Origin of the sequence: Methylobacterium hispanicum, assembly GCF_022179285.1 — a bacterium.
Lineage (GTDB): Bacteria > Pseudomonadota > Alphaproteobacteria > Rhizobiales > Beijerinckiaceae > Methylobacterium > Methylobacterium hispanicum.
Genome location: NZ_BPQO01000028.1, coordinates 1 through 91,599, shown reverse-complemented (window position 1 = coordinate 91,599; position 91,599 = coordinate 1). Strand labels below are relative to the sequence as shown.

81 protein-coding genes and 2 pseudogenes are annotated in these 91,599 nt (G+C 72.0%); 42 read left to right on the top strand and 41 right to left on the bottom strand.

What is annotated here, in order from left to right; genetic code table 11:
• Window positions 1–106: 106 nt before the first annotated feature.
• Both MFF56_RS25420 and MFF56_RS25415 read right to left on the bottom strand, forming a co-directional pair.
• Window positions 107–469 (bottom strand): hypothetical protein, encoded by a 363-nt coding sequence (locus MFF56_RS25420; RefSeq protein ID WP_050772664.1) that lies wholly within the window; start codon window positions 467–469, stop codon window positions 107–109.
• A gap of 480 nt (window positions 470–949) precedes the next feature.
• On the bottom strand, window positions 950–1,423 hold the full coding sequence (locus MFF56_RS25415) for a helix-turn-helix domain-containing protein (RefSeq protein ID WP_153874036.1): 474 nt from the start codon (window positions 1,421–1,423) through the stop codon (window positions 950–952).
• Between the two features lie 34 nt (window positions 1,424–1,457).
• Between MFF56_RS25415 and MFF56_RS25410 the strand changes: the two genes are divergently transcribed.
• From MFF56_RS25410 to MFF56_RS25400, 3 genes are all read left to right on the top strand, one after another.
• Complete coding sequence (locus MFF56_RS25410; RefSeq protein WP_153874037.1) at window positions 1,458–2,462, top strand: DUF6634 family protein; 1,005 nt, start codon at window positions 1,458–1,460, stop codon at window positions 2,460–2,462.
• A gap of 226 nt (window positions 2,463–2,688) precedes the next feature.
• Window positions 2,689–4,023, top strand: coding sequence for a metallophosphoesterase (locus MFF56_RS25405; protein ID WP_012752974.1), 1,335 nt, complete (start codon window positions 2,689–2,691; stop codon window positions 4,021–4,023).
• Between the two features lie 103 nt (window positions 4,024–4,126).
• A complete protein-coding gene (locus MFF56_RS25400) occupies window positions 4,127–5,506 on the top strand; it encodes a metallophosphoesterase family protein (protein ID WP_156453720.1) in 1,380 nt (459 codons plus the stop codon).
• A gap of 163 nt (window positions 5,507–5,669) precedes the next feature.
• On the opposite strand, the gene MFF56_RS25395 is transcribed toward MFF56_RS25400, so the two are convergent.
• The 9 genes from MFF56_RS25395 to MFF56_RS25355 form a co-directional block, all read right to left on the bottom strand.
• Window positions 5,670–6,071: an ArsR/SmtB family transcription factor gene (locus MFF56_RS25395; RefSeq protein ID WP_009865682.1), complete on the bottom strand. Its 402-nt coding sequence runs from the start codon at window positions 6,069–6,071 to the stop codon at window positions 5,670–5,672.
• Between the two features lie 119 nt (window positions 6,072–6,190).
• Window positions 6,191–6,931, bottom strand: a complete 741-nt coding sequence (locus tag MFF56_RS25390) for a cytochrome c biogenesis CcdA family protein (RefSeq protein WP_012752972.1) — start codon at window positions 6,929–6,931, stop codon at window positions 6,191–6,193.
• Entirely contained in the window at window positions 6,924–7,631 is a 708-nt protein-coding gene (locus tag MFF56_RS25385; RefSeq protein ID WP_012752971.1) for an ABC transporter ATP-binding protein, read from the bottom strand. Before MFF56_RS25385 ends, MFF56_RS25390 begins: the two co-directional genes overlap by 8 nt.
• Complete coding sequence (locus MFF56_RS25380) at window positions 7,624–8,787, bottom strand: ABC transporter permease (RefSeq protein ID WP_238231530.1); 1,164 nt, start codon at window positions 8,785–8,787, stop codon at window positions 7,624–7,626. Before MFF56_RS25380 ends, MFF56_RS25385 begins: the two co-directional genes overlap by 8 nt.
• Before the next feature lie 43 nt (window positions 8,788–8,830).
• Window positions 8,831–9,295, bottom strand: coding sequence for a hypothetical protein (locus MFF56_RS25375; protein ID WP_012752969.1), 465 nt, complete (start codon window positions 9,293–9,295; stop codon window positions 8,831–8,833).
• Window positions 9,292–9,849, bottom strand: a complete 558-nt coding sequence (locus tag MFF56_RS25370) for a TlpA disulfide reductase family protein (protein ID WP_009863353.1) — start codon at window positions 9,847–9,849, stop codon at window positions 9,292–9,294. Before MFF56_RS25370 ends, MFF56_RS25375 begins: the two co-directional genes overlap by 4 nt.
• The gene (locus MFF56_RS25365; protein ID WP_192285023.1) at window positions 9,846–11,909 is read right to left on the bottom strand and encodes a heavy metal translocating P-type ATPase; all 2,064 of its coding nucleotides are present in this window, start codon (window positions 11,907–11,909) and stop codon (window positions 9,846–9,848) included. Before MFF56_RS25365 ends, MFF56_RS25370 begins: the two co-directional genes overlap by 4 nt.
• Before the next feature lie 258 nt (window positions 11,910–12,167).
• A complete protein-coding gene (locus tag MFF56_RS25360) occupies window positions 12,168–12,794 on the bottom strand; it encodes a DsbA family protein (RefSeq protein WP_012752966.1) in 627 nt (208 codons plus the stop codon).
• An 85-nt stretch (window positions 12,795–12,879) separates the two neighbouring features.
• Window positions 12,880–13,641: a DsbA family protein gene (locus tag MFF56_RS25355; protein ID WP_012752965.1), complete on the bottom strand. Its 762-nt coding sequence runs from the start codon at window positions 13,639–13,641 to the stop codon at window positions 12,880–12,882.
• A 335-nt stretch (window positions 13,642–13,976) separates the two neighbouring features.
• Between MFF56_RS25355 and mog the strand changes: the two genes are divergently transcribed.
• Window positions 13,977–14,516 (top strand): molybdopterin adenylyltransferase, encoded by a 540-nt coding sequence (gene mog / locus MFF56_RS25350; protein WP_009864996.1) that lies wholly within the window; start codon window positions 13,977–13,979, stop codon window positions 14,514–14,516.
• A gap of 507 nt (window positions 14,517–15,023) precedes the next feature.
• Here the strand turns inward: mog and merA are convergent.
• The 5 genes and pseudogenes from merA to MFF56_RS25325 all read right to left on the bottom strand — a co-directional run bounded on the left by merA (window position 15,024) and on the right by MFF56_RS25325 (window position 19,210).
• A complete protein-coding gene (gene merA, locus MFF56_RS25345) occupies window positions 15,024–16,463 on the bottom strand; it encodes a mercury(II) reductase (RefSeq protein WP_066927588.1) in 1,440 nt (479 codons plus the stop codon).
• 269 nt (window positions 16,464–16,732) lie between these two features.
• Entirely contained in the window at window positions 16,733–17,071 is a 339-nt protein-coding gene (locus MFF56_RS25340; RefSeq protein WP_012752962.1) for a cation transporter, read from the bottom strand.
• Window positions 17,072–17,100: 29 nt separating this feature from the next.
• The gene (locus MFF56_RS25335) at window positions 17,101–17,505 is read right to left on the bottom strand and encodes a mercuric transporter MerT family protein (protein WP_009865694.1); all 405 of its coding nucleotides are present in this window, start codon (window positions 17,503–17,505) and stop codon (window positions 17,101–17,103) included.
• A gap of 141 nt (window positions 17,506–17,646) precedes the next feature.
• A pseudogene (hisI, locus tag MFF56_RS25330) lies at window positions 17,647–18,024 on the bottom strand (phosphoribosyl-AMP cyclohydrolase); the annotation flags it as partial.
• Window positions 18,025–18,109: 85 nt separating this feature from the next.
• Window positions 18,110–19,210: a Vgb family protein gene (locus MFF56_RS25325; protein WP_238231529.1), complete on the bottom strand. Its 1,101-nt coding sequence runs from the start codon at window positions 19,208–19,210 to the stop codon at window positions 18,110–18,112.
• A gap of 48 nt (window positions 19,211–19,258) precedes the next feature.
• Here MFF56_RS25325 and MFF56_RS25320 point away from each other — a divergent pair, with 48 nt between their 5' ends.
• Window positions 19,259–19,693, top strand: coding sequence for a MerR family transcriptional regulator (locus MFF56_RS25320; RefSeq protein WP_012752960.1), 435 nt, complete (start codon window positions 19,259–19,261; stop codon window positions 19,691–19,693).
• 732 nt (window positions 19,694–20,425) lie between these two features.
• Entirely contained in the window at window positions 20,426–21,784 is a 1,359-nt protein-coding gene (locus MFF56_RS25315; RefSeq protein WP_012752959.1) for a dihydrolipoyl dehydrogenase family protein, read from the top strand.
• A 766-nt stretch (window positions 21,785–22,550) separates the two neighbouring features.
• On the opposite strand, the gene MFF56_RS25310 is transcribed toward MFF56_RS25315, so the two are convergent.
• From MFF56_RS25310 to MFF56_RS25265, 10 genes are all read right to left on the bottom strand, one after another.
• Window positions 22,551–23,762 carry an MFS transporter gene (locus MFF56_RS25310; RefSeq protein WP_012752957.1) on the bottom strand — a complete coding sequence of 404 codons (1,212 nt, stop codon included), beginning with the start codon at window positions 23,760–23,762 and terminating at the stop codon, window positions 22,551–22,553.
• Complete coding sequence (locus MFF56_RS25305) at window positions 23,759–23,998, bottom strand: heavy-metal-associated domain-containing protein (RefSeq protein ID WP_012752956.1); 240 nt, start codon at window positions 23,996–23,998, stop codon at window positions 23,759–23,761. Before MFF56_RS25305 ends, MFF56_RS25310 begins: the two co-directional genes overlap by 4 nt.
• A 14-nt stretch (window positions 23,999–24,012) precedes the next feature.
• On the bottom strand, window positions 24,013–24,693 hold the full coding sequence (locus MFF56_RS25300) for a cytochrome c biogenesis CcdA family protein (RefSeq protein WP_009866213.1): 681 nt from the start codon (window positions 24,691–24,693) through the stop codon (window positions 24,013–24,015).
• Complete coding sequence (locus MFF56_RS25295) at window positions 24,690–25,034, bottom strand: heavy-metal-associated domain-containing protein (protein ID WP_012752955.1); 345 nt, start codon at window positions 25,032–25,034, stop codon at window positions 24,690–24,692. Before MFF56_RS25295 ends, MFF56_RS25300 begins: the two co-directional genes overlap by 4 nt.
• Entirely contained in the window at window positions 25,031–27,493 is a 2,463-nt protein-coding gene (locus MFF56_RS25290) for a heavy metal translocating P-type ATPase (RefSeq protein WP_012752954.1), read from the bottom strand. The genes MFF56_RS25295 and MFF56_RS25290 overlap by 4 nt, the downstream gene beginning before the upstream one ends.
• A 33-nt stretch (window positions 27,494–27,526) precedes the next feature.
• Window positions 27,527–27,748: a heavy-metal-associated domain-containing protein gene (locus MFF56_RS25285; protein ID WP_043766175.1), complete on the bottom strand. Its 222-nt coding sequence runs from the start codon at window positions 27,746–27,748 to the stop codon at window positions 27,527–27,529.
• On the bottom strand, window positions 27,745–28,197 hold the full coding sequence (locus MFF56_RS25280; protein WP_009866299.1) for a MerR family DNA-binding protein: 453 nt from the start codon (window positions 28,195–28,197) through the stop codon (window positions 27,745–27,747). The genes MFF56_RS25285 and MFF56_RS25280 overlap by 4 nt, the downstream gene beginning before the upstream one ends.
• 195 nt (window positions 28,198–28,392) lie before the next feature.
• Window positions 28,393–28,902: a type II restriction enzyme NmeDI-related protein gene (locus MFF56_RS32420; RefSeq protein WP_238231528.1), complete on the bottom strand. Its 510-nt coding sequence runs from the start codon at window positions 28,900–28,902 to the stop codon at window positions 28,393–28,395.
• A gap of 100 nt (window positions 28,903–29,002) precedes the next feature.
• Entirely contained in the window at window positions 29,003–29,245 is a 243-nt protein-coding gene (locus MFF56_RS32415) for a hypothetical protein (protein WP_009866593.1), read from the bottom strand.
• A 522-nt stretch (window positions 29,246–29,767) separates the two neighbouring features.
• On the bottom strand, window positions 29,768–29,998 hold the full coding sequence (locus MFF56_RS25265) for a DUF1289 domain-containing protein (RefSeq protein WP_012752952.1): 231 nt from the start codon (window positions 29,996–29,998) through the stop codon (window positions 29,768–29,770).
• Window positions 29,999–30,042: 44 nt separating this feature from the next.
• Here MFF56_RS25265 and MFF56_RS25260 point away from each other — a divergent pair, with 44 nt between their 5' ends.
• From MFF56_RS25260 to MFF56_RS25205, 11 genes and pseudogenes are all read left to right on the top strand, one after another.
• On the top strand, window positions 30,043–30,321 hold the full coding sequence (locus MFF56_RS25260; RefSeq protein ID WP_009866592.1) for a metal/formaldehyde-sensitive transcriptional repressor: 279 nt from the start codon (window positions 30,043–30,045) through the stop codon (window positions 30,319–30,321).
• 14 nt (window positions 30,322–30,335) lie between these two features.
• The gene (locus MFF56_RS25255; RefSeq protein ID WP_066927594.1) at window positions 30,336–31,454 is read left to right on the top strand and encodes a nickel/cobalt efflux transporter; all 1,119 of its coding nucleotides are present in this window, start codon (window positions 30,336–30,338) and stop codon (window positions 31,452–31,454) included.
• Between the two features lie 212 nt (window positions 31,455–31,666).
• A complete protein-coding gene (locus tag MFF56_RS25250) occupies window positions 31,667–31,870 on the top strand; it encodes a hypothetical protein (RefSeq protein WP_009865907.1) in 204 nt (67 codons plus the stop codon).
• A gap of 528 nt (window positions 31,871–32,398) precedes the next feature.
• The gene (locus MFF56_RS25240; RefSeq protein WP_012752950.1) at window positions 32,399–32,875 is read left to right on the top strand and encodes a hypothetical protein; all 477 of its coding nucleotides are present in this window, start codon (window positions 32,399–32,401) and stop codon (window positions 32,873–32,875) included.
• A gap of 88 nt (window positions 32,876–32,963) precedes the next feature.
• A pseudogene (locus MFF56_RS25235) lies at window positions 32,964–34,696 on the top strand (efflux RND transporter periplasmic adaptor subunit).
• Window positions 34,697–34,707: 11 nt separating this feature from the next.
• Window positions 34,708–37,857, top strand: coding sequence for an efflux RND transporter permease subunit (locus MFF56_RS25230; protein WP_012752947.1), 3,150 nt, complete (start codon window positions 34,708–34,710; stop codon window positions 37,855–37,857).
• Window positions 37,858–37,879: 22 nt separating this feature from the next.
• Window positions 37,880–38,245: a hypothetical protein gene (locus MFF56_RS25225; RefSeq protein WP_142583006.1), complete on the top strand. Its 366-nt coding sequence runs from the start codon at window positions 37,880–37,882 to the stop codon at window positions 38,243–38,245.
• A gap of 25 nt (window positions 38,246–38,270) precedes the next feature.
• Entirely contained in the window at window positions 38,271–38,669 is a 399-nt protein-coding gene (copM, locus tag MFF56_RS25220; protein WP_012752945.1) for a CopM family metallochaperone, read from the top strand.
• Between the two features lie 179 nt (window positions 38,670–38,848).
• Window positions 38,849–39,181: a four-helix bundle copper-binding protein gene (locus MFF56_RS25215; RefSeq protein ID WP_009865580.1), complete on the top strand. Its 333-nt coding sequence runs from the start codon at window positions 38,849–38,851 to the stop codon at window positions 39,179–39,181.
• 55 nt (window positions 39,182–39,236) lie between these two features.
• Window positions 39,237–39,716, top strand: coding sequence for a DUF305 domain-containing protein (locus MFF56_RS25210; RefSeq protein WP_009865581.1), 480 nt, complete (start codon window positions 39,237–39,239; stop codon window positions 39,714–39,716).
• Between the two features lie 67 nt (window positions 39,717–39,783).
• Entirely contained in the window at window positions 39,784–42,204 is a 2,421-nt protein-coding gene (locus MFF56_RS25205; protein WP_012752944.1) for a heavy metal translocating P-type ATPase, read from the top strand.
• Window positions 42,205–43,200: 996 nt separating this feature from the next.
• On the opposite strand, the gene MFF56_RS25200 is transcribed toward MFF56_RS25205, so the two are convergent.
• Window positions 43,201–43,602, bottom strand: a complete 402-nt coding sequence (locus MFF56_RS25200; protein WP_012752942.1) for a MerR family transcriptional regulator — start codon at window positions 43,600–43,602, stop codon at window positions 43,201–43,203.
• 99 nt (window positions 43,603–43,701) lie between these two features.
• Between MFF56_RS25200 and MFF56_RS25195 the strand changes: the two genes are divergently transcribed.
• The 4 genes from MFF56_RS25195 (at window position 43,702) to MFF56_RS25180 (ending at window position 48,330) form a co-directional block, all read left to right on the top strand.
• Window positions 43,702–45,900 (top strand): heavy metal translocating P-type ATPase, encoded by a 2,199-nt coding sequence (locus tag MFF56_RS25195; protein WP_238231527.1) that lies wholly within the window; start codon window positions 43,702–43,704, stop codon window positions 45,898–45,900.
• On the top strand, window positions 45,900–46,412 hold the full coding sequence (gene lspA, locus MFF56_RS25190; RefSeq protein ID WP_009864915.1) for a signal peptidase II: 513 nt from the start codon (window positions 45,900–45,902) through the stop codon (window positions 46,410–46,412). Before MFF56_RS25195 ends, lspA begins: the two co-directional genes overlap by 1 nt.
• A gap of 88 nt (window positions 46,413–46,500) precedes the next feature.
• Window positions 46,501–47,571, top strand: a complete 1,071-nt coding sequence (locus MFF56_RS25185; protein WP_238231526.1) for a L,D-transpeptidase family protein — start codon at window positions 46,501–46,503, stop codon at window positions 47,569–47,571.
• Between the two features lie 36 nt (window positions 47,572–47,607).
• Window positions 47,608–48,330 carry a cytochrome c biogenesis CcdA family protein gene (locus tag MFF56_RS25180; protein WP_012752938.1) on the top strand — a complete coding sequence of 241 codons (723 nt, stop codon included), beginning with the start codon at window positions 47,608–47,610 and terminating at the stop codon, window positions 48,328–48,330.
• Between the two features lie 145 nt (window positions 48,331–48,475).
• On the opposite strand, the gene MFF56_RS25175 is transcribed toward MFF56_RS25180, so the two are convergent.
• Window positions 48,476–48,667 carry a hypothetical protein gene (locus MFF56_RS25175; RefSeq protein ID WP_009861980.1) on the bottom strand — a complete coding sequence of 64 codons (192 nt, stop codon included), beginning with the start codon at window positions 48,665–48,667 and terminating at the stop codon, window positions 48,476–48,478.
• A 444-nt stretch (window positions 48,668–49,111) separates the two neighbouring features.
• Between MFF56_RS25175 and dgt the strand changes: the two genes are divergently transcribed.
• From dgt to MFF56_RS25115, 12 genes are all read left to right on the top strand, one after another.
• Entirely contained in the window at window positions 49,112–50,557 is a 1,446-nt protein-coding gene (gene dgt / locus MFF56_RS25170; RefSeq protein WP_012752937.1) for a dGTP triphosphohydrolase, read from the top strand.
• On the top strand, window positions 50,550–51,350 hold the full coding sequence (locus tag MFF56_RS25165; protein ID WP_012752936.1) for a hypothetical protein: 801 nt from the start codon (window positions 50,550–50,552) through the stop codon (window positions 51,348–51,350). The genes dgt and MFF56_RS25165 overlap by 8 nt, the downstream gene beginning before the upstream one ends.
• A 58-nt stretch (window positions 51,351–51,408) precedes the next feature.
• The gene (locus tag MFF56_RS25160) at window positions 51,409–53,937 is read left to right on the top strand and encodes a tellurite resistance TerB family protein (RefSeq protein ID WP_238231525.1); all 2,529 of its coding nucleotides are present in this window, start codon (window positions 51,409–51,411) and stop codon (window positions 53,935–53,937) included.
• Window positions 53,938–53,941: 4 nt separating this feature from the next.
• The gene (locus MFF56_RS25155; protein ID WP_066925038.1) at window positions 53,942–55,267 is read left to right on the top strand and encodes an ATP-binding protein; all 1,326 of its coding nucleotides are present in this window, start codon (window positions 53,942–53,944) and stop codon (window positions 55,265–55,267) included.
• The gene (locus tag MFF56_RS25150; protein WP_012752933.1) at window positions 55,242–57,509 is read left to right on the top strand and encodes a DEAD/DEAH box helicase; all 2,268 of its coding nucleotides are present in this window, start codon (window positions 55,242–55,244) and stop codon (window positions 57,507–57,509) included. Before MFF56_RS25155 ends, MFF56_RS25150 begins: the two co-directional genes overlap by 26 nt.
• 244 nt (window positions 57,510–57,753) lie before the next feature.
• The gene (locus MFF56_RS25145) at window positions 57,754–60,414 is read left to right on the top strand and encodes a PD-(D/E)XK nuclease family protein (RefSeq protein ID WP_153874040.1); all 2,661 of its coding nucleotides are present in this window, start codon (window positions 57,754–57,756) and stop codon (window positions 60,412–60,414) included.
• Complete coding sequence (locus MFF56_RS25140) at window positions 60,414–63,788, top strand: UvrD-helicase domain-containing protein (RefSeq protein WP_066918778.1); 3,375 nt, start codon at window positions 60,414–60,416, stop codon at window positions 63,786–63,788. Before MFF56_RS25145 ends, MFF56_RS25140 begins: the two co-directional genes overlap by 1 nt.
• A gap of 777 nt (window positions 63,789–64,565) precedes the next feature.
• On the top strand, window positions 64,566–64,889 hold the full coding sequence (locus MFF56_RS25135) for an ArsR/SmtB family transcription factor (protein ID WP_012752930.1): 324 nt from the start codon (window positions 64,566–64,568) through the stop codon (window positions 64,887–64,889).
• A gap of 678 nt (window positions 64,890–65,567) precedes the next feature.
• The gene (locus MFF56_RS25130; protein ID WP_066918776.1) at window positions 65,568–65,993 is read left to right on the top strand and encodes a YeeE/YedE family protein; all 426 of its coding nucleotides are present in this window, start codon (window positions 65,568–65,570) and stop codon (window positions 65,991–65,993) included.
• Window positions 65,994–65,995: 2 nt separating this feature from the next.
• A complete protein-coding gene (locus MFF56_RS25125; protein WP_012752928.1) occupies window positions 65,996–66,454 on the top strand; it encodes a YeeE/YedE family protein in 459 nt (152 codons plus the stop codon).
• Window positions 66,454–67,257 carry a sulfite exporter TauE/SafE family protein gene (locus MFF56_RS25120; RefSeq protein WP_066918775.1) on the top strand — a complete coding sequence of 268 codons (804 nt, stop codon included), beginning with the start codon at window positions 66,454–66,456 and terminating at the stop codon, window positions 67,255–67,257. The genes MFF56_RS25125 and MFF56_RS25120 overlap by 1 nt, the downstream gene beginning before the upstream one ends.
• A 43-nt stretch (window positions 67,258–67,300) precedes the next feature.
• Window positions 67,301–68,125, top strand: coding sequence for an MBL fold metallo-hydrolase (locus MFF56_RS25115; RefSeq protein WP_238231524.1), 825 nt, complete (start codon window positions 67,301–67,303; stop codon window positions 68,123–68,125).
• Between the two features lie 237 nt (window positions 68,126–68,362).
• On the opposite strand, the gene MFF56_RS25110 is transcribed toward MFF56_RS25115, so the two are convergent.
• Entirely contained in the window at window positions 68,363–68,602 is a 240-nt protein-coding gene (locus MFF56_RS25110) for a hypothetical protein (RefSeq protein ID WP_066918773.1), read from the bottom strand.
• A 553-nt stretch (window positions 68,603–69,155) separates the two neighbouring features.
• Here MFF56_RS25110 and MFF56_RS25105 point away from each other — a divergent pair.
• Window positions 69,156–70,274 (top strand): acyltransferase family protein, encoded by a 1,119-nt coding sequence (locus MFF56_RS25105; RefSeq protein WP_066918771.1) that lies wholly within the window; start codon window positions 69,156–69,158, stop codon window positions 70,272–70,274.
• 186 nt (window positions 70,275–70,460) lie between these two features.
• Complete coding sequence (locus tag MFF56_RS25100) at window positions 70,461–71,981, top strand: sensor domain-containing diguanylate cyclase (protein WP_012454476.1); 1,521 nt, start codon at window positions 70,461–70,463, stop codon at window positions 71,979–71,981.
• A 338-nt stretch (window positions 71,982–72,319) separates the two neighbouring features.
• Here MFF56_RS25100 and MFF56_RS25095 read toward each other — a convergent pair whose 3' ends face one another.
• Window positions 72,320–72,778 carry a helix-turn-helix domain-containing protein gene (locus MFF56_RS25095; RefSeq protein ID WP_081435397.1) on the bottom strand — a complete coding sequence of 153 codons (459 nt, stop codon included), beginning with the start codon at window positions 72,776–72,778 and terminating at the stop codon, window positions 72,320–72,322.
• Here MFF56_RS25095 and MFF56_RS25090 point away from each other — a divergent pair.
• The 7 genes from MFF56_RS25090 to MFF56_RS25060 all read left to right on the top strand — a co-directional run bounded on the left by MFF56_RS25090 (window position 72,777) and on the right by MFF56_RS25060 (window position 79,524).
• On the top strand, window positions 72,777–73,850 hold the full coding sequence (locus MFF56_RS25090; RefSeq protein WP_012454474.1) for a hypothetical protein: 1,074 nt from the start codon (window positions 72,777–72,779) through the stop codon (window positions 73,848–73,850). The two genes, MFF56_RS25095 and MFF56_RS25090, sit on opposite strands and share 2 nt — an antisense overlap.
• A gap of 45 nt (window positions 73,851–73,895) precedes the next feature.
• Window positions 73,896–74,366 (top strand): hypothetical protein, encoded by a 471-nt coding sequence (locus tag MFF56_RS25085; protein ID WP_012454473.1) that lies wholly within the window; start codon window positions 73,896–73,898, stop codon window positions 74,364–74,366.
• Window positions 74,367–74,441: 75 nt separating this feature from the next.
• On the top strand, window positions 74,442–75,215 hold the full coding sequence (locus tag MFF56_RS25080) for a metallophosphoesterase (RefSeq protein WP_012454472.1): 774 nt from the start codon (window positions 74,442–74,444) through the stop codon (window positions 75,213–75,215).
• Window positions 75,216–75,258: 43 nt separating this feature from the next.
• A complete protein-coding gene (locus MFF56_RS25075; RefSeq protein ID WP_009861606.1) occupies window positions 75,259–75,546 on the top strand; it encodes a hypothetical protein in 288 nt (95 codons plus the stop codon).
• Between the two features lie 35 nt (window positions 75,547–75,581).
• Window positions 75,582–77,369 (top strand): AAA family ATPase, encoded by a 1,788-nt coding sequence (locus tag MFF56_RS25070; RefSeq protein WP_238231523.1) that lies wholly within the window; start codon window positions 75,582–75,584, stop codon window positions 77,367–77,369.
• Between the two features lie 71 nt (window positions 77,370–77,440).
• Complete coding sequence (locus tag MFF56_RS25065; protein ID WP_012454470.1) at window positions 77,441–78,427, top strand: metallophosphoesterase family protein; 987 nt, start codon at window positions 77,441–77,443, stop codon at window positions 78,425–78,427.
• Window positions 78,428–78,546: 119 nt separating this feature from the next.
• Window positions 78,547–79,524, top strand: a complete 978-nt coding sequence (locus MFF56_RS25060) for a 3'-5' exonuclease (RefSeq protein ID WP_012454469.1) — start codon at window positions 78,547–78,549, stop codon at window positions 79,522–79,524.
• Window positions 79,525–79,803: 279 nt separating this feature from the next.
• Here the strand turns inward: MFF56_RS25060 and MFF56_RS25055 are convergent, their stop codons facing one another.
• The 11 genes from MFF56_RS25055 to MFF56_RS25005 all read right to left on the bottom strand — a co-directional run bounded on the left by MFF56_RS25055 (window position 79,804) and on the right by MFF56_RS25005 (window position 91,444).
• Window positions 79,804–81,867, bottom strand: a complete 2,064-nt coding sequence (locus MFF56_RS25055; protein ID WP_066923915.1) for an AAA family ATPase — start codon at window positions 81,865–81,867, stop codon at window positions 79,804–79,806.
• Entirely contained in the window at window positions 81,864–82,394 is a 531-nt protein-coding gene (locus tag MFF56_RS25050) for a hypothetical protein (RefSeq protein ID WP_012454467.1), read from the bottom strand. The genes MFF56_RS25055 and MFF56_RS25050 overlap by 4 nt, the downstream gene beginning before the upstream one ends.
• Complete coding sequence (locus MFF56_RS25045; RefSeq protein WP_238231521.1) at window positions 82,394–83,566, bottom strand: SIR2 family protein; 1,173 nt, start codon at window positions 83,564–83,566, stop codon at window positions 82,394–82,396. The genes MFF56_RS25050 and MFF56_RS25045 overlap by 1 nt, the downstream gene beginning before the upstream one ends.
• A 567-nt stretch (window positions 83,567–84,133) precedes the next feature.
• Entirely contained in the window at window positions 84,134–84,658 is a 525-nt protein-coding gene (locus MFF56_RS25040; RefSeq protein ID WP_012454465.1) for a uracil-DNA glycosylase family protein, read from the bottom strand.
• 125 nt (window positions 84,659–84,783) lie between these two features.
• Complete coding sequence (locus MFF56_RS25035; protein WP_066923919.1) at window positions 84,784–85,164, bottom strand: adenylosuccinate synthase; 381 nt, start codon at window positions 85,162–85,164, stop codon at window positions 84,784–84,786.
• A gap of 58 nt (window positions 85,165–85,222) precedes the next feature.
• Window positions 85,223–86,308, bottom strand: a complete 1,086-nt coding sequence (locus MFF56_RS25030; protein WP_012454464.1) for a glycosyltransferase — start codon at window positions 86,306–86,308, stop codon at window positions 85,223–85,225.
• Between the two features lie 95 nt (window positions 86,309–86,403).
• Entirely contained in the window at window positions 86,404–87,042 is a 639-nt protein-coding gene (locus MFF56_RS25025; RefSeq protein WP_009864849.1) for a c-type cytochrome, read from the bottom strand.
• A 103-nt stretch (window positions 87,043–87,145) separates the two neighbouring features.
• Window positions 87,146–87,856, bottom strand: coding sequence for a copper-binding protein (locus MFF56_RS25020; protein WP_012454463.1), 711 nt, complete (start codon window positions 87,854–87,856; stop codon window positions 87,146–87,148).
• Between the two features lie 71 nt (window positions 87,857–87,927).
• Window positions 87,928–88,212 carry a copper-binding protein gene (locus MFF56_RS25015; protein WP_012454462.1) on the bottom strand — a complete coding sequence of 95 codons (285 nt, stop codon included), beginning with the start codon at window positions 88,210–88,212 and terminating at the stop codon, window positions 87,928–87,930.
• Window positions 88,213–88,382: 170 nt separating this feature from the next.
• The gene (locus MFF56_RS25010) at window positions 88,383–89,804 is read right to left on the bottom strand and encodes a multicopper oxidase family protein (RefSeq protein WP_063112023.1); all 1,422 of its coding nucleotides are present in this window, start codon (window positions 89,802–89,804) and stop codon (window positions 88,383–88,385) included.
• A gap of 32 nt (window positions 89,805–89,836) precedes the next feature.
• Window positions 89,837–91,444, bottom strand: a complete 1,608-nt coding sequence (locus MFF56_RS25005; RefSeq protein WP_238231518.1) for a TolC family protein — start codon at window positions 91,442–91,444, stop codon at window positions 89,837–89,839.
• Between the last annotated feature and the right edge of the window lie 155 nt (window positions 91,445–91,599).

Genomic DNA, 91,599 nt, shown 5'->3' with positions numbered 1-91,599 from the left:
GCCGGCCGCCTTGATGTCGCGACCGGCCGTCTTGCCTGCGTCGCCTGCCTCATGGCCGCCAACGCCCTCAACAATCCAGCCTGAGGTTTCGTCCTCAAACAGGCTCTCAGGCGCGAGGAGGCCTCGACAGCCGGTCCGGCCAGGTCGACGCGAGCGCGCCGACGGACCGGGACCGGTTGGGCTGGGCAGCCGCCGCGGGCGCCGTCGCGGGAGCGGCGTCCGCGGTGATGGCCTGGTGGCAGCTGCAATGCACGTGACAGGTCACGCCCGGATCGGACGTGTCGGTCGCGGAGCCGTCGGCCGGCGCGACCACCGAGAGTTCCGTCCCGGCAGGTGCCTTGCCGTGGTACGCGAAATCGGCTGCCAGGCCCAGGTCGGGAGCGGCGATGAGCAGGACGAGCACGAGCGCGAGCAGGCGCAGGGCGGTCACCGACCAGCCACGCCCGGCGTCGAAGCTCTTCTGCCGCATCCCGAGGGTCATCCCCGTCCTTATGGCGATTCGAGGCCGCGGATACAATCGGGTTCGTCGCGGTGCGGCGTCGGATCCCAGGCGGTGTCTCCGTACGCCGCCCGCCAATCGTCGTCGCGACGATGAGAGACGTGGTGCCCGCGGCGGCCCTGGCCGCCGTCCGGCATCATGGCGGTCCCGCGGCCCGCAGGGCGGGCGTCATGGTTTCGGGAGGCCGGGTTCGCCGCGGCCTCGAACGGAGGCACCGCCGGCCGTGGCGGCATGCCCCGCTCCCGGCGGTACCCTCACCGGCGGGCACCCCGGCGCCGGGCCGCGGGCGCACCGGCCGGACGCCGCCCCGGCTCGGGCCCGCGATGCGCTCACCAGGGCCGCCGGCGGGACCCCGGGACGGATTGGCCGCGGGATGACCGAGGCGCGTCGACCGGACCCCGCCGGACGCCGCCCGTGGCCGAAGGGCGGAGGCGGCCCGGCCCCGGGGCCTCACGGGCGGTCGGAGGGCGCCTCGTTCTTGCGGGGCGAGCGCGACCTTCGGTCGAGCTCGGACCGCGCCATCCCCGTCACGACGCCCGTGGCCCCGTCCCCGTGCACGAAGCGGGCGCCCTGCCCTTCCAGGGCCTGCCGGAGCCGCAGGGCCAATCCCTCGCTGAGGTCGGAGAACGCGTTCTCGTAATCGTTGATGCTCTTCTTCGACACCATCGACAGCTCGCGCAGATCGGATTGCGAGAGCCCGAGGAGGGCGCGCGCCGCTTGGCACAGGTACCCCGGCACCGGTTTTTCCGGTGGATAAGCATTAACCTTCGGGAACAGCAGCAGGTCATGGTACGGCTCTCCGCATTGAAAAAGCTTTATACCAATGATATAATTCCATTCGATTTCAGACGAGACGGTTTCGTGGCTGTCGGTGGACTTGGTGTCCGCGGACGGCTTCGGGCGTGCATGCTGGGGGTCTGCCATGATCGCTGCGTTCTTCGGTGCCGACGGACGTTCCGTGAGTGCCCATGCTGTCCTCGTGGCGACGCTCGCCGCCGCCGCCGGGCGGCCGGCGACGCTGGCGCGGATCACCCGGCCGGCCGAGCCGCGGCTGCCTCGCGGCACGAGGTTGCCGGACGCCGTCCGCGTTGTCGAGCTTCAGGCCGCCTCGGCCGAGGCGGCGGTGCAGGCCGCCTGTGAGGCCGCGACGGCCCGGGACCGCGAAGGCTGGCTGATCCTCGACCTGCCCGCCGAGTGCCTCGCCGCGCCGTCCCTGCGCGCGCATCTCGACGCGGCCGTTCTGCCGGTCGGCCCCACGCCGCTCGACGAACACTTCGCGGCCGCCGTGCTGGGCGACCCGCGCCTCGTGCCCCCCGTTCAGGCCGGGCCCCCGGCCCCGGTCTGGCTGCTCGGCTGCGGCCGCTCCGGCGGCGAGCCCGCCGTGGCGCGCTTCGAGCGCTCGATGCGCGCGGCGGTCCGAACCGGCGCTCCCGACGCGGCCGATGCGATCCGGGCCTTGCCGGTCGCGCTGCCGCGCCTCGGCCCGTCCGACGCCGCCGGCCTCGTCGTGGGCACCCTCACGTCCCGGCTCCTCTGCCAGGGCCTCCACCTCATCGCCGCCATCGAGGCCGCCGCCCGGCACCCCTCCGCCGCCCCGTTGCGACGGCAGGACCTGGCCGAGAGCCTCGGCCCGGCGCCGTCCGCCGGCGGCGGCGCGGACCACCGCGACACGGGCGAGCGCCTCCGCGACCTCGCCGAGGCGCTGGAGGCCATCGAAGAGGGCGCGGGGCCGTCGCCGCAGGACCTGGCGGACGCGCCCCTGCTGGAGGATTGGGACGTCGGGCTCCGGGCCGTGAGGGCCTTGACCGGCGTCGTCTCGGGGCACCCCGACTTCCCCCGGCCGTGCCGGATCAGGACCTCCGAGGTCTACGCCTCGGACGGGCGGACCTGGGTCCGGACCTATTCCCGCTGGTACAGGCTCGGGAGAGCGGTCGGCGACACGGCGCCCACGACCCTGCAATAGGCCGGCCCCGGCCGACGGCGCGACGCCGCGGCAGACCGGGCTGCGGATCACCCCCGCCTGACGGCGGGAGGCACCGCCCTCCCCCGGACCGTGCGCCGTCGGCCTCGCTGTCGGCCGGGAGCCGGCCGGCGTGGCCACGCCCGGTCGCGGCCGGCGCGCCAGCGTCCGCCGCCCACCCCCGCCGTGCGCCGGAGGCGCACCCTCCCCTCGCCTGGAGCCGCCGCCCATGACGGAGTCCCCGACTTGCCCCGCCGGACAGGGGCACGCCGCCCCTGCCGGCGCCCGCCGCGCCACCGGCCCGGACGTCCGGGCGCGGCAAGGCCCGGCCATCCTCCGCCTCTGGCGCGTGGTGCCCGCGACCGGGCTCCGGCCGGCCACGGCCGAGGCGCTGCTGGCCACGCTCCGGACCTGCGCGCCGCCCACCCGCCATCGCTCCTGGGGCGAGGCCCTCGACGGCGACGCCGCCGCCCTGACCCGCGTCGCGGTCACGGTCCTGCGGGTCTGCGGCCCGGAGAGCCGCCTGACGGACCTCGTCGCGAGCGCGCTCCTCGCGCAGGCGCTGCGGGGCGAGCCGGCCGCCGCGGCGCTGCTCGCGCACGCCCTGCGCCGGCTCGGCGAGCGTCGCCCGGGCGAGCCCCACCTCGCCCGGCTCGCCGCGTCCTGGGACGCCTGGGCGCCCCCGCCCGGGGACCGAGCACCGGGGGCCGCCGCGGGCGCTCCCGCCCGCGCCGCGCCGGAAGGGCGCGGCGACCGGTCCCGTCCCCCCGCCGGAAAGGAACGCGGCTTGCGCCTCTGGATCCTGTCTGACCTGCACCGCGACGTCGGCCTGCCCTGGACGCCCGCCGAGATCCCGGACGCCGACGTGGCGGTCGTGGCCGGCGACGTTCGGGAGGGCCTGGTCGAGAGCGTCACCTGGCTCGCGCACGTCATCCGCCCGCACATGCCGGTGGTGTGCGTGGCCGGGAACCATGAATTCTATCGGCGGACCTTCGTCGAGGAGCTCGCGCGCGGGCGGGCGGTCGCCGCGAACCTCGGCGTGCACCTGCTGGAGGACGACACCGTCGTGATCGGCGGCGTCCCCTTCTCGGGATGCACGCTCTGGACCGACTACGACCTCGACGGCCCCGACCTGCGCGCCGCCTCCATGGAGGATGCCCGCCGGGGCATGAACGACCATCGGCTGATCAGCTTCCAGACCAAGCCCCGGTGGATGCGCTTCCGGCCGGAGGAGGCGCTCGCCGTCCACCGGGTCTCGCGGGCCTACCTGGAGGGCGCACTGGCCGCTCCCGCGGCCGCGCCGCGTCGGCCGCACGTCGTGGTGACCCACCACGCGCCGAGCGCCCGCTCCGTCGCGCCCGCCTTCCGAGGCAAGCCCCTCAACCCGGCTTTCGCCTCGCGGCTCGACGCCTTCGTCGAGCAAGCCGGCCCGACCCTCTGGGTGCACGGCCACACCCACGCGTCGATGGACTACCGGCTCGGCGAGACGCGGGTGCTCTGCAATCCGAAGGGCTACGGCGGCGAGAATCCCGCCTTCGACCCGGCCCTGGTCGTGGAGGTCTGACGCCGCCAAGCCCGCGGATCGACGGCGGTTCCGCATGCCCCGCGTCCGGCGGGCGCGCCGCCCTGCCCCCGCGCGTCCTTCACCCCCTTTCCCCGGGAGCCCGATGACGAAGATCCCGCCCAACCTCGCGCGCCCGGTCGTCCCGAGGCGGCTTCCGCGCGGCCTGTGCGCGGGACCTGTCCCGGAGGGGCGCGACGCTGCCTCGCCGCGCCGGCTCGCGGCCGATGCGGCGGCCGCGTCGGCGCTCGGCACGGTCGGCACGGCGCGGGCCTCGAACCCCGAGGCCCCGGAATTCCCGCGGCCGGCGCCGGTTCTGCCGCCCCCGGACGGCGTCGCGATCCAGGCGTTGCGCCGACGCGGCGGCTTGGTCCGCCGGTCGCGCCCGGCTGCCGAGGCCGTGCCGCGCGTGCGGGAGCGCGGCCGGGGGTCGCTCGGGACGAGCCCGCTGACGGCGCCGCCCCCTGCGCCCGCGCTGGAAACGCCCCCGCGGGGCCGGCCGGGCCCGCTCCCCGCGCGCCCGCCGTTGCCGGTGGGCCCCGGGCACGCCGGTCGGGCGCCGGAGACCGCGCGCGGGCCCGGCGGCGGCGGGACGCCCGCGGGGATGCGCCTGTGGATCCTCTCGGACCTGCGGGTCGATCGGGCGCCCTACGAGCTTCCGCACCCTCTGCCGGAGTTCGACGCGCTGCTCGTCGCCGGCGACGTCAGCACCGGCATCGAGGCCGCGTTGGCTTGGCTCGCCCGGGCGCTGGACGGGCGCCAGGGAAGCCGGCCCGTGGTGATGGTGCCGGGCAACGCGGAGTACTGGTCCGACGTCCCCATGGTCGAGGCGCTCGCCCGGGGCCGCGCCCTGGCGCGGGAGCTCGGTCTCCATCTCCTCTCGGACGCCTGCGTACGCCTCGACGACGGCCACGGCCGCGGCGTGCACGTGGTCGGCGCAACCTTGTGGACGGACTGGGCCCTGCATGGGCCGGCCCGCGCCCGCCTCGCGCGAGGGTATGCCCGGCATCACTGGCCGGATGCCCGCCGCATCCGCCTGCGCGCCGGCCGTGACTGGTCGCCACCGGACGCCGCCGGGGCCCACGCCCGCTCGCGCGCCTACCTGGAGGACGCGCTCGGCTCCATCGCCTACCAGGAGGTCGGCTTCCGGGCGACCGCGACGTCCGTCGTCACCGGCGTCGCGCGCGGGGACCGCGCCGTGGTGTTGACCCACCATGCCCCGTCGCGCCGCTCCCTGGCCGCGGATTGGCCCGGCTGGCTCGGCGACGAGTGGGTCGCCGCCGCCCTCGTCTCCGACCTCGAACCGCTGATGAGCGGCTGGGGCGCCCCGAGCCTCTGGGTCCACGGTCACGTCCCGAGCCGCGCCGACTACAGGCTGGGCCGGACCCGCGTCGTGGCGAACCCCACACCGGGGCGGTACCGGGGCCCATCAGCACGGCCTGACGGCCGCGGTTGCCATGCGGGCCCCACCCGAGCTCCCACGTGAGCCCGGCTCCCCTACACCGGTTCCGGCGCCATCGGCCGACAGGATCCGGCGTGGTCACCCGATGACGGGACGGGCGCCCGCCCGGGCCGGAACCGCGGCGCCCGGGTTCCGGGTTGCGGCCCGGGACCCGCCACGTGGGCCCATGCCCGGTCGGTGGCTACGGCTAGCAAGAGCCGCCGCCGCACCCGATCTCCGTGCAGGCCACCACGCCCCGGGCGGTGTCGGCCACGAGCTCCTCGGTGAGGCGTAGCAGGCTCTCGACGCGCGGGTCGCTGAGGCGGTAGCGCACGAAGCGCCCCTCCTGCTCGCGCAGGACCAGCCCGCAATCGTACAGGCAGCCCAGGTGGTTCGAGACGTTCGACTGCGTCAGCCCCGTGGCCTGCACGATCTCCGACACGCTCAGCGCCCCGGGGCGCAGCGCCTCCAGGATGACGAGGCGCGAGGGATCGGACAGGCCGCGGCAGAGCTTGGCCATGTGTTCGGCCTTCCGGCGCAGGGCCGCCGGCGCAGCGCTGCGCTGGGGTCGAGCACGCCGCCCGGGCAGGAGGGTCTGGTCTTCAGCCATGCTTGGACATCGTCATTCGCTGATATGTGGCGCGACGCCTCTCGATCCCCAGCCCGGCCAGCCCGTGCGGCGCGTCGATGCCGGGTCTCCACCATGTGGAGCCGCACAAGCGCGCCTCGTCAGCCGATCCGGCCGAGGGCTGGCCAGGTTTCCAGCAGCCAGGAGCCGATCTCGGTCAGGCGGCCCGTCATCATGGCGAGCCCCATGCCGATCATCACCCCTCCGGCCGCGAGATTGAGGAGCCGCCCGAACCGGCCGAGGCCCCGCCCGAGGCCGAGCAGCCGGTCGGTGAACAGCGTGGCCAGCAGGAACGGCAGCCCGAGCCCGAGCGAGTAGGCGGCGAGCAACACCAGGCCGCCCGCGCCGGCGGTGACGGTGGTCACGGCGAGGATCGACCCGAGCACGGGTCCGATGCAGGGTGTCCAGCCGAAGGCGAAGGCCAGGCCGAGGAGGTAGGCCCCGCCGGGCCCGCCGCCGGCAAGCGCCCCGTGGTAGCGCAGGTCGCGTTGCAGGGCCGGGAGCCGCAGGACGCCCGTCGTCACCAGGCCGAAGAGGAGGATGACGGCGCCGCCGATGATGCCGGCCTCAGACCGGTAGGACAGGACGAGCCGGCCCAGCGCCGTGGCGCCGGCGCCCAGAAGGACGAACACGGTCGAGAAGCCGAGCACGAAACACAGCCCGAGGGGGAGCGCGCGGACGGCCGGACCGGCTCGCGCGCCGCTCCTGGCTTGGCCGGCGAGTGACCGGCCAGCCACGAAGGAAACGTAACCCGGCACCAGCGGCAGCACGCACGGGGACAGGAACGAGACCGCGCCGCCGGCAAAAGCGGTCAGCAGACCCGCCGTCGAGACCTCAGGCACCGGCGCGCTCCACGGCCGCGTCCGACGCGATCCGGCCGTCGCGGACGTTGACGAGCCGCTGCGCCCTCGCGGCCACGGCCGGGCTGTGGGTCACCATGACGAGGGTCCGTCCGTGGCGGTGAAGCGCGGCCAGCCGGTCGAGGACGTCCGCCTCGGCGGTCGAGTCCAGGTTCCCGGTCGGTTCGTCGAGAAGCAGGAGATCCGGGTCGTTGGCGAGCGCCCGGGCCAGGGCGACGCGTTGTTGCTGGCCCCCGGAGAGCTGGCCCGGCAGATGGCCGGCCCGGTCGGCGAGCCCCACTTGGTCCAGGAGGTCGAGCCCCTTGCCGCGTGCCCGGGACGCGGGCCAGCCGCCGAACCAGAGGGCGGTCTGAACGTTTTCGAGCGCGGTCAGGTGCGGCAGCAGATTGAAGAACTGGAACACGAAGCCGATCTTGCGCGCTCTCACCGCGGCGAGGCGGCGTGCGCTCAGGCGGGACAACTCCTCCCCATCGAGATGGACCTTCCCGCTCGTCGAGCGGTCGAGGCCGCCCATCAGGTGCAGCAGCGTGCTCTTGCCATGGCCGGAGGGCCCGACGACCGCGACCCAACTGCGCCGCTTGATCGCGAGCGACGCCTCGTCCAGGGCCACCGCCGCCGCCTCGCCGCGGCCGTAGACCCGGGAGACCTTCTCCAAGCGGACCAGCGCATCTGCCTCAGACATGTCGGATCGCATCCATCGGTGTGAGCCGCGCCACGCGCCAAGCCGGATAGAACCCGGCGAGCAGCGCCAAGGCGACGGAGAACGCCAGCACGCCCGCCATCGTCCCGGGGTCGAGCGCCGGCGTGGGCGATTGGCGCAGGGCCGCCGTGAAGGGATTGTCGGCAAGGGACGGCCCGATCCGGTAGGCCGCCAGCACGCCGAGGCCGAGGCCGATCAGCCCTCCGAGCCCGCCGTAGAGACCGGATTCCAGGAGGAAGCCGATGAACAGCGTGCGCCGGGTTCCCCCGATGGCCTGCAGGATGCCGATCTCGCGCCGCCGCTCGTAGACGGCCGTCATGAGCGTGTTGGCGATGCCGAAGGCGGCGGCCACCACGCCGACGATGGCGACCGCCTGCATCGCCGCGCCGACGGTGCCGACGATGGAGAGGACCGAGCTCACGAGCTGCTTGTCCGACACCACGGCGACGTTGGCCGCCTCCTGGATGCGCAGGCTGATCTCGTCCGCCCGCTCCAGGTCGTCGACCTGCACGGCGACGAAGGAGACCTTGCCCTCGGTCTCGTAGATGCGCTGGACGACGGCGAGCGGCGCGAAGGCGGCGACGTCGTCCTTGGTTCCGGTCGTGTCCAGGACGCCGACGACCGGGAGCGGGCGGCCGCGGACGGTGAAGGTCTCCCCCGGCCGCAGCCCGAACTGCTGGGCGATGGCCGCGCCGATGACCACGCCTGCCTCGTCGGGTCCCTGGAAGTAGCGTCCCTGGCCCACGCGCCAGCCTTGGAGCGCCCGCATCGCCGTCGGCTGGATGCCGATCAGCGGCACCGGGCGGTTCCGGAAGGCCGTGCGCTGGTTCAGGTAGGGCACGGCCGTCCGCACCCCCGGCACCGCCGCGATCTTGGCGAGTTCCGTCATCGCGATGGCTTCCGGCAACTGCTCGCCGGTGAGAACCGAGATCTGCTCGTAGGCGCACCAGCCCTTCGGGGTGACGACGAGGTTCGCCCCCAGCCCCTGCGCCTGGCGCCGGATCTCCTGGGTCAGGCCCTGGCCGAGCGTGAGAAGGGCCACGAAAGCCGCGATGCCGACGGCCACGCCCGCCAGCGTGAACGCGAAGCGGCCGGGCCGGCGGACGAGATTGCGCCAGACAAGGGTTCCGAGATTCACGCTGCGTCTCCCGCCGAGCCTGCCGTCGTGCCGCCAGGGCGCGTCATTGGAACTGACCGTGGTTCTTCAGGCCGGTCACCCGGAAATACGGGTGCCGGTCGCCCTGGACGAGCTCGCCTTCCAGGTCGACCTCGTCCCAGCGCGCAACCGGCATCGCGGTCTCCGCGCTGACCGGCAGGTAGAACTTCGCGCAGTTCGTCGATTTGCAGATCTTGGCCTCGCGGGCATCCACAACCACGAACTTGCGGGGGCTGGTGCCCTCGGCTCTGGCGACGACCGCGCGCAGCGTGATGCCGCCCTTATAGTTGAAGGGATCCGCGGCGATGTCATCGACCTGGAGCGCGCCGGGCGGGAGCGGCCGGGGCGTGCCGCCCAGCCCAGCGAGGACGTTTCCGGTCGCGCCCCGGGTGTTGGCCCAGAGGGCTCCTCCCAGGACGGCGATGCCGACGGCCGTGAGCGTCGCGAGCGCGAGCCGGGACGTGCGCGAGGGGGGTGTTGCCGCGTTCATGAGGTCCTTCCTCTCTGTTGGGCGATGGCATTTCTCAGGATGGCCTCGATCCGCGGCCCGTCCCATTCCGCCGGCCCGACGAAGCGGCCGATCTCATGGCCGTCCCGGTCGAACAGGAGGGTGGTCGGCAGCCCCGCGGCCCCGACCTGCGGCAGGACGGCTCCCGCGCTGTCGAGGAACACCGACAGGTGCCGCACGCCGGCGGTTTCGTAGAACCGGCGCACGACCGCGGCGCCGCCCCGGTCCACGGACAGGGCGACGACCTGGAAGTCCGGCCCGCCGAGCTTGGCTTGCAGACGGTCCAGCGCCGGCATCTCGTGGCGGCAGGGCAGGCACCAAGTCGCCCAGAGATTGACGAGAACGACCTGGCCGCGGAAATCCGCCAGGCGAGCCGGATGTCCCTCGCCGTCCACGAACGCCAGCAAGGCGGGGGAACCGGGGCCGGCGACCTTCGACCAGAGCGCCCCGCCGGCGAGGAGCAGGACAGCGGGGACCAGCCACGCCAGGCGCCGGGTTGCCGGCCGCTTCAGGCTCTCCATGCGGGTCTGGCTCATGCCCGCGCCTCGGTCGCGCGCGGCACGGCTGGGTCTTGGTCAAGCCGAAGTGGCGGGCATCCGGGCTTGTCGGGACCGCCCCCGCCGGGCCGCGCGCCGGACCTCGGACGTAAGAGGCGGGCCGAGTTCGCGAGAATTCCGAAATCGGGTCCCGCCTGCGCGGCGGCTGCCAGCGTCGGCGGCAGGAGGCCGGACGCCGCGAGGCTGAGGCCGGTCAGGTTGTAGACGACCGTGAAGCCGAGGTTGAACCGCACGGCCCTCATGGTGCGCCGCGCGATGCGGACCACCTCGGGCACGAGGGTCCAATCCTCGCGCATGAGCGCGACATGCGAGGCCTCCAGGGCGACGCCGCTGCCCGCGGCGCCCATCGCGATGCCGACGTCGGCCTGGGCCAGCGCCGGTGCGTCGTTGACGCCGTCGCCGATCATCACGACGACGTGCCCGCGGCTCTGGTACTCCTTGACGACCGCGATCTTCTCCTCCGGCAACAGGTCGGCGCGGTAACCCAGGCCGAGCGGTCCGGCGAGCGCAGCGGCGGTGCGAGCGTTGTCGCCCGTCACCAGCTCGAAATGCCGGATGCCGAGCGCCCGCAGCGCGGCGAGGGCGGCCGGCACCGCGGGCCGCTCGGTGTCCGTCGCCGCCAGAACCCCGACAGGGCTGCCATCGCAGGCCACGACCACGAGCGTCTTGCCCGCCGCTTCCAGATCGGCCATCCGCGGCGGTATGTTAAATCCTTCCGGCAGCAGGCGTCTGCCGCCCACGGTGACCGTCGCGCCCGCGATACGCGCCCGCACGCCGTGGCCGGGCATGGCCTCGAAGTGCTCGGGCTCAGCCGGACAGAGCTGGCGTTCGGCCGCCGCCGCTCGCACCGCCTCGGCCAGGGGATGTTCGGAGTAGCGTTCCGCGCCCGCCGCCATCCTCAGCAACCGCTCCTCGCCCGGAGCGCCCGATCCATCGAACGGCACGACGTCCGTGATCCGAGGCCGGCCGAACGTCAGCGTGCCGGTCTTGTCGAGCAGCACCACGTCGGCCCTGGCGAGAGCCTCCAGGTAGCGCCCACCCTTGATCAGGAGACCGCGCCGGGCGGCGCTGCCGATCGACGCGATCATGGCGACGGGCGTGGCCAGCGCGAACGAACAGGAGCAGGCCACCATCAGCACCGCCGCGGTCGCGAGCGCGTTTCCACTCACGAAGAAGGTGGCGGTCGCGACGGCGATGACGACGGGCAAGTACCAGGTCGCGAACGTGTCCGCGATGCGCTGCACGTCGGCGCGGTGTCGGTCGGCCTCCTCGACCATCTTGATGACCCGGCCGAAGGTCGTGTCGACGCCGATGGCGGTCGCTCGGACACGCAGGGCGCCGAGTTGAGCGAAGCTCGCCGCGAAGACGCGCGCGCCGGGGCCCGCTTCGACCGGCATCGACTCGCCGGTGATCGAGGCCTGGTTCACGGTGGCCTGTCCGGCGATGACCTCGCCGTCGACGGGAACCTTCTCGCCCGGGCGCACGACCACGGTCTCGCCGATCCGCACCTCGGCGACCGGCACTTCGATCTCGGACCCGTGGCGCTCGACCCGGGCTTTTTCGGGAGCGAGGCTGGTCAACTCCCTGACGGCGCGGCGTGCGCGCTCGGCGGTGAAATGCTCGACGTAATCGGCGAGCCGCATGAAGAACACGACGATGATCGCGGCCGGCCAAGCGCCCGTGAGCACGGCGGCGCCGAGGCCGACCGTCATGAGGGTGTGCGAGGTCACCCGCCGCCTGAACGCGGCGCGCAGGACGGAACGGAAGATCGGGTAGCCGCCGAGGAGGACCGCCGCGAGCCAGAGCGGCCATGCGACAAACCCGGACAGCCGGTCCAGGAGACCGGACCATTCGGCGAAGACCACGAACCCGACGACAGCCCCCAGGGTCGCGCCGAAGGCGGCGAGCAGACCGGCCGAGAAGCTGGCCATCGTGTTCTGCAGCGCAGGGTCGCGCGCGGCCGAAACGGCGCCGCAGCCGTCGCCGCACCCGCATGCCGGGGCGTCGGCGGCGTCGTGGCCCGGTCGTTCGCTCAGCATGGCTCGGCCTCCGCGCGCGGGGCCGGTATCGGGGCGACACCCCGTGCGGTGCCGGCCGGCCCTGCTTCCGGCAAGCGCAGCGCGACCGCGCCGCCCGGGTCGCGCAGGTCCCGCGGCCGGGCGCTCGGATCCGGTGTCGCCGTGCGGTGCGTCACACCCGCGTGTTTCTGGGCGCCGATGCGGCGGGCAGGGGTATTCGGGGCCATTCACGAAACCGTGCGGAGGGGTGGGGACGAGCGCCCGGACGGGTTCGCCCCCTCAGGAACCGAGCATGGGGGCGATGATTTTTTCGATGTCCTCCATCGAAAGGTTCCCAGCGTACCTTTGTCCGTTGATGAAAAAAGTCGGCGTTGAACTCACCTTGAAGGTCTCGGTGGCGCGCCGCCTCACGGCGCTGACCGACGCGTATAACTTCTGATCTTTGAGGCAGGACTCGAATTTTTCTTGTTGAAACCCAGCTTGCCGCAGGATCGCCTGCAGATCGTCCAGGGGCTTGGCAGTGAAAGCCCAGTCCTTCTGATGATCGAAGAGTAGATCGGTGACCGGGTAATAGCTTGCATGGCCCTTGCAGCGGGCCAGCATGAATCCGGCGGTCGCCAGGGGGTCCAGCGGAAACTCGCGCAGGATGAAGCGCACCTTCCCCGTGTCGATGTAGCGCCGCTTCAGCTCCGGGTACGTCTCTCGGTGAAATGCCGCACAATGGCCGCATGTCAGGGACGCGTATTCGACAATCGTCACCCTGGCGTCCGGCGACCCGAGCACGACATCCCCGAGCGGCCCCGCCTCGGCGAGTTCCCGGGCCGATACGTTTTGTGCAAGGGCCGGCTTCACGGTTGCCGAGGCCGAGGCTATCAACAGCAGCCGAAGTGCTCCGCGTCGGTTCATCGCAATTCGCTTCCTCGGCAGATGCTTGGATGCGGCTCGCCCGGTCTGCGGAATGGGGCCTGGCGGGCGCTGGGATGCATGACGGTCAGCACGAAGCCCTGTCGCATTCGCGGATGTTCGCGATGGCCCGCTGCAGCGCTTCGACGCCCACCGCGCCCGCGATGATGCCGTCGTTGAGGACGAACGCCGGGGTCCCCGTTATGCCGAGCTGGTCGGCCAGGGCGGCATTCTCCCGGAGCACGGTCGCGACCGCCTCGTCCTGCATGTCCTTCCGCAGCTTCCCGGGATCGAGCCCGAAGTCCTTGGCGACCGCGAGGGCGCGTTCCCCATCGGCGCGGCCTCGCGTTTCCATCAGCTTGTCATGGAACTCTCGGAGCTTGCCTGCGGGCAGTCCCCGCTTCGCGGCGATTGCGACGCGGCTGGCGTCGGTCGAGGCCGCCCCGAGAACCGGGAACTCCTTGAGGACCACCCGCAGCTTCGGATCGCTCTTGACCAGGGCGTCCACATCGCTTCTCGCCTTTCGACAGTACGGGCAATTGTAATCGAAAAACTCCACGAGCGTGACGTCGCCGGCCGGATTGCCGATAACGTAATCGTTTGCGGAGTTGACCAGCTTACCGCGCGCTTCGCGCAGTGCGACAGCTTGTGTCGCCTTCTGCGCCTCCTGCTGGCGGCGCTCAAGCTCGGTCAAGGCCTCCTGAACCACGTCCGGGTTCTTCAGCAGATACTCCCTGATGACCGCTTCGATGGCCGGCCGCTGCTCCGCGCTCAGGATGCCGGACTGACCCTGAGCGACGGCCGGAGCGGAGGCGAGCAACCCGATGAGGGCGAGGCGAAACGGGATCATGAGTGCCGAATGGCTCCTTCCGACCGGCCCCGACCGAGGGGCTTGCGGTACCGATCATCTCATCATATTGCCATGTGCTGATATGTCTGGCAAGCGCCTGGCTCGGGCGGCGCGCCGGCACACCCCGGCCGCGCGATCCTGGGGTGTCAGGCCGTCCTATGCGGAGATCCCGAAACGCGATGTCACGTTCAACGACGGCGACGGTGATACCGCAGGGGCGGCGCCGTTCACGCGGACGGAAGCACCGGAGCCATGGAGCGGTACCCTCGCGCCCGACCAGCGGCTCGCCTGCGTGACGAGGCTCTGCCGCACCTGAAGTTTGGAGACGGCCTCTCATGACCCCATCGGCCCGCCCGGCGCGGATCGGCATTCTGACGGTCTCGGACCGTGCGAGCTCAGGCGGCTACGCGGACGCGAGCGGGCCGGCCATGCATGCCGTCCTGGCGGAAATCCTCGCCTCTCCCTGGGAGGCGGTCGCGCGCACCGTGCCGGACGGCGTCGAGAGCGTGCGTGACGCCCTGATCCGGCTCGTGGACGACGCGCACTGTGACCTGGTCCTGACCACCGGCGGGACGGGGCCGGCGCCCCGCGACCTCACCCCCGAGGGTACCGAGGCCGCCTGCGACAGGATGATGCCCGGCTTCGGCGAACTGATGCGGCGGCGCGGCCTGGATCAGGTGCCGACCGCCATCCTGTCGCGGCAGACGGCGGGCCTGCGCGGCAAGGCGCTGATCGTGAACTGTCCCGGGCGTCCCTCGTCCATCCGCGTCAGCCTGCTCGCCGTATTCCCGGCCATCCCGTATTGCCTGGACCTGATCGGGGCAGCGCGTATCGAGACGGATCCGGCCGTGGTGCAGGCGTTCCGGCCGACTTAACCCGCCGGAGACCGCCCGGTCTGCCACGGTTCTCCCCTCTCCTTGCGATGGCGGCATCGATGGCGCAGAGGGCATTGAGGGACTGCCCACCGAGCAAGGCCCGGTGGCCTGTCGCGACGCGTGAGAACGGGTACGCGTACCGGATGACCGCCGTCGCGGGCTCCAGGCCGATCAGGTCCCGCCGCCGCAAGCGTCCCAGGCGGGCTCGCGCATGATCCTCGGCGACGCCCACCGTGGCGGCGATGGCGCCAGGGTGGACGTCCCCGTGCCGCGTAGAGGCGGCGGACGGCGCGCCAGAGCCGATCCTCATCGGCCTCCAGCGGACGCGCTTACGCCTCGATCAAGCTGGACCGCGCAGCCGTCGCCGGGCGAGCGCGGCCCGCGCGCCAGGCGAGACAGCGGCCGACCATTCCGGGCGGAGCACGCCCGGCCTGATCTCGACGGCAGAACGCTGCGGTCTCGCCTGCAGGTCGGAAGACATCCCCCTGCGGATCCTGGGCATCCCGGTTAACCGGCGCAGCAGGACAATTTCCTGACGTCCCTGTCGAAGGTCTGGGCCGCGAGCTTGAGACCCTCGACGGTGGTCAGGTATGGGAAGATCGTCTCCGCGAGCGCGTCGATGGTCAGCCCGCCGCGGATGGCCATCGCCGCCGTCTGGATGCTGTCCGCGCCCTCGGGGGCCAGGATATGCGCTCCCAACAGCTGCCGGGTCGCGCGATCCGCCACGAGCTTGATCAGCCCGCGCGTGTCGCGCGCCGCGAGCGCGCGGGGCACGTTGTCGAGCGTGAGCACCGAGGTGCGCACGTCGTACCCGGCCGCCCGGGCCTGCACCTCGGTGAGGCCGACGCTTCCGACCTGAGGGTCGGTGAACACCACGGCCGGCATCGCCCTGTTGTCGTAGCGCAGGCTGTCGCCGTTGAGGGCGTTCTTGGCGGCCAGTTTCGCGCCGTAGGCCGCCATGTAGACGAACTGGTCCTTCCCGGTGACGTCGCCGGCAGCGTAGATGCCCGGCTTCGAGGTGCGCATGCGGTCGTCGACCACGATGGCGCCCGTCGGCGTCTGGGCGACACCCGCGTCGGCGAGACCGAGGTCCTCGGTATTCGCGGTGCGCCCGGTCGCCGCCAGGATCCGCTTGGCCGTGACGGTCTCCCGGCGGCCGTCCCGCCAGAACGTAAGGCTCACGCCACCCTCCGTCCTGTCCACGGCCTCGTAGGACAGGCCGCCCAGAACGGCGATGCCTTCGCCGGCCAGATAGCCGGCGAGGGCCTCCCCGATCTCCGGCTCCGCCGCGGGCAGGAGCCGGCTGCGGCAGACGAGCGTCACGGCGACCCCGACCCGCGCGAAGGTCTGCGCAAGCTCCGCGCCGATGTAGCCGCCGCCGAGGACGATCATCGAGCGCGGAAGTTCGGTGAGGGCAAGCGCCGCGGTGCTGTCGAGGGGCGAGGCGTCGGCAAGGCCGGGAATGTTCGGCATGGCCGGGCGCGTGCCCGTGGCGATGAGGATGCGATTCGCCGCGAAATGCCGGCCCCCTGCCTCGACCCCGCCGGCGACGAGGCGCGCGCGACCCTCGTGGTAGGACACGTTGTTGTAGGCCGGCAGGAGGTCCGCGTACTTCGCCTGGCGCAGGCCCTGCACCAGGGCGTCCTTCTGGGCGACCTGGGCGCGCCAGTCGGTCACCCGAGCCTGGGCCTGGATGCCCGCGAACCGGCCGCCCGCGGTGTTGGCATGGTGCACGGTCTCCGCGGCCCGGATCAGGGCCTTCGAGGGGACGCAGCCCACGTTCACGCAGCTGCCGCCCAACGTGCCGTGCCCGATGAGGGCGACCTGTGCGCCCTGCTCGGCGGCCGTGATCGCGGCCGAGAACCCGGCCGAACCGGCGCCGACGACGACGAGGTCGTAGGGGCCGCTGCCGTTGTTCCCGCGCGGGGTGCTGCAGCAATCGCTCATGATCTCAGCTTCCGTGTGTGTTCGTCCGCGCCGCGGCACTCGGATGCCGCCGGACGCGTGGAGGTGTTGAACCGATCGGGCTTGATCCCGGCTGAGCTGCCCAGGACGAGGATTGGCGGGACCGGGACACCGTCGGCCCCGGTGGCCCCGGCCGCGAGACCGCCCGATCCTGGGACGGCCACCGGGATGGGCGTCGCGCGCCAGGGCGCGGCCGGGCAGGCGCCGGCTCGAAGGAGATGGCGGTCGCCAGAATGATGTCCCGGGCCTCGTCAGCGCGCCTGAGCGGGGCTGCCGGTGATGTCGGCGGCCGCGTTCCTCACCTCCTTCACGGAGGACGGGTACCCGGCGTTGGTGGCCGCCCCGGACAGGGCCTCGGCCGTGACCTTGTCGTCGTCGAAGGTCACGGTGGCCGTGGCCGTGCCGCCACGTTCGACGACCGTGACCTGGGTCACCCCGTCGAGGCGCGACAACGTCTTCTTGACGATGGGCGCGCAGGTGACGCAGCTCACGTTCTGGACGTCGAGAATGGCCGTGCGCGGGGCGGCGAAGGCGCCACCGGCCGGCGCCAGGACCGATCCGGCGATGAGGGCGCGAAGCAAGATCTTCATAGTGATCTCCTGGGTAAGGACGGTGAGGGTCAGACGAACAGGGGGGCGGTGTAGGGGAAGGTCACGGCCGCCAGGACGAGTGCGGCGGCAATCCACAGCCCGATCCTGGCGAGACGGCCCGAGCCGGGCCGCGCGCACGCGCCGGCATCCGCGCAGGCCGCCGGCCGGCGGTAGGCCCGCCAGAACCCGAAGCCAAGGAACGCCACCGCCGCGGCGATGAAGACGGGCTGGTAGCGCGCGAGCGCGGTCAGGTTGCCGATCCAGGCCCCGCTGACGCCGAGGCTGAAGAGTGCGAGGGGCAGGATGCAGCAGGAGGAGGCTCCGAGCGCGGCGAGGATGCCGCCGACGGCAGCGATCCTCTGCCCGTCCCCTTCGGCCTCGCTGCGCGGTGCGACCGTGCTCTCGCATGGAGCCGTGCCAACCAACTTGTCCATGTGGGATCCTTTCGATGTCCGGATTGTGCAACCTGTAGCGACTACAGGTGCAAGCGCTGATTTGGGCCGTTCACGTGTTCCTCGCTCCGGCCTCGGGACGGCTCTGCGGGCTGCCCCGGTGGGATCGGGTCCAGGATGAGGGATCGGCCCGTCCGGCCCGGTCACCACGCGACGGTAGAAGCAGCTGGAGCGGCCGGTGTGACAGGACCCTGCTCGACCGGCCAGGCGAACCCTCAGCCAGATCGCGTCCTGGCCGCAGTCCACCCGGATCTCCTGGACGTGTTGGACCTGCCCGCTCGTCGCGCCCCTGTGCCAGAGGCGCTGCCGGGACCGGCTCCAGAACCACGCCTCACCGGTCTCGATGCTCCTGTGGAGCGCGGCGGCCTTCATCCAGGCCAGCATCAGGACGGCGCCGGAGCCCGCGTCGGTGGCAACGGCCGGAAGCAGCCCGGCGCCGCCGAAGCGTGGCAATAGCGCGGCGCATTCCTCGCGGGCGATGGTCTCGCCAGAGTGGAACATGCGTCGCCCTCGGTCTTGCCCGTGCCGGGTCGCCGCCGGCGGACCTGCGGCCCCGTCCACGACCCGGCGAAGACCCGAGAGTCGCTCACCGGTTGCCGCCCTCGGGCCGGTGACGCCCGATCCCGTTCGAGCGGGCGAGGGCGAACCAGACGGCGCCGTCCGGATCGACTGCGATCCCGTTCGGTGCCTTGAGGCCGCCCAGACCGATCTCGCTGAGCCGTCCGCCCGGGGACAGACGGCTGAGCCGTCCGCCACAATGCTGCGTCACCCACAGCGCGTCGCTGCTGGCCGCGATGCCGCAGGGAGACCTCGTGCCCGTACAACGGGCAGGGTGGCCGTCCTCGGAAACGGAACCAGGCGCGCACGATGCGAGCGTAAACTCGGTCACGCTGCCGTCTGTCGTGATCCGACCGATGGCATCCGCCGCAGCCTCGGTGAACCACAGGGCGCCGTCCGGACCGGAAACGATATTTTGCGGGGCGCTATCTGGGGTCGGCAGCGGGAACTCCGCAACCTGGCCGGCCGGTGTGATCCGGCCGACCGTGTTGCTGTTGAAGCCCGTGAACCAGAGATTGCCGTCGGGCCCGAGCGTGATGCCGTAAGGCGTCAGGGTCTTGGCGAGGCTGAACTCGCTCATCCTCCCCTCGGCCGTGATGCGGCCGATCCGGTTCGTGCCCGACAGCGTGAACCACAGGGCACCGTCGGGCCCCGTCGTGAGGCCGAACGGGTAGCTCTCGGGCGTCGGGACCGGATATTCCGTGATCACGCCCGCAGGCGTGATGCGCCCGATCTTGTTGCCGCGGTTCTGCGTGAACCACAGGGCGCCGTCCGGACCGGCCACGATCGCCTGTGGGCGGCTGTCTTGGGTCGGGATGGGGTATTCGGTCAGTTCGCCGTCGGGAGCGAGCCGCCCGATCCTGTTGCCCTGCTTCTCCGTGAACCAGATGGTGCCACCGGGTCCGACGGCCACGCTTTCCGGGTAGCTGTCGGGGATCGGGAGCGCGAAGAGCCCCACGTCGCCGGCGTGCGCCGGGCCGGTCAGGGCCAGGACGACCGGAAGGCTCCCGAGGCGCAGCGGCCGGAGGCGGAAGCGCGAGATTTCGTCGATCACACTCCGGGCATGCCTGCGCAAGGCCTGGGGGACGCGGGCAATCAAGGAGAATTTCAACACGGCTTTCCCTCCCACCTTGGAGGGGCTAGCATCTGTAGCGACTACAGGTTCAAGGAGATTTGCATGGGCATCGTTCCTGCGTCGCGCGGACGCGCTGCCCTGACCATCGGGGCGCTTTCTGAGGGAACCGGCGTCAACATCGAGACGATCCGGTATTACGAGAAGGTCAAGCTCCTGCCGGCACCGCCCCGGACGGCCGGGAACCAGCGGATCTACGATCGAGCTCACCGGCAGAGGTTGACCTTCATCCGCCGGGCCCGCGAGCTCGGGTTCAGCGTCGAGGACATCCGGGCGCTGCTGACGCTCGTCGACCGCCACGCGGTCACCTGCGGGGAAGTCCAGGGCGTCGCCGACCGCCAACTGATCGCGGTGCGGGCGAAGATCGCCGACCTCCGGCGGATGGAGCGCGTCCTGAAGGACATGACCGCGGCCTGTATCGGCGGCCTCGTACCCGACTGTCCGATCATGGAGACGCTGTTCCAGGACGAGGACTCGTGACGCCTGCATCCGCCGGCCGTATGCTTCGGGCACGCGGCCGGCGGCTTCCCGCCGCCTCAGGTGGCCGACGGCCTGCTCCACACGTGACCGCCAGCAGCGAGCGCGCTCAAACCGGCACCCTCCGAGGCCGGCCGATAGGTTCGCGGGCAGACGCCGCCGAGCCTGTTCGACAATCCAGACCGAACTTCGCATTCACCTCTGGCCGATACGGAACCGAAGAAACTTCCGGCCCGGCGGAAACCTGAAGCTGCTCCAGGTTTGTTGACCATCGTGCGTGCGGCCATCGGCCCATCTTCTGTCGCCGGTCGGGTCAGACGCGGGCTCGTCCGAGGCACCAAGCCGAGCCGGGGCCCGCTTGCGCCTGTCTGGCTGCCGACCTGTTCGGGGAGGTTCCATGCTGTCCGCTCGCGGCCCTTCGCGTGAGGTGGGCAATATCCCGGAACCGGCGCGAGCGCGGGAGTCGCCACCTTCCTCGCCTTCGCCGCGCTTGCCCTCGTCCGCTGTGGCTTGCCCATCCATCCATCTTCCGTCCGACGTGCCACTGGCCTCCGTGGCTCCGTACGAACCGGCGGCCGCAGGTGCCCTTGCAGCGCTCGGGCGGGTCGGCTTCGGCTGACACCTCCGACGGTGCTGCGCCACCTGCGCGCGCAATGCGGGCCGTCCCGGCAGGGCTCGCGACCGAAGAGGAGCTGCCGGTGAGCAGGACATCCCTCGCAAGTCTGGGTGAACGAGATGGCTGGAAGCTACGACTTGATCATCATCGGCAGTGGCACGGCGGCCATGGTCGCGAGCAATCGGGCCTCGGCCGCCGGCCGTAAGGTCGCAGTGACCGACTTCCGGCCCTTCGGCGGCACCTGCGCCCTGCGCGGATGCGACCCCAAGAAGATGCTGGTGACCGGCGCCCAGGTGATGGACGACATCCGCCGCATGCGCACCCGCGGGGTGGTCGCGCCCGAGGCTCGGATGTCCTGGCCGGAGCTCATGGCGTTCAAGCGCACCTTCACGGCCCCGATCCCGGAGAAGCAGGCGAGGAACTACGCCGGGAAGGGCATCGACGCCTTTCACGGCCAAGCCCGCTTCGTGGGTCGGAACGCGGTCGCGATCGCGGGCGAGGGCGTTTGCGAGGCGCGGCACATCCTGATCGCGGCCGGAGCCCGCCCAGCGCCGCTCCCCTTTCCCGGCGCCGAGCACCTCGTCACCAACGAGGAGTTCCTGGAGCTTGAGGAGCTCCCGCCTCGTATCATCCTGGTCGGGGGTGGCTACATCGCGGCCGAGTTCTCGCACATCGCGGCCCGGGCGGGCGCGAGCGTCGCGATCCTGCAGCGTGGCGAGCGCCTCCTGACCCAGTTCGACCCCGAGCTCGTCGGTTGGCTCATGGAGAGCTTCCACGAGGCGGGGATCGACGTGCGGACGCGGCGCGCCGTCGTGCGGGTCGAGAAGGCGGGGCACGGGTACACGGTCCTGACGCGGTCCGAGACCGGCGCCGAGGAGGCGATGGAGGCCGACCTCGTGGTCCACGCCGCGGGCCGAATCCCGGATCTGGAGCCGCTGCAGCTCGATGCCGCCGGCGTCGCGCGGGACGAGCGCGGGCATCTCAGGCTCAACGCGTTCCTGCAGAGCCCATCGAACCCTGCCGTCTACGCCGCAGGCGACGCCGCCCGGACGGGGCCGCCCCTCACGCCGGTATCGAGCCACGACGCCAAGGTTGCCGTGCGGAACATGATCGAGGGCAATCAGTACCGGCCTGACTATCGCGGCGTCCCGAGCGTCGCCTTCACTATCCCCCCGATCGCGAGCGTCGGGCTGAGCGAGGCAGAGGCGCGGCAGAGGAACTTGAGGTTCCGCCTGCGGAGCCAGAGGGTGTCCGGCTGGTACACGGCCCGGCGCGTCGCCGAGCCCACCTACGGCTTCAAGGTTCTGGTCGACGAGGACACCGACCGCGTGCTCGGTGCGCACTTGGTCGGCCCCCACGTCGATGAGGTCATCAACATCTTCGGCCTGGCGATCCGGCATGGTCTCACGGCCGAAGACCTGAAAACGACGATGTTCGCCTACCCAACCGGAGCATCCGACATCGGATACATGCTCTGAACGGCTGCGTTCTCGACGAGCAGGTGAAGGCAGGCGGCCTCGGAGAGCGGGGGCGTGGCTTGCACCCGGCTGCGCCGTCGCAGCCGGACGGAGTCCCGCGGCGCCGCCTTCGTGACAGGCACGTCCACGTCGCTGATCGTCGACGAGGCCGCGACACCCGCCCCTGGGGCTTCGCCTCGCCCGGCCGAGAGTCCCCGACGCTCGCGCAGGTCCGCGGCTTGGCAAACCAGCGCGTGTACGGCGCAGCGGCAGCGAGGATGGCGGAGCCGCTCCAGCGCTTCCAGGGGCTCTGCACCGGGGCCCTCCTGCACGGTACGCTCCTGCTCCGCTTGCGCAGCGGGACTCGGTGCACCCGAGCGGCCCGCCGGCGCCGGTTGGGCCGTCCGCGGTCACCTCAAACTGGGCTGGTGGGCCGTCCCGGCCTTAAGAGGTGTCGAATGCGGGGCACGGCTCCGCTCCGACGCGTTCCGCCTCAGAGACCCTGCCGCCCCGGGACGAGAACGGACCGTCGAGGCTCAATGCGGCTGCCTCGATCGACTTCCATACGTCGGGGAAGCGCGTCCCGTGCCCTGCTCGTCCGCGAAGCCAAGGCATGCCTCGGCCACGCAGGCCGATGCCGACGACGGGTCGGCCGCGCCGGCGAGGGCCTCCAGGGCGCGCATGAGGTGCTCGGCCGCGTCGCGATGTCCCTCGCGGCGCGCCTGCCGGAATGCGGAGAGGATGACGGTGTCGAGGGTATCCTCCTCGAATTCGGGTGTTGGCGTGCTCAGGGGCGTCCTCCTTCGACGGACGGCGTCTCGGGCCTGAAGAGACGCACGGCAGTTGCGGCCAGCGCCAGTTCCGCCGCCGCGAACAGCGCGAGCGTCGTCCCGAACCCGAAGCGGAGCAATCCGCCGAAGAGCAGGCTTCCCAGCCCGAACCCGGTGAACAGCAGGCAGACGTTGAGCCCCATGGCCTGCCCCGGACGTTGGCCCCCGAGCGCGGTGACGACGCCGGCGAGCAGCGGCTGGGTCATGTCGTAGCCGAGCGACAGGACCGTTACCGCCGCCGCAGCCAGGAGAAGCGGCGCGTCGAGGGTCAGAGCTGCCGCCGCGAAGGCCCCCAGGAGCAGCCCGACCGGGAGCAGGCGGCCGCGCCCTCGCCGGTCCGCGATGCGGCCGATGACAGGCCCCAGGAGGAAGCCCGGGATGCCGTAGCCGAGGAGCGCAAGGCCGACCCCGACGGGACCGAGCCCGTATCGCTGCTCGAAGTACAGGCCGAGCCAGGTGAACACGCCGGAGTGGAACATCGAGTTGAGCAGGACGAAGCTATAGGTGCGGCGTCCGCGTGGGATGAGCAGGAGGTCGCGATAGCCGCGGAACAGGTCGGGCAGCCGTGTCCCGATCGCCGTGGCGCCCGGGATGATCCCCCGTGACGGCGCAAGGACGAGCAGGAGCGCGCCCCCGGCGGCGCCGACGGTCAGGAAGAGGCCGCGCCATCCGGCGACCGGTTCGAGCAGGGCGCCGAAGGTCGACCCGAAAGCCATGCCGCCGGCCATGGCGCCGAACAGCCATCCCAAGGGGCGCCCGCGTCGTTCGTAGGGGAAGAGCCGGCCCACGAGAACGAGGCCGAGGGGGACGACCCCGCTCGCCCCCAGGCCGGTCAGGAAGCGCCACGTGGCGAGTTGCCCGACCGAGCTCGCCGTGGCTGTCAGGGCCGTCAGCGCAGCGAAGGCGGCCAGGGAACCCGCCATGACGCGCCAGACGCCGAGGCGGTCCGCCAGCAGCCCGTAGACCAGCGTCGCCGCGCCGTACGGAATCAAATAGGCCGGAACGATGAGCCCGACACGCTCGGGCAAGACGCCGAACCCCTGCGCCAACTGCGGCAGGACCGGCGCGACCATGAACGCCTGAAAGAAGATCACGAACGCCGCTGCCGCGAGCACGCGGAGGAGGCGCTCGCGGTCAGCCTCCGCGGGTTCCGCCGTTCCGGGGATCATGCCTGTACCTCGGCGCCGTCGAACCCGCCATTGGCGAGCGCCGACCGGATCTCCGCGGGTCCGACGCGGGACGGCTCGAAGCGAACGGCGACGTGCTTACGCCAGGCGCTGGCCCTCGCCTGCCGGACACCCGGAATGGCCATCAGCAGGTCACGGACCGTCTCGGCGCAGCCGTCGCATAACATGGTTGGCACGGAGAGGGTGACCTCCGTCAGAAAGGCGGTTTCGTCGCTCATGAGGTCTCCGGGGTTCAGAGCAGGTCCGCGTAGACCCGCGCGTAGTAGGCGCTGACCAGTAGGAGGGCGGCGCCGCTGAGGAGCTGCAGGGCTCGGCCCCAGACGCCGAGGCGGGCCAGGCGGGTGACCGCGCTCCCGGCCGCACCGGCGGCGAGGAAGGGCAGGCCCCGACCGAGGCCGAAGGCGAGGGCGAGGACGACGCCGCGCCCGTCCCGACCCTCCGCGGCCGCCACCGTGAGCAGCAGCAACAGCGGCGCGGCCGAGGTGCCGACGCTGAACACCACGCCGTAGGCGAAGGCGCCGAGCAGGCCGGGGTGGCGCCAGGCCGTCAGCGCTCGGGTGCGCAGGCGCGGCCACCAGAAGGCGAGCAGCGCCGCCGCGAGCGAGACGCCGGCCATGAGCAGGGCCCAGCTCCGGCCGAACGCCTCCGTCGCGAGCGCGCCGAGATGTCCCACCGCGGAGCCGAGGGCGGCGAGGCTCAGGACGATTCCGGCGAAGAAGGACCCGGCCACCTGCAGGCCGGCGCGGCGGGACCCCGCCTCCGAGGCCCCGGCGACGCTGGCCAAGCCGAGCCCGACCGGCAGGGTGCAGGGGCAGACCGCGCTGGCCAGGACCCCGGCAAGGAACGCGATCCAGAGGGCGGCCGGCCCGCCGGCGCCGGTCGCCAGGGGCCGGACGAGATGTTCGAGCGTCACGGCGCCACCACGGGAGGACCGGGGGTGTAGCCGAGGCCCGCGACGGCCGTCCGCACGCGACCGAGCAGGAGGGGTCGGCCGGCGGCGTAGGTGACGCGGAGCGTGCGGCCGACGAAATCGATCTCCGCGTCGGTCACCCCGTCCACCTTCCGGACCGCACGCTTGATCGAGGCGGCGCAGGAGAGGCAGACCATGCCTTCCACCGGGAGGGTCGCGACCTTCAGATCGGAGCCGCGGCGTGACGTGGCCGGCGTGTCCTCTTGGGCCCGAACAGGCCCCACCGGTCCCAGGAGGAGAGCTGCCAGTGCGGCCGCCCCGCTCGAAGAAATCAGGAACCTCATCGCCGACCTCCTTCGATGGCGAGCCCGTTCGTCCCGGGCAGGCTGCCGACGCTCGTGATCGCCCCCAGGAACAGTCCGGGCTGGCCCCAGAGGGAATTGAGGAAGATCGCGGTGACGCTCACCGCCATGGCGACCATGGCCCAGATCGGGTTGATGAGGCCGGTCGCGGCGATCGGGATGCCGAGGCCGTTGAAGGCGAAGGCGAGCCAGACGTTCTGGAGCATCTTGGCGTAGCTGCGCCGGCTGATGCGGCGGGCGAGCGGCAGCGCGGCCAGGCGGTTCGACAGGATGATGATGTCGGCGGCCTCGATGGCGATGTCGGTGCCCCCGCCCATGGCGATGCCGACATCGGCCTGCATCAGGGCGGGCGCGTCGTTGATGCCGTCGCCGACCATCGCGACCTTGGCCGTCGCCTGGAGGCGCCGCACGGTCTCCGCCTTGCCGTCGGGCATCACCCCCGCGTGGACCTCGTCGATGCCCGCCTCGGCGGCAATCCGGCGGGCGGCCCGCTCGTTGTCACCGGTGAGCAGGACCGTCCTCACGCCCTCAGCCCGCAAGGCCGCGACCGCCTGCGCCGCGTCGGACCGCAGGCTGTCGTCGAGCGCGAGCAGACCCAGCAGGCGATGGTCCCGGCTGACCACGATGACGGTGCGCCCGGCCCCCTCCAGGGTCAGGATGCGCGCTGAAGCGGGCGCGAGATCGATGCCGTGGCCGGCGAGGAAGGCCGGGCTGCCGACCAGGACGTTGCCCGCCTCGGTCTGGGCGACGATGCCCTTGCCCGGGACGGCCTCGAACGAGGTCACGTCCGGGGGCACGGCGCCGCGAGCGAACGCGGCCTTGACCACCGCCTGCGCGAGCGGGTGCTCGGACGAGGCCTCGGCCGCGGCGGCAACGGCGACGAGATCGGCCTCGCTCCCGGAGAACGCCTCGACCTCGCGGACCGCGGGCCGGCCCTCGGTGAGGGTCCCGGTCTTATCGAAGACGACGGTGTCAACGAGGCGATAGCCCTGGAAGGCCTCGCCGGTCCGCATCAGGATGCCGTGCTCGGCGGCTTCGCCGGACCCCCGCACGATGGAGAGCGGTGCCGAGATCCCGACGGCGCAGGGATAGCCCATGACCAGGACGCTCAAGCCCGCGAACACGGCCCGCTCGATGTCGGGTTCGCCGCCCGCCAACCACGAACCGGCGAGCCAGCCGACGAAGGCCAGCGCGGCCACCGCGAGCACGGTCGGGGTGTAGACCTGCAGGACGCGGTCGACGAGGTGGAGCAGGCCAGGCTTGAGGGCGCGGGCGTCCTCGACCTCGCGCACCACCTTCTGCAGGAAGCTGCCGGCCCCCACCGCGGTTACCCGCACCAGCAGGGTGCCGGTGCCGTTGATCGAGCCGCCGATGACGGCGTCGCCCTCCGCGCGCTCGACCGGGATCGGCTCGCCGGTGACGAGGGCCTGGTCGACGGCGGAGCGGCCGCCCGCGACCGTGCCGTCGACGGGCACGCGCTCCCCGGGGCGGATGCGGACGAGGTCGCCGACTGCGACCGCGTCCAGCGGCACATCCCGCTCCTGGCCGTCCCGGACCACGCGGGCGGTCTCCGGCTGGAGGTCGAGGAGCCGCTTCACGGCCTGGGAGCTGCGCGTCTTGACGATGAGGGACAGCCACTCGGAGAAGATGTGGTAGGTCGCGACCATGACCGAGACGGCGAAGAACGGGGCCGTCGGGTAGTCCGGCCGGTCGAGAACCAGCCCGATGACGCCGCCGAGCATGCCCGCGAAGGCGCCGATTTCCAGCAGCACGTGCTGGTTCAGGATGCCGCGGCGGAGGGCCTGGACGGCCATGTGCAGGATGTGGCGCCCAACCCCGAAGACGAGCACGACCGCGAGCGCGGCGACGAGCCAGGGAGCGGAGGCCGTTAGGTAGCCCTGGAGGTTCAGGTAGAGCAGGCCGAGTGCCAGGACTGCGAGACCGGTGGTGCTGGCGGCCGCGGCGAGGAGGCTGGTCTTCCGCAGGACGAGGAAGACCATCGCGCCGAGGCTGAGGCAGACCAGGGCGGGTAGGAAGCCGATCCAGCCGAGGGTGGGATCCGCGATGATGGGAATGGAGGCGACGCTCAGGGCGACCGCCACGACGAAGCGGCGGCTCTCGCGCACGAGATCGCGCTCCTCCTCCTCGTAGGGCCGGACCTTGCGCGGGTCGGAGATGGTGTAGCCGATGTCGCGCAGGATCCCCAGCAGCGCCGCCGGCCGCGCGACCGCCGGGTCGTACTCGACGAGGGCCTGCTCGTGGGTCAGGCTGACCGCCACCTTGTCGACGCCGGGCTGGCTGCCCAGAGCCTTCTCGATGGTTCCGGTGCAGAGCGAGCAGTGCAGGCCGCCGATCCGGGCACGGATGCGCGCCCGGTCGGGCCGGCTCGCCGGCTCCTCGCTCCACAGGGAAAAGTCGGTGTCGAGGGTTGCTGCGGCCATCGGTCCGTCTCCAGGAATGTCCAGCCGGCCGGATCAGGCCGAAGTACGGGCCACGACCTGGAAGCCGCGCTTCTCGATCAGCTCGACGAGGCGGTCCTCGCTGGTGGTCGCCGGGTCGTAGAGGGCGCGGACGCGTCCCTCGTCGAAGGAGACGTCGATGCCGCGGACGCCGGGATGAGCCTCCAACAGAGAGCCGACCGAGGCGGAGCAGGCGGCGCACCGCCAGCCTTCGACCTTCAGGGTGACCGTCCTCATGGCGTCTTCCTCTTTCTCGGCGCGCCGCATCGGCACGCCGCCGGTGCCGGCGGTGCCTCGTCGAGGGCTTCCAGGATGGTGCAGCCACCCAGCCCGCCGTGGCCCGGGCACGAGGCGACCACGGCCTCCAGGGCGGCGCGGACGCGCAGGAGTTCGGCGATCCTCGCGTCCACCTCGGCGATCTTGTGCCGGGCCCGGGCCCGCACGTCGCCGCAGTCGGCCTGCGGGTCGGCGCGCAGGGCGAGGAGCTCCTGCGCCTCCTTGAGGGAGAACCCGATCCTCTGGGCCTGCCGGATGAAGCGGATGCGGGCGATCACCTCGGGCGGGTAGGTCCGATAGCCGGCCCCCTTGGCCGGCTGCGCGATCAAGCCCTGGCGCTCGTAGAACCGGATGGTCTCGACGCCGACGCCGGCCTCCCGCGCCGCCTTCCCGATGGTCGGATCCCGCATGTGCTGCCCCGGCATCACCAACGCCCCGTGAGCCTAAGGTCCGTACCGTAGTACGGGGTCAAGGGCGTTTTACGAGGGAAGTCTTTGGGCTCTCGCTCCCGGTTATCCTCCGTGGTTTCCGGAAGGGGCGGCCCATGGGCTCGGTCTGCCGCCGGGCGGCGGCCCGAGATGCCTCAGGGATAGGCTCGCACCGCGTCATCGTGCGATGCGGACGGGGCGGGCAATGGCCTCGCGGGTCCCGCGCAATTCGCTGGAGGGCAGGTAACGCGGGTCGAGGTCGCCCACGCGCGAGAACGCCGGCCCGGCGAACTGGGCGCGCACGTCGTCCCCGCGGTTGTCCCGAGCCACCCGGAAGAAGTTGCGCGCGGTCCCGCCCTCGACGCCGAGGGCGAGGTCGAGCATGCGCACGATGCCGGAATAGATGCTCGTGGTGCGCGCGACCTCGAAGGCCGCCGCGACGTCGCCGCCCGCCTTGCCCAGCCAGAGCACGTCGATGAGTTGCACCGTCTCGGCCGAGCCGCTCGCGGTCAGGCGTTCGGGCAGGCGGTTGAGGCAGCCGCCCGACAGGCGGCCGGGGCCGTAGGGACGGCCGGCGTCGTTCGAGGCGATCCAGACGTCGAAGCCGAGGGCCAGGCCGAGGTCCCGCAGCCAGCCCTGGATCTCGGTGTGGGTGTGGTCCGCCTTGCTCGCGGCCTGCGCCCGCACCCGGTCGAGGTCCGCCCGCCGGCGGGCCAGGGCCGCGGCCCCCGTCGCGCTCGGGCAGCGGCCGGACCCGACGTCGAACAGGAAGCCGGCGACGCCCCCGTCATCGTTCGAGAGGAGCGTCCGGTGGCTGGCGTTGAGGGCGACGATCCCCCGGGCCCATGGCGAGGGACTCGTCCCACTTGCCGAGTGTCGCGTTGGCCCCGGTCAGCGCGTTGTAGCCCTTCACGATGGCCGTGTTGAACGGGCTCACCCAGGTCGGGTGCAGGAAGTAGAGCAGGTTCGCCGCCGCCGGGCCGAGGCTCGTGATCCCCGCCTGGTCGAGCGCTTGGATGGCCGCGAGCACCTGCGCCTCGGCGGTGCCGCGCAGGCAGGCGTCGAGGAAGCGCCCGAAGGCGACCTGGTTGGCGCCGTCCTCGTGGATGTCCGGGATGCGCAGCTTCGGCTTCCAGAGGAAGGCGTGGTCGGCGCCGTGGAAGACCTGGCGCTGCTCTGCGATCGCGTGGGCCCCCGTCTCCAGTCACGAGCCGCGGTAGGCGTTGCCGAAGGTGTCGGCCCGGATCTCCTCGACCACGGCCTGGAGGCGGCGTCGGATCGCGCGGAAGTTCTCGATGCGCTCCTCCCACAGGGACCAGGTCCGGTGGGAGCCGCCCGGGTCGTCGCGCCAGGCCCGGATGCGGTTCCCGATCCAGGCCGCGTCAGGCAGGGAGGGTTCGGTCGGTCCCGGTCTCGTCCATCACCTGCATCGGCGCGGCATACCCGTCCTTCGCATCCGGATGGGAGCGTACCATCCCGCCTTCGGGAACGCTGTCATCGGCAAGGCTCACGCGGGCAGTGTGGTCGGTCGCGTCGAAGGCGGCGCGCTCGGTCAGGGCGCGGCCCCCTCCCCGCTGGCCTGCCGGACTCGGCGCGGCAATTCGCGCGCGAGCGCCGTGCGCCGACAGGGCGTCATCTTACGCCATGCCCTGATCTCCGAACTGGTCCGGCCGCAGCCGACGCACCAGCCCGACCGGCCATCGAACCGGCAGACGCCGGTGCAGGGATCCTTCTCCGTCACGGCACGCCCTCCCTCGCCCGCAACGGGCTTCTCGCTCGACATACATAGGGTAGCCCCCTATATTACGAAGCGAAGGGAGCCGACCCATGTCCCACACCGTCAAGGACAAGACCAAGCTTCTGGCGCGCGTGCGCCGGATCAAGGGGCAGGCCGAGGCCGTCGAGCGCGCCCTGGAGGCGGAGATCGGCTGCACCGACGTGCTGATGCTGGTCGCCTCGATGCGGGGCGCCATCAACGGGCTGACCGCCGAGCTGATGGAGGACCACATCCGCCATCACGTCGTCGACCCCGCTCGCGAGCCCGACCCGGAGCGTGCCAAGGGCGCGGCCGAGCTCATCGAGGTCGTCCGGACCTATCTGAAGTAGGAGGGCGACCCGTCATGGTCCCGTTTCCCGAATTGCTGCAGCAGGGGACCGCGCACGCCTGGCTGTTCGTGCCGAGCGCGATCCTGCTCGGCGCCCTGCACGGCCTGGAGCCCGGCCACTCCAAGACGATGATGGCCGCCTTCATCATCGCGGTCCGCGGCACCGTCCTGCAGGCGGTCCTGCTGGGCTTGGCGGCGACGCTCTCGCACACGGCGGTCGTCTGGGTGATCGCGCTCGGCGGCCAGTACCTGGGGCAGGCGTGGGGCGGCGAGGCGTCCGAGCCGTACTTCCAGCTCGCCTCGGCCGTCCTCATCGTCGGCATCGCGCTCTGGATGGCGTGGCGCACCTGGCGCGAGCAGCACCACGACCACCACCACGACGCCGAGGGCCACGGCATCATGGCCCGCGATGGCGTCTTCCAGCTGGAGGTCATCGAGGACGGCGTGCCGCCGCGCTGGCGCCTGAGCCGGGTCAAGGGCGTGCTGCCCCCGGCCCAGCGCGTCACCCTTGAGACGGTCCGACCCGACGGTGCCCGCCAGGCATTCTCGTTCGCGAGTGGGGGCGACTTCCTGGAGAGCATGGAGGAGATCCCGGAGCCGCATGCCTTCAGGGCACGGCTGCACCTCGATGGGTCCGCCGGGGCGGAGATCCACGAGGTCGCGTTCGAGGAGCACGGCCACGCACACGACCACCTGAACCTGGGCGACGAGGACGACGCACACGCCCGGGCGCACGCCGAGGCCATCCGGCGACGGTTCGGGGGCCGCACCGTGACCACCGGTCAGATCGTGCTGTTCGGCCTGACGGGCGGCCTGATCCCGTGCCCGGCCGCCATCACGGTGCTGCTGCTCTGCATCCAGCTCAAGCAGTTCAGCCTCGGCTTAGCGCTCGTCGTGTGCTTCAGCATCGGGCTGGCGCTCACGATGGTGTCGGCCGGAATCCTGGCCGCGCTCAGCGTGAGGCACGTGGCGAACCGCTGGTCGGGCTTCGACGCCTTCGCCCGGCGGGCCCCCTACGCCTCCGCGGCTCTGATCGTCCTGGTCGGCCTCTACACGGGCTGGCTCGGCTGGGAGGGCATCCGGCACGGCCACCAGGAGCCTGCGACGACGATTGCCGTGTGGGCGCCGGCCTGACGGGCGCCGCGGCCCTTGACCTTCCCACCAGGGGAAGCCCCATCTGCGTAGGACGCCACCGACGGGAGGGCGTCATGGTCCGCTACAGGGTCGAGAAAATGGGCTGCGGCGGCTGCGCCCGGACCGTCATACACGTCGTGACCGATATCCGATTTTGACGAAACCGTTCGATTCGATTCACAATCGGTCGATTGCGATTCTGGCGAAACACCATGGCAAATCCCGACCGCACCTACTTGGTTTACGCAACGAACACGGACGGCCACGAGGTTTGCGCAGGCGAATACGCGGCCAAGTGCGCAGATCATGCGATCAACCTGGCCAAGGCAGCCGGGTACGGCGGCACCATGGTCGCGCAGCCCTCGCCGGGTCAGCTCGTTCGCGACCATTACCGGAAGGACAAGGGGCGCGGCTGAGACTATCGCTGGACCGGTTCGGCCCCGACCTGGCCAGGCGGCGCGACCGCGCTCATGCGACGCCTCAGCGAACTCGGTGGAAAGCCCGGCTTGCGCGGCTTTCTTCGGGTGGCGCGTCTTTTCGAGGGAAAGCCATCAATTGTGGTTTTCACCTCCTGTCCCGGAAAAGCCTGTTGACCTTCCCACTATGGGAAGCCCCATCTGAGCGGGACGCCACCGAGGGGAGAGCGTCATGGCCCGATACAGGGTCTCGGAACCGGGTTGCGGCTGCGACCAGGCCGTCACGCGCCGTCCTCGGCGTCGAGTCCGGGGCTCGGGTCAATGCCGACCTGCGGGCCAAACGCGTGACGGGTTCGGGCGCCGGCGGCCTCGCCGACCGCATCGCCCAGGCCATCACGGCCGCCGGCTACCCGGCCGAGCCGTTGCCCGCGGCACCTTGAAACGCCGCCGCGGCAACCAAACCTGCACGCCGGCATTCACGTCCCTGACGACATAGTCCCGCCACTGGAAACGGTGTAAGCAGCCCTCATGAGCCCCGACCGGCAAATCGTGCGCCTGATGGCGGCGATGATCCTCGCGATCATCGCCTACGTCGCGCCGTCCGCCGTCCAGGCCCACGAGGGCCACGCGCACCATGGCCGCCACCAAGCCGCGGCGGCATATGTCCAGGCGGCGCCCTCCATCGCTGAGACCACGGTTTCCGCTGCCCCTTCGCGCGTCGTAAAGACGTCGGCGAGGCCCCGGACCGCTGTCGATCTTCAGGCGCCGGCCGTCGAGCCGGTGGCCTCGCTGCGAGCGAATGACGCCGGCGGTAGGTGCTGTCCGGCCGGCTGCAGGGGCTCCTGCTGCGGGACCATGGTCTGTTGCGCGTCGGGCATCATGTCCGGCACGGGGGCCCTGTCACTTCCCGTGGTCCGCACTGCCAAGCTGATCCCGCACGACGTCGCTGGCCGCCCGGGCGTCGGCCCCGAGGCCCTGCCCAAGCCGCCACGAACCCTCGCGTGACGTGAGGCGCGCCTGAGGCGCGCAACGCCCGGACTGCGTCCGCCATCGCGGCGTGCATCCGGACTTCCCGACGCGAGGATACCCATTCATGTCGACCCGTCTTGCCGCCGCCCCCGGGGCGGTGGCGCTGCTTGCCGCCGTCCTGGCGGGGCCCGCGCTCGCCCACGAGGGCATGACCACGGCGCCGCGCCGCCGCCCGTCACCAAGACCATCGCGCCGCGCGGCGAGGCGCTGTCCGACGCCTTCGAGCTCGTCGCCATCCCGCGCGACGGCACCCTGACGCTGTTCCTCGACCGCTTCCGGACGAACGAGCCGGTGCCCGGCGCGACCATCGAGGTCGAGACGCCGGAGGGGGCCAAGATCGCCGCGGCCACGCCCGAGGGCGGCTACGCGCTGCCGGTGCCCTGGCTGGCGAAGCCCGGCCGGCACGAGCTCGTGGCGACCGTCACGGCCGGGGATGCGGTCGACGTGTTGACCGTGGCGGTCACCGTGCCCGATCCCGCCGCGCAGGCAGCCGCAGCGGCCGCCAAGCCGACGCCGACGCAAGCGGCCTTTGGACGCGCCTCCGAGTTCGCCCACGGCCTCCGGGAGCGCCTGACGGCCAAGGACCCGACGCTGGTGGCGGCGGTCGCCGTCGCGTTCCTGCTCGGCATGCTCGTCACCGCGGTCGTTCGCGGGCGCCGAGGCGCCCCCGCCCTGGCGCTGCTCGCCATCGGCATCACCCTCATCCTCGGCACCGCCGCCTTCGCGCACGGCGACGAGGACCACGGCGAGCCGATGCGGGGGGCCGCCCTGATCGAGGCGCGGGCCCCCGGCTCGGCTGACCTCGCCCAGCGCCTGCCCGACGGCTCCGTGTTCGTGCCCAAGCCCACGCAACGGCTCCTCGTCCTGCGAACGACCATGACCGAGCAGGGCAGCTTCCACCGCTCGGTCGAGCTGCCGGGCCGCATCATCCCGGACCCGAACGCCAGCGGCGTGGTGCAGTCCTCGGTCGGTGGCCGGCTCGCGCCACCGCCCTCCGGCCTCTTCCCACGCCTCGGCACCAAGGTGCGCAGGGGCGACGTGCTCGCGACCGTGACGCCGCCGGTCCAGGCCGTCGACGTCTCCGACATGCGCCAGCGGCAGGGCGAGCTCGACCAGCAGGTCGCCATCGTCGAGCGCCGGGTCGAGCGCTATAAAAAACTCGCCACCACCGGCGCCGTGGCCCAGACCCAGCTCGACGACGCGGTCGCGGAGCTGAACGGCCTGCACGACCGCCGCGCCGCCCTCGACAAGATCCGGCAGCAGCCCGAAACCTTGGTGGCGCCCGTCGACGGCGTGGTGGCGCAGGCCGCGGCCGTGGCCGGGCAGATGGCCGCGCCCGGCGCGATGGTGTTCCAGATCGTCGACCCGAACCGCCTCTGGGTCGAGGCCCTCAGCTTCGACGCGCTGACCGCGGCGCAGAACGCCACCGCCCGGCTCGCGGATGGCCGGACCCTCAAGCTCGCCTACCAGGGCACGGGGCTCGCCGACCGCAACCAGGCTATCCCGGTGCAGTTCGCGGTCCTCGGCGACGCCGCCGGCCTGCGCGTCGGGCAGTTCGTCACGGTGCTGGCCGGGACCGAGACCGAGCAGGCCGGCCTGGCGCTGCCGCGCTCGGCCGTGGTGCGCACCGGCAACGGGCAGGACGTCGTCTACGAGCACACCACCGCCGAGCGCTTCGAGGCGCGGCCCGTGCGGGTCGAGCCGCTCGACGGCGCCCGCCTGCTGGTGGCCGAGGGGATCGGACCCGGCAAGCGGGTGGTGACCCAGGGCGCCGAGCTCCTCGACCAGGTCCGCTGAGGAGGCCGGCCATGTTCACCGTCCTCGTCAGCCAGTCGGTCCGCAACCGCCTGCTCGTCCTCGCGCTCGCCGCGGTGCTGGTGCTGTACGGCGCCTTCACCGCCACCAAGCTGCCGGTCGACGTCTTCCCCGACCTCAACAAGCCCACCGTCACCGTCATGACCGAGGCGGAAGGGTACGCGCCTCAGGAGGTCGAGCAGCTCGTCACCTATCCCATCGAGACCCGGATGAACGGGTTGCCGGGTGTCACCCGCGTGCGCTCGGTCTCGGGGGTCGGGCTCTCGATCACCTACGTCGAGTTCGACTGGGGCACCGACATCTACCGCAATCGCCAGCAGGTTGCCGAGCGGCTGTCGCTGGTGCAGGACCAGCTGCCCCGCGGCGTGACCCCGGTCATGGGGCCGATCTCGTCCATCATGGGCCAGATCCTGCTGGTGGCGGTGACGGGCGAGACCGCGACCCCGATGCAGGTGCGCGAGGTCGCCGACTTCACCATCCGGCCCCGGCTGCTGACCATCCCGGGCGTGGCGCAGGTCATCCCCATCGGGGGCGAGGTGCGCCAGTTCCGGGTCAGCCCAAACCCGGCGGCGATGCGCGCGCTCGGGGTGACGAACGCCCAGCTGGAGACGGCGCTCGCGCAGTTCGGCACCAACGCCGGCGGCGGCTTCACCGACCAGAACGCCCGCGAGTACCTGATCCGGAACATCGGCCGGACCATGAGCCTCGACGACCTGCGCAACCTCGTGGTCGCCACGGTCGCCGACGCCCCGGTCTACCTGCGCCAACTCGCCGAGGTGTCCTTCGCCGCGAAGGTGAAGCGGGGCGATGCCGGCTACATGGCCAAGCCCGCGGTCATCGTCTCGGTCGAGAAGCAGCCCGACGTCGACACGGTGCGGCTGACCCGCAGCATCGAGACCGCCCTGAAGGAACTCAACCCGACCCTGCCCGGCGGCATCAAGGCCGACCAGGTCTTGTTCCGGCAGGCCGACTTCATCGAGACTTCGATCCGCAACGTCGAGCGCGTCCTCGTCGAGGCCGTGCTGGTGGTGGCCCTGGTGCTGTTCGCCTTCCTCTTGAACGTGCGCACCACCGCGATCTCGCTGCTGGCCATTCCGGTTTCGGTGCTGACGACCGCTCTGGTGTTCCACCTGTTCGGCCTGTCCATCAACACGATGACGCTCGGGGGGCTCGCCATCGCCATCGGCGAGCTCGTCGACGACGCGGTGGTCGACGTCGAGAACATCTACCGACGGCTCGGCGAGAATCGGAAGGCGGGCAACCCTAGGAGCACCTTCGAGGTGGTGGTCTCGGCCTCGAACGAGGTCCGCTCCGGCATCGTCTACGCGACGCTGATCATCATCCTGGTCTTCGTGCCGCTGTTCGCGCTCTCAGGCATCGAGGGCCGGCTCTTCGCGCCCCTGGGGCAGGCCTACATCATCTCCATCCTGGCGAGCCTGCTCACCTCCATCACCCTGACGCCCGTGCTGGCGTCCTGGCTGCTGCCGGGGCTCCGGAACCTGGAGGAGCACGACAGCCGCTTGCTGAAGCTGCTCAAGCGCGGCAACGCCGCCCTGCTGCGGGTGGCTTTCCGGCATAAGGGCCTGCTGGTCGGCACCGTCGCGGCCGCGGTGGCCGCCGCCGGCATCGCCGCCTGGAACTTGCCGCGCGCCTTCCTGCCGCCGTTCAACGAGGGCTCGTTCACGGTCAGCATGACCTTCAACCCGGGCATCTCGCTCGCCGAGAGCAACCGGGTCGGGCTGATCGCGGAAAAACTGCTCCTGGAGATTCCGGGCGTGAAGGCGGTCGGCCGCCGGACCGGCCGGGCCGAGCTCGACGAACACGCCGAGGGGGTGCATTCCTCCGAGATCGACGTCGCCCTGGACGATGGGCTGAAGCGTCCGAAGCAGGCGCTCGTCGCCGACATCCGCGGGCGCCTCGGTGCCCTGCCGGTGGCGGTCAACGTCGGCCAGCCGATCTCGCACCGGCTCGACCACATGCTCTCGGGCGTCCGCGCTGAGATCGCGCTCAAGGTGTTCGGCGACGACCTCGACGCCCTGCGCCGGGTGGCGAACGGCCTGAGGGACCGCCTCGCCAAGATCCCGGGGCTCGCCGACCTGCAGGTCGAGCGGCAGGTCCGCATCCCGCAGCTGGAGGTGCGCGTCGACTACACCCGGGCGGCCCTCTACGGGGTCCAGCCCGCCGCGGTCGTCGAGCAGATCAGCCGCCTCTCGAACGGGCGGGTGGTCTCGACGGTCGTCGACGGCGTGCGCCGCTTCGACGTGGTGCTGCGCCTGTCGGAGAACCGGCGGACGACGGCTGGCCTCGGTGACCTGCTGCTGGAGACGCCCTCGGGCTGGGTGCCGGCGCGCCAGGTCGCGGACATCCGCGAGACGGACGGGCCGAACCAGATCCTGCGCGAGAACGCCCGCCGCCGCATCGTGGTCCAGGCCAACACCACGGCCGAGAGCGACATGGCCACGATCGTGGCGGCGATCCGCGAGGCGGTGGCCCAGGAGCCGATGCCGCCCGGCTTCTTCACCAGCCTGGAGGGCACCTTCCAGGCGCAGGAGGAGGCGAGCCGGACCATCGCGGCGCTCTCCGGCCTGTCCTTGGCGCTGGTCTTCGCCATCCTCTACAGCCGCTACCGCTCGGCCGCGCTGGCGCTCATCATCATGGGCAACGTGCCGCTCGCCCTGATCGGCTCGGTGGCGGCCCTGTGGCTGGTCGGGCAGCCGCTCTCGGTCGCGTCGATGATCGGCTTCATCACGCTGACCGGCATCGCGGCCCGCAACGGCATCCTCAAGATCAGCCACTACCTGAACCTGTCGCTGCACGAGGGCGTGCCGTTCGGGCCCGAACTCGTCGTGCGCGGCAGTCTGGAACGGCTGACCCCGGTGCTGATGACGGCGCTCTCGGCCGGCGTGGCGCTGTTGCCGCTGCTCTACGACGCGGCGAGCCCGGGCAAGGAGATCCTGCACCCGGTCGCGGTGACGATCTTCGGCGGCCTGATCAGCGCGACGTTGCTCGACACCTTCCTGACCCCCGTCCTGTTCCTGCGCTTCGGCCGCAGGCCGCTTGAGCGGCTGCGTGCGCTGCACGCCGAGGCGCCGGCCTACCCATCCCCGGACGGCGCGCCCCCGCGGCCGGCCGAGGCCTACTGACCCCGCAACCGAGGAGTTCCCCATGATCCTTTCGAGAGTGACCCTGGCCGCCGGCCTGCTCGCCGCGACCGCCGCCTACGCCCACGAGACCACCGGCCAGCACGGCGGCCGGGTGGCGGACGCGGGCAAGTTCCACGTCGAGCTCGTCACCAAAGGCGAGACCGTCGACGTGTTCCTGTTGGACGAGGGCCAGAAGCCGGTCCCGACCTCCGGCTTCAAGGGCACGGCCATCCTCGTCGTCGGCGGCAAGCCGACCCGCGTCCCCCTGGAGCCCGCCGACGGCAACCGCCTGTCCGGCAGGGCCGCGGTCGCCCTCGGCGAAAGCCCCAAGGGGGCCGTGCAACTCACTGGTCCCGACGGCGCGACCGCCAGCGGCAAGTTCAACTGACCCCTCGCACCAGGAAGCCTCCTCGATGAAGACCCTGACCTCGACCCTCGCCGCCGGAGCCCTGGCCCTCGGCCTCTCGGGCATCGCCTTAGCGCACGAGGCCCACGACCATGCCAGCCATGGCGGTCACGACCACGCCGCCATGGCTGCCGCGGACAAAGCGGACACGCCGGCCACGAAGGCGTTCCGGGACGTCGATGCCGAGATGCACCGGAACATGGACATCCGCTACTCGAACGACGTCGACGTCGATTTCGTGCGCGGCATGATTCCCCACCACAAGGGCGCCGTCGGGATGGCCAAGGTCGCCCTCCAGCATTCCAAGGACCCCGAGATCCGGAAGCTGGCTGAGGAGATCATCAAGGCTCAGGACGTTGAGATCGCCCAGATGGAGGCCTTCCTCAGGAAGCGCGGCACCAACTGAGCGGTCGCGTCCGCGCGCAGGCGGCCCTCCCGAATACGTGATGCTTCAGAGTATTTATTTCAGAACGCATCTGTATCCCGTGAGTTCTATATTAGGGTAATGACGGTCTGACTTATCTGATACTGAGTCAGCATTCCAGTCGTGCCGCAAACCTTGCGATGGATAGACGGAGAACCTGAATGCACCAGATGTCGAGCGAGATGCAGTCCTGCATCGACGAGTGCCTACGCTGCTACCAGACCTGCCTCAGCATGGCCTCGAACCACTGCCTCCCGGCCGGCGGCAAGCACGTCGAGCCCGAACACTTCCGGCTGATGCTCGCCTGCGCCGAAATCTGCCGGACCTCGGCGCACTTCATGCTGTTGGGGACCGCACACCACAAGCATACCTGCGCCGAGTGCGCCGACGTCTGCGAGGACTGCGCCCGCAGCTGCGAGCAGGTCGGCGACATGCAGCAATGCGTCGAGCAGTGCCGCCGCTGCGCCGAGAGCTGCCGGAAGATGGCCGCCTGATGGATCCGGGGCGGCCGACCGGGCCGCTCCTCACCCCCAACGAGAGAAGGCAATCATGCTTGTTCGTACCCTGATTCTCGCCGCGGCCCTGGCGCTCCCGGGCGCCGGGATGGCTCTCGCGGCCGACCACGACCATGGCTCGATGCAGTCCGCCGTGAAGCTGCCGGAGGCCTGCAAGGCGGCCACCGCCGGCAAGGACGCCATGATGAAGGACATGCAGGGGCACATGTCCCAGGCCATGCAGGGCATGGGCGGCCAGATGACCGAGACCCAGAAGGGTCTCCAGCAGGCCATGATGTCGATGAACGGCCCGATGATGCAGGGGATGATGGCGGGCGACCCCGACGTCGCCTGGATCTGCGCGATGATCCCGCACCACCAAGGCGCCATCGACATGGCCCGCGCCGGGCTGAAGGGCGCCGACAACGCCGAGAGCAAGCGCCTCGCCGAAAAGACAATCGAGGAGCAGGAGAAGAGCATCAAGGAGCTCGTCGCCTGGCTCGACAAGAACGCCAAGACGGAAGGCAACCAGTAAGCCGCCGGCTGTCGTCGGGTCGCTTGCGGCCCGGCGGCGCCCGCTCGGCCATGCGGAAGGAGCGGTCATGAGCGACGCGCCACAGGGACACGATCCTGCCCCAGGAGGCCACGGCCATGCCGAGCACGGGCACGCACACGGCCACGACCACGGCCACCATGCCGGCGTCACGGAGAGCGAGGACGGCGCCTTCCGCGTGAAGGACCCGGTCTGCGGGATGATGGTCGACCCGCATGCGACGAAGCACCGGGCCGAGCACGACGGGCACCCCTACTACTTCTGCTCGAACGGCTGCCGGACCAAGTTCGAGGCCGACCCGGTCCGCTACGTCGACCCCGGCCGGGCCGCGAAGAAGGCCGACCCGGTGCCCGAGGGCACGATCTACACCTGCCCGATGCACCCCGAGATCCGGCAGCTCGGCCCAGGGGCGTGTCCGATCTGCGGCATGGCCTTGGAGCCGGTGCTGGTCGGCGCCGACAAGGGTCCGAGCGAGGAACTCGTCGACATGACCCGGCGGTTCTGGATCGGGCTCACGCTGACCCTGCCGGTGTTCGCGCTGGAGATGGGCGGCCACCTGACTGGCCTGCTCGACCTCCTCGGCCAGCAGAATTCGAACTGGGTCCAGTTCGTCCTCGCGACCCCGGTCGTGCTCTGGGGAGGCTGGCCGTTCTTCGTGCGCGCCTGGGCGTCGGTGCGCAGCCGCAACCTCAACATGTTCACCCTGATCGCGATGGGCACCGGGGTGGCCTGGGCCTACAGCGTCGTCGCCACCGTTGCGCCCGGACTCTTCCCGCAGGCGCTGCGCGGTCACGGCGGGGCGGTGCCGGCCTACTTCGAGGCGGCCGCGGTCATCACGGTGCTGGTGCTCCTCGGGCAGGTCCTGGAGCTCCGGGCCCGCGAGAGCACGGGCGGGGCGCTCCGCGCGCTGCTCGACCTCGCGCCGAAGACGGCCCGCCGCATCCGGCCCGACGGGACGGACGAGGAGGTGCAACTTGACGCCATCGGCGTTGGCGACCGCCTTCGCGTCCGCCCCGGCGAAAAGGTGCCGGTCGACGGTGCCGTCGTGGAGGGCCGCAGCTCCGTCGACGAGAGCCTCGTGACCGGGGAATCGATGCCCGTCACCAAGGAGGTCGGCACCTCCGTCATCGGCGGCAGCCTCAATCAGTCCGGCGCCCTCGTCATCGAGGCGACCAAGGTCGGGCGCGACACCATGCTGGCCCGCATCGTCCAGATGGTGGCCGAGGCCCAGCGCTCTCGCGCGCCTATCCAGCGTCTCGCCGACCAGGTCGCCGGCTGGTTCGTGCCGGCGGTCATCGGCGTGGCGGCGCTGGCCTTCATCGCCTGGATGGCGTTCGGGCCGGAGCCGCGCTTCACCTTCGCGCTGCTGGCGGCTGTCGCAGTGCTCATCATCGCCTGCCCCTGCGCGCTCGGCCTCGCCACGCCGATGTCGATCATGGTCGGCGTTGGCCGCGGCGCCGGGGCCGGGGTGCTCGTCAAGAACGCCGAGGCGCTGGAGCGCATGGAGAAGGTCACCACGCTGGTGGTCGACAAGACCGGCACGCTGACCGAGGGCAAGCCAGCGGTGACGCGGGTGGCGGCGGCGACCGGCTTCGACGAGGCCAGCGTGCTGCGCCTCTCGGCGAGCGTCGAGCGGGCGAGCGAGCACCCGCTCGCCCTCGCCATCGTGAAGGCGGCCGAGGAGCGCGGGATCGGCCTGGCTCCCGTGGCGGATTTCGACAGCCCGACCGGCAAGGGCGCGCTCGGCACCGTCGAGGGGCGCCGGGTGGCGCTCGGCAACGCCGCCTTCCTGCGCGAGCAGGGGGTGGAGGTGTCGACTTACGCGGCCGAGGCGGACGACCTGAGGCGAGATGGGGCGACCGCGATCTTCGCGGCCGTCGACGGGCGCGTGGCCGGCGTCATCGCGATCGCCGACCCTGTCAAGGTCACGACGCCCGAGGCGCTCGCCGCGCTCCGGGCCGAGGGCATCCGGGTCGTGATGCTGACCGGCGACAATCGGACGACCGCAGAGGCGGTGGCGCGCCGCCTCGGGATCGAGGAGGTCGAGGCGGAGGTGCTGCCCGACCAGAAGGCCGCCGTGGTCGAGCGGCACAAGGCGGCCGGCCAGGTCGTGGCGATGGCCGGCGACGGCGTCAACGACGCTCCCGCGCTCGCCGCCGCCGACGTCGGCATCGCCATGGGCACCGGCACCGACGTGGCCATCGAGAGCGCTGGGCTGACCCTGCTCAAGGGCGACCTCCTCGGCATCGTGCGGGCGCGGCGGCTGTCGAAGGCGGTGATGGGCAACATCCGCCAGAACCTGTTCTTCGCCTTCGTCTACAACGCGGCCGGCGTGCCGATGGCGGCGGGCGTCCTCTACCCGTTCCTCGGCATCCTGCTCTCGCCCGTCATCGCCGCCGCCGCCATGGCGCTGTCTTCGGTCAGCGTGATCGGCAACGCCCTGCGCCTGCGGGCGACCCGGCTCGGTTGAAGCGTCCCACCTCGGAGCCCCTTGTTCGCGCCCGTCGTCCACGACCTGATCCACCGGGTCACCGGCCTGGATCAGCCCCACGGCCCTGGGTGGATTGAGCTCGTCTCGGTCCTCGTTCTCGTCGTGGCGCCGGCCTGGACGGGAAGGCTGGCGCTCCGCCTCGGCTGGCGCTGGCTGCGCGGACGGCAGCGCCGTCGCGGCGCCGGAAGCCCGGAGCGGCGGAGCCTTGAGCGCGACGTCCCGCGGGCGACGCTGCGCTTCCAGCTGCGCCTCGTGCTGCTCTCGCTGCTGACGCTTCCGGCGGCGTGGCTTCGTCCAGGGCCGCCTCTCGCTCGACGCCCTGGTCGCGGCGCTGGCAGCCTTCAAGGAGATCGCGCCGGCCCTGCGCGAGCTGTTCGGCTTCGCGCAAGGCTGGTCCGACGCGAGAGCGCGGTTCGAGGAGATCACGAGGTCGCTGCAAGCACTTGAGTTGGCCGTGGGGCTGCGCGGCCTTGAGGTGAAGCTGGAAGCTCGCCACAGCGCGGCCGGACCCGCGTCGATCATCCACGCCATGTCGCGGCAGCTATCCGCTGTCGGGGTTCGCGGCGTCCTCCCGAAGTTCCGCAATTGAAGACCAGGCGCCGGTTCGTTCGTGCGCGCCTTCCATCGATGTTCGGCCGTTATATGGCATCCCGGACGCTCGCATTGCGTGCTCGCTCATACACTGCTCAGGCTTGAGTGAGTTGTCCGGACGATCGTTGTGTTCGGGATCTCGATGCGCGCCGCGGTGGAACATTGCATCATCGTCGGCGAGGTGAGGTGATGAGACAAGGCGCGGCTGTGCTGGCAGCGGAGGATGCGGGCCCTCACCGTCGCGCCAGGGCCGCCGTCCGGGCGATGGCCACGGTCGCCCCCCCCCCCCCCCGCCGTGGCGTGCTGCGGGTTCGCGGCCAAGGGCCGTTCGAGAGACGGGAGCTGATGCCCCTTGCGTCGCCTGCGGAGCCAGCCGCACGTCCCTCAGGCGGGGTCGACCATCGGCGAGAGGGCCTCGATGATGCGGCAGTCCGCGACCGACCCGCAGCCGCACTGGCCGATGACCTCGCGCAGTTCCGCGGCGAGCCGGGCCAGGTCGGCCAGCTTGCGCTCCACGTCGGCGAGGTGGGCGCGGGCGATGATGTCGACCTCGGTGCACGAGCGCTCCCGGTCGTCGGAGAGCGCCAACAAGTCCCGGATCTGCTCCACCGTGAACCCGAGGGTGCGGCTCCGCCGGATGAAGCTCAGCCGGCGCAGGTGCTCGGGCCCGTAGAGCCGGTAGTTCCCGCTCGACCGCGCCGGCGGGGGCAGCAACCCGACCTTCTCGTACCACCGCACCGTCTCGACGCGGGTCTGCGTTGCCTCCGCGAGCCTGCCGATGGTCATGGACGCGGTTTTGCTCACGGCTTGACCCTGCAGTGACTACAGGGTGCATGTAGGCACCCGTCCCGGTCCGGTCCAGGGCTCGGACGAACGGAGCGCAGCATGAACCAGGCCGCCCCCGCGGACACCCTGTCCCCGTCCGCCCCCGGCGCGCAGGCCCTGCGCTACAGGGTCAGGGGCATGGACTGCCCGACCTGCGCCGGGAAGATCGAGACCGCCGTCTCCCGGCTGCCGGGCGTCGCGGACGTGCGCGTGAACTACGGCAGCCAAATCCTCGACCTCGCGCTCGACGAGGCCGCGACGCCGAGGACCGACTTGGAGGGGCGCATCGAGCGCCTGGGCTACGGCGTCGCGCCGCTCCCCACGGCCGCGGACCTGGCCAGGGCGCAAGCCTCGGGCGGCGCCCCGCCCGCCGAGAGCGCGGAAGAGCCCGAGCCGCCGCTCTGGCGGAGCCGGAAGGCGCTGCTGGGCATCCTCATCGGCGCCCTGTTCGCCGCCGGCTTCCTCGTCGAGCGGATCGCGCCGGGCCTGGCGGGCGAGTACGCCTACTGGCCGGGCGCGCTCGTCGGGCTCGCCTATTACGGCCGCCGCGCGGCCGTGGCGGCGTTCGCCGGCACGCCCTTCTCCATCGAGATGCTGATGTCGGTCGCGACCGCGGGGGCGCTCGCCATCCACGCCGCCGAGGAGGCCGCCATCGTCGTGCTGCTCTTCACGGTCGGCGAGATGCTGGAGGTCGTGGCGGCGGGCCGGGCGCGCGCCGGGATCAAGGCGCTCGCCGCCCTGGTGCCGAAGACCGCCCGCCTCGTCGACGGGCCCGACGGCGCCATCCGCGAGGTGCCCGCGGCGTCGCTGGCCATCGGGCAGGTCGTCGTCGTGAGGCCGGGCGACCGCGTGCCCGCCGACGGCGTGATCACCGACGGCGCGTCGAGCCTCGACGAGTCCCCCATCACCGGCGAGTCGGTCCCGAAGCCCAAGGAGGTCGGCGACCCGGTCTTCGCGGGCAGCGTCAACGCCGACGGCGCGCTGCAGGTCCGGGTCACCAAGACGGCGGCCGACAACACGGTCGCCCGCATCCTGCACCTCGTCGAGGAGGCGCAGGCCTCGAAGTCGCCCACGGCGCGCTTCATCGACCGGTTCAGCGCGGTCTACACGCCCATCGCCTTCGCGTTCGCCGCCGCGGTCGCAATCGTGCCGCCGCTGCTGCTCGGCGCCGACTGGGGCACCTGGGTCTATCGGGGCCTGGCGCTCCTCCTGATCGCCTGCCCCTGCGCGCTGGTGCTCTCGACCCCGGCCGCCATCGCGTCCGGGCTGGCCGCCGGAGCGCGGCGCGGGCTGCTCGTGAAGGGGGGCGCCGCGCTGGAGGTCATCGGGCGGGTGCGCACGGTCGCGTTCGACAAGACCGGGACGCTGACGGCGGGGCGGCCGCGGGTCACCGACATCCTGGCCCTCGCCCCGGACGCGTCGGAGCGGTCGCTTCTCGGGTTGGCCGCCGCGGTCGAGAGCGGAAGCAGCCACCCCATCGCCCGGGCCATCCTCGACCGGGCGAACACGGACGGGGTGCCGCTGCGGCCGACGCGGGACGCCCGCGCCATCCCCGGCAGGGCGGTGCAGGCCACGGTGATGGGCCAGACGGTGCTCGTCGCCTCCCCGCGCCACGCCGCCGAGAGCGCGCGGCTCGGCCCCGAGGCGGACCGCGCCGTCGCGGAGCTGGAGGCCGGCGGCAAGACGGTGGTCATCGTCGTCCGCGGCGCCGAGGCCCTGGGCGCCATCGCGGTCCGGGACGAGCCCCGCGCCGACGCGGCCGCCGGCATCGCGGCCCTGCGGAAGCTCGGCGTGCACAGCGTGATGCTGACCGGCGACAACCGCCGCACGGGCGGGGCGGTCGCGTCCGAGCTCGGCCTCGACGTGAAGGCCGAGCTCCTGCCCCAGGACAAGCTCGCCGAGATCGCGGCCCTGAAGGAGAGGGGCCCGGTCGCCATGGTCGGCGACGGCATCAACGACGCCCCGGCCTTGGCCGCCGCCAGCGTCGGCATCGCGATGGGCGGCGGCACCGACGCGGCCCTGGAGACGGCGGACGCGGCGGTGCTGAACGACCGCGTCGGCGACGTGGCCGCGCTGGTCTCGCTGTCCCGGGCGACCCTGGGCAACATCCGCCAGAACGTCGCCATCGCGCTCGGCCTGAAGGCGGTGTTCCTGGTGACGACCATCGCCGGCATCACCGGCCTCTGGCCCGCCATCCTGGCCGACACCGGCGCGACCGTCCTGGTGACGGCCAACGCGCTGCGTCTTCTGAGGGCCTGATGAGCTCTTCGTCAGGCTGGGCCGGCCGCATGGCGACCGTGGCCGTGGTCATCCTCGCCTCCACGGCCATCGACCTCGGCGCGAAGGCGGTGGCCGAGGCGTGGCTGACCGAGGGCGTGCCCCGGGGCTTCGTGCCCTTCGTCGACCTGAGCCTGTCGTTCAACCGGGGCATCAGCTTCAGCCTGTTCGCGGCGCACGATCCGTCCTCCCTCGCGCTGCTCCTCGCCCTCCAGGGTACGCTCACCTGCCTCGTCATTGCCTGGGCGCTGGCTACGACGGGCACGCTCGAACGTCTCGGGCTCGCCGCGATCGCCGGCGGGGCGGCTGGAAACTTCCTCGACCGGCTCATCGACGGCGCCGTCACCGACTTCCTCGACCTGCACACCGGCGGCATTCGCTGGTTCACCTTCAACCTGGCCGACACCTGGATTTCCGCCGGCGTCGTCCTGCTGCTCCTCGAAGGCCTTTCCGCGCGACGGAGCCATCCCGGTGCCGGGGAACCAGTCCCATGAGGGGCCCGATTCCGCCGAACCACGGCCACGACAACCTGGCATCAACCCTTCGGGCCCAGGCTCGTGCGCCCACCCCAGCGAGGCCGACATGCTGAAGACGACGACGCTCGGTCTGGCCCTCCTCCTGGCGCTGTCCGCCTGCCAGGACGGCCAGTACGCGGCCTCGACGCGCCACCTCGCGCCGATCCCGCCCGCGACCCTGGCCCTGATGTCGACCAAGGGGGGCTCGGCGGCCGACCCGATCCTGATGCGGGCCTACAAGAAGGAATCCGAGATCGAGCTCTGGAAGCGCGGCGCGGACGGCAGGTACGCCCTCCTGAAGACCTATCCGATGTGCCGCTGGTCGGGCCAGCTCGGGCCCAAGACCCGGGAGGGGGACCGGCAGGCGCCGGAGGGCTTCTACGCGGTCACGCCCGCGTCCCTGAACCCGAATTCGAGCCTCTATCTCTCGTTCGACCTCGGGTACCCGAACGAGTACGACCGCTCCCTGGGACGCACGGGCGCGCACCTGATGGTGCACGGCTCCTGCTCGTCGCGGGGCTGCTTCGCGATGACGGACGAGGCGATCTCGGAGCTCTATGCCGTGGTGCGCGAGGCCTTCGCGGGCGGGCAGCGTGCCGTCCAGTTCCAATCCTATCCGTTCCGCATGACCCCGGAGAACCTGGCCCGGCATCGGCAGGATCCGAACGTCGCGTTCTGGAGGAACCTCAAGGAGGGGTCCGACCGCTTCGAGGTGACGTGGGCCGAGCCGGTCGTCGGCGCCGCGGGCGGTCGCTACGTGTTCGATGCCGGCGGCGACGAGGCCACGGCCGGCGCGGTCGCGCGGAAGCAGGCGGACGACGAGCGGCAGGTCGCCGCCCTCGTGGCGAGCGGGACGCCGGCCGTCCGGCTGGTGTACGAGGACGGTGGCCAGCACCGGGCTTTCCGCGAGACCATGATGGCGATGGGAAACGGGCTCGGCGAGGTGAGCCGCCCCGAGGCCCTGGCCGCAGGGCCGCGCGAGGTCGCGATGCCGGCCTCGGGCCCGGTTGCCCTTGCCGGACAGCGCGAGCCGGTCCGGGGTGCGGCGGCACGCAAGCCGCCGGGGCCCGGCGGGACCGAGGCGGAGCGCCAGCGCCCCCGCAAGACCTTCGCCGCGGCGGGGGACGGGCGGGAGTGACGAGCCTGCCTTCATCCCTGCGCCGGGCCTGAGACCATGGCCATCGACGCCTCAAGCGTGGGCTTCGTGGCGGCCTTCGCGGCCGGCGCCGTGTCGTTCCTGTCGCCCTGCGTGCTGCCCCTCGTCCCGGGCTACGTGTCCTACGTCGCGGGCCAGTCGGCTGCCGGCGGGCGCGACAGCCTGCGCACGCTCGGCCTGAGCCTCTGCTTCGTGCTCGGGTTCACGACCGTCTTCGTCGCGTTCGGCGCGGGGGCGAGCGCGCTCGGCTTCGCCCTGCTCGCCCATCGCGAGGCGCTGAACCTCGCCTCGGGCCTCCTCGTGATCCTGTTCGGCCTGTTCACGGCCGGTCTGCTGCGGCCCGCCTGGCTGCAGCGCGAGCTGCGCTGGCACGGCGATCCGCCGGGGCGAGGGCCGGTCGCCGCCTATCTCCTCGGAACGGCCTTCGCCTTCGGATGGACCCCCTGCATCGGTCCCGTCCTCGGCGCCATCCTGGCGGTCACGGCCTCCTCGGCCTCGGGCAAGGGCGTCGCCCTGCTCACCGTCTACTCGCTCGGCCTCGGCGTGCCGTTCGTGGCCGCGGCCCTGTTCCTGTCCGGCTTCGTCGCGCGCCTTCGGACCCTGCGCTGGTTCGGCCGTGCCCTTCAGGTGGTCGGCGGCGGCGTCATGGTGGCGATGGGTCTGCTGATGATCACCGACCGCATGACCGCCGTGGCCGCCCTCATCCTGGAGGCCTTCCCCGCGCTCGGGCGGATCGGTTGAGCCGGGCGAGCGCGCAGGCGCCCGCGCGGCGGCAGAGGCAGCCGCCGAGGCAGGGCGTCGTTCGCGCGGAGCGGGTCAGCTTCGTGGCCGCCGGCGCGGGATCCGGACCTCGCCGTCCCCAACCCGGGGACGGAACGACGGCGGGTCAGGAACGTAGGGAGGCGCGCCTCAAGCGAGCTTCGCGCGCGGCGCGGATCGGCGCGAGGCGGTCGCGCAGGGCCTCCATCCGAGCGATCTTCTCGCCGAAGGTCAGGGCGGCGAGCTCGCGGCGCCCTTCCGCTTTCCGAGCAAGGATGTCGGACCGGTCGGGATAGGCAGCGGTCGAAGCGTTCTTCATGACACCGTCGACCCTACGGCGCACCGATCCGCGACGCCAACCACCGGGCGGAAGGCCTGCCACTTCTCGACCGGCTTGATCCGTACCGACACGGGGGCCGGGCCGTTCAGCCAAGCTGACGCGTCGCCCTTCCCGCGATCCGGCGGGCATAGAGGAGGCCGCCGGCGCCCGCGTCAGGCGTACGGGACCGCTGCCGACGGCATCCGTGCGAGGCCGCATGCCTGCCCGGCCGCCCCTCAGCGCCGCCGCCATCGTTCCCGCAATGTTCCCTTTCCGGTCCGGGTGCCCTACCCTCTTGCGACGCGGGCCGGCACCATGCGGAAACGAATCCGTGGACAACGGCCGGAATCGGACGTGACGGGCGGGAGAGCCGGAACGTAGACCATGCGTCATGCGGTTGTGGGAGGCGGCGGAGCCGGCGTCGCCGCGGGGACAGGACCGAGGATGGGCGAGCAACTCGACTGGACGGCCCTTCTGAATTCCCGGCGTCGCAAGCCGAGGCCCGGCGGGAAGGCGCACGAACCGAGGCTGGGCGAGGATCGGACCCAGCACGAACGCGATCACGACCGCATCCTGTTCTCCACCCCGGTGCGGCGCCTCCAGGACAAGACGCAGGTCTTCCCGCTGGAGCGCAACGACAGCGTCCGCACGCGGCTGACCCACAGCCACGAGGTGGCGAACATGGCGCGGAGCATGGGGACCACCCTGGCCTTCGTCCACGGCGAGGCGCTCGGCTTCCCGGCGTCGGTCGAGCCCCTGCGCAACGTGCCGGCCCTGCTGGAGGCCATCGGGCTCGCCCACGACCTCGGCAACCCGCCTTTCGGGCACCAGGGCGAGACCGCGATCCAGACCTGGATGAAGCGTCACGCGACACCCCGTTCGGAGGAGCCGGGCTCCTTCGCGATCTTCGACGCGCCGGGCCTGACCGAGCCGATGCGCCGGGACTTCCTGGCGTTCGAGGGCAACGCGCAGGCGTTCCGCTTGCTGACCCGGCTGCAGATCCTGAACGACGATTTCGGGCTCAACATGACCTACGCCTTCCTGGCGGCCCTGATGAAGTACCCCGTGCCCTCGGACGCGGTCGACAAGTCGTCCCATGCCCGGAAGAAGTTCAACTTCTTCCAGTCCGAGGCCGGCATCGCCGCGGAGGTCTGGGCGGAGACCGGGCTGCGCCAGGGCGTGCGGCATCCGCTGACCTTCGTGATGGAGGCTTGCGACGACATCGCCTACTCGGTCGTGGACGTCGAGGACGCCGCCAAGAAGAACCTGATCAACTTCAACGTGCTGACGGCGTGGCTGCGCCACGATGCCTGCGACGACGAGGTCACCCTCGGGGTCTGCGAGCGGGCGGAGCGCTACCATGCCGACTTCCGCGACGAGGGACTCTCGCCCGGGGAACTCGACGACATCTCGATGCAGATGTTCCGCGTCGACGCCATCGGGACGATGGTCCGGGCGGCCGTCGGGGCCTTCGTCGCCAACCGGGACGCCATCATGGCCGGCGCGTTCGACAGGGAGTTGATGGCGGCCTCGGACGCCGTCGTGCTGTGGACCTCGCTCAAGCGCTTCGCGAAGTTCCACGTCTACCGCCACCGCAGCGTCCTTGAGGTCGAGCTCGCCGGCCACCGCACGCTCCACGAGCTCATGGACATGTTCTGGACGGCCGTGGTCGAGCGCAAGGACCCGGACGACCTGAGGTCGGATCGCGAGGCCCTGCCGGCCTACGTCTACTCCCGGATCTCGGAGAACTACCGGCGGGTCGCCGAGGCTCCGGGCAACCGGATGCCGATGCGCTACCGGGAGTTGCAACTCATCACCGACATGATCTCGGGCATGACCGATACCTTCGCGGTATCGCTGCGCGACGACCTGGGGCGGCACCATGGCTGACCCGGGCAGGCGCGCCCGGGACGGGGCCGAGCTGGGCCGGCGGATGCGGGCCTTCCTCGCGGACGAGGCCCGTGGCGGCGACGAGATCGCGGACCTGATCGGCCACCTGGGCCAGGCCGGCGAGGTCGCCATCTTCGGGGGCATGCCCCGCGACATCGCCTGGGGCGGGGCCGACGCGTTCGGGTCGGACGTGGACCTCGTCGTGGACACCGCGCCGGGGCGCCTGGCGGAGCTGCTGCGCGACGGCCGCGCCGTGCGCAACCGTTTCGGCGGGTACCGGATCGCCGGCCGCCGGCACTCCTACGACGTCTGGGCCCTCCCCTCCACCTGGGCGGTGCGCACCGGCCACGTCCGCGCGACGCGCCTGGCCGACCTCGTCCACACGACCTTCTTCGACCGGGACGCCGTGCTGTACCTGTGCGGCTGCCACCGGGTTCACCACGGCCCGCGGTTCGCGGCCTGGCTGGGTCACGGCACGGTCGACATCAACCTGGAGGAAGACCCGAACCCGCGCGGCACGGCGCTCCGGGCGCTGCGCATCCTCCTCGAACCCGGGCAGGCCGTCGGCCCGAGGCTGGCCGACTACCTGCGCCGGATGGCGACGGCGCCCGGCCACCATCTCGACGCGGATACCGTGTCGCGGCTCGCCGCGGCGGCGAACCTTGCCGGCGCGCCGTCCCGGCCTGTCGGACCCGTGGCGCAGCGCCGGTGCAGCCCTGCCGAGGGCCGGGCTCGGGCACGGGATTGGCGCGCCGACCCTGCTGGGCGCAGGGGTGGCCGTGGCGAGCGGTGAGGCGCGGTCCATGGCAGGGCGCGAACCGGGGGCCGGCCGAGCCCGGGAAGGCCTTCTGTTGCTCGGATCGGCCGTGGCGCTGGCGGCCGCCGCGATGCAGTTCGTCCAGGTGGGCTGGCCGGCCCTCGTCACGGGCGCGACGGTCCTCCTGGTCGGCTGGATGAGCCTCGGACGCCGTTCGGGCGACCGCGCGACGGGCGCGGGCGCGACCACGGAAGCCGCGAGCGCGCCGGTCGACCCCGCGCCGTCCACGATCCATGCTCCGCCTGACCCGCCTGACCTCGCCATCCCCGCGACCCCCCTGCCCGCCCCGCCCGAGGGACCGCGAGACACGTTCGGTCGACGGCCCCCCGAGGCGGTTGCCTCCGAGGCGCACGTCGAGCCTGCCTTCACGGTCACGCCCCTACCCGACGATCCCGCGCCCGTGCCGCAACCCTCGCCGGAGGGGCGCGGCAAGCGGGGCCGGTCGGCGCGCTGGGTCCCTCCCGGCGAACCGGTCGAGATCCAGGGCCTGACGGTGACGGGAGGGCTGATCTACGTCGGCGAGAAGCTCGGGTCGGATCCGTGGCGCAGGGAGAACTGCCTGATCGATCCCGCGCTTCCCGTGGCGAAGGCGGGGCGGGGCTCGGCGACCGGCCTGACCTACTGGTGCCGGTACGACGGGCTGAACCCGGCGGGCCGCCGCGCCTACCTGGACTGGCTGGCCGGGGGGCGCTCCGACCCCGCGGCCAGCATCGCGCTCGTCTTCCTGTACTTCTACGGTCTGGAATACCGGCTGTTCAAGGAAGGGGTCGCGGCCGACGCGCCCGTGCTGGTCGCGGAGGTCGAGCGCCTGCGCGCGATCTACGGGGCGAACAGCTCGTTCCAGGCCTATGCGCGGAGCTTCGTCGAGGCCGCCCGGCTGTTGGTGCCCGCGGCGGAGGAGCGGCGTCCCGAGCTGAACCTCGACCCGAATTTCTACAGCTACGAACTGCCGCTCGCCGTCAGGGTCCATCTCGGCCGGAAGCTGGCCGACGGCCAGCCCCTCGACGCGGACGACGCCCTCCTCTGGCTGGCGGGCCTGCCCGACCGCGGCTTCCGCACGCCGGTGACGCGATGCCCGGACGAGTTCGCGGCGCTCTGGCGCCTCCGGTTCCCGGCCAAATACCCGAAGGGACTCAAGGTCGGCGCGCCGAAGGCGCGGATCAAGGCGTCCTATCGAGCCGCCAGTTCGACGTTCCAGGTGGACCTCAAGGCGCCGGGGTCCCTGCCCGATATCGCTGCCGTCTCCGCCCCCGTGAGGAAGCTCCGCGAGCTCGTCGAGGCCTGCACCGACGAGCTCGATGCGTTCAGCCGCTTCGTCGGCAGGCGCCCGGACGCCCGCGGGAGCGTGCAGGCGGCCCTGCTCCTGCCGCCGGACCTGGCCTGCGCAGGCGACGCGTGGACGGCCGTCGGCGAGCGCTGCGAGGCCCTGTTCGCCGCCGGAGCGGCCATGCCGGCCACGTCCCTGCGCCGGCTGCTTGAGGTGATGGAGATCCCGCTGCCGGAGGAAGGCCGCGTGCCGCAGGCCGGCGTGACGCAGCTCTGCCAAGCGCTCGACCGGGTCGGCATCGGCATCGAACCGGACCGCCGCTACGGGCCGGAACCTCGCGCCGGCGCCTCGGCCTCGGACGCCGATGCGGCGGTCGTCCTGTTCAAGGGGGCCGCCGGGGCACCGGTCGACGCGACACGCCCCGAGTACCTGGCGCTGCGCGGCGTCATCGAGGCCGCATGCCTCGCCGCGGCGTCGGACGGCGCGGTGTCCCAGGGCGCCGCCGACGGGATGCTCGCCGCGATCCGGGGCACCGATACCCTCAGCCTTGCCGAGAAATCCCGCCTGACCGCCTACGCCCTGTCGATCCACCGCAACCCGCCGAAGCCGCAGGGGATCCTGAGGCGGTTGGCGGGCCGCCCCCTGTCCGAGCGCCAGGCCTGCGCGCGGGCGGCGCTCGCGGCCGTCATGGCCGGCGGTCAAGCCAAACCCGCGGAGGTGCGGTTCCTCGAACGGTTGCACGCGTTCCTCGCGCTGCCGGCCGACGGGATCTACGCCGCCCTGCATCGCGGGCCGCTCGGGTCGGCCGCGTCGGCGGAGCCGCGGGGCGCCGACGGGAGCCAACCGCGCGGGGACGTCGGCGACCGCGCTTCCGGGCGCGTCGTCATCGACGCATCGCGGCTGGAGCGCGTTCGCCGCGAGACGCAGGCGGTCGCAAGCCTGCTCTCGGACATCTTCGTCGAGGACTCGGCGCCCGGGTCAGGTGCGGGCACGGTTTCGCCGCCGGGTGGCGTCGCCCCGGAAGCGCCCGCGCCGGCACCGGCGGACACGGGCCCGGCCGGGCTCGATCCGGCCCATGCCGGCCTGCTCGCCGCGGTCGCCGCATCCCCGGACCCGATGCCGCGCGAGGCGTTCGACCGGGCGGCCCGCGCGAACGGCCTGTTTCCCGACGGGGCGCTTGAGACCATCAACGAATGGGGCTTCGAGCGCTTCGACGAGGCCTTGATCGAGCACGACGACCCGGTCACCATCGCGGCCCACCTTCGCCTCCACCTGCTCCCCAGCACCACCGCCTAGCCCCATGCAGCCAGCCCCGACCATCCGCCCGCGGGACCGTGACGCGATCCTGCAGGCCCTCTCGGCCGGCGTCGTGCCGCGCACGGGCCTGCGCCACGTCCAGGTCGGGCGCGCCGCCGAGATCGCCGCCCTGGTGCGCGACATCGACCGCGTCGCCGACGAGGGGTCCTCGATCCGGTTCGTGATCGGCGAGTACGGGGCCGGGAAGACCTTCTTCCTCAACCTGGTCCGGCTCGTCGCCCTCGAACGCAAGCTCGTCACCGTGCACGCGGACCTCGCGCCGGACCGCCGCTTGCACGCCAGCGCGGGGCAGGCGCGGGCCCTCTACGCCGAGGCCCTGCGCAACATGGCGACCCGCACCAAGCCGGACGGGGGCGCCCTGGGCAGCGTCGTCGAGCGCTTCGTCACGGACGCGGTCAAGGAGGCGCAACAGGCCGGCCTGCCCGTCGAGCGGGTCATCGACCGCAGGCTCGCGCCGCTCCAGGACGAGGTCGGGGGCTACGACTACGCGGTCGTCCTGAAGGCGTACTGGCGCGGGAGCGAGGACGGGAACGAGGCGCTGAAGGCGGCGGCCCTGCGCTGGCTCCGCGGCGAGTTCTCGACGCGGACCGAGGCCCGGCAGGCGCTGGGCGTGCGGACCATCGTCGACGACGACAACGTCTACGACGCGCTCAAGCTGCTCGCCGCCTTCGTCCGGCTCGCGGGCTACGGCGGCCTGTTCGTCGTCTTCGACGAGCTGGTCAACCTGTACAAGCTCCAGAGCGCGCAGGCGCGCAACCAGAACTTCGAGCAGGTCCTGCGCATCCTCAACGATGTGCTGCAGGGGAACGTGCGCGGGCTCGGCCTGGCCCTGGGCGGCACGCCGGAATTCCTGCTCGACACCCGCCGCGGGCTGTACAGCTACCAGGCGCTCCAGAGCCGGCTGGCGGAGAATGCCTTCGCGAAGGGCGGCCTGGTCGACCTGTCGGGCCCGGTGATCCGGCTGCAGAACCTGACCCCGGAGGACATGCTGATCCTGCTGTCGAACATCCGGGCGGTGTTCGCCGGCGGCGACCCCGCCAGGCACCTCGTGCCGGACGAGGCGCTCGGCGCCTTCATGGGTCACTGCAACGACCGGATCGGCGAGGCCTACTTCCGGACGCCGCGCAACACGATCCGCGCCTTCGTTCAATTGCTTGCCGTCATCGAGCAGAACCCCGGCACGGGCTGGAAGGAGCTGCTCGGGCACGTCGAGGTCCGCAGCGACGACCAGGCAGATGACGCCGGGGCGGACGCCGACGTCCCCTCCAGCCCGGCGCCCGGCGATGAGCTCGTCAGCTTCCGCCTCTGAGCGGCGCCTCCGCGACGGGGCCTTCGACCGCCTCGCCCCGGAGGTCCGCTCCTGGATCCGGGAGCAGGGTTGGACGGGGCTGCGGGACATCCAGGCGCGCGCGATCGACGCCGTCCTCGACGGCGGTGACGACGTGTTGGTCGCCGCGGCGACGGCGGCCGGCAAGACCGAGGCGGCCTTCCTGCCCATCCTGACCCGGATCGCCGGCCGGGCCGAACCCGGCCTGGCGGTGCTCTACGTGAGCCCCCTGAAGGCGCTCATCAACGACCAGTTCCAGCGGCTCGACCAGCTCTGCGAGCGGATGGAGATCCCGCTTGTCCGCTGGCACGGGGATGCGCCGCAATCGGCCAAGGCGCGGATGCTGGCCAAGCCGGCCGGCATCGCCCTGATCACCCCGGAATCCGTCGAGGCCCTGCTGATCCGGCGTCCCGCCGATGCCAGTCGATTGCTGGCGGCGTTGGATTTCGTGGTCGTCGACGAAGTGCATGCCCTCCTGTCGGGCCCACGGGGGCTCCACCTGGCGTCGCTGCTGAGACGTGTCGAGGCCCTCGGCGCGCCGGGCAGGACGCGACGGGTCGGCCTGTCGGCCACCATCGGCGACGCCGAGGCTGCGGCGGCCTGGCTTCGCCCGACCGCGCCGGAGCGCGTCCGCCTGCTCCAGGACGGCGGGGCCGGCCTGGACCTCCAGCTTCGGATCCTCGGCTACCTGGAGCCGCTCGACGCCGACGGCACCGACGGGGCCGAGGCGGAGGGCGCGGCCGGCGCAGGGCCGGTGCCGGCACTCGACGCGATCACGGACCACCTGTTCGCCTCGCTGAGGGGCAGCAACAACCTGGTCTTCGGCGGCTCCAGGCGGCTGGTGGAGGCCCTCTCCGACAGGCTGCGGCGCCGGGCCGAACGGGGCGAGGTCCCCAACGAGTTCTTCCCGCACCACGGCAACCTCTCCAAGGAGTTGCGCGAGGAGCTCGAAAGCCGCCTCAAGGACGCGTCCCTGCCGACCACCGCGGTCTGCACCTCCACCCTGGAACTGGGCATCGACATCGGCTCGGTGCGGTCCGTCGCCCAGGTCGGCGCGCCCCGCTCGCTGGCGTCGCTGCGGCAGCGCCTGGGCCGGACGGGGCGGCGGCCGGGCGTGCCCGCCATCCTCCGGATCTACGTCCGCGAGCAGGAGCTCGACACGCGCTCCTCGGTCCTCGACGAGCTTCGCCAGGACGCGGTGCGCGCGGTCGCGGCCATCCGCCTGCTCGCCGCCCGCTTCGTGGAGCCGCCGCTGGCCAGCGACGCCGCGCTCGCGACCGCCCTGCTGCACCAGGTCCTGTCCGTGATCGCGCAGCGCGGCGGCGCCCGGGCCGACGCGCTCCATCGGCTTCTCTGCGGTCCCGGGGTGTTCGCCTCGGTGACGCCGGGCGACTTCGCGGAGCTGCTGCGCGGCGCGGCCCGGACGGGGGTGGGCCTCATCGAGCAGGCGCCGGACGGCACGCTGCTCCTGGGCGAGCGCGGCGAGCGCCTCGTCCACGCGCGCGAGTTCTACGCCCTGTTCGACAGCGGGGCGGAGTGGCGCCTGGTCGCCGGGACCCGGGCGCTCGGCACGATCCCGCTCACCAACGCGGTCGCCCAGGGCACCCTGGTCGTCTTCGCCGGGCGCCGCTGGCTGGTCGAGGAGGTGGACGAGCGGGCCCACGTCCTGCAGGTCTCCGCGCACCGGGGCGGGGTGATCCCGAAGTTCGAGCGGCTGTTCGCCGAGCCCACGCACGACCGCCTCCTCGCGGAGATGCGCGGCGTCTTCGAGGCCGACGACGTGCCGGCCTACCTCGACGCGCGGGCCCGCACCTTCCTCGCGGAGGGGCGGTCGGCCTACCGCCGCCTCGGTCTGGGACGCTCCCGGATGGTGCACACCGGGCGCGACCTTCACCTCTTCGCGTGGCGCGGCAGCGCGACGTGCGACGTCCTGGCGGTCATCCTGTCGATGCTCGGGTTGCCGGCGGAGCCGCACGACCTTGGCGTCACGCTCCCCGGGGTGAGCCCGGACGACGCCCGAGCGGTCCTGCGCAGGGTTGCGAGCATGGTGCCGGGCGATTTCGCGGCCGTCGCGGAGTTCGTCGGGACCATCCAGACCGCGAAGTACGACGAGCATGTTCCGGAGACGCTGCTGCGGCGCTTCTGGGCCCGGCGAAACGAGGGCGTCCTGGCGCGGATGCCGGGCTTGGCCGCCGAGATGCTCGACGGCGTGCCCGAAGCCTGACGCCCGGTGACGGGCGCGGCCGAGCGGGCCCAGGGGAAGCTGGCGACCCCGAGCGGGCCGCGCTGGGCACGGGCGCGCCGGGAAGAGCGCGCAAGCTCGCGCCCGGGCGCGGAGCCAAAGCCTCGGCCATCGTCAGGTTCGAGCAGGTTGTGCACGGCTGGGCCGGGGCGACTCGTACGAGCTTGACCGTTTCTTCAGCCTCGCCGGAGATGGGTGACGGTCGACGGTCGGGGAAATGATTCGCATGATGGCGCGCCGGACGGTGGTGATCCAAGGCCGCCTCGCCATGTCGGACGGCCGGCTGGCCGCCGCGCGCCGGTCCGACCATGGCGTCCAGCTCATGCCCGTGGAGCGCATGGTGGCGCGCCTCGCCGGGGGCTTCGCGCGACCGGTCGACGACGAGACGCTCAAGAGCCTTCTGCCGGCCGCCCTCGCCGAAACGGACCTCGGCGAGCTCGATCCCATCAAGACGCTGCCGGGCATGGTCGACGCCGCCGCCGAGACCGTGCGGAAGGCGTGGCTGGCCGCCTTCGACCTGGCGCGGTCGGCCGACCCGGCCGACCGGACCGCCTCGGTCCGGCGCCTGGAGGAGGCCGTCCTCGCCCGCCTGCCGGCCGGGATGATGCGGCCCGTCGACCTCGCCGAGGCCGCGCGGGCGCGTCTCGCCCACGCGCCGCGGGTGCTCGGGCCCGTCGAGATCGTCGGGCTCCCGGACGTGCCGCCGTGCTGGCGCGGCCTCGTCGCATCCCTGGTCGCGCACGTTCCCGTGACCTGGGTGGCGGGGCCGCGCTCCGTCCCGGATTGGGTGGAGGCGGCCGGCATCCGCGTCGTCACGTGCGCGCCGGAACGGCCGGCGGTCGCGGTCTGCAGCGCGGCGACCCCGAGGCACGAGGTCCTGGAGGCGCTGCGCTGGGCCCGCGAGCTGATGGCGTCCGGGCAGGCCGCGCCCGCGGACATCGCGGTCGCGGCCTGCCGCACCGAGGAGTACGACGACGTCGTGCTCGCGCTCCGGGCGGAGGCGAACCTCGACGTGCGCTTCGTCCACGGGGTGCCCGCCGCCAGCGTCCGCGAGGGGCAGGCCGCGGCCGCCCTCGCCGACGTCCTGGTCAGGGGGATCTCGCAGGACGGCGTCCGCCGCTTGGCGGCCCTCCTGCGCGACGGCCCCGGTCCCTTCGCCGCGTTGCCCGAGCGATGGACCCGCGTCCTTCCGCGCGAGGCGCCGCTGACCGACCCGACGGCCTGGGAACGGCTGCTGAACAGCCTCCGGGCAGAGGATTTCCCGGACGGGCAGGACCACGTCCCGGCGCTGCGGGACGTCGTGGGCGTGCTCGTGCAGGGCGTGTCGGTCGCGGCGGAGGCGGGAGAGCGCTTCCTGCACGGCCTGGCGCTCCGGATCTGGCGCAAGGCCTTGATCGAGGGGGCGCCGGCCGTCGTCGACCTGACGCTGGGACGCCTGCGCATCGACGACGGGGCGGACGCCTGCGCCTCGGTCGTCTGGGCCCCCGCCTCGGCGCTGGCCGCCGCCCCGCGGCGCTTCGTGCGCCTGCTCGGGCTGAGCTCGCGCGGCTGGCCGCAGGTCAGCGCGGAAGATCGGCTGCTGTCGGACCATCTCGTGCCGTCCCGTCTTCTCGACCCCTTCCCCAGGCCGCTGGCCGACAGGAGCGACTTCCGCGCGATTCTGGCCACCAGCGCCGGGGCCGTCGTGCTGTCCCGGCCGCGGCGCGGCCCCGACGGGCGCCTGCTCGGGAGGAGCCCGCTGCTGCGCGAGTTCGGCGCGGCCGAGACCTACCTGGGGCGCAACCGCGTCCCGGCCCACGCCGTGGGCGAGGTCGACCGACTCATGGCCCGGCCGGCGGAGTTCCGCGCGACGGCCCCGGCCATCTGCGCGGCGGGCTGCTGGCGGGCCTGGGGCCGGGCGGAGCTGACCGCGCACGACGGGCGCGTCCGGCCGGACCACCCGGTCGTGCTCGCGATCCTGGATCGCACCCATTCCGCCCGGTCGCTGCGCAAGCTCCTGCGCGACCCGCTGGGCTTCGTCTGGACCTACGGGCTCGGCCTGGAGACGGCCGACGCGGCCGCGGAGCCGCTCACGCTCGGTCATCAGGCCTTCGGCAACCTCCTGCACGAGGTGCTCGAACGCGCGGTGGTCGCCCTGGAGGCGGATGGCGGCTTCGCCCCGTCGACGGACGCGGGCAAGCGCCGGGCGCTGGCCGCGGTCCTCGCCACCGTCGCCGAGGTCTGGGAGCGCGAGCGCCCGATCCCGCCGCGGCTGATCTGGCGGCGGACCCTGGACGAGACGGCCGCGCTCGCCCTGGCCGCGCTCACCCACCCCGACCAGCCTCTCCTCGGGCAGGGAAGCTGGGTCGAGGTCCCGTTCGGCGGGCAGCCGCCGAAGCGCGACCACCACCCCCTCCCCTGGGACAGCGACGCCACGGTCACGATACCCGGCACCGGTTTCCGGATCTCCGGCTACATCGACCGGCTCGACCTGTCGCACGACCGCGGCAGCGCGCGGGTGCGCGACTACAAGACCGGCAAGCCCCGCGAGGCGGGGACGGTCCTCGACGGCGGCCGCGAACTGCAGCGGTGCCTGTACGGCTACGCCACCCGCGTGCTCCTCGGCGCGGACGTGTCGATCGATGCCTCGCTGCACTTCCCGCGGGAATCCCTGTGCCTCCGGCTCGAACGGCCGGACGAGGCCCTCGACGAGCTGGCCACGTATCTCGTCGCGGCCGGCGCGAGCCTGCGGGCCGGCAACGCCTTCGCCGGCCCCGATGCCCGGGATGCCTGGAACGACCTGGCCTTCGCGCTGCCGGCGAACGCCGACAAGACCTACTGCCCGCGCAAGCACGACCTGGTGACGACGGCGCTCGGCGAGGCCGCCCGCGTCTGGGAGGCCGCCTGATGACCGCCCACGACCGGGGCCTCGCCGACGCGGCCCAGCGCGCGCTCGCCATGACCGCCCACGACAGGTCGCTGCTCGTGGAGGCCGGGGCCGGATCCGGGAAGACGGCGCTGATGGCCGGCCGCATCGCCATGATGCTGGCCGCGGGCGTCGCCCCCGGATCCATCGCGGCGGTCACCTTCACGGAACTCGCCGCCAGCGAGCTGCTGGAGCGCGTCGGCGAGGTCGTCGGCCGGCTGGTCGAGGGGCAGGTCCCGGAGGAGCTGCGGGTCGTCCTCCCGAACGGGTTGTCTCCGGATCAGCGAGCCCGGCTGGTCGAGGCCGGCGAGCATCTCGACGCGCTGGCCTGCACCACCATCCACGGGTTCTGCCAGCGCCTGGTCAAGCCCTACCCGGTCGAGGCCGACATCGACCCGGGCGCCCGGGTCGCCGACGAGGCGGAGGCGGACGGCATCTTCCAGGATCTGCGCGACGGCTGGCTCCGCGAGTGCCTCTCCGGCGGCGGCGGCCTTGTCGCGGAGATGGTGCTGGCCGACCCGGACGCGGCCCTGGCGGCCATCGACCGCGTGGCCGGCTGCCTGCGCGAGGGGCGCGCGGTGGGCACCGCGCCGGCGGAACCCCTTCCCGACCTGGTGCGGGCCTTCGGCGCCAGCGTGCAGGCCTTCGCGGACTTCCAGCGGAGCTGCGGGGTTTCCGAGGGTGAGACCGCCGCGAACGTGCGGGCGTTCCAGGCGATGGCCGCGCGGCTGCCGGACACCGGCGTCGCCGACGCCGACCTCGTCGCCATCCTGACGGCGGCGGCGGAGGCGAGCCTGTGCAAGGCGGACGGCGACTTCGCGAAGTACCGCGGGGGCAAAGGCAAGTGGGCCGGCGCCGCCAAGCTGGTCGGCCTTCCGAAGACGGAGGCCGACCGGCTCCAGGCGTCGGCCGAGCGCCTGCACGTCGCGTGCTGCGAGGCTTGGCGCCGGCTGAAGGCCAACGCCGCGAGCGAACTCCTGGCCAGGCTCGTCGGAACGGTGCGGACCGTTCTCGACCGGTACCAGGCCCGAAAGCGCGACGGCGCCCTGCTCGATTTCGACGACCTGATCGCCGCGGCCGCCACGCTGCTCCGCGCGCACGAGACCGTGCGGCAGGCGCTGGGGCGCCGCTACCGCCACGTCCTGGTCGACGAGTTCCAGGACACGGACCCGATTCAGACGGAGATCCTCTGGCGGCTGTGCGGCGAGCTGCCCGACGGCGCGGCCGACGCGTGGACGGAACGCGTGCTGCGGCCGGGCGCGCTGTTCCTGGTCGGCGATCCGAAGCAGGCGATCTACCGCTTCCGCGGGGCGGACGTGTCGACCTACGTCCGGGCGCGCGACCGCATCCTCGCGCGCTCGCCCGACGACGTCCTCGCGATCTCGACGAACTTCCGGTCCTGCCGCTCGATCCTCGCCTACGTGGACGAACGCTTCGGCGACATCCTGAACGGGGTCGGGCAACCCGGGTTCGCGGCGCTCGACGCCTTCCATCCCGACCACGACCGCGGACCCTGCATCGCGGCGCTCGACGTGCCGGCCGGTGCCGACGGGGCGAAGCGGACCGCGGAGGCGCTGCGCGACGCCGAGGCGGAAGCGGTCGCGGACCTTTGCGCGCGCCTGATCGGGCACCAGCTCGTGACCTGCAAGCGCGCGGGCACCCGCACGCTCCGGGCCGGCGACATCGCGCTGCTGGCACCGAGCGGGAGCGACCTCTGGCGGTACGAGGAGGCGCTTGAGGCCAGGGGCATCCCCGTCTCGACCCAGGCCGGCAAGGGCTTCTTCCGGCGGCAGGAGGTGCATGACCTGATCGCGCTGACGCGGGTGCTCGCCGACCCGCGCGACACGCTCGCGCTCGGGGCCCTGCTGCGGGGGCCGGCCGTCGGCCTGACCGACGAGGAGTTGCTCGACCTCGTCGACGGACTGCCGCGCGACCCGGAGCGCCCGGAGAGCGTCCCCAGGCTGCGCCTGCACGTCGATGTCGCGCACGTGAACCATCCGGTGGCCCGGCCGGTGCTGGAACGGTTGCAGGCCCTGGCGAAGCGGGCGCTCGGCACGACACCGCACGACATCCTCAGCCAAGCCGTCGACGCGCTCATGCTGCGCCCGGTGGTGCAGCAGCGTCACGACGGCCACGCCGAGAGGGCGCTGGCCAACATCGACCTGTTCCTGGAAATGTCGCGCCCGTTCGCCGTGCGCGGCCTGCGGGCCTTCGCGGGGGCGATGAGGGCGGCCTGGGAGGGCCGGACGCGCACGGTCGAGGGCCGGCCGGACGCGCAGGAGGCCGCGGTCTCCTTGCTCACCATGCACGCGTCCAAGGGGCTCGAATGGCCCGTCGTGATCCCGATCAACACCACCACCCGGACCAAGGCCGTCTCCGGAGCCCTGGTCGACCGCGCCTCGAACTGTCTCTACTGCCCGGTCTTCGGGGTGCGCCCGGCCGGTTACGACGAGGCGCTGGAGGCCGAGAAGCGCGAGGTCGGGAACGAGCGGGTCCGCCTCTGGTACGTGGCGGCGACGCGGGCCCGCGAGACGCTGGTGCTCACGCGGTTCGCCGAGCCGGGCGCCAGCACGTCCTGGTCGGCGGTGGTCGACCTCGGGCTGGCGGATTTGCCGTCCATCGACGTGGAGCGGCTGCCGGTCGGGACGCCGGCCGTCGCGCCGGAATTCGCGAACGGTCAGACACGGGAAATCTTCGCCGCCGAGGCCGCCGCCGTCGCCCGGCAGCGCCGCTTGCGCTGGATCGTCCCCAGCCGCGGCGATGCGGCGGGTCCCGAGACGTCCGGCGCCCCCGGCCTGGTCGAGGGCGGTACCGACGGCGGGCGCGGACCCGGGGGACGGCCGACAGGCAGCCGGGAGCGCGGCATCCTCATCCACAAGCTGCTGGAGGAGATCCTCACGGGCGAGGCGAGCGAAGGCGACGATCTCGGACGGCGCGCCGGGCTCCTCGCCCGGCAGCTCGGTCTCGGAACCGGCGACGCTGCCGGGGCCGAGGTCGACCTGGCCGAGGTCGCGGCCAGCGTGACCCGGGCGCTCGGCCTTCCCGAGATCGCCGGGATCCGCGAGCGCCTCCAGGCCGAGTTGCCCGTGTTCGGGTTCGAGAGCCTCGCCGACGAGGACCAGGCGACGGCGGGCGTGGTGGACGCGATTGCCTGCGACGCGGTCGGCAAGCCGGACATCGTGGTGGACTGGAAAAGCGACGTGGATCCTGCGGAGGCGGTCCTCGCCGACTACCGGCGTCAGGTGGCCCGATACCTTCTCGCGACGGGCGCGCGCCTCGGCCTGATCGTCTTCGTGACGAGCGGCCGGGTCGTCCCGGTGACCCGCGCCGCGATGGCCGACGTCGGGGCTGGATGAGCGACGAGGAAGAGCGGCCGGGCTTCCGCAGGCCGCTGCGCGGGCATCACCCGGCCTGTTCGGAAGGCCGCCATGTTCCCGGAACGGAGGGTCCGGTGCCGATGCCTGGGGAGAAGCCTTGCCTCGACGTGGGAGCCTGCGCCTTCGCGAACGGCGGAGGAAGGCACTCATCACTTGCCAGGTCAACGCGGCTCGGCCTGCTCCGGCTCGTGAATGAGCAAGGACGCAGAGTGTGAGCAAGTTCAAGCGGTTGACAGCGGATCCCCGGGTCTGCGTGAAGAGCGCATGAAACAGTCCGTTCCCGGGGATCGGCAGGCTCGGTCGCTGGCCGGCGCCGACGGGCGTGGGCGGGCGCGTGTGCTCTGCCCGTCCCGGTGTGGCCGACGCCGCCGTCCCGTGCTGGCCGCGGCGCGGACCATGAACCCGTTGCGCGAGAGCGACCTGCCGGGCGGTCTCCCCCGAGCGCGTGCCGAGCCCGCCGCTGCCGACTGAATTCCGGTGGCGCCGCCTTGAGACGTCCATCAGAGAGCTTCCCGGACGGCTTCGAGCGCGCGCTCCCGCCCGCAGGCGCGGTTGTCCTGCGTCCCACGGTGGACTCACCGGCTTCGACGGATGATGCTCCCGCGGGAAACATGCGATGCCGGGCGAAGATGTCGAGCGCGTTACGCGCCGGCCACGTCTGCCTGCCCGGCATCGCCAGGGTTGGGAATTCCTGTCAGAGCCACCATGTTAGTGCCAGCTAAAACAGGGTTGTCTAATACAGGGCGGCCGACGTCGATGGATGCGGTGACAACGACCGACCTGCTGCGCCTTCAGGACAAGGCGGCCGATGCCGCGCGCCTGCTGCGCCTTCTCGCGAACGAGAAGCGTCTCCTCATCCTATGCCTGCTGGTCGCCCGGGGCGAGATGGACGTGACGAGCCTGGCCGAGGCGGTGGACCTCAGCCAATCGGCCCTCTCGCAGCATCTTGCCAAGCTGCGCGAGGACGGGCTGGTCGCCTTCCGGCGCGAGAGCCAGACGCTCCACTATCGCCTGGAGGATCCCCGCGCCGCGCGCCTGCTCGCGACGCTCAAGGACATCTTCTGCCCGGAGGCGGGCTGATCGGGTAACCAGGGCTCCGCCAGGCGCGCGCTCCGCCGCGTCGGCGGCTTGGCCGTCCACCCAGCGCCGCCGTGACGGCGTGGTCGACCCGGCTGCCACGGTCGTCGGCTCCGGGGCCAACCGGATCGGAACCCCCGGCGTGCCCGCAGGGCGTCGCGCTCGACATCGATCGCCCGGGCGGCCCGAAGGTCGAGGCGCCTCAGGACAGGCAACGGCGGGCCCCAGTCCTGGACGGCGTGAGGCGGCAGAAAGGCGGCCACGGCCGCCGGGAGCCGTGACCGGCGCCGGTCCGTGACCGCTCCCGAGAGCCATCCCGGCCAGCGTCGCCGCGTTGGCCGCCGACGTGGGCCCGCGATCCCATTCCCGTCCAGTTCGCGCGACCGCCGGCCGCTCGCCTCGGGATGCCCCCGTGCCAGCGGAGGCTCTCGTGAAGCGCCGCCTCGATCCGGCGGTTCACGCCAGGGGCGGTGTGGAGCGCGGCCCGTTCCGCCGTCCCGGACCATCCGGCGTCTCCCCGCCATCCCTTGACATTTGATTAGATATTTCTAATTTAGACATCACTAATCTGGTGGCGCCGTCGCTGGACGCTGCCGCTCACGACGGCCACGCCCCCGGCGCCTGAGGGATCGCTCCAAGCCTGCGCGAGACGCCCGGCACCGCGGTCCAGGAGTGAGTGCCATGGATACCTTCACCCCGCTTTCCGCCGTTTTCGGCGGTCTCATGATCGGCGCCTCCGCAGCGCTCTTCCTGATACTCAACGGCCGCATCGCGGGCGTCAGCGGCATTCTGGGCGGCCTGCTGCCGCCGAGCACCGGCGGGATCGGCTGGCGCGCCGCCTTCCTCGCCGGCCTGCTTCTCGCGCCCCTCGTCCACGCCGGCCTCGGCGGCGGCAGGCCGCCCGTGGCGGTCGAGGCCTCGCTCCCGCTCCTCGGGCTTGCGGGATTGCTGGTCGGTTTCGGCGCGCGGCTCGGAGCCGGCTGCACCAGCGGCCACGGCGTCTGCGGCGTCGGCCGCGGCTCGCCCCGCTCCCTCGTGGCGACCGGCACATTCATGGCCGCCGCCGCCGTGACGGTCTTCGTCACGCGTCACCTGATCGGAGCCTGACCATGTCCAGGATCGTGTCCGCGTTCGCGGCCGGCCTGCTGTTCGGGCTTGGCCTCATCGTCTCCGGCATGGCCAACCCGGCCAAGGTCCTCGCCTTCCTCGACGTGACCGGCCGCTGGGACCCGAGCCTCGCCTTCGTCATGGCGGGTGCCGTCACGGTCTCGGCCGCCGGTTACCGCATCGCGACGCGCCGGGGCCGGCCAGTGCTCGCGCCCAAGCTGGAGATCCCGACGCGGCGCGACCTCGATCCGCGCTTGCTGACGGGCGCCGCGGTCTTCGGCATCGGCTGGGGCTTGGCCGGCCTCTGCCCCGGGCCGGCGCTGACCCTCCTCTCGGTCGTGCCGACCCGGGCCGCGGTCTTCGTCGCCGCCATGGTCGTCGGCATGCTGCTGTTCCAGGCCCTGCCATCCGCCGTCTCCCGGCAAGCGGCGTCCACCTCTGCCGCGCCGGCGGATGCGTGATGGCGAGCTTCGTCACCTTCGGCCTGGCGGCGGGCTCGGGTGGGCTCGTCGGCGTGGTCCTCGGCCTCGTCGGCGGAGGCGGCTCGATCCTGGCAGTGCCCCTCCTGACCTACGCGGTCGGCGTGAACTCGCCCCATGTCGCCATCGGCACCAGCGCCCTGGCGGTCTCGGTCAGCGCGGCCGGCAACCTCGTCCCGCAGTGGCGGGCCGGGAACGTGAAGTGGCGGTGCGCAGGGGCGTTCTCGCTCGCCGGCGTCCTCGGCGCCCTGGCCGGCTCGGCCGCGGCCAGGGCGGTCGACGGGCAGAGCCTGCTCGCCCTGTTCGGGTTCGTGATGCTGGCGGTCGGCGGCCTGATGCTGCGCCGGCGGCGCGGCGAGGGCGATCCGGACGTGCGCCTGACCAAACGGAGCGCCCCGGTGCTCCTGCCCTGGCTGCTCGGCATCGGGTTCGCGGTGGGCCTGTTCTCCGGCTTCTTCGGAATCGGCGGAGGCTTCCTGATCGTGCCGGGCCTGATGCTGGCGACGTCCATGCCGCTGCCCATGGCCATCGGCACCTCGCTGGTGGCGGTCAGCGCCTTCGGGGCGGCCACCGCCGCGAGCTACGCGGTCTCCGGCCTGATCGATTGGACGCTGGCCGGGCTGTTCATCCTGGGCGGCGCGCTCGGCGGCCTCGTCGGCGCCCGCCTCGGCCAGCGTCTCGCCGGGCACAAGCGCGCCCTGACCATCACCTTCGCCGGCCTGGTGATCTTGGTCGGCCTCTACGTCGTCGCGCGCGGCCTGCCAGCCTTGCTCGGTCGGGCGTGACGTCCAGAGCCCCGAAGCCGTTCATCCCGAACCGGAGGAATGCATGTCAGACCTGACCGCAACGTCCCTGCACGGACGCCCGCTCGTGACGGGCTTCTACGAGCAGCGCACGGGCAGCGTGCAGTACGTCGTCGCCGATGCGGAGACGAAACACTGCGCCATCGTCGACCCGGTGCACGACTTCGATCCGAAGTCGGGGGCGACCGCCACCCGCTCGGCCGATGCCCTGCTCGCCCATATCGCGCGCGCGGGCTACAGGCTGCAGTGGATCCTCGACACGCACCCGCACGCCGACCACTTCTCGGCGGCCGGCTACCTGCACGACAGGACGGGCGCGCCGACCGCCATCGGCGAGAAGGTCGTCGAGGTGCAGAAGCTCTGGAAGGGGCTCTACAACCTGCCCGAGACTTTCCCGGCGGACGGCTCGCAGTGGGATCGCCTCTTCGCCGACGGCGAGCGCTTCCGGATCGGCAACCTGGACGTCGAGGTGCTGTTCACGCCGGGCCACACCCTGGCCTCCGTCGCCTACCGGGTCGGCGACGCCGCCTTCATCCACGACACCTTGTTCATGCCCGACAGCGGCTCGGCGCGGGCGGACTTCCCGGGCGGCAGCGCGCGCACGCTCTGGCCTTATTATAGCAGCCGCGTCCACGGCGGCACATCCACCGAGCGCTTCTTCCTGTTGATGAGGCGCCAGAAGGGGCTGTTGCGCCGTGCTTATGTGTTAGGATCGGCGACCGCATGGTGGCGACAGCGCAGGTCGGTCTGCCCGGGGCCTTTGTCCGGCGCCCGGCGGGCAACACGGTCCTGCTGCCGTACAGACTGCTCAGGCAGTTCAGCCTGCGCTTCAGGCGGGTCGCCTGCTTGAGGATCGGCCTGCGCTGACGATGTCTCGGCCCGGGGGGCGCTCAGCGTGCGACACGTGGCGGGCCGCTGGTACGGGCTCGGCGCCCTCGTCCTTGGACGACCTCCTGCCCGCACCCATGTGCTTCCCGGATGTCGCCTGTCGGCCACCCAGAACCGCCGCCACGCGGTAGCCTCGGTCCGCCCGGTCCAAATGCCGGTCAGGTCTCCCCCTCCCTGCTGCGTGCGGGTTCGCCTGCCCTCAGCCTCGGGCGCGTGGCCCGTAGAAGCGGTGCGCGTTCCGAACCACTCCGGGTTCATGCTCCCTCGGGAGATCGCGCCCATCCGTCATGGCGTTGATCACCTCGAACGCGTCCTCGATCCTCTCGAAAGCGCGACCGCCTTCGAGGTCCGACACGAACGTCCCGTCCGCCGCCAGGAAATAGATGACGTCGTCGTGTCTCAGGTAGACGTGATACTCGTCCGGCCGGTCTTCGCCCAACGTCAGCCCCCACTCCGCGAGCGGCCTATATGGAACGCAGCGAGGCCGGCACACACCGTAGAAAGTACGGTTGCGCGGGATCTGGGATTGACGGCCGTCCGTGGCGGGCGACCGTATGGCGTGAGACGTTGAGCGTGCCGGAGCGAGGTACGATGTCCCGGTGGCCGAGCGCGCGTTTGCCCGACCGGCCTGGTGACGGTGGCGCGGGAGAGCGGTGCGATGACACCACGCCGGGCGCCGGCGGCAACCCCGGCTGCGCTTTCCCGGCCCTTATCGGTTGAAGTTGTGCCGCCTCCGGGCGGCCTCGGGCGCAAGCCGTGGACACCGCTGGAGCGCGCCGGAACGGGTTCGACGCGGCTTCGCAACGCGCCACGGGACGCAGGGCAGTTCGTCCGGGGGGGCTGGTCGGCGCATCGGCGAACGTGCGCTGGTACCGCGGCCGCGGCTTCGTTCAAGTTCCGTTGTCCATCATGGACGGTCGCGCGCCGGTGCTGCCGCTCGCTTAACCGGCTCCGGCGAAACTCGGCCCCGGGCTGGGATACGGGGACGGATCGTGGGCGGGCGGGCGAGAACTCAAGCGGAGGAGGAGCTCCGATACGCCTGGGTCGACGTGGCAAAGGGCATCTGCATCTTGCTCGTGGTGATGATGCACTCGACCCTCGGCACCGGCGAGGCGATGGGTGGGGAGGGCTTCCTGCACCCGGTCGTCGCCTTCGCCAAGCCGTTCCGGATCCCGGACTTCTTCCTGCTCTCGGGTCTGTTCGTCGGACGGGTGCTGGACCGTGACTGGCGCCGCTTCGCCGACCGGCGCATAATCCACTTCGCCTACTTCTACCTGCTCTGGCTGCTGCTTCAGTCGGCGTTGAAGTACGAGACCGTCGCCGGGGATGGGGGCATCCCGGCCTTCCTAGCTCACCTTGCCCTCGCCCTCGTCGAGCCCTACTCAACGCTGTGGTTCATCTATCTCCTCGCCGTGTTCTCGATCGTGACGAAGTTGCTGCGGCCTTTGCCTGGCCCGGCGCTTCTCGGGACCGCCGCGCTGTTGCAGATCATGCCGGTCCAAACCTCCTCCTTCCTCGTTGAGGAGTTCTGCGCCCGCTACGTCTACTTCGTCGGCGGCTACCTCCTGGCCGACCAGATCTTTGCCTTCTCCGATGCCGTGCGGCGCTACCGGCGGCTGGCGCTTGCAAGCCTTGGGGCCTGGGCGTTGGCCGAGGGCTGGCTCGCCTTCACGCCGTCGGGCATCCCGGACCACCCGACCCTCGCGAGCCTGCCGGGGGTGGGTCTCGCGGCCGGATTCGCGGGCGCGCTGGCGATTGTCGCACTTGCCAGCTTGCTGGCCGAAGCGGGAGGCGTCGTGACGGGGGCGCTGCGTACCTGCGGGAAGCGCTCCATCGTGATCTATCTTGCCTTCTTCCTGCCAATGGCCGCCTGGCGCAGCCTGATCGTGAAGACGGGCGTGATCGAGGATGTCGGATTGGCCTCGCTCGCCGTGATGAGCGTCGCCGTCGTACTGCCTCTTCTCTTCGAGCGGCTCATCCGCGGCACCTGGCTCGGCTTCCTATTTCGCCGTCCCCGCGTTCTTCATCTCACGGGTACAAGGAGCGGTGAGGCAGCGCTCACGACGCCGCTGACCGGCAGCCGGGTGATCGAACGTCAGGCTCGCGGTTAGCGCAGGACCCGGGGGGGGGCGTCTCGTCGGTGACGAGCAGGTCGAGGCTCGCGCGGCCGATTGCCTCGGCGAGCCCGTCCGTCAGGCGTGGGCGGGCCGGACAACCCTTCCGCACTCGCAAAGACCCGTTAGGTCTCGGCGTGTCAGGATCGAAGCGACGACAACGCAGCCGGGGAACGCCGCGCGATGATCCTGCCTCGGCGCCTCCCGCGCATCCTCCGGTCCGGCCGCAACTGGGTCGCGCTCAGCGTGCTGGCGCCCGTCGGCATGCTGGTCACGTCAGGGCTCCTGCTGCTGGAGGTGCGCCGTGACGCCTGGGACAAGGCCGAGCAAACCTCGAAGAACCTACTGCAGGTCATCGAGCGTGACATTGCCCGCAACGTCGAGCTCATCGACCTGTCCCTGCAGGCGGCGGTCGAGAACCTGCGTGCGCCCGAGGCGGCGGGGGCCGGCCCCAAGCTGCGCCAACTCATCCTGTTCGACCGGGCCGCCACCGCCAAGGACCTCGGGGTCATGCTGGTCATCGACGCCGACGGTGACGTCGCGGCCGATGCGGGCGCCGTCCCTCCGCGCAAGGGCAATTACGCCGACCGCGACTACTTCCAGGTCCACAAGGCGCGCTCGGACGTCGGCCTCCATATCGGCCGACCGCTGATCTCGCGCCTGACCGGGGAGCGCATGCTGCCGTTCAGCCGCCGCATCGCCAACCCCGATGGCTCGTTCGGCGGCGTTGCGCTTGGTACGCTCAAGCTATCGTACTTCACCCGGCTGTTCGACCGGATCAGCCTCGGTCATGAGGGTGCGATCAACCTCTACATGCAGGACGGCACGCGCGTCGTGCGCCATCCCTACGTCGAGGCCGACATCGGCGTGAACATCGCCGGCACCCGGAACTTCGACCGGTTCGTGCGCGAGGGCGGCGGCGCCTTCGTCGGCACCTCGGTCCGGGACGGCGTCGAGCGCCATTACGCCTTCACGCGGGTCGGCGACCTACCCCTCGTCCTCAACGTCGCCGTCGCCACCGCCGAGGTCGAGGCCGCATGGCGGACGAAGGCGCTCGGTATCGCCGCCGTCGTACTCGTGCTGTGCGGGCTGACGGTCACGCTGTCGCTGCTGTTCGGCCGCGAGCTCCGCCGCCGCGCGGAGATGCACGCCGAGATGGCCCGCCTCTCGCGCACCGACGCGCTGACCGGCCTTGCGAACCGCCGCCGGTTCGAGCAGGTCCTCGCCCGGGCTTGCGAGGACGCCCGACGCACGGGCAACCCGCTGTCGCTGCTCGTCGTCGATGCCGACCATTTCAAGCGCTACAACGACCGTTACGGCCACGCTGTGGGTGACGAGGTGCTCAAGGGCTTGGCCGGCTGCCTCAAGGCTGCCGTGCCCCGGCCCGGCGACCTCGCCTGTCGGGTCGGCGGCGAGGAGTTCGTGCTGCTCTTGCCGAACACCGACGCTGCGGGCGCGCGGCGCGTCGCCGAGAGGGTGCACGCCCAGGTGTCGGGACTGGCAATCGCCTCGGCCGGCATCGCGCCAGGCGCCGTCACGGTCAGCATCGGGCTGGCGACCGGGATAACCGACGCCGACCTCTACGGCTTGGCCGATGCCGCCCTCTACGAAGCCAAGGCATGCGGCCGGAACCAGACCCGCTGCGCATCGCGCCTAACGGGCAGGTCAGCCGGCGAGCCGCAGTTTCGTCTGGTCGGCGCCTGAGACGCTCGGCCGGGGCACGATGGCGTCGCGATGCCCGTGATCGCAACCCTCACGGCAGCGATCCTCGGGTGGGTCGTTCTCGACCTCAGGCGCCCGCAATAGCGGGGGGCTGGCTTGAGCGGGGCGAGGCCGCATCTTGGAAGCGATGGTCTTGCCAGGGCGCCGAGCCTGGTTCTCCAGGTCCGACGGTTGACACCCGCTTCCCTGGGGAACCGTGGGCAACGGCTGGATGCGAGCGATCCCGTGACGTCCAGCCCTGTTGCTCGACCACCGCAAGCCGATGCCGGTAGAAACGTACCCACATGTAGAGGCAAGATCTCTTCGCGGAACCAAGCTGTTTAGCCTCGCCCGGTGCCATCCTCCGCGTCATCGCGCTTCACGTGCGGCCTGCTGACCAGAACGCCAATCGCTTCGCCACTTCGGTAGAAGCGCGCCCCACGGTTCTCCAGGGCTTCGCGTAAGGCGCGGACCACGCGGCTTCGGGGCTCCACCTTCTGGTTCTCGAAATCATTTATCGTTTTCTTGCTCACGTCCGAGAGTTTCGAGAACTCAAGCTGCGTCAGGCCGAGCAACTCGCGAGCCGCTTGGCACACAACGCCCGGAAGGGGGGCGCCGGGCTCCAGCGCTTCGACGTTGGCTGAGGATAAGTCGAGCGGCGGCTTGCTTTGCTCGTGATAAAATATTACACCCGTGGTATAGTTCCATCTCGTTGCTTGAGCTCGCCCGTCCGCGCGTGGTCCCACTCCATCGCCGGCATCCGTGGCCCGCTCCGCTCTCTCGGGATGGGACTGCTCCATGCTCTACGCCTTCTACGGGGCCGATGGCCGTTCGGCCGCGACCCATGCCGCCCTCGCGGCGGCCCACGCCCTGACCACCGCCGCACGGCCCGCCACGTTGCTGAGGATCACCGAGCGGGGACAGGGCCTTGCCCGGATCCCGGAGACGATGCCAGAGGCCCTGTGCGTCGTCGAGGCCGAACCCGGCGACCTCGTCACCTTCGACGATCCGGAGGATCTGATCAGGCAGGCGCAGGCGACGGCGCGGGACGTCGTCCTGGACCTTCCGCTCTCCTGGCTCCCCTACCGCAGCTTGCGCGAGGCGGCGGCCTTGTCGGTGGTCGTTGTCGGTCCGGGCGCCATGGAGGAGCGCCTCGCAGCCTTCGCCCTCGGCCAGTGCGGGGAACAGGTGATCTCGGGACGGGCGGCGGCGGATCAGGCTTCCGGCGTGGGGCCGGAGCCCGGATCCGCCGCCCCGGTCTGGCTGCTCGGGGCCGGACGGGCCGGAGGAGGCCCGGACGCCACGCGCTTCGAACAGACGATGCGCCCCCTCCTCCGCCGCGCCGGCGCCGGTGACGGCTGCCGGTTCCTGCCCGTGGCCCTGCCCGCGCCGACGCGATCCGAGACGCACGCCGTCGCGGCGGGCCATCCGCTGGCCGGAACGGTGCGCCAGGGCATGCTCCTTCTCGCCGCCATCGAGGTGGCCGCCCAGGATCCCTTCGTCGCTTCCCTCGACAGCGGGCGGTTCGCCCGCGCGCTCGGCCTCGATCCCGAGATGCCCGTCACCCCCGACGAGCGGCGGCTCTGCGACCGGCTGCGCGACCTCGCCGACGCGCTGGAGGCGCTGGAGCAAGGCGGACCGGCTCCGGAGGAGATGGCGCGGGCGCCGCTCATGGAATCCTGGAGTTTTCTGAGCGGCCGGACGCGGGTGCTTGCCGGCGTCTCCTTCGGCCACCCGACCATCGCTTCCGGGCGCCCCACCCTCACCTCGGACGTCTTCGCCACGGACGGAAGAACTTGGGCGCGGACGCTGTCGCGCCTCTATCGCCTGGGGACACCGGCAGAGGCGACGCCGGCGGCGGGGCTCCAGTGAGCGCGCGCCCTCCCGCCCATCCCGACGCCATGGAGATAGCCTGACATGTCCCGACCCGCTTCCGGGCGCCGCGACGCCTGCCCGGCCGCTCCCGCGTGCCCGCCCGCCGCCAACGCCGCGCTGAGGCGCGCGCCCCCGATGCTCAGGCTGTGGCGGGTCGTGCCGCCGCAGTCCCTCGGTCCCGCGACGGCGCGCTCGCTCCTCATGGTGTTGCGCGCGGTCGAACCCCCTTGCGCCCGGCGACGCTGGGACGCCGCGCTCCGGGGCGATCCGGTCGCGACCACGCGCATCGCGCTCACGGTCCTGCGCCTGGAAGGGGTGAGCGGACCGGCGGCCGACACCGTCGCGAGCGCCCTGCTGCTGCGTGCCTTGTGCGGTGATCGAACCGCCCCGGTCGTCCTCGCAAGCGCGCTGAGGCGATTGGCGCGCCGACGTCCGGACGAGCGTCACCTGGTCGAACTCGCCGCGCGGTGGGCGGCCTGGGTGCCGCGCGTCCCGCCGGCGCCGCGGCCGTGACCGACCGGGACCGGTTCGCCCCGGCGCCGGCCGAGAACCCCTGCCCCGCATCCCAATCGCCCAAGGACGGCACCCATGCGCATCTGGATCCTGTCGGACCTCCACCAAGGAGTGGGAGGGCCACCGTGGAACCCGGCCCGTATCCCCGAAGCCGACGTGGTGGTCGTCGCGGGCGACGTCTGCGAGGGGCTGGGCGCCGCGGTGGACTGGGCGGCCGAAGCGCTCGGACGCCACATGCCGGTCGTGATGGTCGCCGGCAACCACGAGTTTTACCGCCGCATCCACGGCGAGGAACTCGCGCTGGGCCGTGCCGCCGCGCAAGCCGCCGGCATTCACCTGTTGGAGGACGAGGCGGTCGCGCTCGGCGGCGTCCGGTTCTGCGGGGCCACCCTCTGGACCGACTATGCGCTCGATGGCCTTGAACGGCGGCGGGCGGCGATGGACGCCGCCGGCCGTGGCCTCAACGACCACCGGCGCATCCGCTGGGGCCACGCGCGGCGGCCCTTCCGCCCGGAGGAGGCGCTCGGCCTGCACGAGGCCTCGCGCGCCTTCCTGGACGCCGTCCTCCGGGAGACCCCCGGCGGGTTGCCCCAGGTGGTGGTCACGCACCACGGCCCGGCACCGGCCTCCGTCGCGCCGGTCTTCGCCGGCGACCCGCTGAACCCGGCCTTCGTCTCCGATCTCGGGCCGATGATCGAGGACCGGCGCCCCGCCCTCTGGGTTCACGGTCACGTCCACGCCAGCCTCGACTACGTGCACGCCGCCACACGGGTGATCTGCAACCCCCGCGGGTACGGCTCCGAGAACCCGGCCTTCCGCGCGGATCTCGTGGTGGAGGTCGGCGCGTGAGGACGCCTCCCGCATCGGGCGTCGCGGCAAACGGGGGACTTGGATGACCGCCTACCTTCCGGCCGACCTGCACGAGCAGGTCGCCGCCCTGCGCACGCTGCTCGGCCGCCTGGAGCGGGTCGTCGCGGGGGCGTCGCCGATCCGCAGGGAGCTCGCGTGGGCCCCCCTCGTCGAGGGCTGGGTGCCCGCCTCGCAGCCGCTTCCCGCCATCGTCGGCGTGATCGACGGGAGCGCCGTGCTCACGGGCCGGATGTGGGCGCTCGACCCGAACCTCAGATGGGCGCTGACGGAGGAGGGCTGGCTGCGCCTCGGCCAGCGCGGCGAAGCCTGACGCGTCGGACCACGAAGATGGAGGACGAATTTCCTTTGACCGGTCCTGTCGTACCCCCGAGCCTCGCGCGCAGGATCGTCCTGCGCCACCTGCCGCGCATCCTGCGTGCGGGCCTAGATCCCGACGGCTTGTACGGTCGGGTGCCGGTGATGCTGGCGCGCGACGCGGGGGCCGTCGACGCCGGCCTCGGCGAGGCGGTCCTGGCCTGGATCGCGCAAGGACCGGCGCGGGACATCCACGACGACCTTCCGGAGATGGCCGCCGGGACGGCGCCGCGGGGCCCCAGGGCCCTGCTCAGGCGCGTCCTGAGGTTGCGCTCTGACGGCCGCGATGAGCGGCCGTCAGAGGTCCATCCCTCGGAGGCCCGCACGCTCGTCGGCCTCCTCGACGGGTTCGCGGCCGCCCACGACTCCGTCACGGTCCGGGAGATCGCGGACGCGGTCCTCGTGTTGACCGCCTCGCCCGCCGACCGGTCGGCCGCGGCGCGCTTGGCCGCCTCGATATGGCGGGAGCTGCCGCGCATCGACGAGAGCGCGGCGATCCTCCGGCTCCTCGACATGGCGGAAGAGTTCGACGACGACGACGACAACTTCGTCTCGGCCGAGGCGGGCCGGCACGGACTCCTGCCCTTGCCCATGCCCGAGGACGCCCGGGCCGAGGTTCTGCGCCGGGCGTGGGTCGAGGCCATCGACGCGGCCATCGCGGACCTGCGGGTGCAGGCCCGCGCCCTGGCGCTCGGCCTGTCCGCGCTCGCCGTCGGCGAGACCGAGCGCTACTACGGGACTGAGGGGATCGGGAGCGCGGCGCTCCGGTTCGGCGAGGCGGCGCTCGGACCCGTCGAGCGGCGCGCCCGCGCCGCCGAGCGCAGGCGCGCCGAGCTGGCCGCCGCGCGCAAGACCGCCGAGATGCCCGGGAGCGCCGCGCCCGCGCCGGCGGACGAGCCCGACGCGGGCGTGCCCGAGGGACACGTCCTGGTCTGTCCGGCCATCGGCGCCACCGGCTCCGGCAAGGGCCGCGACGTGACCAAGGGGTACGAGAAGTCCATCGCCAAGCCCCTCCCGTTGGTCCCGACGCCCGATCTCGTGCGCGTCCGGCGCCGGCTGCTCTACGAGTTCCCCCAGGCGGGCGGGGCCGTCGATTTCGTCCTATGCGATCTGGTGGGCAAGCCGTTCGTCCGCCTCGGCCACCTCCTCATCGTGGGCCCGCCCGGCAGCGGGAAGTCGCGCTTCGTCCGCCGGTTGGGCGAGGAGCTCGGGACCGGGGTCTTCCGGGTCGACGGCTCGAACGACGCCGGGGCGAGCTTCGGCGGCACGGAGCGGCGGTGGTACTCCGCCGAGCCGGCGCGACCGTTCATGGCGGTGAACCGGTTCCTGCAAGCCAACCCCCTCGTCCTGGTGGACGAGGTGGACAAGGCACCGACCCGCAGCGACTACGGACGGCTCTGGGATGGCATGATTTCCTTCCTAGAGCCCGAGACCGCCGCACGGTTCCCCGACCCCTGCGTGCAGGCGGAGCTCGACCTCTCCTGGGTCTCCGTGGTGGCGACGGCGAACGTGGACTGGAACTTGCCGGCGCCCCTGCTCGACAGGCTGAGGCGGATCGAGTTCCCGCATCCAGGTCCCGAGCATCTTGAGGCGCTGCTCCCCGCCCTGCTCGCCCAGGCCGCGGCCGAGCGCGGGACCGACCCGCGCTGGGTCCAGGGGCTGACGGGCGAGGAGGTGAGGGTCCTCCGCAGGGCGTGGCGGGGCGGTTCGGTGCGCCGCCTCCGCCGGATGCTGGACGTCTTGCTGCGCCACCGGGAGCAGGCGGCCGTCAGGCACTGACCGCCACTCGCCCCACCCCACAGCGCGGCCGGCGCCCCTGCCCGCCGCTTCGCGACGGAGAACCCCGGACATTGTCAGGCCGCATCCTGCCCGAACCGTATGTCCTGCCCCCGGTCTTCCGGCCCGGGCGCGCCCGCCGCAGCCTGGACGCGACCGCGGCCTCCAACGCGCGGACCCCCCTGCTTCCCGCCCGGTCGGAGGGGATGCGGCTCTGGATCATGTCCGACCTCGCCGTCCGCGACGGCGCGTTCGCCCTGCCGGATCCGCTTCCGGACCATGACGCCCTGCTGGTCGCCGGCGGGATCTCCGAGGGGCTGGTGGCCGCGGTCGAGTGGCTCGCCGGGGCGCTCGGCGACCGGAGGGCCGGCCGACCCGTGGTGCTGGTGCCGGGGATCAGCGAGTACCGCGGCGGCTTGCCTCCGCACGAGACCCTGCGGCTCGGGCGCGAGAGGGGGCGTGAACTCGGGATCACCGTGCTGATGGATGAGGCCGTCCGGCTCGACGACGGGCGGGGGGCTGCCGTCCACGTTGTGGGGGCGACGCTCTGGACCGACTGGGCGCTCGGCGGTGCGGCATACGCCGGCGGCGCGCGGGCGCGCGCGCGCAACATGTGGCGGGGCGGCGACAACATTTTGGCGGAGCGCGACCGGACCTGGGGCCCGTACGACGCGGCCGGTGCCCATGCCCGGTCACGCGCCTACATCGAGGACTTCCTCACGAGCGTCGTTATCCAGTCCAACGGCATCTCGGTCCCGCCATCATCGCTGGCCGCCGGGGTGCGTCCCGGCGACCGGGCCGTGGTCCTGACCCACCACGCGCCGTCGGCGCGTTCGCTGCATCCGGGCTGGCCGGAGTGGCAGTGCGAGGAGTGGGAGGCCACGACCTTCGCGTCCGACCTGGAGGACGTCCTCCGGGCATGGGGCGCGCCGGCGCTCTGGGTCCACGGCCGCGTGCCGGCGGCGGCGGACTATCACATCGGAAGGACCCGGGTGCTGGCCAATCCATGGCGGAGGCAGGGCAACCGGGCTTTCGACCCGGCGCTCGTCGTCTGCGTCTGAACCCTCTCCCCTCCGTTTTCCGCCCAGCGAGCCTGCGAGGGCTGCCGCGGACCACGGGAAGCCCCTTTGAGCCCCGCCTCCCGCAGCCCGCCGCGGCGCGAACCCGGAAAGGTCTCGACATGTCCCTCAACGCCATCGCGAACGTGACCGCGCGCCCCGGACTCCAGGCGCCGGGCGGCGCGGCCCGCCTCGCCGCGGGCGCGACGTTGCTCGACGGCCACGCCCCCGCGGCGCCTCAGAGACACCGTCCGGACCGGCCGGAGGCGCGGACCGGCGTCGCGGAGCCGGCCGGCCTCCACCAGGCGTTGCTCGTCCTCGATATCGAGACGGTGCCCGACGAGGAGCAGGTTCCGTCGGATTGGCCGTCCGAGAAATTTCCGAAGGCGGCCTGGCACAAGGTGGTCGCGGTCTCCTTCGTCGAGGCAGCCATCGCCCGCGACGCGGCGACCGGAACCGAGGCATACCAGATCCGGTCGTGCCGGAGCGGGGGCGAGCCTGGATGGGATGAGGAGCGCCTGCTGCGGGCCTTCTGGAAGTTCTTCGCGGCCGGCCGCTACAGGGTCGTCACCTGGAACGGCCGCAGCTTCGACCTCCCCACGCTCCTGCTGCGCTCGTTGATGCACGGTATCGCGGTGCCCTCCTGGTACAGGAGGGGGACCAAGTGGGACGGCTACGGCCACCGCTACGCCGTAGACTGGCACGCGGACCTGATGGAGGTCCTGGCCGAGTTCGGGGCCTGCGCGCGGCTGACCCTGGAGGAGGCCGCCGGGCTCCTGGCCCTGCCCGGGAAGCTGGGCGAGCACGGCTCGCAGGTCGCCGCCATGATCGCCCGCGGCGAGATCGGGCGCGTGCGGGCCTATTGCGAGACCGACTGCCTGAACCTCTTCGTGCTGTACCTGCGCTGGGCGCACCTCACCGGAAGGACCGGCCCGGAGGCCCACGACGCTGCCATCGACGGCCTGATCCGGTACCTGGAGTCCGAACGGGCGGCGCGCCCGCACCTCGGTGCCTTCGTGGACGCATGGCGGCGGGCGACCGAATCCCGGTCCGCCTTCGTCTCCCGGCCGCCGCAGGCTTGGCCCGCCGTGGCGGGCTGAGGTCGGCCGGCCTGGACGCTCCCGCGCACGACCGGGACGGGCTCGCCGGCGACGAGGGCTTGGTCGGCGGGGCCAACGACTGGGACCGGGCCGCCGCCGTGGGGAGCGCTGGCACCGCCGGCCTGTCCCGACGGACGTCCCCATCGCCGATGGGTCGCGGCGAGCACGGCCGTCGCACGCGCGCAGCCTTCCGTCGTCGAGGGTACGGGCGCGTCTATCGCGGGTGGGACACTTGCCCCGGCCGGATGGGCCGCGACGCCGGCGGATACCCGCGCCGTTTCAGCCGGCCGCACTCAGGTCCCTGGTCCTCCCGAGCACGCCGGCCATTGCCGGTGCGATATCCGTCGAGCGGGTGATCGAGGCCCCGCCCCCGGAAACCAGATCCAGGTCGTGACGCCGGCCGGGCGACGTGGGCTCGCTGATCAGGCGCCGGCACAGCAACTCAGCCAGCGACGGATCCTCGACGGCACAGACGATCTGCCGGCCCGATCGCTGCAGGGCTGAGAGCACCTCGACGAGGTGCAGGGCCCGGAAATCGTCGATGTGCTGGACCGGGTCGTCGAGCATGAGCGTCCGCCAGGTGCACCACGGTCGGGACAGGTGAACGGAGAGGAGGAAGGCCAGGCCGGCCGCACGCCTCTGCCCGCTGCTGAACACGAATTGCGGGTTCAGCCCGTTGCCGACCCTCAAGCTCAGGAAGCGCTTCACGTCGCCGCGTATGCCGTAATCGATGGTGCGCCACTCGGAGTGCGGGCGGAGCCGTTGATACAGCTCGTTCAGCAGCGGGCTGATGACCGCGAGGCGCTCGTCGATGATCTCGGCATTCGTCCTGCGGACGGTACGGTCCAGCGTCCGGGCGGCGGTCACGGCCGCGCGGGCCCGCGCGAGCCGGTCCGCCGCGGCGTCGGCTTCCACCCGGAGCGCTTCGAGATGCGCTTCTAGGTCCGTCACGCGTTCCACCGCCTGCGAGGCTTCCAAGGTGAGGATGCTCCGCTCCAGGTCGATCAACCGGCTCCGTTCGGCCTGCACGGCCGCGTCGAGGGCGCCGGCGTCGTGCGCGAGCTTCCCGTCCAGCGAGCGTCGCACGAGCTCGGCCGACAGCGCCTCTTCGCGGGCCGACAGCTCGGCCTCGGCGGACGCGAACCGGAGGACCGCCGCCTCGGTCTCCCGCAGGATCTCGGCCGCGGCCTCGTGCCGGGTCCGGGCCGCCGCGAGTTCGGCGCGCGCCTCCGGCACCCCCGAGCGCCGGGCGGCGAGCCGCTCGCGCGCAGCCGCGAGCCCCGTCTCGAATTCGGAGGCGTCTTGCGGCGCGCGACAGAGCGGGCAGCGGTCGTCATGAAGCCCGACCCGGCTGCCATGGTCGACCAGGATGGCCAGCGACGCGGCGAGCGCGTCGGTCTCCTGCTCCTTGTGAAGGCGCGCCTCGGCAGCCTCCAGCGCGTGGCGGGCCGCCCGGACCGCGGCCTCGGCCTCGGCCGCCGCCACCGCCGCCGCGTCCCGGCCCGCGCGGAAATCGGGGCCGGCGACCGTGTCGCGCAGCGCGGTCACCGCGCGAACCTCGTCCGCGACCCCACCCATCTCGCCGAGGCTCAGCCGGCGGCGGGCCAGCGCCTGCCGCGCCGCCGCGACCCGGCTGCCCAAGTCCTGGCCGCCGGCCGGCGTCAGTCCGTCCAGGCTGGACAGGGCGGCGGCGATGTCGCCGGCCTGCAGGGCGACGTCCCGGGTCTCCTCCAGATCGGTCAACGCCGCCGTCAGGCGCGCGCGCGCCTCCTCGTAGGCGTGCGCGGCCGTATTGTGCGCGCCCTCGGCGGAGGACATGACCTCGCGCGCCTTGGCGGCGTAATCCGGGCCTTCGATGGCGCCCAGCGCCGCCCGCACGAGCTCGAAGCGCTGCGTTTCCGTCAGGTCGAGGCTGAGCGCCGCGATCCATTCGTCGCGGATGATGGAGGTCCTGCAGACCTGCTGCAGCGCCCGCTCGGGCTTCGCGCCCGGGACGCAGAGCAGTGCCTCGATGCGGGCCGCGTCCCGGTCGGCGCCGGTCTCGCGCGAGCGCGTCACGGCAAAGCCGCTCCCGTCATCGGCACGGAACCCCACCGTGACGAAGTGCGCCTCCGGCTGCCCCTCGCCGCGCCACCAGACATAGTCGTCGAGGCTCTCCCTGGCCGCCTTGTCGACGAGGTACTTGTCGATCTGGCCCGTGAGCGCGAACTCGACCGCGTCGCACAGCGTGCTCTTCCCGACGCCGTTGCGTCCGCAGATGACGGTAAAGCCGGGGCCGAAATCCACGCGTTGGCGCTCCCGGAAGCCCCGGAAGCCGCACAGTTCGAGGTAGTCGAGCCTCATGGCGCATCCACCAGGATGCGCGCCACGTCGGAAGCGCTCGCGGCGCCCAGGAAGGCGGCCACCGCGGCGTCCGGAACGTCGCTCAACCGCGACCGCAGACGGGCGCGGTAGTCGGCGCCGCCGATCACGGGCGCGCTGAGAACCGGCAGGAGGGGCAACAACGTCCTTCGCAGGTCGGCCGCCGTGCGCAGGTCGCCGCGCGCGATCTTGCGGGTCATGGAGAAGTTCTCCTCGATCCGCTCGATCTGCCGCGCGAGGCCGGGTTCGGCACCGCCGGCCAGGAACAAGGCGTAGACGTTCCAGGCCTTGGCGCCCGCGGACCGCAGCGAGGCCGCATGTCGGCCGAGCGTGGCCTGCTGGACCTGCCGCCAGTCGGCGAGCAGGCTCTCGCCGCTCCCGAAGACGTGCAGGAAGCCGGCGACGGACGCATTCTCGAAGCAGACGACCGGCACGCTGCCGCCCGGCCAGGTCCAAGTCTCGTAGCCGGCCGAGCGGAGCAGCACCTCGGATTGGGTCGCGATGTCCATCACACACCGAGCTCCTGGCGTGCCGCGGGAAGGTCGAGCCACGCCGCCGAAGCGCCCGGCCGGATGATGTCGCCCGGGCGCCCCTCCCGCACGAGGTTCACCGGCAGGCCGACGTCGACGGCGCCGGCGCAGACCACGACGTCGGCGACCTCGAACGGTGTCTCCCTGAACCGGTCCTGCGTCGTCTGGAGCAGCGTACCCGAACCGTTCACGACCCTGACCCGGCGGCCGGCGAGATCATAGCCGACGGAGGTCTGGACGGCGCCGGCACGGCGCAGCAACAGGTGCGCGTAGCCCAAGACTTCGGAAGGGCCGGGGTTCCGCAAGGTCGCGGCGGCGGTGGCCGGCACGCCTTCGGCGTCCCGACGAAGGCCGTAGAGGTCCTCGCTGCCCAGATCGGGGGGATCGAGCCAGGCCGATTCGCACGCCGCCCCCGTCTCCCTCTCCACCGCGGCGCGTCCGGCGTGCAGCACCTTGCGGAGGTAAGCCCGGGAGAACGCCCGGCGGAGTTCGTCGAGGACCTCGGCCCCCGAGCGCCTGACATGCGCGAAGCGGACGTTCGCCGAATTGGCCAACGTCCAGAGCTCGGGGGCCTTGGCCTGCAGGACGTCCTCGCCCGCGAGGTCGACCAGGGTCACCGACAGCGGCGCGACGCCCGTCATCGCCTCGGCGAGAACGGCATTGAGGTAGGACCAGTCCGACCAGAAGCCGACGACGAGCAGGTCCTTCTCGCGCAGGTTCGCCGCCATCCAGGTCTTGGTCTTGGCGATGCGCGCGGCGATCACGCCGTCCTCGGTGAGCTGCGACGCCGTCCAGACGGTGGCGCGCCGCTCGCGCACCGAGCAGCCATGGAACTTGAGCAAGGGCGCGTGCATGCGGGCCCGCACGGTGGCCTCGTCGCCGTCGAGCGAGGCGGCGAGGTCGAACCCGTAATCCTGTGCGCGGCGCTCGATCAGGTTGTCGTAGTTCGCCGATACGGCGCCGGCAGCCATGCGCGTGATCAGGAAGTCCGCCACCGCCGCGTGGCCGGCGTTCGGCGGCCTGACGAAACTCTCCCAGGGAACGAGGGCCTCGATGAAGACCGAGCCGAGGGTGTCGTCCCTCGCGAAGATCTCCGCCAAGGCTTCCAGGTCGCCGCGCAACCCCGGCGGGCACGCGGGGTCGATGCTCATGACATACCGGTCGTAGCAACTGGTGGCCACGGACCATGCCGACGGTAGGGAGCTCGGCGGCGCCATCGACAATCCGGCACCGCAGAGTATGACGAGGCGCCCCGCTTCCATGGAGGCGAGCAATCGCGCACGAACCGCCGCGTCCAACCCGTTCCTCCCTTGCCTCGCGAACCTTTACGGTGGCGTAGACCGAGATCACACTCAAGGCAAAGTAAGGCGACCCAGCTTCTCTCGCCCACGCCGCACGCGCATCGAACCGTCGGCCCAGAAAGTCGCGCCGGCGTAGGTTGCGCGCTGTCGTCTCGGCGACAAGGTTTCAGGCCGCCTGTTCCGGGCCGGGGCGGCTGATGGGTCTGGCGAGACAGGTCCGAGGCGCGGGCCCGCATGGCTTCTCTGGGCAAGGCCCGGCGGCTGTCCCGCCCTCAAGGCAGCGTCGGCTGCACCTCGCGCTGGACCTTGGCGGGCAAGCCGTACAACTCTCCCATCAGGGCGATGAACTCGCCCTAGCCACCGTAGCTGGGGTGGCGGACCCGCTCGGCCGTCATGCCCAAATCCGCCAGGGCCGCCTCAGCGTCCCTCGTGATAGCGACCATGGTGCGAGGGCGCGGTTCCGAGACCAGCCATTCGAGGAGGTGGGGGGAAGCCTGCCGTTCGAGACCGGCTGTGGCAGCGATTGGGAAGCGGGCCGCCGGAGGCGTGCGGGTGGAGCGGGAAGACATTCCAGAGGAAGACCGGGCGCCGCAGGTGCCGGAGGACCTGCCAGGTCACCGTCGCGGTGCGCTCGGCCACCGCCGGCCCCCGGGCGGCCCGTGAGAGCGGCAACTGCCCATGGAGGCCGGCATGGGCGGGGAGGTGAGCCTCGTCCGTGAGCGCCAGGCCAGTGCGCCGCCCGCCGCGATACCCGAGGTCGCGCGCTATCCAGATCGGATCGACGCCTCCCGCGAGGGCCGCCTCCGGAACGAGCCGCAGGTTCTCCCTCCGGATCTGCGGGGCGTCGGCCCCGTCGTGATCCGGACAGACCACGGCGTAGGGGTTGAACGCGTCACGGAAGCGAAGCGCCGCCAGGGCATCGATGAAGGCGGCCGGTGTCATGTCGGCAGGCTCGCGACCGCAGGCCGGGCCGGGGCTTCCTGGGGCGACCGGCGAACGGCCTGCCTGACAGCTAGCCGCTTCGCCGACCGTTACCGCACCTGCGGCGGCTTCGTGATCCCGGCCGCTCAAGCCTTGTTGGTGAACCGCGCGGAGGCGGCCTTGCCGCCGACCTTGAGCGAAACCGTTGCCACGACCTGGCCACTCGCCGCGACGGGCAGCTTGCCCTGCACGCTGTTGGAGCCGGCCGGGCTGAGGTCGATCTTGTAGCTCTTGCCGCCGACGAGCACCGTTGCGGTGCCCGAGACCTGGGCCGCCGGAACGGGCTTGCGCATCTCGTCCAGGACGTAGACGGTGACGTCGGTGTCCTTCACCACGAGTTCCAGCCAGAGCTCCTGGGCCTCCTGCACGAGGCCGCCGTGCGCGGCCTTGGGTGCCTCGCCATGGGCGAGGGCAGAACCGGATGCGAGGCTGAGGGCAAGAACCAACGGAATCGCGAAGAGCTTCATCGTGCTTTCCTCGTAACAAGCCAGAAATCGGTGGTAAACGCGTCTTCGGCGCGGTTTTCTAGGTTCCATGTCGCCCGAACAGGGAGGGGCGAAGACTGCTATCCCGTTCCACAACTGCCTCGAACAAGGCGTCGTAGGCCGTGGCCGCGCGCCGCGGGGAGAAGTCAGCCGCGCGCCGCCGGCGTCTCTCAGCGTCGCCCGGATCTTCCAAGACGGCTTCGATAGCCTCGGCCATCTTCGTGGCGTCGCCGACCGGAACGATAACCCCAAGCGCCGGGTCGAGCAGGATCTCGCGCGGCCCGTCGCAATCCGTCGCGACGACCGGCATGCCGTGGGCTAGGGCCTCAACCACGGCAAGACCGAAGGCCTCGACGCGTGAGGACAGAACGAGACAACTCGCCTCCGCAAAGGCCGGCCAGGGTTCCATGACGTAGCCGCGAAGCTCGACCCGGCCGGACAGGCCGAGGCGGTCGATCTCGGCTTCGAGACGCGCATACTCGACCCCCTCGCCGAGGATCACCAAGCGCGCGCTCGGTTGTCGTACCTTGGCGAAGGCGCGCAGGAGGGTCTGATGATCCTTCGCATGGTCCAGGCGACCCACGGAAAGGATGACCGGCACGGTCCGGTTGGGTGCCTTCTCCGCCACGCGATCAGAGAGGACCGGATTGTAGATCCGGCTCAAGCGGCTCGGATTGGCCGCAAGCCTCTCCTGCAGGTATCGGGCAAGCCCGTCCGAGACGGCGATTGTACGAGCGGCCATCCGGGTGAGAAGCGGCGTGGCGAGGTAGCCGATGCGGCTGAGAAGCCCACGCTCGTTCGCCGTATAGCCATGGTACGTGATGACGCTCCGGCGCAAGCGGCCGGCCAGGACCGCTGCCACCGTGTGCTTGAGGTTTGAGGAGGCCAGCGCGGAGATCGTGACGTCCGGCCGCTCGCGACGTATCAGCCCGGCAAGGCGCGCCGTTGAGCGTAGATGTCCGCCTCCTAACACGACAAGCCGAGCATCGGGGCTCAAATGAGCCATGTTTTCCCGGGCCTCGTAATCAACGGCCACAACTACTTCATGTCCGAACTTGCAGAATTCAGTGGCGAGGATTGCCCACACGCGTTCTGCTCCGCCGCCTGCGAGGGCGTGCACGTACATCAGAATTCTACGCGGAACAGGTCTCGGCCTGTCGGAAGCAGGTGGAGCATTCACAGGAAGTACCCTGCCTCGGCGCCGGCGTCGTACGGCTCCCGCTAATGGTTGTGCTTGTGGCGCGCGCCGCCGTCCGGCTGCGCTGTGCTGGAGGGGTTCTCCGCTGCCTTCGTGCCGTCCGTCCCGGCGGCGCCGTGGTTCATTCCGGCATGAGCGTCGCCTGCCTGTGCCTGCATCCACAGGTCGTTGTACTCGTCGTCGGTCATCTCCGGCAGCTTCCGCAGCAGCGCGACCGTCGCCCAAAGCATCTCGTCCCCGTCGCTCGCCATCGACGGCATGCCGCTCATCTTGATCCCGTTCTTCAGGATCCAGAACAGCTCGCCCGCACTGTAGCGCTTCGCGGCCTCCTTGAGATTCGGCGGCTCAGGATACATGCCCTCCGCGACCTCGTTGCGCTTGGTGCCCGGTCCGCCATGGCACGTGGCGCAATGCTCGGCGAAGTGCCCGACGGCCGGCACCAGCTTGGCTTGTTCGTCGTAGCCCGCCGGCGGCAGCAGGCCGGCCGCGTGGGCTCGGATCGAGCGCACCCGTGCCGTCTCCAACACCCACGAGGTCAGGGCCCAGTGCGGCTCCGTCGCGGCGACGTTGAAGACGCCAGCGTAGATCACGGCCGCGGCGGCGACCGTCGCCAGGATGCCGGCCGAGAGCAACGTGAGGAAGGCGATCTTGGCGGTTTGCATGGATGTGTCCTGAGTGACCGGTTCAGAGACGGGCCGCCCACGCGTCAGGTGCGGGGGGGCCGTCGGACGAACTGGGATGAGCGCTCTCGTCGGATCCGTCTTCTCACCGCGCCTTCTGGATGCGCGTGATGGCAAGCTGCCCGTTCACCCGGTCGGCGGAGAACCGGACCCGGTCCCCGGCCTTCACCCCCTTGAGGATGGCAGGGTCGGCAACCCGGTAGGCCATCGTCATGGCGTCCATGTCGATGTTCGGGATGCGCTCGTGGTCCAGCGTGACCTTGCCGGCGGCCTCGTCGACCTTCTGGACGGTCCCGCTCACCAGGGGCGTGTTGGCAGGGGGCTGGGCCGCGGCAGGCTTGGCGGGGGACGCCGGCGCGGGCGACGGCGACGCGGGCTGGGTCGAGCCGCCCGCCTGCGCCTTGCGGTCCAGCGGACCCTCGCCGGACGGCGTCTGGTTCGGCTGCGGCCGGTAGTCCGACTGCCGGCTCCGGACCTGCCATTCCTTGAGGGCGTCGATCTTCTGCTGCTGCTCGTCCTGGATCTTCTGCGCGGTCTCGCGCAGCTGCCGGTCGCCGCCGTAATCGAGCTGCGCCTTGGCGAGGAAGAGGGACTGCTCGTAGCTCGCGATCAGGAGCTCGGCGAAGTCCCGATCCGGGTCCCCGGTCAGCTTGAGGTTCTTGAACCGGTCCGCCATGACCTCGCGCACGCGCTCCAGGGCGGCCGGGGCACCCTTGGCGGGTTGGGCCCAGGCCCCGCCCGAGAGCGGGTTCGCAAGCGCCACGCTCATGGCGGCCGACAGCAATAGACGTCGCATGTGATTTCCTCCGCGGCATGGGGCCGCCGCGCGTGATCGGGCGTGCCCGCGCGGCGGGCCCGTTCGAGGCGCTACTTGGCTTTTTGGATCTGGGTGACGGTGTACTGGCCGCCGGCCTCGTCGACGTCGAACTCGACCTTGTCCCCGGACTTCAGGTCCTTGAGCATCGCCGGGTCCTTGACCTTGTAGGCCATGGTCATGGCGTCCATGTCGAGCTTCGGAATGCGCTCGTGGTCCAGCGTGACCTTGCCGGCGGCCGGGTCGACCTTCGTGACCGTGGCCTTGACCGATTGAGCCCAGGCCGGGCTCGCCAGAGCCAGCAGCGCGGCGAGGGCGAAGGGAGGTACCTTCCTCATCGTATTCTCCTGATGGTCGTTGTGCCGCTGCACGGGCACTTGTTGAGGGGCGATGGCGCCCGCGCAGCGGCTTTCGGGCGGACTAGGTCCACCCGAACCCGTCCGCCGGTGCCCGCCCGCATCGGGGCGTCGTTCCGGCGGAAGCTTGGAAGACATCCGGCATCGCCGGCTCAGTGGTTTCCGTGACCGCCCGGGTTGGAGGCCGTCCGGCGCTTGCGCGGGTCGACCACGCGCAGGTCGGTCTCGCGGGCTTTCCGGCCCTTGGGCGTGTCCGGCGCCCGCGTCGGCTCGGGCAGGGGCTCGCCGGTCCACTCGTAGGCCAGCGTGCCCTCTGGGTGCTGGTACCAGCCCGGATCCCTGTAATCGCCGGGCGCCACGTCGGGGCGGACCTTCAGCACGGTGAACATGCCGCCCATCTCGACCGATCCGAACGGGCCGGCGCCGGTCATCATCGGCAGCGTGTTCTCGGGCAGCGGCATCTCCATCTCGGCCATGGAGCCCATGCCGGTCGAGCCCATCGGCATGTAGCCGGGCGCGATCTTCTGGATGCGCTTCGCCGTGCTCTTCAGGTTCACGCCGATGTAGGTGCGCACCGAGTGGCCCATGGCGTTCATGGTGTGGTGCGACTTGTGGCAGTGGACCGCCCAGTCCCCCAGGTTGTCGGCGTTGAACTCGATGGCCCGCATCTGGCCGACCGCGACGTCAGCGGACACCTCGAACCACTGGCGCTCGGGCGGGATCCAGCCGCCGTCGGTGCCCGTGACCTTGAAGTCGACCCCGTGCACGTGGATCGGGTGGTTGGTCATGGTCAGGTTGCCGAAGCGCATCCGCACCTTGTCGCCCTGGCGCGCGACCATGGGGTCGATGCCCGGCCAGACCCGGCTGTTGAAGCACCACATGTTCATGTCGAGCATCGTGTTGACCTTGGGCACGTACGACCCGGCCTCGATGTCGTAGGCGTTCAGGAGCCAGACGAAATCGCGGTCGACCCGCCGCTCGGCCGGGTCGCGCGGATGCACGACGAAGAAGCCCATCATGCCCATCGCCATCTGGACCATCTCGTCCGAGTGGGGGTGGTACATGAAGGTGCCCGAGCGCCTGAGGATGAACTCGTAGACGAAGGTCTTGCCCGGCGGGATGCCGGGCTGGTTCAGGCCCGCCACGCCGTCCATGCCGTTGGGCAGCGTCTGGCCGTGCCAGTGCACGGCGGTCGCCTCCGGCAGCTTGTTGGTGACGAAGATGCGGACCTTGTCGCCCTCGACCGCCTCGATGGTCGGACCCGGCGACTGGCCGTTGTAGCCCCAGAGATGGGCCTTCATCCCAGGGGCCATCTCGCGCACCACGGGTTCGGCCACGAGGTGGAACTCCTTCCAGTCCCCGCGCATGCGCCAGGGTAGGGTCCAGCCGTTCAGCGTCACCACCGGCTGGTAGTCCACCCCGGTGGTGGGCACGAGGGGCGGCTGTGTCGTTGCCTTGTCCATCGAGGGCGCCTCGGGCAGGCCGGCGGCCTGCGTCCGCCCGCTGATCATGGACGTCCCTGCGAGGACCAGTCCGCCGGCCCCGAGCAGGTTCCTGCGCGAAATGTCAGTCATCGGTTTCTCCATGGGTCTCGTGCGATGCGGCATCAGCCGCCGGGCGTGGCGGAAGCGAGGGTGTCGCCACCGCCGCCGGCCACCGCCTCGGACCCGGCCGATTCGCCGCCGAAGCCTTCGCCGGTGAAGCCCCCGCCGATGACGGCCGCCCTGAGGTCGGTCGCCGCGATCCAGAAGTCGCGCTGGGCCTCGATGGCCTGGATGTTGCTCAGGATCCGAGAGCGGGCGTCGATGATCAGGGTGGTGACGTCGATCAGCATGCCGCTGTACTGCAGCAACGCCTGGTCCTGGATCGTCTTGCGCAGGGGCAGAACGCTCCCCTGGTAGTGACGGGTGATGTCGTACTGGCCGCGGTAGCGCTGGTAGGCCTCGCGCACCTCAGAGCGGGCGTTGACCGCCTTCTCCGCGAGGCGATGGGCGGCGCCGAGATAAGCCTCCCGCGCGCCGCGCACGACCGTCGTCCCGAAGTCGTAGATCGGGATGACCAGGTCGATGGAGTAGCCGCGCCCGAAGCTCTTGTCGCGAGTGACGTTGAAGCCGCCCTGCTCGTTCGGCTCGAAGGCCTTCGCGCGCTCGTAGCGGTCGGAGTAGCCGACATCGAGCACGTTGATGAAGCCGCTGACCTGGTTGAGGCCGTACTGGCCCGCGAGCGACTGGAGTTCGAAGCGCGCCGTCTGGATGTCCGCGCGCTTCTTGATTGCCTCGGCCTCGATCTGGGTGCCGCTCACCAACCGGCCGGGCAGCGACGGCAGGCCGTTCGGAAGCTTGAAGTCGATCTCGCGCCCCCAGAGGCCGAGCAGGCGGATCAGCTTCTCGCGCTCGACCCGTTGCAGGACGCGCGCCTTGGCGAGCTGCGCCCCGAGCTCGCTGTAGAAGGCGTGCTCGCGCGCCTGCTCCAGCTTGTTCAGCGCGCCCGTCTCGCCGAGCTGCTTGGCCAGGGTGGAGGCGGAGCCGGCGCTCGCGAGCGCCTGCTCCAGGTAGGCGACGGACTGGTTCGCCGACACCGTGCGATAGAACTGGCGCCGCGCCTCGCCGGCGAGCCGCAGCACCTGCCCGACCGTGCGGTACTGCTCCGCCCTGAAACGGTTCTGGGCGATGGGGATGCGGACGGGCAGCGTCAGGAGCTCGATGAGGCTCGCGGTGAGGGAGCGCTCGACCTCCAGCGTGAAATCGCCCCCGGTCCGGCTGAGGGAGAGCCGGGGGACCGGCGGCAAGGTCGCCTGGACGAACTCGGCTTCCGACACGCCGAGGTCGTTGAAGGACGCCTGCAGGGCGCGGTTCTTCAGGAGGGCGACCTGAACCGCGCTGTCGGGCGTCAGGGGGCGCCGCAGCAGCTGGTCCGCGCGCGCCGCCGCGCCGGTCGCGGCGATCTCGTCGGACACCTTCACGATGTCCTTCCTCAACTCCAGGGCGGCGTAGCTGTGCGCCGGTCCGAGACCGCCGTCGGCCGAGAAGCCCACGCAGCCGCCAAGCGGCACCCCGACCGACGCCAGGAGGGCAGCGGTCCGGGCGCGACGGCCGAGCGACGCTGCGGCTCCCCGGCGGGCGCCGGACCCGCGAGTCTGAGGCAAGGTCATCCGTGAGTTCCCTTTGTGGGTTAGTCCGGGGGCGGGCGGGGTTTGGTTACAGGCGGGCCCCATCACCGCCCTCCCGTGTCGCGCTTGCCGCCCATGCCGGGCATGTTCATGCCGGGCATCCGGGAGTGGTCCATGCCCTCCATGCCGCCCGAGCCGGACTTCGGCGTCACGGCGCGGTTGAGCTCGCGCCAGTCCTTGGGATCGACCACGTCGTAGCG

Coding starts and splice junctions, on each gene's coding strand:
- lspA (WP_009864915.1), top strand. CDS start 45,900: ATGAGCTCTTCGTCAGGCTGGGCCGGCCGCATGGCGACCGTGGCCGTG.
- MFF56_RS25200 (WP_012752942.1), bottom strand. CDS start 43,602: ATGACCATCGGCAGGCTCGCGGAGGCAACGCAGACCCGCGTCGAGACG.
- MFF56_RS25210 (WP_009865581.1), top strand. CDS start 39,237: ATGCTTGTTCGTACCCTGATTCTCGCCGCGGCCCTGGCGCTCCCGGGC.
- MFF56_RS25305 (WP_012752956.1), bottom strand. CDS start 23,998: ATGAGCGACGAAACCGCCTTTCTGACGGAGGTCACCCTCTCCGTGCCA.
- MFF56_RS25020 (WP_012454463.1), bottom strand. CDS start 87,856: ATGCGACGTCTATTGCTGTCGGCCGCCATGAGCGTGGCGCTTGCGAAC.
- MFF56_RS25225 (WP_142583006.1), top strand. CDS start 37,880: ATGATCCTTTCGAGAGTGACCCTGGCCGCCGGCCTGCTCGCCGCGACC.
- MFF56_RS25310 (WP_012752957.1), bottom strand. CDS start 23,762: ATGATCCCCGGAACGGCGGAACCCGCGGAGGCTGACCGCGAGCGCCTC.
- MFF56_RS25080 (WP_012454472.1), top strand. CDS start 74,442: ATGCGCATCTGGATCCTGTCGGACCTCCACCAAGGAGTGGGAGGGCCA.
- MFF56_RS25240 (WP_012752950.1), top strand. CDS start 32,399: ATGAGCCCCGACCGGCAAATCGTGCGCCTGATGGCGGCGATGATCCTC.
- MFF56_RS25265 (WP_012752952.1), bottom strand. CDS start 29,998: ATGTCGAGCGAGAAGCCCGTTGCGGGCGAGGGAGGGCGTGCCGTGACG.
- MFF56_RS25365 (WP_192285023.1), bottom strand. CDS start 11,909: ATGCTGAGCGAACGACCGGGCCACGACGCCGCCGACGCCCCGGCATGC.
- MFF56_RS25125 (WP_012752928.1), top strand. CDS start 65,996: ATGTCCAGGATCGTGTCCGCGTTCGCGGCCGGCCTGCTGTTCGGGCTT.
- MFF56_RS25315 (WP_012752959.1), top strand. CDS start 20,426: ATGGCTGGAAGCTACGACTTGATCATCATCGGCAGTGGCACGGCGGCC.
- MFF56_RS25230 (WP_012752947.1), top strand. CDS start 34,708: ATGTTCACCGTCCTCGTCAGCCAGTCGGTCCGCAACCGCCTGCTCGTC.
- MFF56_RS25400 (WP_156453720.1), top strand. CDS start 4,127: ATGACGAAGATCCCGCCCAACCTCGCGCGCCCGGTCGTCCCGAGGCGG.
- MFF56_RS25155 (WP_066925038.1), top strand. CDS start 53,942: ATGCAGCCAGCCCCGACCATCCGCCCGCGGGACCGTGACGCGATCCTG.
- MFF56_RS25295 (WP_012752955.1), bottom strand. CDS start 25,034: ATGAGGTTCCTGATTTCTTCGAGCGGGGCGGCCGCACTGGCAGCTCTC.
- MFF56_RS25250 (WP_009865907.1), top strand. CDS start 31,667: ATGGCAAATCCCGACCGCACCTACTTGGTTTACGCAACGAACACGGAC.
- copM (WP_012752945.1), top strand. CDS start 38,271: ATGAAGACCCTGACCTCGACCCTCGCCGCCGGAGCCCTGGCCCTCGGC.
- MFF56_RS25255 (WP_066927594.1), top strand. CDS start 30,336: ATGGTCCCGTTTCCCGAATTGCTGCAGCAGGGGACCGCGCACGCCTGG.
- MFF56_RS25100 (WP_012454476.1), top strand. CDS start 70,461: ATGATCCTGCCTCGGCGCCTCCCGCGCATCCTCCGGTCCGGCCGCAAC.
- MFF56_RS25135 (WP_012752930.1), top strand. CDS start 64,566: ATGGATGCGGTGACAACGACCGACCTGCTGCGCCTTCAGGACAAGGCG.
- MFF56_RS25185 (WP_238231526.1), top strand. CDS start 46,501: ATGCTGAAGACGACGACGCTCGGTCTGGCCCTCCTCCTGGCGCTGTCC.
- dgt (WP_012752937.1), top strand. CDS start 49,112: ATGGGCGAGCAACTCGACTGGACGGCCCTTCTGAATTCCCGGCGTCGC.
- merA (WP_066927588.1), bottom strand. CDS start 16,463: ATGAGCGATTGCTGCAGCACCCCGCGCGGGAACAACGGCAGCGGCCCC.
- MFF56_RS25090 (WP_012454474.1), top strand. CDS start 72,777: ATGCTCTACGCCTTCTACGGGGCCGATGGCCGTTCGGCCGCGACCCAT.
- MFF56_RS25015 (WP_012454462.1), bottom strand. CDS start 88,212: ATGAGGAAGGTACCTCCCTTCGCCCTCGCCGCGCTGCTGGCTCTGGCG.
- MFF56_RS25405 (WP_012752974.1), top strand. CDS start 2,689: ATGACGGAGTCCCCGACTTGCCCCGCCGGACAGGGGCACGCCGCCCCT.
- MFF56_RS25045 (WP_238231521.1), bottom strand. CDS start 83,566: ATGAGCATCGACCCCGCGTGCCCGCCGGGGTTGCGCGGCGACCTGGAA.
- MFF56_RS25050 (WP_012454467.1), bottom strand. CDS start 82,394: ATGGACATCGCGACCCAATCCGAGGTGCTGCTCCGCTCGGCCGGCTAC.
- MFF56_RS25130 (WP_066918776.1), top strand. CDS start 65,568: ATGGATACCTTCACCCCGCTTTCCGCCGTTTTCGGCGGTCTCATGATC.
- MFF56_RS25335 (WP_009865694.1), bottom strand. CDS start 17,505: ATGGACAAGTTGGTTGGCACGGCTCCATGCGAGAGCACGGTCGCACCG.
- MFF56_RS25285 (WP_043766175.1), bottom strand. CDS start 27,748: ATGAGGACGGTCACCCTGAAGGTCGAAGGCTGGCGGTGCGCCGCCTGC.
- MFF56_RS25035 (WP_066923919.1), bottom strand. CDS start 85,164: ATGAAGCTCTTCGCGATTCCGTTGGTTCTTGCCCTCAGCCTCGCATCC.
- MFF56_RS25165 (WP_012752936.1), top strand. CDS start 50,550: ATGGCTGACCCGGGCAGGCGCGCCCGGGACGGGGCCGAGCTGGGCCGG.
- MFF56_RS25180 (WP_012752938.1), top strand. CDS start 47,608: ATGGCCATCGACGCCTCAAGCGTGGGCTTCGTGGCGGCCTTCGCGGCC.
- MFF56_RS25195 (WP_238231527.1), top strand. CDS start 43,702: ATGAACCAGGCCGCCCCCGCGGACACCCTGTCCCCGTCCGCCCCCGGC.
- MFF56_RS25260 (WP_009866592.1), top strand. CDS start 30,043: ATGTCCCACACCGTCAAGGACAAGACCAAGCTTCTGGCGCGCGTGCGC.
- MFF56_RS25340 (WP_012752962.1), bottom strand. CDS start 17,071: ATGAAGATCTTGCTTCGCGCCCTCATCGCCGGATCGGTCCTGGCGCCG.
- MFF56_RS25075 (WP_009861606.1), top strand. CDS start 75,259: ATGACCGCCTACCTTCCGGCCGACCTGCACGAGCAGGTCGCCGCCCTG.
- MFF56_RS25145 (WP_153874040.1), top strand. CDS start 57,754: ATGATGGCGCGCCGGACGGTGGTGATCCAAGGCCGCCTCGCCATGTCG.
- MFF56_RS25005 (WP_238231518.1), bottom strand. CDS start 91,444: ATGGGGCCCGCCTGTAACCAAACCCCGCCCGCCCCCGGACTAACCCAC.
- MFF56_RS25320 (WP_012752960.1), top strand. CDS start 19,259: ATGGGCATCGTTCCTGCGTCGCGCGGACGCGCTGCCCTGACCATCGGG.
- MFF56_RS25360 (WP_012752966.1), bottom strand. CDS start 12,794: ATGAACCGACGCGGAGCACTTCGGCTGCTGTTGATAGCCTCGGCCTCG.
- MFF56_RS25415 (WP_153874036.1), bottom strand. CDS start 1,423: ATGGCAGACCCCCAGCATGCACGCCCGAAGCCGTCCGCGGACACCAAG.
- MFF56_RS25085 (WP_012454473.1), top strand. CDS start 73,896: ATGTCCCGACCCGCTTCCGGGCGCCGCGACGCCTGCCCGGCCGCTCCC.
- MFF56_RS25040 (WP_012454465.1), bottom strand. CDS start 84,658: ATGACACCGGCCGCCTTCATCGATGCCCTGGCGGCGCTTCGCTTCCGT.
- MFF56_RS25385 (WP_012752971.1), bottom strand. CDS start 7,631: ATGTCTGAGGCAGATGCGCTGGTCCGCTTGGAGAAGGTCTCCCGGGTC.
- MFF56_RS25420 (WP_050772664.1), bottom strand. CDS start 469: ATGCGGCAGAAGAGCTTCGACGCCGGGCGTGGCTGGTCGGTGACCGCC.
- MFF56_RS25010 (WP_063112023.1), bottom strand. CDS start 89,804: ATGACTGACATTTCGCGCAGGAACCTGCTCGGGGCCGGCGGACTGGTC.
- MFF56_RS25215 (WP_009865580.1), top strand. CDS start 38,849: ATGCACCAGATGTCGAGCGAGATGCAGTCCTGCATCGACGAGTGCCTA.
- MFF56_RS25205 (WP_012752944.1), top strand. CDS start 39,784: ATGAGCGACGCGCCACAGGGACACGATCCTGCCCCAGGAGGCCACGGC.
- MFF56_RS25175 (WP_009861980.1), bottom strand. CDS start 48,667: ATGAAGAACGCTTCGACCGCTGCCTATCCCGACCGGTCCGACATCCTT.
- MFF56_RS25370 (WP_009863353.1), bottom strand. CDS start 9,849: ATGAGCCAGACCCGCATGGAGAGCCTGAAGCGGCCGGCAACCCGGCGC.
- MFF56_RS25140 (WP_066918778.1), top strand. CDS start 60,414: ATGACCGCCCACGACCGGGGCCTCGCCGACGCGGCCCAGCGCGCGCTC.
- MFF56_RS25030 (WP_012454464.1), bottom strand. CDS start 86,308: ATGTACGTGCACGCCCTCGCAGGCGGCGGAGCAGAACGCGTGTGGGCA.
- MFF56_RS25060 (WP_012454469.1), top strand. CDS start 78,547: ATGTCCCTCAACGCCATCGCGAACGTGACCGCGCGCCCCGGACTCCAG.
- MFF56_RS25120 (WP_066918775.1), top strand. CDS start 66,454: ATGGCGAGCTTCGTCACCTTCGGCCTGGCGGCGGGCTCGGGTGGGCTC.
- MFF56_RS25095 (WP_081435397.1), bottom strand. CDS start 72,778: ATGGAGCAGTCCCATCCCGAGAGAGCGGAGCGGGCCACGGATGCCGGC.
- MFF56_RS25025 (WP_009864849.1), bottom strand. CDS start 87,042: ATGCAAACCGCCAAGATCGCCTTCCTCACGTTGCTCTCGGCCGGCATC.
- MFF56_RS25115 (WP_238231524.1), top strand. CDS start 67,301: ATGTCAGACCTGACCGCAACGTCCCTGCACGGACGCCCGCTCGTGACG.
- mog (WP_009864996.1), top strand. CDS start 13,977: ATGACCCCATCGGCCCGCCCGGCGCGGATCGGCATTCTGACGGTCTCG.
- MFF56_RS25150 (WP_012752933.1), top strand. CDS start 55,242: ATGAGCTCGTCAGCTTCCGCCTCTGAGCGGCGCCTCCGCGACGGGGCC.
- MFF56_RS25280 (WP_009866299.1), bottom strand. CDS start 28,197: ATGCGGGATCCGACCATCGGGAAGGCGGCGCGGGAGGCCGGCGTCGGC.
- MFF56_RS25290 (WP_012752954.1), bottom strand. CDS start 27,493: ATGGCCGCAGCAACCCTCGACACCGACTTTTCCCTGTGGAGCGAGGAG.
- MFF56_RS25395 (WP_009865682.1), bottom strand. CDS start 6,071: ATGGCTGAAGACCAGACCCTCCTGCCCGGGCGGCGTGCTCGACCCCAG.
- MFF56_RS25375 (WP_012752969.1), bottom strand. CDS start 9,295: ATGAACGCGGCAACACCCCCCTCGCGCACGTCCCGGCTCGCGCTCGCG.
- MFF56_RS25355 (WP_012752965.1), bottom strand. CDS start 13,641: ATGATCCCGTTTCGCCTCGCCCTCATCGGGTTGCTCGCCTCCGCTCCG.
- MFF56_RS25055 (WP_066923915.1), bottom strand. CDS start 81,867: ATGAGGCTCGACTACCTCGAACTGTGCGGCTTCCGGGGCTTCCGGGAG.